This window comes from Mesorhizobium sp. WSM4832, assembly GCF_055811115.1.
The window spans coordinates 192,197-302,639 of sequence record NZ_JBVVQH010000005.1 but is presented as its reverse complement, the minus strand read 5'-3'; the positions used below and the strand labels follow the sequence as shown (position 1 = coordinate 302,639).

The 110,443-nt window shown below is 62.0% G+C and carries 110 protein-coding genes and 3 pseudogenes (2 of these 113 cut by a window edge); 65 read left to right on the top strand and 48 right to left on the bottom strand.

Annotated features, from left to right (window positions below; translation table 11 throughout):
* On the bottom strand, window positions 1–596 hold the 5' portion of the coding sequence (locus AC0L2L_RS10050; RefSeq protein WP_473577990.1) for an NAD-dependent epimerase/dehydratase family protein. It extends 472 nt beyond the left edge of the window; 596 of the gene's 1,068 nt are visible here — the first part of the coding sequence; its start codon is at window positions 594–596; the stop codon falls past the left edge of the window.
* A gap of 394 nt (window positions 597–990) precedes the next feature.
* On the opposite strand from AC0L2L_RS10050, the gene AC0L2L_RS10045 reads away from it, so the two are divergent.
* The 4 genes from AC0L2L_RS10045 (at window position 991) to AC0L2L_RS10030 (ending at window position 6,046) form a co-directional block, all read left to right on the top strand.
* The gene (locus AC0L2L_RS10045; protein WP_473577988.1) at window positions 991–2,544 is read left to right on the top strand and encodes a lipopolysaccharide biosynthesis protein; all 1,554 of its coding nucleotides are present in this window, start codon (window positions 991–993) and stop codon (window positions 2,542–2,544) included.
* The gene (locus AC0L2L_RS10040) at window positions 2,541–3,485 is read left to right on the top strand and encodes a glycosyltransferase family 2 protein (protein ID WP_473577950.1); all 945 of its coding nucleotides are present in this window, start codon (window positions 2,541–2,543) and stop codon (window positions 3,483–3,485) included. The genes AC0L2L_RS10045 and AC0L2L_RS10040 overlap by 4 nt, the downstream gene beginning before the upstream one ends.
* A gap of 46 nt (window positions 3,486–3,531) precedes the next feature.
* Window positions 3,532–4,461, top strand: coding sequence for an NAD-dependent epimerase/dehydratase family protein (locus AC0L2L_RS10035; RefSeq protein ID WP_473577948.1), 930 nt, complete (start codon window positions 3,532–3,534; stop codon window positions 4,459–4,461).
* 268 nt (window positions 4,462–4,729) lie between these two features.
* On the top strand, window positions 4,730–6,046 hold the full coding sequence (locus AC0L2L_RS10030) for an exopolysaccharide biosynthesis polyprenyl glycosylphosphotransferase (protein WP_473577946.1): 1,317 nt from the start codon (window positions 4,730–4,732) through the stop codon (window positions 6,044–6,046).
* Window positions 6,047–6,074: 28 nt separating this feature from the next.
* On the opposite strand, the gene AC0L2L_RS10025 is transcribed toward AC0L2L_RS10030, so the two are convergent.
* Entirely contained in the window at window positions 6,075–6,752 is a 678-nt protein-coding gene (locus AC0L2L_RS10025; protein WP_473577944.1) for a polysaccharide deacetylase family protein, read from the bottom strand.
* A gap of 395 nt (window positions 6,753–7,147) precedes the next feature.
* Here AC0L2L_RS10025 and AC0L2L_RS10020 point away from each other — a divergent pair, with 395 nt between their 5' ends.
* Together AC0L2L_RS10020 and AC0L2L_RS10015 are read left to right on the top strand one after the other, a co-directional pair.
* Window positions 7,148–8,512, top strand: a complete 1,365-nt coding sequence (locus AC0L2L_RS10020) for a nucleotide sugar dehydrogenase (protein WP_473577942.1) — start codon at window positions 7,148–7,150, stop codon at window positions 8,510–8,512.
* Between the two features lie 9 nt (window positions 8,513–8,521).
* Window positions 8,522–9,769: a glycosyltransferase family 4 protein gene (locus AC0L2L_RS10015; RefSeq protein ID WP_473577940.1), complete on the top strand. Its 1,248-nt coding sequence runs from the start codon at window positions 8,522–8,524 to the stop codon at window positions 9,767–9,769.
* A 21-nt stretch (window positions 9,770–9,790) separates the two neighbouring features.
* Here AC0L2L_RS10015 and AC0L2L_RS10010 read toward each other — a convergent pair whose 3' ends face one another.
* Window positions 9,791–10,693: a glycosyltransferase family 2 protein gene (locus tag AC0L2L_RS10010; RefSeq protein ID WP_473577938.1), complete on the bottom strand. Its 903-nt coding sequence runs from the start codon at window positions 10,691–10,693 to the stop codon at window positions 9,791–9,793.
* A 394-nt stretch (window positions 10,694–11,087) separates the two neighbouring features.
* On the opposite strand from AC0L2L_RS10010, the gene AC0L2L_RS10005 reads away from it, so the two are divergent.
* The gene (locus tag AC0L2L_RS10005; RefSeq protein ID WP_473577937.1) at window positions 11,088–12,260 is read left to right on the top strand and encodes a GNAT family N-acetyltransferase; all 1,173 of its coding nucleotides are present in this window, start codon (window positions 11,088–11,090) and stop codon (window positions 12,258–12,260) included.
* A gap of 365 nt (window positions 12,261–12,625) precedes the next feature.
* Here AC0L2L_RS10005 and AC0L2L_RS10000 read toward each other — a convergent pair whose 3' ends face one another.
* From AC0L2L_RS10000 to AC0L2L_RS09980, 5 genes and pseudogenes are all read right to left on the bottom strand, one after another.
* Entirely contained in the window at window positions 12,626–12,871 is a 246-nt protein-coding gene (locus AC0L2L_RS10000) for a hypothetical protein (protein ID WP_473577935.1), read from the bottom strand.
* 10 nt (window positions 12,872–12,881) lie between these two features.
* Window positions 12,882–13,415 carry an RNA polymerase sigma factor gene (locus tag AC0L2L_RS09995; RefSeq protein ID WP_473577933.1) on the bottom strand — a complete coding sequence of 178 codons (534 nt, stop codon included), beginning with the start codon at window positions 13,413–13,415 and terminating at the stop codon, window positions 12,882–12,884.
* A gap of 8 nt (window positions 13,416–13,423) precedes the next feature.
* Window positions 13,424–13,633: a YgaP family membrane protein gene (locus AC0L2L_RS09990; protein ID WP_473577932.1), complete on the bottom strand. Its 210-nt coding sequence runs from the start codon at window positions 13,631–13,633 to the stop codon at window positions 13,424–13,426.
* Window positions 13,567–14,090 (bottom strand): annotated as a pseudogene (locus tag AC0L2L_RS09985) (ATP-binding protein); the annotation flags it as partial. The pseudogene AC0L2L_RS09985 and the gene AC0L2L_RS09990, both read right to left, overlap by 67 nt.
* A gap of 115 nt (window positions 14,091–14,205) precedes the next feature.
* Entirely contained in the window at window positions 14,206–15,123 is a 918-nt protein-coding gene (locus AC0L2L_RS09980; protein ID WP_473577930.1) for a hypothetical protein, read from the bottom strand.
* Between the two features lie 296 nt (window positions 15,124–15,419).
* On the opposite strand from AC0L2L_RS09980, the gene AC0L2L_RS09975 reads away from it, so the two are divergent.
* From AC0L2L_RS09975 to AC0L2L_RS09960, 4 genes are all read left to right on the top strand, one after another.
* A complete protein-coding gene (locus AC0L2L_RS09975) occupies window positions 15,420–16,442 on the top strand; it encodes a hypothetical protein (protein WP_473577928.1) in 1,023 nt (340 codons plus the stop codon).
* Between the two features lie 256 nt (window positions 16,443–16,698).
* Window positions 16,699–17,856, top strand: a complete 1,158-nt coding sequence (locus tag AC0L2L_RS09970) for an acyltransferase family protein (RefSeq protein ID WP_473577925.1) — start codon at window positions 16,699–16,701, stop codon at window positions 17,854–17,856.
* The gene (locus AC0L2L_RS09965; protein ID WP_473577923.1) at window positions 17,853–19,349 is read left to right on the top strand and encodes an O-antigen ligase family protein; all 1,497 of its coding nucleotides are present in this window, start codon (window positions 17,853–17,855) and stop codon (window positions 19,347–19,349) included. The genes AC0L2L_RS09970 and AC0L2L_RS09965 overlap by 4 nt, the downstream gene beginning before the upstream one ends.
* Window positions 19,346–20,287: a glycosyltransferase family 2 protein gene (locus AC0L2L_RS09960; RefSeq protein WP_473577921.1), complete on the top strand. Its 942-nt coding sequence runs from the start codon at window positions 19,346–19,348 to the stop codon at window positions 20,285–20,287. The genes AC0L2L_RS09965 and AC0L2L_RS09960 overlap by 4 nt, the downstream gene beginning before the upstream one ends.
* Window positions 20,288–20,321: 34 nt before the next feature.
* Here the strand turns inward: AC0L2L_RS09960 and AC0L2L_RS09955 are convergent, their stop codons facing one another.
* Window positions 20,322–21,635: a polysaccharide biosynthesis/export family protein gene (locus AC0L2L_RS09955; RefSeq protein ID WP_473577919.1), complete on the bottom strand. Its 1,314-nt coding sequence runs from the start codon at window positions 21,633–21,635 to the stop codon at window positions 20,322–20,324.
* Window positions 21,636–21,912: 277 nt separating this feature from the next.
* On the opposite strand from AC0L2L_RS09955, the gene AC0L2L_RS09950 reads away from it, so the two are divergent.
* The 5 genes from AC0L2L_RS09950 to AC0L2L_RS09930 all read left to right on the top strand — a co-directional run bounded on the left by AC0L2L_RS09950 (window position 21,913) and on the right by AC0L2L_RS09930 (window position 25,980).
* Window positions 21,913–23,433, top strand: coding sequence for a GumC family protein (locus AC0L2L_RS09950; protein WP_473577917.1), 1,521 nt, complete (start codon window positions 21,913–21,915; stop codon window positions 23,431–23,433).
* 48 nt (window positions 23,434–23,481) lie between these two features.
* Complete coding sequence (locus tag AC0L2L_RS09945) at window positions 23,482–24,264, top strand: nucleotide-binding protein (RefSeq protein WP_473577916.1); 783 nt, start codon at window positions 23,482–23,484, stop codon at window positions 24,262–24,264.
* Window positions 24,265–24,458: 194 nt separating this feature from the next.
* Window positions 24,459–24,671, top strand: coding sequence for a hypothetical protein (locus tag AC0L2L_RS09940; protein ID WP_473577914.1), 213 nt, complete (start codon window positions 24,459–24,461; stop codon window positions 24,669–24,671).
* A gap of 45 nt (window positions 24,672–24,716) precedes the next feature.
* Entirely contained in the window at window positions 24,717–25,520 is an 804-nt protein-coding gene (locus AC0L2L_RS09935) for a hypothetical protein (RefSeq protein WP_473577912.1), read from the top strand.
* On the top strand, window positions 25,501–25,980 hold the full coding sequence (locus tag AC0L2L_RS09930) for a hypothetical protein (RefSeq protein WP_473577911.1): 480 nt from the start codon (window positions 25,501–25,503) through the stop codon (window positions 25,978–25,980). Before AC0L2L_RS09935 ends, AC0L2L_RS09930 begins: the two co-directional genes overlap by 20 nt.
* Before the next feature lie 603 nt (window positions 25,981–26,583).
* Here AC0L2L_RS09930 and AC0L2L_RS09925 read toward each other — a convergent pair.
* From AC0L2L_RS09925 to AC0L2L_RS09910, 4 genes are all read right to left on the bottom strand, one after another.
* On the bottom strand, window positions 26,584–27,333 hold the full coding sequence (locus AC0L2L_RS09925) for a response regulator transcription factor (protein WP_084507878.1): 750 nt from the start codon (window positions 27,331–27,333) through the stop codon (window positions 26,584–26,586).
* 608 nt (window positions 27,334–27,941) lie between these two features.
* Window positions 27,942–28,874 (bottom strand): division plane positioning ATPase MipZ, encoded by a 933-nt coding sequence (locus AC0L2L_RS09920; RefSeq protein ID WP_027164357.1) that lies wholly within the window; start codon window positions 28,872–28,874, stop codon window positions 27,942–27,944.
* A 127-nt stretch (window positions 28,875–29,001) separates the two neighbouring features.
* Entirely contained in the window at window positions 29,002–31,302 is a 2,301-nt protein-coding gene (locus AC0L2L_RS09915; protein ID WP_473577909.1) for an AGE family epimerase/isomerase, read from the bottom strand.
* A 256-nt stretch (window positions 31,303–31,558) separates the two neighbouring features.
* Window positions 31,559–32,461 (bottom strand): right-handed parallel beta-helix repeat-containing protein, encoded by a 903-nt coding sequence (locus AC0L2L_RS09910; RefSeq protein WP_473577907.1) that lies wholly within the window; start codon window positions 32,459–32,461, stop codon window positions 31,559–31,561.
* A gap of 616 nt (window positions 32,462–33,077) precedes the next feature.
* On the opposite strand from AC0L2L_RS09910, the gene AC0L2L_RS09905 reads away from it, so the two are divergent.
* From AC0L2L_RS09905 to AC0L2L_RS09880, 6 genes are all read left to right on the top strand, one after another.
* Window positions 33,078–34,004 carry an ArsR/SmtB family transcription factor gene (locus AC0L2L_RS09905; RefSeq protein WP_473577905.1) on the top strand — a complete coding sequence of 309 codons (927 nt, stop codon included), beginning with the start codon at window positions 33,078–33,080 and terminating at the stop codon, window positions 34,002–34,004.
* Window positions 34,005–34,187: 183 nt separating this feature from the next.
* Window positions 34,188–35,699: an arabinosylfuranosidase ArfA gene (arfA, locus tag AC0L2L_RS09900; protein ID WP_473577903.1), complete on the top strand. Its 1,512-nt coding sequence runs from the start codon at window positions 34,188–34,190 to the stop codon at window positions 35,697–35,699.
* A 50-nt stretch (window positions 35,700–35,749) separates the two neighbouring features.
* Window positions 35,750–36,841 (top strand): ABC transporter ATP-binding protein, encoded by a 1,092-nt coding sequence (locus tag AC0L2L_RS09895; protein ID WP_473577902.1) that lies wholly within the window; start codon window positions 35,750–35,752, stop codon window positions 36,839–36,841.
* Window positions 36,842–36,860: 19 nt separating this feature from the next.
* Entirely contained in the window at window positions 36,861–37,778 is a 918-nt protein-coding gene (locus AC0L2L_RS09890; RefSeq protein WP_473577987.1) for a carbohydrate ABC transporter permease, read from the top strand.
* Window positions 37,775–38,623 carry a carbohydrate ABC transporter permease gene (locus AC0L2L_RS09885; RefSeq protein ID WP_473577900.1) on the top strand — a complete coding sequence of 283 codons (849 nt, stop codon included), beginning with the start codon at window positions 37,775–37,777 and terminating at the stop codon, window positions 38,621–38,623. Before AC0L2L_RS09890 ends, AC0L2L_RS09885 begins: the two co-directional genes overlap by 4 nt.
* A 99-nt stretch (window positions 38,624–38,722) precedes the next feature.
* Window positions 38,723–40,036, top strand: coding sequence for an ABC transporter substrate-binding protein (locus AC0L2L_RS09880; protein WP_473577986.1), 1,314 nt, complete (start codon window positions 38,723–38,725; stop codon window positions 40,034–40,036).
* A gap of 173 nt (window positions 40,037–40,209) precedes the next feature.
* Here the strand turns inward: AC0L2L_RS09880 and AC0L2L_RS09875 are convergent.
* The 9 genes and pseudogenes from AC0L2L_RS09875 to AC0L2L_RS09835 form a co-directional block, all read right to left on the bottom strand.
* A pseudogene (locus AC0L2L_RS09875) lies at window positions 40,210–40,395 on the bottom strand (amino acid ABC transporter permease); the annotation flags it as partial.
* Between the two features lie 195 nt (window positions 40,396–40,590).
* Window positions 40,591–41,337 carry an SDR family NAD(P)-dependent oxidoreductase gene (locus AC0L2L_RS09870; RefSeq protein ID WP_473577898.1) on the bottom strand — a complete coding sequence of 249 codons (747 nt, stop codon included), beginning with the start codon at window positions 41,335–41,337 and terminating at the stop codon, window positions 40,591–40,593.
* Window positions 41,338–41,349: 12 nt separating this feature from the next.
* On the bottom strand, window positions 41,350–42,117 hold the full coding sequence (locus AC0L2L_RS09865; RefSeq protein WP_473577896.1) for an SDR family NAD(P)-dependent oxidoreductase: 768 nt from the start codon (window positions 42,115–42,117) through the stop codon (window positions 41,350–41,352).
* Window positions 42,114–42,926: an SDR family NAD(P)-dependent oxidoreductase gene (locus tag AC0L2L_RS09860; protein ID WP_473577895.1), complete on the bottom strand. Its 813-nt coding sequence runs from the start codon at window positions 42,924–42,926 to the stop codon at window positions 42,114–42,116. The genes AC0L2L_RS09865 and AC0L2L_RS09860 overlap by 4 nt, the downstream gene beginning before the upstream one ends.
* The gene (locus AC0L2L_RS09855; RefSeq protein ID WP_473577894.1) at window positions 42,923–43,741 is read right to left on the bottom strand and encodes a sugar phosphate isomerase/epimerase family protein; all 819 of its coding nucleotides are present in this window, start codon (window positions 43,739–43,741) and stop codon (window positions 42,923–42,925) included. The genes AC0L2L_RS09860 and AC0L2L_RS09855 overlap by 4 nt, the downstream gene beginning before the upstream one ends.
* Entirely contained in the window at window positions 43,738–44,787 is a 1,050-nt protein-coding gene (locus AC0L2L_RS09850; RefSeq protein WP_473577893.1) for a Gfo/Idh/MocA family protein, read from the bottom strand. The genes AC0L2L_RS09855 and AC0L2L_RS09850 overlap by 4 nt, the downstream gene beginning before the upstream one ends.
* Window positions 44,784–45,764, bottom strand: a complete 981-nt coding sequence (locus AC0L2L_RS09845) for a C-terminal binding protein (protein WP_473577891.1) — start codon at window positions 45,762–45,764, stop codon at window positions 44,784–44,786. The genes AC0L2L_RS09850 and AC0L2L_RS09845 overlap by 4 nt, the downstream gene beginning before the upstream one ends.
* Window positions 45,764–46,546, bottom strand: coding sequence for an acetoacetate decarboxylase family protein (locus AC0L2L_RS09840; RefSeq protein WP_473577889.1), 783 nt, complete (start codon window positions 46,544–46,546; stop codon window positions 45,764–45,766). The genes AC0L2L_RS09845 and AC0L2L_RS09840 overlap by 1 nt, the downstream gene beginning before the upstream one ends.
* On the bottom strand, window positions 46,543–47,265 hold the full coding sequence (locus AC0L2L_RS09835) for a FadR/GntR family transcriptional regulator (RefSeq protein WP_473577888.1): 723 nt from the start codon (window positions 47,263–47,265) through the stop codon (window positions 46,543–46,545). The genes AC0L2L_RS09840 and AC0L2L_RS09835 overlap by 4 nt, the downstream gene beginning before the upstream one ends.
* Window positions 47,266–47,406: 141 nt before the next feature.
* Here AC0L2L_RS09835 and AC0L2L_RS09830 point away from each other — a divergent pair, with 141 nt between their 5' ends.
* From AC0L2L_RS09830 to rhmD, 8 genes are all read left to right on the top strand, one after another.
* Window positions 47,407–48,534 (top strand): mandelate racemase/muconate lactonizing enzyme family protein, encoded by a 1,128-nt coding sequence (locus tag AC0L2L_RS09830; RefSeq protein ID WP_473577886.1) that lies wholly within the window; start codon window positions 47,407–47,409, stop codon window positions 48,532–48,534.
* 353 nt (window positions 48,535–48,887) lie between these two features.
* Complete coding sequence (locus tag AC0L2L_RS09825) at window positions 48,888–50,069, top strand: sugar ABC transporter substrate-binding protein (protein WP_473577885.1); 1,182 nt, start codon at window positions 48,888–48,890, stop codon at window positions 50,067–50,069.
* 72 nt (window positions 50,070–50,141) lie between these two features.
* Complete coding sequence (locus AC0L2L_RS09820) at window positions 50,142–51,650, top strand: sugar ABC transporter ATP-binding protein (protein ID WP_473577884.1); 1,509 nt, start codon at window positions 50,142–50,144, stop codon at window positions 51,648–51,650.
* A 17-nt stretch (window positions 51,651–51,667) separates the two neighbouring features.
* On the top strand, window positions 51,668–52,672 hold the full coding sequence (locus tag AC0L2L_RS09815; protein WP_473577882.1) for an ABC transporter permease: 1,005 nt from the start codon (window positions 51,668–51,670) through the stop codon (window positions 52,670–52,672).
* A gap of 7 nt (window positions 52,673–52,679) precedes the next feature.
* The gene (locus AC0L2L_RS09810; RefSeq protein WP_473577880.1) at window positions 52,680–53,420 is read left to right on the top strand and encodes a FadR/GntR family transcriptional regulator; all 741 of its coding nucleotides are present in this window, start codon (window positions 52,680–52,682) and stop codon (window positions 53,418–53,420) included.
* A gap of 11 nt (window positions 53,421–53,431) precedes the next feature.
* Complete coding sequence (locus tag AC0L2L_RS09805; protein WP_473577878.1) at window positions 53,432–54,214, top strand: SDR family NAD(P)-dependent oxidoreductase; 783 nt, start codon at window positions 53,432–53,434, stop codon at window positions 54,212–54,214.
* A gap of 6 nt (window positions 54,215–54,220) precedes the next feature.
* Complete coding sequence (gene rhaM / locus AC0L2L_RS09800) at window positions 54,221–54,544, top strand: L-rhamnose mutarotase (RefSeq protein WP_473577876.1); 324 nt, start codon at window positions 54,221–54,223, stop codon at window positions 54,542–54,544.
* A gap of 21 nt (window positions 54,545–54,565) precedes the next feature.
* Entirely contained in the window at window positions 54,566–55,762 is a 1,197-nt protein-coding gene (gene rhmD / locus AC0L2L_RS09795) for an L-rhamnonate dehydratase (protein ID WP_473577874.1), read from the top strand.
* Window positions 55,763–55,870: 108 nt separating this feature from the next.
* On the opposite strand, the gene AC0L2L_RS09790 is transcribed toward rhmD, so the two are convergent.
* From AC0L2L_RS09790 to AC0L2L_RS09775, 4 genes are read right to left on the bottom strand one after another with little or no spacing between them, the layout of a single operon-like run.
* Window positions 55,871–56,572 carry an RraA family protein gene (locus AC0L2L_RS09790; protein ID WP_473577872.1) on the bottom strand — a complete coding sequence of 234 codons (702 nt, stop codon included), beginning with the start codon at window positions 56,570–56,572 and terminating at the stop codon, window positions 55,871–55,873.
* Entirely contained in the window at window positions 56,572–57,687 is a 1,116-nt protein-coding gene (locus AC0L2L_RS09785; RefSeq protein WP_473577870.1) for a mannonate dehydratase, read from the bottom strand. The genes AC0L2L_RS09790 and AC0L2L_RS09785 overlap by 1 nt, the downstream gene beginning before the upstream one ends.
* A gap of 4 nt (window positions 57,688–57,691) precedes the next feature.
* Complete coding sequence (locus AC0L2L_RS09780) at window positions 57,692–58,477, bottom strand: SDR family NAD(P)-dependent oxidoreductase (protein WP_473577868.1); 786 nt, start codon at window positions 58,475–58,477, stop codon at window positions 57,692–57,694.
* 16 nt (window positions 58,478–58,493) lie between these two features.
* Window positions 58,494–59,228, bottom strand: coding sequence for a FadR/GntR family transcriptional regulator (locus tag AC0L2L_RS09775; RefSeq protein WP_473577866.1), 735 nt, complete (start codon window positions 59,226–59,228; stop codon window positions 58,494–58,496).
* A 185-nt stretch (window positions 59,229–59,413) separates the two neighbouring features.
* Between AC0L2L_RS09775 and uxuA the strand changes: the two genes are divergently transcribed.
* The 14 genes from uxuA to AC0L2L_RS09705 all read left to right on the top strand — a co-directional run bounded on the left by uxuA (window position 59,414) and on the right by AC0L2L_RS09705 (window position 73,984).
* Window positions 59,414–60,598, top strand: a complete 1,185-nt coding sequence (gene uxuA / locus AC0L2L_RS09770; RefSeq protein ID WP_473577864.1) for a mannonate dehydratase — start codon at window positions 59,414–59,416, stop codon at window positions 60,596–60,598.
* Window positions 60,599–60,709: 111 nt separating this feature from the next.
* A complete protein-coding gene (locus AC0L2L_RS09765) occupies window positions 60,710–61,852 on the top strand; it encodes an ABC transporter substrate-binding protein (protein ID WP_473577861.1) in 1,143 nt (380 codons plus the stop codon).
* Window positions 61,852–62,703 carry an IclR family transcriptional regulator gene (locus AC0L2L_RS09760; RefSeq protein WP_473577860.1) on the top strand — a complete coding sequence of 284 codons (852 nt, stop codon included), beginning with the start codon at window positions 61,852–61,854 and terminating at the stop codon, window positions 62,701–62,703. The genes AC0L2L_RS09765 and AC0L2L_RS09760 overlap by 1 nt, the downstream gene beginning before the upstream one ends.
* Before the next feature lie 27 nt (window positions 62,704–62,730).
* On the top strand, window positions 62,731–63,759 hold the full coding sequence (locus AC0L2L_RS09755; RefSeq protein WP_473577858.1) for a sugar ABC transporter substrate-binding protein: 1,029 nt from the start codon (window positions 62,731–62,733) through the stop codon (window positions 63,757–63,759).
* Window positions 63,760–63,985: 226 nt separating this feature from the next.
* Entirely contained in the window at window positions 63,986–64,969 is a 984-nt protein-coding gene (locus AC0L2L_RS09750; protein ID WP_027164385.1) for an ABC transporter permease, read from the top strand.
* Window positions 64,959–66,491, top strand: a complete 1,533-nt coding sequence (locus AC0L2L_RS09745) for a sugar ABC transporter ATP-binding protein (protein WP_473577856.1) — start codon at window positions 64,959–64,961, stop codon at window positions 66,489–66,491. The genes AC0L2L_RS09750 and AC0L2L_RS09745 overlap by 11 nt, the downstream gene beginning before the upstream one ends.
* Before the next feature lie 48 nt (window positions 66,492–66,539).
* Complete coding sequence (locus AC0L2L_RS09740) at window positions 66,540–67,535, top strand: ABC transporter permease (RefSeq protein ID WP_473577854.1); 996 nt, start codon at window positions 66,540–66,542, stop codon at window positions 67,533–67,535.
* 1 nt (window position 67,536) lies between these two features.
* Window positions 67,537–68,322 (top strand): SDR family NAD(P)-dependent oxidoreductase, encoded by a 786-nt coding sequence (locus AC0L2L_RS09735; RefSeq protein ID WP_473577852.1) that lies wholly within the window; start codon window positions 67,537–67,539, stop codon window positions 68,320–68,322.
* Between the two features lie 19 nt (window positions 68,323–68,341).
* On the top strand, window positions 68,342–69,547 hold the full coding sequence (locus AC0L2L_RS09730; RefSeq protein WP_473577851.1) for a CaiB/BaiF CoA transferase family protein: 1,206 nt from the start codon (window positions 68,342–68,344) through the stop codon (window positions 69,545–69,547).
* Window positions 69,548–69,549: 2 nt separating this feature from the next.
* Window positions 69,550–70,332: an enoyl-CoA hydratase/isomerase family protein gene (locus tag AC0L2L_RS09725; RefSeq protein WP_473577850.1), complete on the top strand. Its 783-nt coding sequence runs from the start codon at window positions 69,550–69,552 to the stop codon at window positions 70,330–70,332.
* Window positions 70,329–71,342: a hypothetical protein gene (locus AC0L2L_RS09720; protein ID WP_473577849.1), complete on the top strand. Its 1,014-nt coding sequence runs from the start codon at window positions 70,329–70,331 to the stop codon at window positions 71,340–71,342. The genes AC0L2L_RS09725 and AC0L2L_RS09720 overlap by 4 nt, the downstream gene beginning before the upstream one ends.
* The gene (locus AC0L2L_RS09715) at window positions 71,339–73,126 is read left to right on the top strand and encodes a CoA-transferase (protein ID WP_473577848.1); all 1,788 of its coding nucleotides are present in this window, start codon (window positions 71,339–71,341) and stop codon (window positions 73,124–73,126) included. The genes AC0L2L_RS09720 and AC0L2L_RS09715 overlap by 4 nt, the downstream gene beginning before the upstream one ends.
* 10 nt (window positions 73,127–73,136) lie before the next feature.
* Window positions 73,137–73,280: a hypothetical protein gene (locus AC0L2L_RS09710; RefSeq protein WP_473577847.1), complete on the top strand. Its 144-nt coding sequence runs from the start codon at window positions 73,137–73,139 to the stop codon at window positions 73,278–73,280.
* On the top strand, window positions 73,253–73,984 hold the full coding sequence (locus AC0L2L_RS09705; RefSeq protein ID WP_473577846.1) for an SMP-30/gluconolactonase/LRE family protein: 732 nt from the start codon (window positions 73,253–73,255) through the stop codon (window positions 73,982–73,984). The genes AC0L2L_RS09710 and AC0L2L_RS09705 overlap by 28 nt, the downstream gene beginning before the upstream one ends.
* 29 nt (window positions 73,985–74,013) lie before the next feature.
* Here AC0L2L_RS09705 and AC0L2L_RS09700 read toward each other — a convergent pair whose 3' ends face one another.
* The 7 genes from AC0L2L_RS09700 to AC0L2L_RS09670 form a co-directional block, all read right to left on the bottom strand.
* The gene (locus AC0L2L_RS09700; RefSeq protein WP_473577845.1) at window positions 74,014–74,826 is read right to left on the bottom strand and encodes an SDR family NAD(P)-dependent oxidoreductase; all 813 of its coding nucleotides are present in this window, start codon (window positions 74,824–74,826) and stop codon (window positions 74,014–74,016) included.
* A 19-nt stretch (window positions 74,827–74,845) separates the two neighbouring features.
* Window positions 74,846–75,823 (bottom strand): sugar phosphate isomerase/epimerase family protein, encoded by a 978-nt coding sequence (locus AC0L2L_RS09695; RefSeq protein ID WP_473577844.1) that lies wholly within the window; start codon window positions 75,821–75,823, stop codon window positions 74,846–74,848.
* 29 nt (window positions 75,824–75,852) lie between these two features.
* Window positions 75,853–76,620: an SDR family NAD(P)-dependent oxidoreductase gene (locus AC0L2L_RS09690; RefSeq protein WP_473577842.1), complete on the bottom strand. Its 768-nt coding sequence runs from the start codon at window positions 76,618–76,620 to the stop codon at window positions 75,853–75,855.
* 14 nt (window positions 76,621–76,634) lie between these two features.
* Window positions 76,635–77,741: an ABC transporter ATP-binding protein gene (locus tag AC0L2L_RS09685; protein WP_473577841.1), complete on the bottom strand. Its 1,107-nt coding sequence runs from the start codon at window positions 77,739–77,741 to the stop codon at window positions 76,635–76,637.
* 67 nt (window positions 77,742–77,808) lie between these two features.
* Window positions 77,809–78,714 carry a carbohydrate ABC transporter permease gene (locus AC0L2L_RS09680; RefSeq protein ID WP_473577839.1) on the bottom strand — a complete coding sequence of 302 codons (906 nt, stop codon included), beginning with the start codon at window positions 78,712–78,714 and terminating at the stop codon, window positions 77,809–77,811.
* Window positions 78,707–79,642 carry a carbohydrate ABC transporter permease gene (locus AC0L2L_RS09675; protein ID WP_473577837.1) on the bottom strand — a complete coding sequence of 312 codons (936 nt, stop codon included), beginning with the start codon at window positions 79,640–79,642 and terminating at the stop codon, window positions 78,707–78,709. The genes AC0L2L_RS09680 and AC0L2L_RS09675 overlap by 8 nt, the downstream gene beginning before the upstream one ends.
* Before the next feature lie 76 nt (window positions 79,643–79,718).
* A complete protein-coding gene (locus AC0L2L_RS09670; RefSeq protein WP_473577836.1) occupies window positions 79,719–80,984 on the bottom strand; it encodes an ABC transporter substrate-binding protein in 1,266 nt (421 codons plus the stop codon).
* Window positions 80,985–81,128: 144 nt separating this feature from the next.
* On the opposite strand from AC0L2L_RS09670, the gene AC0L2L_RS09665 reads away from it, so the two are divergent.
* A complete protein-coding gene (locus tag AC0L2L_RS09665; protein WP_473577835.1) occupies window positions 81,129–82,334 on the top strand; it encodes an ROK family transcriptional regulator in 1,206 nt (401 codons plus the stop codon).
* 21 nt (window positions 82,335–82,355) lie between these two features.
* Window positions 82,356–82,445 (top strand): annotated as a pseudogene (locus tag AC0L2L_RS09660) (GMP synthase (glutamine-hydrolyzing)); the annotation flags it as partial.
* A 114-nt stretch (window positions 82,446–82,559) separates the two neighbouring features.
* Here AC0L2L_RS09660 and AC0L2L_RS09655 read toward each other — a convergent pair.
* On the bottom strand, window positions 82,560–82,862 hold the full coding sequence (locus AC0L2L_RS09655; protein ID WP_473577834.1) for a putative quinol monooxygenase: 303 nt from the start codon (window positions 82,860–82,862) through the stop codon (window positions 82,560–82,562).
* A 34-nt stretch (window positions 82,863–82,896) separates the two neighbouring features.
* Window positions 82,897–83,916, bottom strand: a complete 1,020-nt coding sequence (locus AC0L2L_RS09650; protein WP_473577984.1) for an NADP-dependent oxidoreductase — start codon at window positions 83,914–83,916, stop codon at window positions 82,897–82,899.
* 86 nt (window positions 83,917–84,002) lie between these two features.
* Between AC0L2L_RS09650 and AC0L2L_RS09645 the strand changes: the two genes are divergently transcribed.
* Complete coding sequence (locus AC0L2L_RS09645) at window positions 84,003–84,914, top strand: LysR family transcriptional regulator (protein ID WP_473577832.1); 912 nt, start codon at window positions 84,003–84,005, stop codon at window positions 84,912–84,914.
* A gap of 111 nt (window positions 84,915–85,025) precedes the next feature.
* Here the strand turns inward: AC0L2L_RS09645 and AC0L2L_RS09640 are convergent, their stop codons facing one another.
* The 4 genes from AC0L2L_RS09640 to AC0L2L_RS09625 all read right to left on the bottom strand — a co-directional run bounded on the left by AC0L2L_RS09640 (window position 85,026) and on the right by AC0L2L_RS09625 (window position 87,961).
* Window positions 85,026–85,838, bottom strand: a complete 813-nt coding sequence (locus tag AC0L2L_RS09640) for an SDR family NAD(P)-dependent oxidoreductase (protein ID WP_473577830.1) — start codon at window positions 85,836–85,838, stop codon at window positions 85,026–85,028.
* A 162-nt stretch (window positions 85,839–86,000) separates the two neighbouring features.
* Entirely contained in the window at window positions 86,001–86,507 is a 507-nt protein-coding gene (locus AC0L2L_RS09635; protein ID WP_473577829.1) for an SRPBCC domain-containing protein, read from the bottom strand.
* Between the two features lie 3 nt (window positions 86,508–86,510).
* Window positions 86,511–87,110 (bottom strand): NADPH-dependent F420 reductase, encoded by a 600-nt coding sequence (locus AC0L2L_RS09630; RefSeq protein WP_473577828.1) that lies wholly within the window; start codon window positions 87,108–87,110, stop codon window positions 86,511–86,513.
* 116 nt (window positions 87,111–87,226) lie between these two features.
* Window positions 87,227–87,961 (bottom strand): SDR family NAD(P)-dependent oxidoreductase, encoded by a 735-nt coding sequence (locus AC0L2L_RS09625; protein ID WP_473577827.1) that lies wholly within the window; start codon window positions 87,959–87,961, stop codon window positions 87,227–87,229.
* 257 nt (window positions 87,962–88,218) lie between these two features.
* Here AC0L2L_RS09625 and AC0L2L_RS09620 point away from each other — a divergent pair, with 257 nt between their 5' ends.
* Entirely contained in the window at window positions 88,219–89,115 is an 897-nt protein-coding gene (locus tag AC0L2L_RS09620) for a LysR family transcriptional regulator (protein ID WP_473577825.1), read from the top strand.
* Window positions 89,116–89,260: 145 nt separating this feature from the next.
* Here the strand turns inward: AC0L2L_RS09620 and AC0L2L_RS09615 are convergent, their stop codons facing one another.
* On the bottom strand, window positions 89,261–90,757 hold the full coding sequence (locus AC0L2L_RS09615; protein WP_473577823.1) for an HAL/PAL/TAL family ammonia-lyase: 1,497 nt from the start codon (window positions 90,755–90,757) through the stop codon (window positions 89,261–89,263).
* A 212-nt stretch (window positions 90,758–90,969) separates the two neighbouring features.
* Between AC0L2L_RS09615 and AC0L2L_RS09610 the strand changes: the two genes are divergently transcribed.
* The 10 genes from AC0L2L_RS09610 to AC0L2L_RS09565 all read left to right on the top strand — a co-directional run bounded on the left by AC0L2L_RS09610 (window position 90,970) and on the right by AC0L2L_RS09565 (window position 99,199).
* Window positions 90,970–91,485 carry a carboxymuconolactone decarboxylase family protein gene (locus tag AC0L2L_RS09610; RefSeq protein ID WP_473577822.1) on the top strand — a complete coding sequence of 172 codons (516 nt, stop codon included), beginning with the start codon at window positions 90,970–90,972 and terminating at the stop codon, window positions 91,483–91,485.
* A 59-nt stretch (window positions 91,486–91,544) separates the two neighbouring features.
* Window positions 91,545–92,342, top strand: coding sequence for a sigma-70 family RNA polymerase sigma factor (locus AC0L2L_RS09605; RefSeq protein ID WP_473577982.1), 798 nt, complete (start codon window positions 91,545–91,547; stop codon window positions 92,340–92,342).
* Window positions 92,343–92,415: 73 nt separating this feature from the next.
* Window positions 92,416–92,688: a hypothetical protein gene (locus tag AC0L2L_RS09600; RefSeq protein ID WP_473577820.1), complete on the top strand. Its 273-nt coding sequence runs from the start codon at window positions 92,416–92,418 to the stop codon at window positions 92,686–92,688.
* A 275-nt stretch (window positions 92,689–92,963) separates the two neighbouring features.
* Entirely contained in the window at window positions 92,964–94,166 is a 1,203-nt protein-coding gene (locus tag AC0L2L_RS09595) for an ABC transporter substrate-binding protein (RefSeq protein WP_473577818.1), read from the top strand.
* Between the two features lie 81 nt (window positions 94,167–94,247).
* Window positions 94,248–95,114, top strand: a complete 867-nt coding sequence (locus AC0L2L_RS09590; RefSeq protein ID WP_473577816.1) for a branched-chain amino acid ABC transporter permease — start codon at window positions 94,248–94,250, stop codon at window positions 95,112–95,114.
* A 7-nt stretch (window positions 95,115–95,121) separates the two neighbouring features.
* The gene (locus AC0L2L_RS09585; protein ID WP_473577814.1) at window positions 95,122–96,102 is read left to right on the top strand and encodes a branched-chain amino acid ABC transporter permease; all 981 of its coding nucleotides are present in this window, start codon (window positions 95,122–95,124) and stop codon (window positions 96,100–96,102) included.
* Between the two features lie 3 nt (window positions 96,103–96,105).
* Complete coding sequence (locus AC0L2L_RS09580; protein ID WP_473577813.1) at window positions 96,106–96,885, top strand: ABC transporter ATP-binding protein; 780 nt, start codon at window positions 96,106–96,108, stop codon at window positions 96,883–96,885.
* Window positions 96,882–97,604 carry an ABC transporter ATP-binding protein gene (locus AC0L2L_RS09575; RefSeq protein WP_473577812.1) on the top strand — a complete coding sequence of 241 codons (723 nt, stop codon included), beginning with the start codon at window positions 96,882–96,884 and terminating at the stop codon, window positions 97,602–97,604. Before AC0L2L_RS09580 ends, AC0L2L_RS09575 begins: the two co-directional genes overlap by 4 nt.
* An 11-nt stretch (window positions 97,605–97,615) precedes the next feature.
* The gene (locus tag AC0L2L_RS09570) at window positions 97,616–98,356 is read left to right on the top strand and encodes an aspartate/glutamate racemase family protein (RefSeq protein ID WP_473577811.1); all 741 of its coding nucleotides are present in this window, start codon (window positions 97,616–97,618) and stop codon (window positions 98,354–98,356) included.
* Between the two features lie 135 nt (window positions 98,357–98,491).
* Window positions 98,492–99,199: a GntR family transcriptional regulator gene (locus AC0L2L_RS09565; protein ID WP_027164416.1), complete on the top strand. Its 708-nt coding sequence runs from the start codon at window positions 98,492–98,494 to the stop codon at window positions 99,197–99,199.
* 15 nt (window positions 99,200–99,214) lie between these two features.
* Here the strand turns inward: AC0L2L_RS09565 and AC0L2L_RS09560 are convergent, their stop codons facing one another.
* Entirely contained in the window at window positions 99,215–100,117 is a 903-nt protein-coding gene (locus AC0L2L_RS09560) for an SDR family oxidoreductase (protein ID WP_473577809.1), read from the bottom strand.
* Between the two features lie 99 nt (window positions 100,118–100,216).
* On the opposite strand from AC0L2L_RS09560, the gene AC0L2L_RS09555 reads away from it, so the two are divergent.
* Complete coding sequence (locus tag AC0L2L_RS09555; protein ID WP_473577808.1) at window positions 100,217–101,050, top strand: helix-turn-helix transcriptional regulator; 834 nt, start codon at window positions 100,217–100,219, stop codon at window positions 101,048–101,050.
* 53 nt (window positions 101,051–101,103) lie between these two features.
* Here AC0L2L_RS09555 and AC0L2L_RS09550 read toward each other — a convergent pair whose 3' ends face one another.
* Together AC0L2L_RS09550 and AC0L2L_RS09545 are read right to left on the bottom strand one after the other, a co-directional pair.
* Window positions 101,104–101,712: an NAD(P)-dependent oxidoreductase gene (locus AC0L2L_RS09550; RefSeq protein ID WP_473577807.1), complete on the bottom strand. Its 609-nt coding sequence runs from the start codon at window positions 101,710–101,712 to the stop codon at window positions 101,104–101,106.
* A 29-nt stretch (window positions 101,713–101,741) separates the two neighbouring features.
* Entirely contained in the window at window positions 101,742–102,380 is a 639-nt protein-coding gene (locus AC0L2L_RS09545; protein WP_473577806.1) for a DsbA family protein, read from the bottom strand.
* A gap of 107 nt (window positions 102,381–102,487) precedes the next feature.
* Between AC0L2L_RS09545 and AC0L2L_RS09540 the strand changes: the two genes are divergently transcribed.
* Window positions 102,488–103,393, top strand: a complete 906-nt coding sequence (locus AC0L2L_RS09540; protein ID WP_473577805.1) for a LysR substrate-binding domain-containing protein — start codon at window positions 102,488–102,490, stop codon at window positions 103,391–103,393.
* A 69-nt stretch (window positions 103,394–103,462) separates the two neighbouring features.
* Window positions 103,463–103,801 (top strand): hypothetical protein, encoded by a 339-nt coding sequence (locus AC0L2L_RS09535; protein ID WP_473577804.1) that lies wholly within the window; start codon window positions 103,463–103,465, stop codon window positions 103,799–103,801.
* A 31-nt stretch (window positions 103,802–103,832) separates the two neighbouring features.
* On the opposite strand, the gene AC0L2L_RS09530 is transcribed toward AC0L2L_RS09535, so the two are convergent.
* Entirely contained in the window at window positions 103,833–104,789 is a 957-nt protein-coding gene (locus AC0L2L_RS09530; protein WP_473577802.1) for a LysR family transcriptional regulator, read from the bottom strand.
* 84 nt (window positions 104,790–104,873) lie between these two features.
* Between AC0L2L_RS09530 and AC0L2L_RS09525 the strand changes: the two genes are divergently transcribed.
* Both AC0L2L_RS09525 and AC0L2L_RS09520 read left to right on the top strand, forming a co-directional pair.
* Window positions 104,874–105,701 carry a class I SAM-dependent methyltransferase gene (locus AC0L2L_RS09525; protein WP_473577800.1) on the top strand — a complete coding sequence of 276 codons (828 nt, stop codon included), beginning with the start codon at window positions 104,874–104,876 and terminating at the stop codon, window positions 105,699–105,701.
* A 12-nt stretch (window positions 105,702–105,713) separates the two neighbouring features.
* Window positions 105,714–106,217, top strand: a complete 504-nt coding sequence (locus AC0L2L_RS09520; protein ID WP_473577798.1) for a hypothetical protein — start codon at window positions 105,714–105,716, stop codon at window positions 106,215–106,217.
* Here AC0L2L_RS09520 and AC0L2L_RS09515 read toward each other — a convergent pair.
* Entirely contained in the window at window positions 106,214–106,753 is a 540-nt protein-coding gene (locus AC0L2L_RS09515; protein ID WP_027164424.1) for an Lrp/AsnC family transcriptional regulator, read from the bottom strand. The genes AC0L2L_RS09520 and AC0L2L_RS09515 overlap by 4 nt on opposite strands.
* A 48-nt stretch (window positions 106,754–106,801) precedes the next feature.
* Here AC0L2L_RS09515 and AC0L2L_RS09510 point away from each other — a divergent pair, with 48 nt between their 5' ends.
* Window positions 106,802–107,980: an MFS transporter gene (locus AC0L2L_RS09510; RefSeq protein ID WP_473577796.1), complete on the top strand. Its 1,179-nt coding sequence runs from the start codon at window positions 106,802–106,804 to the stop codon at window positions 107,978–107,980.
* Window positions 107,981–107,993: 13 nt separating this feature from the next.
* On the opposite strand, the gene AC0L2L_RS09505 is transcribed toward AC0L2L_RS09510, so the two are convergent.
* The 3 genes from AC0L2L_RS09505 to AC0L2L_RS09495 form a co-directional block, all read right to left on the bottom strand.
* Window positions 107,994–108,911, bottom strand: a complete 918-nt coding sequence (locus AC0L2L_RS09505; RefSeq protein ID WP_473577794.1) for a sigma-70 family RNA polymerase sigma factor — start codon at window positions 108,909–108,911, stop codon at window positions 107,994–107,996.
* 152 nt (window positions 108,912–109,063) lie between these two features.
* Window positions 109,064–109,483: a GFA family protein gene (locus AC0L2L_RS09500; protein ID WP_473577792.1), complete on the bottom strand. Its 420-nt coding sequence runs from the start codon at window positions 109,481–109,483 to the stop codon at window positions 109,064–109,066.
* A gap of 123 nt (window positions 109,484–109,606) precedes the next feature.
* Window positions 109,607–110,146: a dihydrofolate reductase family protein gene (locus tag AC0L2L_RS09495; protein WP_473577791.1), complete on the bottom strand. Its 540-nt coding sequence runs from the start codon at window positions 110,144–110,146 to the stop codon at window positions 109,607–109,609.
* 156 nt (window positions 110,147–110,302) lie between these two features.
* Between AC0L2L_RS09495 and AC0L2L_RS09490 the strand changes: the two genes are divergently transcribed.
* Window positions 110,303–110,443: the 5' portion of a GNAT family N-acetyltransferase gene (locus AC0L2L_RS09490; RefSeq protein WP_473577789.1), read on the top strand. The gene runs 282 nt beyond the window's last position; only the first 141 of its 423 coding nucleotides appear in the window; it begins with the start codon at window positions 110,303–110,305; the stop codon falls past the right edge of the window.

The following is a 110,443-nucleotide window of genomic DNA, read 5'->3' as shown; positions in this document are numbered from 1 at the left end:
TTGAGATAGAGCAGCTTTTCCGAAATGGCCCACGCCATCAGATTGTTGAGCACAATGTCGAAACGTATGCGCGGCGAAACGCCATAGGCGGTCGCCGGCCGGAAGTAGACCGGGCAGAAATCGGCGTCGGCCAGCGCCGAAATGCCTCGTTCCGCCAGAACCTTGGATTTTCCATAGGCTGTGACCGGATTGAGGTCGCCGGTCTCATCTATCAGGTCGTTCTCGGAAACCCCATAATTGCTGCATGAGGAGGCAAACAGGAAGCGCCGCACTCCCGCTGCCTTGGCGACATGCGCGACTTGAACGCTTGCACGATGATTGATCGCGAAGGTGATGTCGGGGTTGAGGTTGCCCAGCGGGTCGTTGGAAAGTGCTGCAAGGTGGATGACGGCCTCGACATTGACGAAGTCCTCTCGGCTCGCGTCGCGGACGTCCTTGCATATGCTCGGAACATTGGTGAGCTTGCCTGCGGGGGCAAAGGTGCAACGCTCGTACAGATTGGCATCGTAACCTATGACGTCGTGCCCTGCAGCGATCAGCATGGGCACCATCACAGAGCCGATATAGCCTTGATGGCCCGTGACCAGAACTCGCATTGTTCCTCCTGCAGAATGCATGGTGCTGTTTCGACCTTCGCATGATTTTGTCTCAAGGCGAGTGACCCAATCGGATGAAGGGTTTAGATCTGTCGGCCATGCCCACAAACTTCTGCACATTGACGGCGCGTCGACGTCCTGTGCTCGCCGTTCTGGTCAGCTGCTGGATTTATCAGGCAAAGGAACCGGATCGTGTCCCGCACTTCACCGGGACCGAGCAACGCCCAGATACCTCGACGCCGCTTCGGGCCGCATCCCTGGCTCTTCGGAACTAATTCAAACGGGCACCGACTAATCACAATTGATACCGGGCACCCGCGGTGTGGGGAGGTGCCCGCGCGAGCCATAAGCTGGCAGGGTCTTGGCGGTAGGCTCACGCCGCCCGGTAACTTGACTGTGGCACCATCACAAGTCTCGGATCGTACGTCTTCTTCTTCTTGCAAGGAGTTCGAAGCTGGAGGAACTGAAGGGAAAATCGCTGCGGGGCGCGTTTGCCAAGCTTTGCGGGCAAGGGGTTTCCTTTGTTCTGCGGCTCGGCTTTGTCGCCGCGATGGCGCGCCTCCTGGAGCCGACGGATTTCGGACTGGTCGCCATGGTGACGGTGGTTACCGGCTTCTTCGACCTTTTCGCCACCGCTGGACTCTCGGCGGCGACGGTTCAAAAGGCCGATATCAGCGATGAATATGTATCGACCCTTTTTTGGGTCAACGTGGGAGTCGGCGTCGCCCTTGGCGTGCTCTGTGTCATCATCGCGCCTTTCCTGGTTGTTTTCTACCAAGAGCCTCGCCTCCTTTCGGTGACTGCCGCGCTGGCGGCCGGTTTCTTGTTCAATGCCTCCGGGGTGCAGCATCTTGCACTTCTTCAACGCTCGCTGCGCTATGGGGTTCTGGCTGTCATAGAGACAGTTGCCCAGCTAGCCGGCGTTGCGACCGGGCTTGGAATGGCCTTTTGCGGCTTTGGCTATTGGGCGCTGGTTGGGTCCGCACTCATTCAGCCGGCGACGATGACCCTTCTTATGTGGCTCTCGACTTCCTGGCGTCCGGGAAAGCCCGGAAGGCTCTCCAACGTGCGGTCCATGCTAAGGTTCGGGGCTACGATCACGTTCAATAATCTGGTCGTCCATCTGGCCTATAGTTTCGACAAGCTGATGATCGGGCGCTATCTTGGGGCAGACGCCCTGGGCATCTATGGGCGAGGCTATCAGCTCATCAATATACCGAACTCGACGTTGCTGTCGGCAGTCGGTGGAGTGGCCTTTTCCGCCTTGTCCAGGTTGCAGGGCGATCCCGTGCGCTGCAGAGCGTATTTCCTCAAGGGATATACGCTCGTCAACAGTCTTACACTTCCAACGACAATGTTCTGTGCAACCTTCGCGGACGAGATCATCACCGTTGTCCTTGGACACAAGTGGCACGCTGTGACGCCGATCTTCCGCTTGCTCGCCCCGACGATCCTGGTTTTCGGGATCATCAATCCAACGGGATGGTTCCTCCAGTCGACGGGTCTCCAGGGACGCAGCCTAAAGATGGCATACGCCATCGCCGTGCTGGTTTGCCTGGCAGTCATCATGGGTCTCCCTTACGGAGCCAACGGTGTGGCGCTCGCCGTTTCTGCGGCTATGACCGTGTGGGTGGTGCCGCATATCTTCTGGTGCGCGAAGGGGACGCTTCTGTCGCCCTTCGATCTCTTTGCTGCGGTCTGGCGGCCACTGCTGGCCAGTATCGTGGCGACCGGTGCGGGACTGGAGGCGGCGTTCTATCTTGAGCCGTCGCTCACGCCGCTCCTTCGGCTTCTAGTGGGCGGGATCGTCATGGGGACGGTGTACGCCTGTCTGCTCCTGGTCGTCCTGGGGCAAAAGAAGTTCTACCTGGATGTCCTGTCGGCGCTGAAGCCTGCATCGCCAGATCGAATTGCCGATACAGCCGCCAATCTTGGAGCAAGCAGATGAGCGAAAGTGTTCCACGGCTGAGCATCGGCCTCGCGGTCCGCAATGGAAAAGGGTGGGTGGAAAACTGCATAGAATCCATCCTCCGCCAGGATTTCGAGGATTTCGAACTTATCGTTTCCGACAATGCATCTGACGACGGAGTGACAGAAACGATTGCAACCTATGCCCGGGTCGATCGACGTATCCGGCTGAACGTCAACCCCTTCAACGTTGGCGTCATCGAGAACATGAACCGGGTGCTGCGCCTGGCGCGTGGCACATTCTTCCGCTGGGTCAGCGCCGATGACTGGCTCGAGCCGGGCTGTCTCTCCACATGCGTGAAGACGCTTGAAGACCGATCTGACGCGATTGGCCTGACCACCGGCTTCACCATTTACTCGCCCGAGGGTGCAACAAGGTGGGAGGACTACCGGGGGGAATACCCAAGCTCGGGCGACGCAGCCCGGCGGTTTGAAAGGATGTTGTGGTTTTACCATGCCGGCGACGCCAAGTATGACCCGATCTACGGCATGTATCGACGCTCCCGGCTCCTGGAAACGCGCATGCTTCGCCGCTCCGAGCAGACAGACTGGCTCATATGCGCGGAACTGGCGCTGGCAGGGCCGATCATTCACATCCCCGATCGGCTCGCGAACCGTACGCAGAAGCCGCGTCGCGGCCTGGACCGAGTTGCATTCCGCCGGCGTCTTGATCCCACCCGTAGCGAAGAACTCAGAACCTGGCCGTCCCGCACCTATCGCGATCTTCGCGATATCGTCGGTTCAGCAACGCTTACAGAGGATCAGGTACGTCGATGCGAAATGGCGCTTCGCCGCTTCTGGGCGAAGGAAACAATCAGGGCCGGACGTGCGCAACTGTCAGACTCAAGGCATTTGCTGCTTAGGCGCCTGCGCGGAAATCAGGGCCGCTTCGTCTCATCGACACCTGTGAGTCAAGACTAGGGATGAGGGCGATAGCCCAGTCGCCGGAGATGGAGGGTCGGCCGAGATGGTCCACCAAAATCCAAAGACCACAGACCTCAAGGTTCTGATCACCGGCGGGAGTGGCTTCCTTGGCTCTCATCTTTGCCAACGACTCCTTGGACTTGGCTGCGAAGTTCACGCGACCTCACGTTTCAAACGAGAGAAAGACGATCACGGACCGATCTGGTGGGAAGCCAACATGGCCGATCTCTCGACGGCTCGTCGCGTTGTTGCCGCAGTGAAACCGGACATTATCTATCATTTGGCCGGCGCGGTTGGCGCGAGCCCCGACCTTGAATTGGTTGTACCGACTTACCAAAGCCTGTTGACCAGCACGCTCAACGTGCTGATGGCCGGAACGGAGGCCGGCAGCGGCCGCATTATCCTAAGCGGCTCCTTTACCGAACCCCAGCCGGGTCTCGCGCACCCCACTCCATATTCACCCTACGCAGCGGCGAAATGGGCGGCGTCGGGCTACGGACGCATGTTTCACACCCTCTTCCAGGCACCGGTGGTCATTCTACAGCCATTCATGGTCTACGGACCGCGCCAGGCACCTGCCAAGCTCATCCCGAGCGTAATCAAGTCGCTCCTTGGCGAAACCGCACCCGAGGTGACCAGCGGAAAGCGCAAGGCTGACTGGATTTATGTGAACGATGTGATCGACGGGTTCGTTTTGGCGGCGACGACAAAGGGGATTGAGGGGAATACGATCGACCTCGGATCTGGCCGACTCGTCTCTGTTCGCGAAATCGTCGAGAGGATTGTTGCAATCGTTGGCTCCGCACCCGCTCCTGTTTTCGGTGCGTTTCCCGACCGGCCGGCTGAAAACGAGGTGATCGCCGACACCGAGTGTGCGTTCGCGCGGCTCGGCTGGGTGGCTAAAACCTCGCTCGACGAGGGTCTCAGGCGAACCGTGCAGTGGTACCGCAAGGGTGCTGTGGCGCCGCAATAGCGCAAGCCCCTACCAACTACTCCTTCTGAATAACTGGGATGCGCCCGGCGCACTTTTGTAGGCGTTTTACGCAGCGCCGGACCAACCAGATAATGTGCAGGAGTGGGGCGTAGCAGCCTGCCTTTCGTCAGCACTGTTCGGTGTATTTAAAATGGATATGTCGCCGATCGCTAGTTTTGATACGGCAAGGGAGTTTGTAGCCAGCCCTTCCGGACGTTCCCTCGTTTCGTACCGGTCGGTACCCCCGCTGGCTATCATAGGGGATACGTTGGCCATCACCGCGGCGTGCGCCATCTGGTGCGCGCAATCGGGCGGGGATGGAGGATCGGTGGCGATGCTCACACTGGGTATCGCACCCATCGCCTGCGCGCTATTCGTGTGCTCGGCGAAGCTGGCCGGTCTCTACCAGCCTTCTACAATTCTTTCCGAAAACATGCGGCTCCACGTCGCTACGTCACTATGGCTATGCACGGTGACGCTCCTCGGCGTGAGCACCTTTGCTCTGGGCAAGGAGGTTGCTCCGGAAACTGGCGTCGCCTTGGCGCTCGAAGGACTGATCTGGCTTTTGGCTCATCGGGTGTGCTGGCGGCTGTTTGTCCGCAGAGATTCTGCGAAAGGAACCACGGCAGGCCGCAAAGCGCTGTTGATCCACCAAGGGGCCTCTCCCGAAGCCAACGCGGCCTCTGAACTGCAGCGGCATGGAATCCACATCGAATATCGATTGAACCTCGGGGCACCGGATGACGAAGCGCTGATAAGGCAGCGGATCGAACTGGCAGTCGCGATCGCGCAGAACTCGGATGTCGATGAGATACTCATAGCGGCCGATGTTCAAGATTGGCAGCGGCTCAAACTCCATCTAACGCTTCTGCGCCAGCTTCCCTTGCCCGTCTCGCTTATTGCGCCGGACTGGTTGGCAGATTTTGTAAAGCAGCCCGCTCAGATAGTGGGCTCGTCGGCTCTCGTGGAACTGCAGCATCCACCGCTCACTATAGTCCAGCGAGCAGCGAAGAGGCTTATGGACATCGCCATCTCGATGGTCGCTTTGGCGCTGCTTTGGCCGTTCATGACACTTATTGCCGTGATGATCCAGCTCGACTCGCGCGGTCCAGTGCTGTTCAGGCAGACCCGCATAGGCTTCAACGGAAAGGCCTTCAAGATATACAAGTTCAGGACCATGAATGTCCTGGAGGACGGCCCTGGAATCCGGCAAGCGACTTCCGAGGACAAACGCACCACAACCTTTGGCCGTTGGCTTCGCCGAACCAGCATAGACGAGCTGCCGCAGTTGCTGAACGTTCTCATAGGCGACATGTCGGTCGTTGGACCGAGACCGCATGCGGCTTCGCATGACAGCGAATTCGGTCGGGCGATCGCCAACTACGCCTTTCGCCGTCAGATGAAGCCGGGCATTACAGGCTGGGCGCAGGTAAGCGGATTCCGCGGCGCAACGCCGGAAGTCGACCTGATGACGAACCGGATCCAGATGGACATGCTCTATATAGAGAGGTGGAGCATCTGGCTGGACATTCGCATAATCCTGCAAACACCGTCTGCTGTTTTACGCGGGCTAAATGCTTACTAGACGCAACGATAATAGGGCGCAGCCGGAGTTACCAAACAGACTTGCGAGCATGCGAGAGGCTGGAGCGCAACCGCCTGAGATAAGAGTCCTGGAGCGCTAGGTCCTTTGGGATGTCCTTCCATTGCCATGAACGGTCCAGCGTGTTGCGCGGCTTCAACCAGGCTTCCCGGGTCGCGATGCCGCGCCCCGACGTGTAGACGCGGCCGTACCCTTCAGCTTTCAGTTTTTTCAGAACGCGGCGATCATAGCGGCCGAAAGGAATACTGACCTCACCGATCTCGCAACCGCAGATGTCTTCCAGCTTGCGCTTGGCATCCACTGTTTCGATGTGCAGCCGAGTATCATCGAGCTTGCTCCAGTCGAGATGGTGCATACCGTGGCTCCCGATCCGCATACCCTCCTGAAGAAGTCGCCTGATTGCCGATGCATTTAGGTACCCACGGGTTCCCACTCGCCCTGCGCAAACAAAAAACGCCGCGGCGAGGTTCCTTTCCAGAAGTGCGGGCAACGCAATGTCGAGGTCACTTTCATTGCCGTCGTCAAAGGTGATGAGGACGGGGTAGTCGCTCGCGGCCGTAGAAACTTTGTCCAAGGCGGCGAAAAATGGATCCGCATCCCACCAGTAATCCAGTTCGGCTTTTTCGATACCGGGCGGGGCTATGCCTATGCCGTGGAAGTTGATGAAGCGCTCTCTCGATTCAGCCACACCTAGTTTCCTATAACCGCCTTTTTCTTTTCGATCTCTTATCAGCCGATAGCCTGAAATGGTGACCTCGCTGGCTCCCGGCACATAGAATACAAATTCTATATCTTCCAGAACCCTCTCATCATGAACTCGTTGTCTCCATTCCTCAACCGACTTGGCGGCTCCCCAGCATCACCCGATCGGGCAGGCTCGTTTATGCGACGGACTTTTCCGGGGTGGTCGCGATCTCAATACCGGGAACACCCCCCATTCGATCATGCTCAAAGGTTATCTTACCCATAAAGGAGCGGTCGCTTCGCTCAACGGATAGCTCCTCAAATCGCCCGGAGTTGAAACACTTGGATTGCGAAAGGCGATCTCCGCCCAACCCAAAAATGTTGCGGGGCTAAAGCGTCATGAAAGTAGCTGTCTTCGGACTCGGCTATGTTGGATTTACCACCCTGTGTTGTTTGGCACACCAGGGCCATGAAGTACTCGGGTTCGATGTCAACGCCCGCAAGGTCGCCGGCGTCAACTCCGGTATTGCGCCGATCATCGAGCCAGGACTTGGCGAAATGCTGCTGCGCGGGCTGGCAGACCATCGCATCTCCGCTTTCGTCGACGTTGAAGACAAGCTTGAAGACTGCGACGTCGCAATTGTGTGTGTCGGCACGCCGAGCGGACCGGACGGCGCCCACGACCTGGGGTTTGTTACCGAAGTCTCGAAGGAAATAGCGCTTCACCTGGGAAATGGTCGAACCAAGCCGCTCAGCGTGGTCTACCGCTCGACGGTAAGGCCCGGGACGATGGAAGGCCTGATTGCTCCGATCTTCGCGGGATTTCTGGCCGACAAGCCGGGCTGCGTGGAACTCCTGTACTGCCCGGAATTTCTGAGGGAATCTTCGGCCGTCAATGACTATTTCCGGCCCCCGAAAGTAGTTATCGGGACATCGGACGGTGAGCCAAATCCGGTCATCGAAGAGCTTTTTGCCGGCCTCGAAGCACCGCGCTTCGTTACACGGTTCGCGGAAGCCGAGATGACAAAATTTGTCGACAACAGCTGGCATGCGATGAAGGTCGCGTTCGCCAACGAGATCGGCCGGATCAGCCTTCAACTCGACGTCGACCCGTCGAAGGTGCACGAGATCTTTGTTTCCGACACCAAGCTGAACATTTCCCCGTACTACCTGAGGCCTGGCGGAGCATTCGGTGGCTCGTGTCTGCCAAAGGACGTCCGTGCATTGCAGAACATCGTGGCGGACTGCGGCGTCAATGCGCCTTTGATCGACTCGCTCATACGCTCCAACGATGCCCATAAATACTGCTTGTTCCAACTCGCCACGAAAGGTCTGAAGCCGGGAGCATCGGTGCTGCTTGCAGGGCTGGCTTTCAAGGCTGGAACGGATGACCTGAGAGAAAGCCCCAATATCGACCTTGCGCGTAGCCTGCTGAGGGAACGCTACAGACTGTCGATTTTCGATCCGGCCATCGACGCCGGCAAGTTGGTCGGCGCCAATCTGGGCTACGCCTGGTCGTGGCTCCCGCAGTTCGGAACCTTGCTGGTGAGCAAAAAGCAGGCTGAAGCGCGCCGCTATGATCGGGTAATTTTCGCAAACCGCACAGCCGGCATGCTTTCCTTCTCGAAGGCGCAGAGCGTGATCGACCTCAACGCGCTGTCGGATAGCGCAAACAGGCTACCAGCCCCTTCCGCGTCCCGGGAAGAGCCTGCTCAGCCGGGTGATGCTGACCTGCCGTTCGACGTCATGCGTGCCGTGGCTTAGGGGAGAGAGATGTCCGCCATCTCGATTGGGGCCGAACAAACTCGGCCCGGCAGCCTTTCTGCCCGCAAGGTCTTGATGATTGTCGAAAACCTACCGGTGCCTTTCGACCGGCGCGTTTGGCAGGAAGCGCGTGCATTGCGTGACGCGGGCGCGGAAGTTTCCATCATTTGCCCTGTCGGCAAGGGGGCGGAAGAGCGTGAAGAGACGCTGGAGGGCATCCACATCTACAGGCATGACTTGCCAGTCGAAGCGAAAGGCGCATCGGAGTTCCTTTTCGAATACGGTGCGGCGCTCTGGCACGAGACCCGCTTGGCATGGAAAATCCTGTTCAGGCATGGGTTCGAGACCATTCATGCTTGCAACCCACCTGATCTCATATTTCTCGTCGCGCTGCCGTTCAAGTTGCTTGGCAAACGCTTCATTTTCGACCATCACGACATCAACCCCGAGCTCTACGAGGCGAAATTCGGCAAGCGCGGGCGGCTCTGGCGGCTTCTGTGCATGCTCGAATGGATTACATTCAAATGCGCCGACGTGGTCATTTCGACCAATGAGAGCTACAGAAGGATCGCGCTTACCCGAGGCAGGAAGCGCGAAAGCGACGTGTTCGTGGTGCGGTCCGGTCCGGACCTGACACGCTTGAAGACCGACTGCCCCGACCCCGGCCTCAAGAAGGGGCGCAAGTTTCTTGTGGGTTATGTCGGTGTGATGGGGGAGCAAGAAGGCATCGACCTTCTTCTGCGGAGCGTCAACCATCTCGTTCACGAGCGAGGCCGGCAGGACGTCCAGTTCGTTCTTGTCGGCGGTGGCCCGCAACTAGGCAACCTCAAGGAATACTGCCAAAGCTTGGGGCTGAATGACTATGTCACGTTCACCGGTCGGGTCCCCGATGACATGCTCTTCACCGTGCTTTCGACGGCCGATGTGTGCGTCAATCCGGATCGCGTCAATCCGATGAACGACCAGTCCACCATGAACAAGATCCTGGAGTACATGGCTTTCAGCAAACCGATCGTGCAATTCGACGTCACCGAGGGCCGCTTCTCGGCGCGCACGGCCTCTCTCTACGCCCGTCCGGATGATCCGGTCGACTTTGCCGACAAGATTGAATGGCTGCTTGGCAGCCCCGAACAGCGCAAGGTTATGGGTAACTACGGCCGCGACCGTTTGCAACGGGAACTTGCGTGGAGTTATCAAGTGCCGAACCTGATCGCCGCGTATCAACGAGCCAGGCCAGCTGCTCCAAGGAAGCCGTGATTCGGTTTTCTGCCCGCGCGCTCAGGCGCGGTTCCATTTGTCGACGATGCGCGAGGCGTCTGCTCCGAATGCAAGAGCGAGCATAACTTTGCATCGATAAAGGCGAACCAGGATCACACCATACATCGCAAGCATGCGCGCCCTTGGGCCTTCGATGCGATCGGAAAAGCCGATCCGGAACAACTCTGCCGCGGGCGAAAGCGCGACTGCGAAACTGCGCAGGATCCAGCGCGGCCGCCAGCCTCGTGTGGAGCGTACCCGATTAAAATCGTGAGCGACGTGCCGATCCCATTTTGCGGCGATCTCAGCGAGATTCCGGCGCGCGGGATGGAACACGATCATCTGCTTGCGGTAGTGCGTGCGGAAGCCTTTGCTGAGCGCCCGCTGCCCCCAGTCGCGATCTTCCGCGATCTCGATGCCTCCGAACGGTCCAACCGAAGACAGAATTCCAGCACGCATCGCCAGATTGCCCGTCCCTGTATACCCCTGCTTGGCGATGTATTCGCGCATGCGGTAGGCAAAGACGCTTTCATAGGCTTCGAGAAGCGTAAGTTTGCTTGAGTCCTGGCGCGCAATCCTGACGTCGCCGCCTATGATTCCAATATCGGCTCGTTCGGCAAAGCAGCGTTCTATTTCGTAAAGCCAGTCGGGATGGGCGATGCAGTCCGCGTCAATGAAAGCCAGCGTTTCGCCGCTCGCATGGGCTGCGCCGCGGTTGCGCGCTGGCCCCGGACCAGGTGTGCGCTCGAGAAGGAGCGTGACAGCGGGAAAGGAGGCGCAAAGGTCGGTCGGCATCTGTCTCGATCCGTTGTCGACGACGATGATCTCGACTTTCTGCTGCGGCGGCCGCTGAGCCTGCAGGGATGCAAGACAGCGTCTGAGCATTTCGTGCTGGTCGAGATGTGGGATGATGACAGTGATCATTTTGCGGCCTTCGGGGGGCTGTTCCGGGTCTGCTGCGGCAATTCTTCCCTCGAGCATATTGAATGAAACGCGACCAGTGCACGCCATGCAGCCGAATGCCCGACGCAGGAGCATATATCAGGGGACGAATGCATCGAGTCGGCCAACAGGTCAGCAATGTGCGCCTTTTGTTCAGGTATGCTTCGAACCGGCGTGGACAGATGATGATAATCCGTTGGTGCGACGGAGCGCGAAGGGCGTTGCCTGTGGTTGTTGGGGTCCGAGACGTTGTGGCGAACTGTTCAGGGGCCGACAATCTTTCATGGGAATGGAGGCTTGGAGCCTCACCAGAGGCAGGATCGTCGCGCAAGTACGAGGCTGGCGCAGTCCATCACTCGATCATTGATTGCCTCGGATGATCCGCAGCGCGCCGATCGAAGGTTCTTCCCTGGTTGTCGTAGCAAGCGATTTGTGCCGGGATTTTGCGGCCATATGGCCCACCATGGCCAATCGGGGCTCGGCCCGCGCGTTCGTTTTCCAGACAGCCGACTTCCTAAACGTTTGGTGTGACACAATCGGGCAGGCGCGCGGCACGCAGCCATTGTTTGTCGCGGTCGTGGACCAAGACGGTGTCCCTCATGCGCTTTTCCCGCTTGGCATCGAGAAGCGCAGATCCGGCCTGAAGGTCCTGTCGTTCTTGGACGGCGGCGTCAGCGACTACAATGCGCCGGTCCTGTTTCCGCACGTCAAAGACTGGAGCCCTTCATTCGTCGGCAAGTTGTGGGATGCGATCGCAATTATTGCCCCACCTTTCGACATAGCGGTTGTCGAGAAGATGCCTGACCGCGTGTTCGACATCGACAATCCGTTGATGCCCTTGATCACGGCGCGCTATCCCCATAGCGGATATGTCATGCGCCTGCCCGGCAGTGTCGACGAGTTTGTCGCCAAGCGCCTTCCGCGAGCGCAGGACACGCGGCGCAAGCTTCGCAAGCTCGGTGAGCGCGGCACTGTCACCTTCAGGATCGCGAGCACATCCTCCGAGCGGGAGGAGATGCTCGACGCGATGATGAGACAGAAGTCACGGCGCTATATCGAAACGACTGGCGTCGACGGAATGGAGCGACCGGGGTATCGCGCCTTTTTTCGCCAGGCCGCGCTCGATCTTGCCCCCCAAGGCCACGTCCATATTTCGTCGTTGAATTTGGACGCCAGCGTGCTGGCGGTGCACTGGGGATATAAGGACGATAGTAGATTCTACTACATGATGCCGAGCTTCGAAGAGGGCGAATGGGTTCGCTTCTCACCCGGTCGCCACTTGCTCAATTACTTGATTGAGTGGGCGATAGGCGCAGGCATGAAAGAGTTCGATCAAGGTCTTGGCGACGAGGATTACAAGAAGGAGTATTGCGACGTGGCGATAACACTTCACCAGATCGAGACCCCAAGAACGTTGCGCGGCCAGGTCGATCTGCTGGTGCGTAAATTGAAGATGTCCCTCCGCGACACTCTCGTATGGCATTCGCTCAAGCGCCTCCGAACCGCTTGGCGAAGCGCAAATTCCGAGAAGGTAAGGACCGCGCGGTGAGGCCGGGCACCGTGACGACCTGACAATCTGCAATCGTTCGCGTTTTTCGGTGCCACGAATCTCTGGACGAGGATATCCGATCGTTGTGCGCTGGAGGCGGACGGCTGTCGCGCGCCTATTCGTGCCAGCTTGGCCTATTGGTATCGACGCAACTATCGCCGGCCGCGAGCGCGGTCGCTTTGGTTGTCATTCCAGCCGCTGCCCGCCTGGTTCTGGTCGTCACACTCGCGGCACCGGTTGCTCAAGTTAATCCGACCGGAGAACGGTTGGTTCTGGATCGCGAGCGCGAACGTTGGCTCGACGATGCGAGTCCAGCATAGCTCACTCCAACGCGATCCTGGCGCGACCCACGTACGGAACTTTTTCTACGAGTTGTGGCGCTTGAATTGTCGGTACGTTGTCTCGACAAAGCCGATGGTCCAGCACATGGGGCAGCCGCGAAAAGCCAGCAGCGACACACCACCCAGGGCCAACGAATAGACTGGGTGTTGCGCCGAGATCGATATCGCGTAACTCAAGGCGCAGATGCCAACGACACCGCGGGCCAGATGTTCGACAAGACTACCGCTTGCAAACATCGTCTTGGGCAAGGGTTTGGACGATAGGCTCACGGGAGTTCTCCTAATTCAAGAGGTATTCGCGCAGCAGCGCCCGGGCGCGGCGCAGCCGGCGCTTGACGCTCTCGCGAGTGAAATTGAGCGTGGCGGCGATCTCATCGACCGTCATTTCCTCGATATCGCGCAGCAGCACCACCTCGCGATAGTTTTCGGGCAGCGACTGAATCGCCCGCGAGAGGTCGAGTCGGAGTTCGTGCTGTGGCAAATGTGTCAGCCGGTCCTCATTGGCCGCATCCAGCAATGCTTCATCCAGATTGACCGGCTTCCCCATGCGCGCGGCCATGCGCAAGCATTCGCGGCGTACCACCGCGACCAACCAGCCCGATATTGAGCTCAATGCGCGCAGCGTTCCGACGCGGCGGTGAAGCAGCCACAATGTTTCCTGCACCACGTCATCGACATCGTCGGCCGCGTTGCAACTGCGCCGCGCATAGCGTCGAATGTTGGGCTGAGCAACGGCCAACAAAGTCACAATGGCTTGCCTGTCGCCACCGCGAGCCGCCTCGATCAGTGCGAGGTCATACTTCGACGCATGCACGCGATCACCTATTTCTTGGTGCCGAGGCGCCGGCCGACCATGGCGCACATGGGACAGAAGCCGACGAATCCCGTAAGCAGTGTGAAGGTGCCAACGGCGGCGATCAGGTAGCCGATCGCTAACCCCTTGAGGCCGAATAGGCCGCAGGCGATCATAGCCAAGCCGGCGACAACGCGTACTGCGCGTTCCCAGGCAGGTATATTTTTGACGTAGAGCATGGAAAATTCTCCCAAGTCGCGAGCGAGATGACGCGCTTACAGGATAAGAGGGCCGCGGCAACGATTTCGGTTCGCGCGCGTGTAAAAATAGTTCTGCAGGTCCCTAGCCACTCGAAGCATCTTCGCTTCTTGAACCGATAGCTGTCGTTGCCGGATTCGATGATCTCGCAGCGTTGTGTGAGCCGGTCGAGCAGTGCGGTGGTCATCTTGGCATCGCCGAACACACCCGATCCAATCCCCGAACGACAGGTTCGTGGTGACGATGAGCGAGACGCGCTCATAGAGCTTGCTGATGAGATGGAACAGCAACGCGCCACCGTCCGTCCTGCGAGAACGGTAGATAGCCGAGTTCATCGAGCACGATGGCATCCTGATGCAGCAGGCGCGTGGCCAGGCGCCCCGCGCGACCTTCGCGCTTTTTAGCGTCGAGCCGATTGACGAGATCCACCACACCCCAGATTCTCTCCGCGCCGCCTTCAATGGCTGCGCAGGGTAGGGGGGTGGTCAATTTTGGACGCCGGTTACACCCCTTGCCTGGTCAGAATTGCACGCCGGTTAACAATGCAGCCGCCTCAAGAGGCGACGGCGACAATCGATTTGGTCATCCCCAGGACCCGCTCCTTGAAAAGGTCAGAACGGGGAAAGTGGTACCTCATCTCGGTCTTGGACAGGAGCTCAATCTCCAGAACATCCCTGACTGCCTGTCCTTTGTCCGGCCGCGACGGTGACAATGGCCAGCGTCGGATCAACTTGGCGCGGGCTGCTTGGGGCAGGAACTGCAAGCCTGGAAAAAGGTAATGCGGCTCAATCGGAAAATACCTATAGGGGGTTTGCACCCAGTGGCACGACGCCAAGCCGTGGATGACCGAAGCGAGGTCGTCGCGGCGAGCGTGCCCACCCACATGTTCAATCAAAGAATTCGAATATACGATGTCAAATTCCATGGCCCGGATTTCTGCGGGCGGATTGCAAGCGTCGCCCTGAACGGCTGTGATCCAGCCAGTCCTGCTCGTCTGAGGCAGGAGATTGACTACGGTGACCGATCTAGGGCGAACCGGACTTCTCTCCCAGTGAACCACCGTTCCGCCGAGGTCGATCACCCGCATCCTTTCGATATCGGGGAAGCGCCGCTGGAATTCCGCCCAACGCCTTCTTCGTAAGGTCGTCGCTATCGATCGCTGCTCTCGTGGATCTGTGATGAATTGGCGCAGCTGCAGCATTTCGTTCATCAGACTGCCTACTCTCCTTGGCACCCTCATCTCTACCCGCGGCAGGAAGGGCGACCGGTCGAAATCGACACTAGCTTGGCGCAGAATGGAGCGATTCCAGAAGTCGTGCTCATCGTTCATTGTGCTGAACTTGCTATCCTCGAAAGAATAAGCAGGCGCGACGGGCGATCGGATGCCTTCCTCGCAGTAGGAAGCTGGTTCGGGTGCATTGGCGAGCTTTGACCCGAATACCGCAAAAAGCCGTTGATCCGTTGCCTGCATGCGCCGCACCGAGCCGGATTTCGCGGCCGGAACTCGCAACCGCGCGTCCTTGGTCAGACCCGTCGGCAGGGGTGGTATCCAATGGGCGGTGCCGGTGACAGACGCATCGCGGCAGTTCGGCCTACCACTATCGGCGCGCCGGCTCCTTCGCTTTTGGGTAGCGATCGGCCACCGTCTCTTTGTGTACGATGTTCTCTCGGTGCCTCTGGACCGGCAAACGGAAGTTGGAAACGAACTTCAAGCCACAGCGGCTCCAAGTCGATGGCGACATCATCAACTTAGAGGAATGAAGAACCATGCTCCCTCAAAAACCAGCGAACGGAGCTGCCTTGCGCCCCGGCGATGTCGTTGAGGTGCGCTCTGCGGCCGAGATTCTGGCGACGCTGGACAAGGACGGCGCCCTGCAGGGGACGCTGTTCATGCCGGAGATGATGGCGCATATCGGTCAACGCCTTACGGTGTCGCGGCGCGTCGACAAAGTCTGCAACATGGTTGACGAAAGTGGCTCCCGCCGAATGCGCGGGACCGTCTATCTTGAGGATCTGCGCTGCGATGGGTCGAGCCATGGCGGGTGTCAGGCAGGTTGCCGTATCTACTGGAAGGAGGAATGGCTCCGCAAAGTCGATGACAACCACGCCGCACGTCTTGGGGTCGCCGGGATGGCTGCTTCCGCAGAGCTCGAGCGGACTGCCGGCGCGGCTACGCACCCGGCTACCCCGGTGGATGAAAGCGGGGCGCAGGTCTGGCGATGCCAATCGACTGACGCTCTCAAGGCATCCGAGCCCGTGAGGCGGCGGGATCTCGGGCAGTATTGGCGCGAATTGACGAACGGCAACTTCAATCCGATCCGGTTCGTGGCCCTTTTGGTCCGGGCGATGGCAATGGACGTGCTCCATCATTTCGGGCTGATAAGGACGCTCCCGCTGCAAGGTCCGGGTAAGGCTGGTTCCAAGCGCGAGATGCTCGGCCTGCAGCCTGGCGAACTGGTCCGGGTACGGTCCGCGGAGGAAATCGCAGCCACTCTCGACCATCGCGGCGAGAGTAGTGGCCTCTCCTTCGACCGCGAGATGCTTCCCCATTGCGGCGGCACGTTCCGCGTAAAGACTGCCGTGCAGCGGATCGTGGATGAGAAGACGGGCCGCATGCTGAAGATCCCCAAGGACTGCGTCATCCTGGACGGTGTCGCCTGCTCAGGCGAACTCAGCGTCAACGGTCGGTGGTTTTGTCCGCGCGCGATTTATCCGTTCTGGCGGGAGTCCTGGCTCACCAGGGTCGGCGACACTGCTGATCAGCCCACGGAACAGTCATGCCACCGTTAGAGTGGCCTGGGTTGTTTCGAAATAGACTCAAGCACTGGCGCACCCCTCTCCAACGAGGCGAGGATGTGGATGAAAGTTCCGGGCGTCAAAAGTCTCACGGCTCGCGGCACCCCCACGGTCGCCCGTTCCCGCGACGTTCGTACTCCTTTCGTTTCCGGTTGCCAACACGGGCCGCTCTCTTGGCCCGATTAGGTAGTTGCGCGCGCCATATCCCCCGCCCAGACTTCCGTTGCGAAGCATCTCACCGGGCAGCCCAATGATCCCAAATGTTCTCGACTGGAACATGCGCGGCCGAACCCTAGAAAGTCGCCTGGCGGAAACAGGGTTCGTGGGACCGGGCTTCGATGAAGTTCGATTGGCTGCGGCAATCACAGTCGTTCTGCATCATGCCTACGGTTCCATTTACGATCCGAAGACGGATCTCCTCTTTGCGTTCAGCGGCGGATTTCTGCATTTCGGTCTTCTCGCGGTTCTTGTTTTTTTCGCGATCAGCGGCTTTCTGGTGGCTCCAGGCTTGGTTCGGTCGGGCAAGGTAATCGACTATGCGACAAGCCGGGCGCTCAGGATTTTTCCAGCCCTCGCTGTCGTAGTGATCTCATCCATGATCTTGCTTGGGCCGCTTCTGACGACGCTGCCGTTGCCGCGGTATTTCTCTGATCCTGGCTTGAGCCTCTACGCCAAGAACATTCCTACGCTCACATATGATTTTCTCCCTGGGGTGCAGCTACCGGACGGCCATCCCGCAATCGTCAACGGCGCGCTCTGGACTTTGCATTTCGAAGTCCTGTCCTATATTGCGCTGGCTGCGATGAGTGTGGTCGGCATCCTAACTCGGCCTCGCCTGGTACTGGTCGTCTTCCTTGCAGTCTACGTTCTCTACGTCGCGAACGGAATCTTTCCTGCCGTCGCCGAACGGCTGCCTGGTCGTTTCGTTACCTTCATCAGCCTCTTCGTCTATTTTGCTTCCGGCGTCGCTCTATCCACTTTCCGTCGGACAATACCCTATTCGGCTGCTTTGGCGGGTCTCGCGTTCCTGATCCTGTTGGCTTCGCTTGCGTCGGGAGCAGGTATCGTCGCGGCGCCGCTCTGCCTGCCATATCTCGTGGTCTTCGCTGGGCTGTCGAACCTGCCAGGGCGCTCGTTCATCAGGCGCGATCTGTCTTATGGAGTGTACCTGATCCACGCGCCGGTTCTTTGCTGCCTTAGCATCATGTATCCCGCAATACAGTCATGGCTATTTGCGGCGCTGGTGGCGATGATGGTGACGCTACCTTTGTCGTATCTCTCTTCCATCCTTGTCGAACAGCCAGCTCTCACCAGGAAAAAGATCGTTGCCGGGTGGATTGGCGGCCGGCTTAACTTAATCCGGTCGACCATGGTTCGACTGGTTCGAGTGCAGGACATCGGTACGTGAGCAGCGTTGCTGACCAACCGGGGTATTGGAGCCCCAAAGCCAAAAGTCCCGACCGCCTTGTCGGCTTTGGCGAGCGCTCCGAATCCACCAACCAGTTTGCGCGAAGCGGTCCGGCCGCGTTGTCCGGGAAGACGACCTCCTGGCCGGTTTGGGTGTTTCTGATCTCGCTTGAAATACCTTGGGTTTTCTATCTCGGGCCGCTTCGGCTCTCGGTTTATCGCCTTGTGCTTTTAGCGTTGATTGTACCCTGCGCCGTCCGATTACTCTCAGGCAAGGCCGGTCGGATAAGGTTTGCGGATATCGCGATCCTGATGCTTGCCGTCTGGTCGGTGATCGGTCTCATTGCAAATCACGGATTGGCCACCGGGTCCCAATCCGCGGGGATCCTCTTTTTAGAAACTGTCGGCCCATACATGCTTGCGCGGTGTTGGATCCGTGACGCTGACGACTTTCACAACGCCGTTCGCCTGTTGTTCTGGATCGCCGTGATCTTGATGCCGTTTGCCATAGTCGAGTGCCTTGGCGGCGGCAACATCCTACTCAAGGCGTTCAGTGTCGTCTTTCCGGTCAATGATTATCCGACCGTTCAACGACTGGGTCATACGAGAGTTATTTCCGTATTCGACCATCCAATTCTATTCGGATTGAACGTAGGAAGCGCCCTGGCTCTCACTTACCTTGTTCTTGGCTACAAGAAAGCCGCAGCTCACCGGAATTTCAAGGCAGCATTGGTCGTTGTGTCAGCGGCAACCTCTCTATCGAGTGGACCAATCGCAGGCATGGCCGCGCAAGCCTTTCTGCTTTTTTGGAACACTTTGCTGCGAAGAAATAGACATCGATGGAATATTCTCATCGGCGCGGTGCTCTTGCTGTTCGTGGCGGCTGAGATCCTCTCCAATCGATCGCCAATCTCGATCGTTACACAAATGGTTGTGCTCGACCCGCAAACATATTGGTATCGACGATTGATCTGGGATTATGGGTCCACGATTGCTCTGGACCACCCCATTTTCGGGATCGGACTGAACGATTGGGATCGCCCGGGATGGATGCCCAACGGCACCATAGATAATTTCTGGCTTGTCGAGGCAATGCGTTTTGGTTTCGCTGCCCCGATCTTGTTGCTACTGGCGGGAATCTCGATCGGCATCGCCATGGCTGTCAAAAGTAATAGCGACGAAAGGCTCGGTCATTTTCAAACAGCCTACCTGATCACACTGGGTTTCCTGTTCCTCATCGGATGGACGGTTCACTTCTGGAACAGCAGCTATGTTCTCGCTCTATTCCTGCTGGGAAGCGGCGTGTGGATCCTTGATGCCAAATCCGCGCAAAGCGAGCCGGCAGAGACGGATGCCTATTCCGCGGCATCGTCCCCGATGTGGATCGAGATGGGCTCCAGCAAACGTGACATATTCGCGACCCTTCCGCCGGGCGGGACGGACGAACAACCATTGCGTCAAGCGACGCGACTTTTGCCGGGATCGAAGACGTGAAAGAGATCGGGAACGAAGCCATGGCCGGGAATGGTCGCAACGAAGAGACGTCGCAGCCAGGACATGAGCGTGTGTCTGTGGTGACGGTGTCGTACAACAGTGCCCGGCATCTGAAAGCATTCCTCGATTCGCTTCAGACAGGGCTCGACGGAATCCGGGACTTTGAAGTCGTCATTGCGGACAATGCGTCCAGCGACGATAGCGTTGCCATAGCACTTTCTCATCCCGTCCGACCGAGAGTTGTCAGCGTTGGCCGGAATTCGGGTTACGCCGGCGGCATCAACGCGGCTGTCGCGACGGTTGGAAAAGACTCAACCCTGCTCGTGCTCAACCCAGACGTCCGCCTACTGCCCGGTGCGGCCCGACTGCTTGTAAACCGGTTGGAGGATCCCGCCATTGGCGTGGCCGTGCCAAAAATCCTTGATGAGGACGGCAGGCTTACGCATTCACTTCGACGCGAACCGTCATTGAAGACGGCATGGACGGATGCAGTTCTGGGCGGAGGAAAACTTGGGGCTTGGATCGGAACCGGCGAGAAGATCAGCGATCCAGCGCGATACACGGCCGATGGATTCGCTGATTGGGCTGAAGGCTCCGCACTGGCAATCTCGGCGCGGGCGCGCAAGCTCGTGGGAGCCTGGGATGAGTCATTCTTCCTTTACAGCGAGGAAGTTGACTATATGCGAAGAGTCCGCGCGGTTGGGCTTTCAATCGCATATGTATCGGGGGCAGAAATAATCCACATCGGTGGAGAATCCGGAACCAACCCATTCCTGTCTGCGCTGTTGACGCGCAACCGGGTCCAGTACTACCGGCGCCATCACGGCTTTCTCTTGTCAGGGATGTTCCAACTGGCCGTGGTTTTAGGAGAGGGAGTTCGCATGGGCAAGGGGCCGACGCATTGGGCAGCTCTTTGGGCGGGGCTCAGCGCCCAGTAGTGCCCCCGCGGCTAACCTTGTCGATTTCATGCTGCTATTGTGTTTCTCCGCTGGCCTGCGGGCTGGTTCTCGGCTGGGGCGTAGCCGGATCGACTATGTCCTGCGTCGAGCTGGCTACGTAAACCTTGACCACGTCGCCGGGTGCGAGCGGCGTGGTTTCGGACGCGCTCAGCTCTTTTGGTCCCTGTCGATCTTGCCGCACGATGACCAATTTCAGGTCGGGATTGCCGTCGGACGCGGCGCCCGGTACAACAGTGCTGTCGGCCTGCAGGAGCTGACGGATCGTATACTCCCGCGTTCTTGCTTCGGTAAGCTCGCTCTGCGCGTCACGCAGTTGCGTGGCGACCTCCGTTTGGCGCTGGTCGCTGACGCTGAATTCCTGGCGCGTCGTCTCACTCAGACCTTGTCGCGCCCGCATCGCCTCGACGTCCCCTTGGGCATGCTCGGCCCGCATCTGGCCAAGCACACGTCTCAATTCCGCCCATCGCGACGAGGTTACAATGCCCTGCTCGACCAGCTTGGTGATCTTGGCGACTTCTGTTTCGGTCTGGGCGATTTCCTCGCCAGAGTCCTTGCCTTTGCTCGCCAACATATCCAGTTCGTTCGTGTACATATTGCGCAGATCAGAAAGTTTCTCCACCTGTCGCGTCTTCTCGTTGGCTCGTGCCGTGAACAGGCTGCGCTCCAGCGCCATGACTTGGCCGGCGACGTCGCCGGCGTCGGTGCTGGTCAATTCGGCTGGGAAGTGGATTTCAGCCTCTCCGCCCAGTTCCGCCTGCAGCCTGGCGATGCGGCCGAGCAGTCGCAACTTGTTGGTGCGGATCGTGGTAAGTTCGCCAAGTAGGCTGATTCCGCTCTGTCCTGCCTTTTCAGGCGGCGGTCGATAGCGCCCGCCGGCCAACGCCACCGCCTGCAGTACGGTCAAATCCGGCCTGAATTGATACGCGCCAGGCGTGGTGACCGCTCCGACGACATAGATCGACGGATACTGGGCTATTTCGATCGATACATCCGGGGGGGAGATCAGTCCCATCTTGTCGTGGAGCGCAGCCGATATCTGGGCGGCGACCTCGGTGCTCGTTTTGCCGCCCACATCGAGCGAACCGACGACGGGTAACCCTATCGTCCCCTGACTGGACACGAGAAAATCGCCGCTGAGCGCTTCCCAGCGCTGGTACTCGCCCTTTGAAGGGTTCCACTGGATGATCGAGATGTGGATCTTCGTTTGCGCGGCGAGCCGATAGTCGTCGGCCTGAGCCCCAGCAGCAAAGAACATATGCGCGGCGCCGGCGAGCAGGGCCGCCGCAAGCCTTCCATGGCGAAGGCGGGCAATTGGGTTTGAAGACACTCTTCCTCCTCGACGCGTGCGTCTCGAGCAGATCGTTGTATTGGAACTCCAATCAACCAAGAATAAGCCCTCAGCGAAATCGAGTGAACGTAAGAATAGGACCGTGCTGGCGGCCGAAAGGAGAGGGTCCATCGTCAAAAGAGGCATGCCTCGGGTTTCAGCTCGACCTTAGGAAGCGCTTCCGCCAAAAGGATTGCTACGCAAATCTGCAGTCACGCGCCGGCGCTGTTGGTCCGCCAGCGACATGTGGAGGAATCCATGACGGCGAGTCGATTTGATGGATAGCCAAGATTTCCGCTTTTACGCTTCGATCTATGCTCAGCGGCTGCGCTACCTGGCCATCCCGATCGTGATGACCACGGTCGTCGGCTTCGCGGTCGCGCTCTTCCTTCCGCCAGTATACCGATCTGTCGCCAAGATTCTGGTCGAGTCGCCGCGTATATCAACTGAACTGGCCCGTTCATCGGTTACAGAGGATCCCATCCAGCAACTGCAAGTTCTTGAGCACGAACTCACGACAAGGGCCAGTTTGCTCGGTTTGGCCGGCAAGTTTGCGATCTTCGCCAAGGCCAACCTCTCCGACGACGATGTCGTTGCACAAATGCTTGCAAGGACCAAGATCGAGCCGGCTGTCCTGAATAATCTGGGTAGCGGTAGCGGGGCCATTGCCTTTACGGTTTCATTCGACGCGGCCGACCCCATTCTCGCCGCTGATGTCGCCAATGCCTACGCAAACGCCATGCTCGAAGCGAACGAACGCGAACGCAAGGCGGTGGCGGACCATACACATGAATTCTTCAACCGCGAGGTGGAACGTCTGGGGGCCGCGTTGAAGGACGCCCAAGAAGCGGTCCTGAGCTTCAAACTGGAGCATAAGGAGGCTCTGCCTGACAGCCTCGAGTTTCGCCGCATGCAGCAGAGAGCCTACGAAGAAAGGCTGGGTCAAATTCAGCGCGAGATCATCTCGCTTCAGCAAAAGCGTTCGATGATTCAACAGATATCGGCTTCCGGGGGGCAGGGAGGACCGGCTGACGATCTGCAGCTGGCCGAGCTGCGGCGTTCGCTTGCCGAGCAGGAGACGATTTTCAAGGATGGCAGTACGAACCTTGTGGCGTTGCGGACACGGGTCGCAGATCTCGAGAAACGCATCTCCGAAAAGGACAAGACCGTAACGGATGTCGCACGCGCCGCCGGGATGTCCCCTGAGCTTCGCCTGCAGTTGGCCGACACCGAGGGTCAGCTGGCCTTGATTGCGCAGGAGAAGGAATCCATTGGACCGCTGCTTGACGACCTGACGCGATCAATCGCCGACACCGAAATGAACTCTACCAAACTCCGCGCGCTCGAGCAGAATTACGAGGCCGTGCAGAAGCACTACAACGAGGCAGTCGCCAGGTTGGCGGACGCATCGACCGGACAGCGTATCGAAAAGGAAGCAGTTGGCCAAAAGCTGTCGCTCATCGAGCCGGCAACCCCTCCAGACAAACGTATCTGGCCCAAGCGGCAGGTAATCGTCATTGGAAGTTTCGGGGCAGGCCTCGGATTGAGCTTCGGCATCTTCGCGCTTATGGAAATCTTCTTCCCAACCATTCGTCGTCCTGCCGATCTTGCAGCCGTGTTCCGGGGCCAGCCTTTTGTCACCATCCCCTATATTGCGACCGATAGCGAGGAACCTGCGCGTAAGATGCGTCTGAGTGTTGCAGCCATCGTATTGCTTCTGGGCGGCAGTCCGATCTTCCTGCCTATAGATTCTCGCCCGCCCGCAAATGTCGAGGTGAACAGTGCGATTTCGAAGTAGCCAACGACCCACGCTAGGCAACGCATTCGTGCCGCAGGAGACAAAAGCATGCCGACGAAGGTGAAGCTGCTCCAGCCCGCGCCGCATGCGTCCCTAGAGGTCGTCGGGCAGCAGTCTGTGGTGTTGGTAGACGAGCATTGGGCCGGATTGGAACGCGTGCAACTCGATCTCGATCGAGCCCGTCAGGCCCGGCTTGTCACATTCGCTCCTGGGGAACCGGCTCAAGCAAGCTTCGATGTATTGCGCACCAAGGTTCTCAGGTGTCTTAATGTCAACAACTGGACCACTGTGGCGATAACGTCGCCAGAGCGCGAATCCGGGAAGTCGGTCGTGGCCGTGAACCTGGCGTTCAGCCTTGCGAATCTGCAGAGTTGCCGGGTCGTTCTTCTAGATCTGAATCTTCGCCAGCCCCAGATCAGTTCGATACTGGGTCTTGACATGGCGCGGCCCACCGAGAGTTTCTTGCAAGGGCGGGCTTCGATCAAAAGCACTTTCGTGCGCTACGGTGAAAATCTTGCTGTGAGCGCCGGCCCGCATGGGATCAACTATTCGGCCGAGCTCCTCCAAAGCCAGTCCGCGCGATCGGCGATGATGCAACTCCACGACAAGCTTTGCCCCACGGTGGTTGTCGTCGACCTGCCTCCAGTTCTCGGCGGCGACGACGTGCTGGCATTCCTGCCCAATATCGATTGCACCTTGCTTGTGGCAGGGGCCGGCATGACCACGATGGCAAAGATCCGCTGCTGTGAGCAGGAACTGGCAGGCGAGACCAATCTTCTGGGCATTGTCCTGAACAAATGCCGGTACGGACACGGTCGCGGCTACTACTGAACGTCAGCGGCCGAACGTCGTTTAACCAGGTTTCGCCAGCCAAGCTTGCACGTCTCGGGAAACACTGAAGCCGTCGGGCCTGCGATCAAATTCATTAGGCGGCTCTACCTCTTTCGTTCGGCAGTCCCCCGGTTTTCTGTTGGAAAATTTGGTCATTATTGGCCTGTTCTGCGGTTCTGCCAAAGGGGGAAGAAATGATCAAGTTTATCGCGCCTGCTACCATAGCATTGTTTGTCACGCTCCTGGACACTCTTCCGGGCTATGCGTTGGCATCTTGGTTCCCGCCCGGCAATGGTGGCGGGGACACGAGCCACTCTGCCCCGGGTCCTGTGATCGGCATCGGCTTCCCAGCGCTGGCTGCCTTTGGCGGCTATGTATGGTATCGCCGTCGGCATCGCGGCAAATGACCGGCATGGCCCCGACCGACGGCCGCTGAGCCTTAGCGCCCACCCATGACTGTTTATCGCGGCCAAATTTACTGCGGCGTGGTGGCCACGGGATTTGCAAACGGCGCGAGCGATCGTGTCGCAGAGTCGCTTGCCCGTGACGGTCCAATTTTGGCGCTGCTGGATATGCTCGGCGTCAGCCTTGTGGTTTGGCTGGCGCTGGGCATAACCTTCTGGCTATTTTTTCATTCCGAACCTGAGCGCGCGCGTCGATCGGATTTCTACATTGCCGGCATCGCGACTTTTGCATTCCTGGTTCCCTTGCCTCAGCTGAGCTGGTTGGCACTGGCCTGCGTAGCCGCCTATCTGGCGCTGACGTCGCGCGAGGCAACCACGCGGAGGGCAGCGGTGGTGTTGGGAGCTATAACCGTTCCGATGTTTTGGGCACGGTTGGCTTTTGCGGTCTTCGGAGGCCCTATCCTGGCAATCGATGCAAAAATGATCGGCTGGATCGTCGGTACGGGTGGGGTAGGCAATACGGTGCCGTTCGCGGACGGTTCCGGCGTAGTCTTCCTGCTGCCGGCCTGCTCGTCCCTCACGAACCTCTCGCTGGCGCTTCTCTGCGGCGTAATGATCGTCAAATTTTACGACCTCAAATGGTCGAAGCCAGTCATTCGCACCGTGGTCGTCGCGTGTCTTGCGACAGTGGCTATCAACCTGGCCAGGATAAGCCTCATAGGTATTATGCCGGCCTATTACGACATCATCCACGGAAGGGTTGGCATCACGCTGGCGGCATGGATGACGAATCTCGCCGTGATGGCCATCTATGCAGGAGCCTTGCGATCCGATGAACCAATTCACGCTTAGCTTCGCTTTCGGCCTTCTCATGGTTTTGAGCGTCACCCTCAAGGTGTTCAGCGGCGGTATTGGCCAAAGCGTGACGACGGCTCATTCCGCCAACGAGGACATCGCCGCTCTGCTTCACCGCAATGGTTATGCGTTCAGCTTGTCGGATCCGAACACTGATCCGCAGTGGTTTTACGCGACGAAGGACACATGCCAGCTGCAAATCGCGGATGTCTCGCCCCAGGGTTGGCACCGGTCGGCGCTGGAGTGGCAGGCCAGGGGTCGGCTCTTGATTTATTCAGTTGAGGGGAAACTCTACGAGCATCAGCCGATTCTGATACCGATGGTTCACCACTACTTTGGCCGAGCGATGCGGTATATGGGCATGCAAATCCCTCAGGTGATGGCGCGGGCGATCATCGTCGGATCCCAATGTCCGACGCACCCCATCGCCGCCGCTGATCTCGAAGGTCTCTCCTAGCGAGTGCCTACTGGGGCGCCTAGGAGAGCCTGATTGTCCTCCACGTCAAAACTTTTGAGGTACGGCCGGTACGGGGCCAACGCACAAAAGACAGCTTCCAAACTACCAGCCAAGCGCGAAAAATCACGCTCACTTCCAGGCTATGGATTTTGCGTCGAGGTGGCTCAGGTCAGTAGGGGAAAGGCAATGCAGGTCACGATTTACATTTTGGCTGGATGGTTTGGGCTTGGAGCGTTGGGGGGATTGACCCTGCTCGGGACGTCCATTGTCTTTCGAAGATCTGAACTGCCGCTAGCGCTGCACATCGCCGAGGCGCAACATCGTCAGCCTTCTGCCGGCGACGTGCCGGAACCCGTCCGCTCGGCTATCCTGGAGTCAACGCACCTGTAGGCGGCGATTTCGGAACGTCAGATGAATTTTTCGACCCAACGCGCTATTGCACAGAGCTGTTGTTCGGTCATCTTGCCTGTCACGTGAGCCATTGCCGCGGGCCGCTGCTCATCGGATCGCGATCTCGAACGGGACGTTTAGCCCCTAGGCTGACCAGCCGATATTGCTCGGCTGGCCAGCCTCAGGCTCTTTCGCGAAAATTGCGGATCCTTGCTACATCAGATCCTTGAGTTTGTAAGCGACTTCGGTTCGGTTGGTCGCCTTGAGTTTCTTCATGATGTTGCGGATGTGGACCTTGACGGTGCTCTCGCACAGATTGAGCTCGTAGGCGATGATCTTGTTGGCCTTGCCTTTGCGCAAAGCCTGGACGACCGCAGCTTCCTTACTCGTAAACAGGCCAGTTAGTGGCTTTGGCGAACTGGCCGATGCGCGGATTGTTTCGCTAAGAGCCAGCACGGCATTGGCCGGCACGAAGATGCCGCCGGCACGAGCGAGGCTGATCGCCTCTGCCGCCACTTTGACCGAAACGCTGGTTGGAATATAACCGCGCGCGCCGGTTTCTAAGGCCGCCAGTATGTCGGCCGGAGCTTCCGAATCCGCGACGACAATGACCGGAATGTCGCCGACCGCAGTGATGAACTCTTGTAGTTCGGACCGCACGGTCGAGTCGGCGATGTTACTGCCGTTAAGGATGGCCAGGATCGCCGAGGCCTCGGCCTGCAGATCGTTCAATTCCAAGAACGAGCCGACAGCTATCACGCGTACGACCGGATCATGAGCCAGAAGGCTACTCGCCAGGCATTCACGTTCAAGGATGCGCTTATCAACGATGACGACTAGGCTGTCGCCGCGTTGGTTTTCTTCAGTCTCTCCTTTATCAATCCCGTTAAGACCCAACGCAGGATTGTTCTGTTCGACCTCTATAGACTTACCCCAATGCCCGCCAGGTAGAGGTTGATTCATCTTATCTACTCCATTTTACTTCATTCTGATATTACTCTCTTTCCAATTATTGTCCGGGCCCAATCGCTTGGACCCACCGCACCAACATTGCTCGGCTGAAATTGTAAGGAAGACGGATCTCCGATCCGTATCGTCCCGTAGGATGATCCCCACCACGGCTTCCGTCCACAAACCCCAACCTGCAGCTGCATCTTACGAAGTTGTGGATAACTCCGCATTAAGAATCTGTGCACCATTAGAACTAGTTAAAAAGCGGTAGACGCAGCCGGTACCCGGGGTAGCTTGGGTTTACCAAATTTCGCTGTCAAATTGCGCTGTCGATGGCCCTTCAACATATTGATATAAAAGGTCTTTCTGGAGCAGCAGGACCACTGGGCGGCTCGTGTCAGCGTGCCGATAAGTCGACCGAGCTTGGTTAATTCGACCGGAAGCTTGAGCCACTGCAATTTGTTCCGTGTGATCGATGTAGGACTATCGGGACCCGCCGTAACGTCACTTTCGTCCGAAAAGACGTGCAGTGTTCGGAGAGCACTGCAGATCCAAGGCCAGCCACCGTCATCACCGGCATGGGCGTGGCGGGTTACAAATGCATCGATGAGGTCGGCTGTTTACTTGGCAAAGATGTCGGGCAGTGCGATCGGGCGGCTCACGCTCGCGGTGTGTCTGCGCCGCGCGTCCGCCTTCCTCTGATTGGATTCGTCCAGTGGGAAGTGGAGTGCCTTGAGGAGTCCGCGGATTTCCTGCCGGGCCATTAGGTGCGACATCGTCGGCGCGGTTCCGAGCACCTGGTTCTCGAAATCGTCCAGTGCGGTAACTCCAATGGTAAAGAACTCGCGAAAAGCGACGCGCTCGGAAATGCCGTCCGCGACTCGAAAGCCGAGGTCTGTTGAAAGTTGGCGCAGCGAGTTGTCGATCTTGCGCTCGTTGCGAGACGCAAGCGGGAACATACGATTGCGAACCACGACCCAATCAAGGTTCGCGTTCTCTGAGTGCAGGCGGCTCCTGCGGGCATCGAGCACCACCGAAGCGTACTGCGAGTATCCCAGGATCTCCTGGGAGAGCGGGTCGACCTTGGCGAGCACATCGAAATCGACAAACGAATCGTTCATCGGTGAAATCAGCGTGTCTGCCATGCCGTGGGCTAGTCGACTGAGGAATGTATTCGCGCCGGGCGTATCGATGACAACGAAATCGTGGCTGGCCCTGATTGACGCGATACCTTCCTTGAGTTCGCGCACCAGAAGGCTGTTGACAACCGCGGCTGTTTCGCGCGCGGCAGGCGGCACATGAAAATGGTGCGGCACAGGCAGGGCAATTCCCTTAGACTGCGCCCAGCGGCGCCGGTTCTCGACATAGCGAGTTAGTGAAAGCTGGCGTTCGTCAAGATCAACGGTCGCAACGCTGTGACCGGAATCGATCAGAGCGATCGCAATGTGCATCGCGGTCGTGGTCTTGCCGGAGCCGCCTTTTTCGTTGCCGCAAACGATAACACGCCCATTGGCGCGCCGCCGACCGATCGATGTCCAGGCACCCGCCGTCATCTCTCACCCCTTATCGCCAATTTGTAGGACGAATTGGCATGAAACCCAATGCCGCTTCTGATCGGCGGCATCCGTGCTGGACTGTGTGCAGTATCAACCGGCGCATCGCCATGACGATGACGGCACGTCAAGCGTAAACCCGTGCGAGACTGGAGTTGTCCGTTTCCGAAACCGGTTTCGCGAAGGGCTCGACCAGTCCTTCTGTCTTGTCGAGATACTGTATCAATGCCGTCACGAGGTGGTAGAAGATGCTTGCTGGGACCTCGGTCGCCGCCGATCGTCCCCGTTCATCAATCATATCGATCCACAGGCCCATTGGCGCGGGATCGATGTGCCATCTGAACAGGCGAGCAACGCGGGCCTCTATCTCAGGTTTTAGGTCTGGTCCGCCGATGCCGTCCAGCGCGCTGGCCGCCTTCACCGCCTCGCATTGTGGCCAACTGCGCGAAATGCGATCGAGAGGAATTCCATTTCGCGACACAGCCGCATAAGCCAGACCAGTGGCCCGGTTCAATCCACTGGATATTGCCGAGGAGTAGAGTTTTCTCGCAAGAGGCACCAGGTCTTTCTGACCGCTCAGCAGCGAAAAGTCGACCAGCAGGGACGCCCATTCGAAATGATGCCCTGGCTCTGTCCACTGGCCGTCGTTGCCCGGCAATGGTTGCCAATCGGGATCGAAACGCTCCCCAAGCGTCCAGCTCTCCTCGTCGAAGAAATGACAACGGAAGAGGTCGATGACACGTGCGGCCCTACGCAAATACGTACGCTCGCCCGTGACGCTATGCCAAGCCAGAAAGGCTTCCAGCATGTGCATATGAGGATTCGAATACCGCACACCTTTCCAGCCTGGAGTCTCGAGGAAGCCGCTCAAGCTGGCATCCTCCAGATGAGTATCAATGAAATGAAGTGTCTCTTCGGCGAGCCGCAAGGCCTCCGGGTGGCCGCATCGGTGGGCATGGGCAAGTGCCAGCAGCACGCAAGAATGGTCGTAGGTATCCTCTGCCGGGTCACTCACACTTCCGTCGGGCTGAAGGGCGCGAACCCACCCGCCGCGGTCGGTATGACCGTGTCTGGCTATGAAACTGATGCCGTGATCGATAAGTTCGTCGGCAGGTCCCGTCCAACCGCGTTCCTTGGCCACCGCGAAAGCGTAGATTTGGCGCGCCATGGTTCGCATTCGCTTGGGCTTACCAAGCGGCCTGCCATCGAAACTTAGTGCTTCATGGAAGCCGCCGTGCACATGGTCGACTCCCCTTGTGGACCACAGCGGGAGGGTTTCATCAAATAGCCAGTGCTTGACGCGCGTGCGCCATGACCCGCTGATGATGACGCGATCTTCCGACGGTGTGAACTTCGTCTCGAGGCGTCCGCTCTTCTCCAACTGCTCGACAACCTTCTTGACGTTCTGGCTATGGCTGACGGGGGCAACAAACACTGCGTCGGCTGTCGCCACCACCGCAGTATCCTTCATTCCAATGACGGTCAGCAGCCTGCCTTGGCTTCTCACGTAACAATTGTTGCAATCCATCGCGACAACATCACCCATCATGACATTGCCATCGCAGTCGGTTGGGCTCGCCTCGAGCAGTGATTGCCAGGATCCTAGGTCGCTCCAGCTGAAAGTAGCTGCGGCCATTGCGATCTCGCGCGCCTTCTCCACCACCGCATAGTCAATCGAGACCGAGGGAATGGCTTCATAGAAGCTCAGGGGCATATAGGTTCCCGACACATCGGTCCGTGCGGCTCGAAAAGCCCGTTCGGCGGTCCCCCAGATGTCCGGCCGAAATTCGAGCAGCGCCCGCCGCATGGTTTCGGCACGAAAAAGGAAGATACCGGCATTCCAGTAGAATCGCCCCGAAGACACGTAATGTTGAGCCGTTTCCGCGTCGGGCTTTTCGACAAAACGCGACACCGCAGCCACTCCGCCACCGTCTGCCGCCACCTCGATATAGCCGTATCCGGTTTCGGGGTGTGTCGGCTTGATGCCAAATACGACGATGTTGCCGCGCTCGGCGGCGAATCTGCCTGCCTCGACTGTTTCCCAGAATTTCCGTTCGGTCGATATCTCGTGGTCTGAAGGGACCACAAGCACAAGCGCGTCGTTGTCGTATTCGGAAATCGTCAGCAGAGTGGCTATGGCAACTGCCGCAGAGGTGTTGCGACCGACGGGCTCGAAAATCGGTCTGCCGCCATTCAGACCGAGTGGAACAATGTCGGAAACAATTCGCTCGGCGTGTCTCTCCGACGCGATCAGATGGATCGGGGTGTCGCCGTTCGGTCGCGCCTTCAGGCGCCGCACCGTTTTCACAAGCATCGACCCGTCGCCTGAAAGATTATGAAATTGCTTGGGGTTGTCTTCCCGCGAGAGAGGCCACAGCCGCGAACCCACGCCTCCGCTCATGACGAAACTTACGATCTGGTCCGACATAATGCGGCCCTCTCAATTATTCGGTTGCAGGCTCCAACGGTGAGGTGCTGAAAACAAATGGTTGGGCCCGGGCAAACATGTTTTTCCCGACCCCACAAACGCGAATTCTACTAGACTGTCGGCACGAAGCCCTTAGCGAATCCGGATAAGTGCGCAGCCTGCTCCGGGCAATCACGGGATCAGACGGCCAAAAGGATGTGTTGGCCCTTGGATCGTAGGCTCATACCCTCTCACTCTCCGACGTGTTATCTCGCAATCAGATAGGACTAGCTAACAGGTCTACGTTACCGGACCCTGTTACATTGGTGACGCTGTCAATGTCGATGAAGCCATAAACGCCGCGCTGGATAATGTTGTTTGTGATTGTTATCCCAGAAATTGTGCCGTTCGGCTTTGCCCCATCGACATAAACGGTGAACACAGGCAGCGAGACGTTGGGGCCAGTTCCTGATGCTTTGCCCAATAGTTGATTGTGGTTCACCTTGACGCCATTTATCGAGCCGAAGTCGTTGGTGATCCAGACGTCGGCATTGTCGCGTCCGATAATGGTGTTGTCCTCAATCAGAACGTTGACCTGGACCTTTGGATGGCCGCCCAATTGGATGCCGTCATAGTGCGGGTCAGCGCCGCCTGCTTGCAGGTCGTGGATGTAATTACCTTTTATGACCGCGTTGGAACCTGGCGTGATACCGTTCTCGTAGCCGGAGATGTTGTTCCCGATCAGCGTCGAGCCAAGAATGTCACTGGTGTCGATGCCGTAGGAGCCGCCGGTCTTACCCTGGCCCGTAATCGTGCAGCGTTCTACCGTTAGGCCATCGGCGCCTTCGTACGCGTAGATCGGATGCCATCCATCGAAATTAATTTGGCAGTTGCGGATCGTGACGTTCTTCGCCCTCACCTCGATGTAGGTGTTGATGATCTTATTCTCGATCACGGTTCCGTCGACGGTAATGACGTTCGGTCCGGTGTAGACAGTCGGAACGGTTCCTGCCGGCATACCCGTGTTTGTAGCGTCGGGCCAATGATTTCCGTCAGAAACGGGGGGAAGGGTCCCTGCCAACACGACCCCTGTGCCACTCCAGAGCGCAGCGACGCCGGCTTGGACAACAGTGAACGCCAACAGGACGACAACCGGCGGAACGAATCTCGAAAAATGCATTTCGCCTCCAGTTCCTTTTAGACGTCCCACCGCCCGAACGAAAATTCAACGTCCACTGGCGGCATGATTCAATGCTCGGCGGCGTCAGCCAGCCGAAGCAACAAACGCACTCAGCTGAACGGCAATAAAAGCGCCGACAGTCGAGACGCTCTTACTTGTTTGCGAGAATATTGCGCCATTCGGTACGTGTAAATCAACAGCCGCGAGATTTCCTATCTTACTCCTTGGTAAGTGAGGAAACGAAAGAGCCATGTCCAAAAGGCGATAGACGCCATATCGCTTGACTAGAAGGAGATAATTCGAGATGCAACCGCTTTACCTACCAATTGTGTCGATCCGAGCTAACCCATTTAGGTGTACGACTTGGTCGCCCGACGCAGACTCTCGACCGGGGTTGTGGAGCCTAGTCAGGTGTGCATATGCAAGGGAGGTTTGGATCACCGAGCCACCGGAAACGACGCCCGCGATCGCCGATGGATTTCGCGTGGTCCACACGCCGGGCACAGTGCGGCTCCCATCAATAAAGTGACTCGGAGTCAAACAACACATTGATTAAATCAGTTATCCCGATATACAAGCCAATTTCGGGTATGAATTTCATATAGACTGGCCATTCATGAGTCGCAATTTTCTGGTGATCGAACCTGAGGAGGGCATTGCCGTGCTCAAGGGGCTTGCCTCTTTGGCGCGCATTTCAATGCTGAAATTGCTGCATGAGAAGGGACCGATGAATGTCAACGACATCGCCGCCGTGCTGTCGCTGCCGCAATCGACGGTCTCGACCAATATCCAGGTGCTTGAGGATGCCGGCCTGATACGCACCGAGAACCAGAAGGCGAAGAAGGGCAGCCAGAAGATCTGCTATCCGACCGCCGAAGAAGTGCTCGTGGTCTTCAAGAGCGAGTATCGTGCGGTCAAGAACGACGCGATCGAAGTGTCGATGCCGATCGGGCTTTACACTGGGTTCGAGGTGACGGCGCCCTGCGGCCTGTGCTCGCCGGACGGTATCATCGGTCTGCTCGACGTGCCGAACACGTTCCTCGATCCGGACCGCATGAAGGCGGGCCTATTGTGGTTCACGCGCGGCTTTGTCGAATACCAGTTCCCTAATAATGCCAAGCTCGCCAATGCCGAAATCACGGAGCTCGAAGTGGTGGCGGAACTGTCCTCGGAGGTGCCGGGCACCAGCGCCGACTGGCCATCCGACATCACATTGGCAATCAATGGCGTCGACGTCGGCACCTGGACCTCGCCCGGTGATTTTGGCGACAAGCGCGGCGTCTTCACGCCCTCCTGGTGGAAGCTCAAGGGCTCGCAATATGGCAAGCTCAAGAACTGGCGAATTTCCACCGACGGCACCTATGTCGACGGCGTCAGGATTTCCGAAGTCAGCCTCGCCGCACTCGACCTCAAGGCCCATCATTCGATTCGTGTCCGTATTGGCGTCAAAGAAGACGCCGAGCGGCCGGGCGGGGTCAACATATTCGGCAAGGGGTTTGGAAATTACGATCAGGACATCCTGCTTCGGATCAAAACCAGGTGATATCACAAAACCGGGTTTTAAAAAAAGTGATGGAATTTCAGTCTATTACCTTCATCGACAAGCAAAATCTCTTAGTCAATTGTCAGACTTTTAACTGATTTGACTTGACGAACGGCTGCCAGTCGCCTTTGATATCGGATAAGATGATTTAAATCATCATTTGTGATATCGTGGGAGGAATGCATGAAGGCAGCCGTTACGGCGCATCCGCGTTATGTTGTCTCGGAAATCGATCCGAGGCTCTACGGATCCTTCATCGAGCATCTGGGGCGCGCCGTTTACACCGGCATCTATGAGCCCGGCCATTCGACCGCGGACGCTAATGGTATGCGTCAGGACGTGATCGATCTCGTTCGGGAACTCAACGTTCCAATAGTCCGCTATCCCGGCGGCAATTTTGTTTCCGCCTACAATTGGGAAGACGGCGTTGGTCCCAAGCAGGACCGCCCGGTACGCCTCGACCTCGCTTGGCACACGTCGGAAAGCAACGAAGTCGGCCTGCATGAATTTGCCGACTGGTGCGCCTTGGCCAACACCGAGATGATGCTCGCCGTCAATCTCGGCTCGCGTGGCCTCGATGAGGCCCGCAACTTTCTGGAATACACCAATCATCCCGGTGGCAGCGAGTGGAGCGACAAGCGGATCGCCAATGGCCGCAAGGAGCCCTTCGACGTCAAGCTCTGGTGCCTCGGCAACGAAATGGACGGCCCCTGGCAGATCGGCCACAAGACCGCCGACGAGTACGGCCGCCTGGCGCATGAGACCGCCAAGGCGATGCGCGCCTTTTCCAAGTCGCTCGAACTCGTCGTCTGCGGCTCTTCGAATGCCAAGATGCCGACCTATCCAGAATGGGAGGCGACCGTTCTCGACCACACCTACAACGAGATCGACTACATCTCGCTGCACATGTATTTCGACAACGAAGCCAATGACGCGCCGAACTATCTCGCGATGAGCAAGAAGCTCGACGACTACATCGCCTCGGTTGCCGGCGTCATCGCCTATATTAAGGCCAAGAAGCGCTCCAGCAAACAGGTCTACATCTCATTCGACGAATGGAACGTCTGGTACCATTCCAAGGAAAAGGACAAGAAGATCCTCGGGGGCAATGACGGCTGGCCCTTCGCCCCGCCGCTGCTCGAAGACATCTACAATTTCGAGGATGTGCTGCAGGTCGGCTTGATCCTCAACACCTTCATCCGCCGTTCCGATGTCGTCAAGATCGCCTGCCTGGCGCAACTGGTCAACGTTATCGCGCCGATCATGACCGTTGCGAATGGCCCGGCCTGGCGCCAAACGACCTTCTACCCCTATCTCTTTGCCTCGCTTTACGGCCGCGGCAATGCGCTGGATCTCAAGGTGGAAAGCCCGACCTACAAGTCCGCTGTTGCGGGCGACGTCCCCTGTGTCGATGTCACCGGCGTGCATGATGCGAAAACCGGCCATGTCACCTTCTTTGCCGTCAACCGCCATTCGAGCGAGGCAATCGAAACTGTGATCGATATCGCCGGCTTCGGCGCGGCTGACATTGCGGATCACCAGGTGATGACACATGCGGATCTGAAAGCCGTCAATTCGGCCGAGAATCCCGACAATGTCGTTCCCAGGAAAGGGTCAGGCGCCTCCGTGGCTGGCGGCAAGCTGACCCTGTCGCTGCCGGCCTATTCCTACCAGATGATCCGCCTCAAGGTCTGACTTCAGGCGCGCATTATCGAAACGTGCATGCGCTGAGGAGGAGCGTCGACGTGACGGCCGATATCGAAATCAGGAATGTGAGCAAGCACTTCGGCGCCATGTCGGTGCTGGAGGATCTGTCGCTGTCCATCAAGGCACGCGAATTCATCGTGTTCCTTGGACCATCCGGCTGCGGGAAATCGACGCTCCTGCGAATGATCGCTGGGCTCGAAACTGTCGACAGCGGCGAGATCGCCATCAACGACCAGCGCATCGATCATCTGCCGCCGGGCAAGCGCGGCATTGCCATGGTGTTCCAGTCCTATGCGCTTTATCCGCACATGACCGTGCGCGACAACATGGCCTTCGGGCTCGAGAATATCGGCGTATCACGGCAAGTCATCGACGCGCGGATCAACGAAGCCGCGCGCATCCTCGAAATGCCACACTTGCTCGAGCGCAAGCCAGGCCAGCTCTCCGGCGGCCAGCGCCAGCGCGTCGCCATCGGCCGCGCGATCGTCAAGGAGCCGAAGGCCTTCCTGTTCGACGAGCCGCTCTCCAATCTCGATGCGGCTTTGCGCACCCGCACCCGCATCGAGCTTGCCCAGCTCCATCAACGCCTGCAATCGACAATGATCTTCGTCACTCACGATCAGGTCGAGGCAATGACGCTCGCCGACCGTATCGTCGTCATGAACAACCGCAAGATCGAGCAGATCGGCTCTCCCATGGAGATCTACGATCGCCCGGCAACCAAATTCGTCGCGGGCTTCGTCGGTGCGCCGGCGATGAACTTTGTCGATGCGACACTCGACAGATCGGGCGTCAACGCCAAGGTCAAGTTTGCCGGCGGCATGGCGGTCCAGACCGAGATCGGGTCCAATCTGCTGGCCGATGGCAAGTGCACCTTCGGCATCCGTTCGGAGGACGTTCGCATCGTTCCCGCCGGGCAGGGCGATGCCGATGGCGTGGTCGATGTGCTCGAGCGGCTCGGTGAACGCACTTTGATCTACGCAAGGCTGGGCGATGGCCTGCAGATCGTCGGCTCGGATGCCGGCAACAGCCGCGTCGCGATCGGCCACAAGGTCGGGCTCGCCTTCGACGGCAAGAAGTCGCATCTGTTCAACGAGGCTGGCCGCGCCTGGCACGCGGGGGAGGCCTGACATGGCTGACCAGTTGGCGATGCCGCACACCGCGACGCCGGCCGCGAGCCTTAGAACCCCAAGCGCCGATATCTACGCGCCGCAATGGCGAAACGCCATTTTCGTCGCGCCATTCCTGTTCTTCTTCACGACGCTGCTGCTGTTCCCGCTGCTGTGGGGGATCTGGCTGAGCTTCCACAAGGCCGACACGTTCTCGTCCGGAAATTTTGTCGGTCTCGGCAATTACGTCAGGCTCTATCACGACAAGGTCTTCCTGCAATCGATCTGGAACACCTTCTATTTCGTGCTTCTGACGGTGCCGACGCTGGCGCTGATCGGCCTTTTCCTGGCACTTTGCCTCAACCGCCGCACGCGCACCGCAGCGGTGCTGCGGACGCTGTTCTTTTCGTCTTCGGTGCTGTCGGTCACCATCGTCACGCTGATCTGGCGCATCGTCTTCATTCCGAATGTCGGCCTGCTGTCGACGATCTACGGATGGTTCGGCGCGACCGCCCCGGCTTTCATCTCCAATCCCAGCCTTGCGATGATCGGCATCGCCATTGCCACCATCTGGTGGTGTATCGGCCTGCCGATGATGCTCTTTCTATCGGCGCTGCAGCAGATCCCGCGCGATATCTATGAAGCGGCAGCGCTCGACAATGCCAATCGCTGGCAGACGTTGCGCTCGATTACGCTGCCGTCGATCAAACGCACCTTCATCCTGGTAATCATCATCCAGATCGTGCTGCAGTTCCAGCTGTTCGGGCAGGCCTGGCTGATGACGCGCGGCGGTCCGAACAACCTGACCAAGCCGATCGTCCTTTACATCTACGACACCGCGTTTCGTCGCTGGGATCTGGGCATGGGTGCCGCGGCATCGGAAATCCTGTTCATCCTCATCCTGGTCGCGGCCATGGCCCAGTACCTCGTCGCACGCAACAAGGGAGACCGGGCATGAGTATTCCGGCCACTTCCATCAAGGGAAAGGCTTTCGGCGATCGCGTCCTGCTGGTCCTCGTCATCTTGCTGTCGATCGTCATGATCGCGCCGGTCCTGTGGGTCATCGGCCTGTCGCTCAAGGACAATGCCGAGCTGATGGCCGATCCCAATTCCGTGTTTCATGCGCCCTATACGCTGAAGAACTACATCAACACCGTCGGCACCTCGTCGGTGTTCATCTGGGTGCGCAACAGCATCATCGTCTCGGGCGGGTTGACACTCGGTACGCTGATCCTGTCGTCGCTCGCCGGCTACGGCTTTGCACGGCTGAACTTCCCCGGCCGACACATCCTGTTCGTCATCGTGCTTTTCGGTTTGGCGGTCCCCGAACAGGCCGTGCTTGTCGCCCGCCACCAGATCTTCAGCATCCTGAAGTTCCACAACACTTATCCTGGGCTCATCCTCCCGGGCCTGTCGGCTTCGTTCGGCGTCTTCCTGATGACCCAGTACTTCAAGGCCATCCCGAAGGAGCTGGACGAAGCCGCCATGCTGGACAACGCGAGCCGGTTCAGGATTTTCTGGAAAGTGCTTTTGCCGCTCACGGTGCCTGCACAGGCAACCCTCGGCATCTTCACGTTCCTCGGCGCGTGGAACGACTATTTGTGGCCGCTGATCTCGGCGACAAACAAGGATATGTACACGCTGACCGTCGGCATGGCCTCGACGCAGACCAATTTCGCCCAGTCCGAAGGCATCGGCTTCCTGATGGCGCAGGCCGTGTTCGCCGGCGCGCCAATCCTGATCGTCTACCTCTTTTTCCAGAAATACATCGTCACGGCCGTCTCTGGCGCCGCGGTGAGATAACGAAAATTGCCCAGTGGCGGAGGAGCGCGCCGCAGCGATTGAAGCATAGCCAGTCCAGGGTGGAATGGCCGAAACTCAGTAGGAGGAACTGACATGATAATGAGGAAAATGCTGTTTGCCGCAGTCTCTGCCGGCGCAATGGCGACCGCAAGCCCAAGCCTTGCAGCGACGGAACTGACCGTACAGCGCTTTTTCGGTGCTTGCGACGCCGATTTCGGCACCAACACCGATGTCGGCAAGGCCGTCGGCGAATGCGGCATCATCACCTCGCTGATCAACAAGTTCAACGCCGACAATCCTGATGTGCATGTCAGCGTCACCACCGTGGAATGGCCGGGCTATGACCAGCTGACCGCGCAGTTCGCCTCCGGCGACGCTCCGGATGTCGTCACGATCCATGAATCCGCGCTTTCGGACTATCAGTCCAAGGGACTGTTGATGCCGCTCGACGATCTCTTGAAGTCCGTCGGCGTGACACCTGATGCCTTCACGGACGCGGCGCGCACCGGCGCCACCAAGGACGGCAAGATCTACGGCCTGCCGATCGACAGCTGGACGATGCTCTATCACATCAACATGGACCTCTTCAAACAAGCCGACCTCGTCAACGCCGACGGCACACCGATCCTGCCGAAGTCGCCGGAGGAACTGCTCGCCCAGGCCGAGCAGTTCAAGCAGAAGACCGGCAAGCCTTATTTCGTTCAGAATCTGGCCAATGAGACTGCGCTCTACACGCGCAATCTCTACACCTATCTCTTCCAGCAGAACTCCGACTTCTTCGCCGATCCGAAGCATGTGAAGCTGAATACGCCGGAAGCCAAGAAGGTCGTCGAGATGTACAAGGCGATCTTCGACAAGGACTACACCACCAAGGATCTCGACTACGGCGGCGCGATCAATGCTTTCCTTGCTGGTGAGGGCGGCGTCCAGCTTAACGGCACGTGGGTCGTCGGTGACAACAACGCCCAGTCTCAAACCAAGGGTACCGCGCTCAACAAGGGCGGCTATGCGGTCTACCCGTATCCGCAACTGTTTGGCGGAGCCCACGCGCAATATGCGGACGGCCACACCTGGGCAGTCTCGCAGAAGGACCGCACCCCTGAACAGACCGCGGCCATCGGCAAGTTCCTGAAGTTCTTCGCGGACAATGACTTCGATTGGTCGCGCACAGGTCACCTGCCGGCATACAAGGCCATCATCAGTTCGGACGCCTTCAAGGCTCTGCCGCATCGAAACACGATCGCCGCGGTCGCCGATCTCGGCAAGCCGTTGCCGTCTGCCGTGCAGCGCCAGTTTGCGATCCAGGACATTATCGGCGAAGAGATGAGCGCTGCAATCACCGGCCAGAAGGACGTCGATGCCGCGCTTTCCGACATGGAAAGCCGCATCAACGAATTGCTTGCCAACATCTGACCACAGGTTCCCAGGGAGTTCTCCCATAGCCCCGCGGCTGGAAACGGTCGTGGGGCTTTTCCGTCAGATGATGAAGTGAGACCATCGATTGCGTCCTTCTCATCCCCAAAGAACTGCCTCCCAGGTGCGGCTCGATATCCGAAGCTTGGCGGTCCTGTCCCACATGCCCGCCCTCATGTCCGCACCGTGAGGGATTGCTCAAACCTGTCGGCGCTCTGTGTGACGATAGAGGCGATCGCCATGTAGATCACGACAGCGGAGGCTTTGAGGTAGTAGAAGCTCTGCGCCGCAGTCAGTTGGGACTGCGCGAATATATCGACGATCTCGATCGCGAACCCAAGTGAAAGCGCCCTCGTGATGATCATCATCGCGAATCTTCGCGAACCAACGTTTCTATCAATTGTGCCTTAGCAGGCTGCTGCAAAAATCGCGTTTGGCGATGTTTTGTGATTAACTTCGGTTGACGCGCGGACGCCGTTAACGCGGAGTGGCATGACTCGGAATGTCTGCAGCCGGTGCGGTTGCGGGCATCTCGTATCCAACGTCCTTCGGAGCTAATAGGTGGCGCGGCCACCTGAGAGATCGAATACCGATGCGGTGGTGAAGCTATTTTCCTTCGAGACCAGCCAGGCGACCATGTTTGCCGCCTCGTCGACTTCCAGGAACCGCGCGCGTGGGATCTTGGACAGCATGTAGTCGATATGTTCCTGCTTCATCTGGTCGAAGATCGGCGTGCGCGCCGCGGCCGGCGTGATGCAGTTGACCGCGATGTCGTAGCCGGCAAGCTCCTTGCCCAGTGATTTGGTCAGCCCGATGACGCCTGCCTTGGATGCCGAGTAGGCCGAAGCGTTGGGATTGCCTTCCTTGCCGGCGATTGAGGCGATGTTGACGATGCGGCCGTAATTGCGCGCCTTCATGGCTGGCACGACGGCGCGGTTGACGTGAAAAGTTCCGTTGAGGTTGATATCGATGACGTGCCGCCAGGCGTCCAGCGGATACGCATCGAGCGTATGATTGGGTCCGGCGATCCCCGCCGAATTGACCAGGATCGAGACGCCCCCGATTTCGCTTTCGGTACGGGCGTGTGCGGCAAGCACCGCCTCGGCATCGGTGATGTCGACCAGGACTGCCTTGGCTGAATCGCCGAGCTCGCCAACCGCTGCCTCCAGGCCTGCCTGATTCATGTCCCACAGGCTCACCCTTGCGCCGGATGCGATCATCCGCCTGGCAAAGGCCAGGCCCAGCCCTTGCGCTCCGCCGGTCACGACAGCAACCTGTCCCTCAAGGTCGATGTTGTTCATTCCATTCAATCCTTAGCGTTGTTCGAAATCTGCAGCCACACGTTCCTGCAGCCCCGGCTGCCGCACATCGACATAGTCGCCGGCAAGGTCGTCGGCCAAACCGGTTGCAAGCCAGGCGATCATCTGCGCCGCGCGCTCCGGCGGGTCCAGGTTTTCCCGTGGAATTTCCGAGACCGCATTGATCCTGGCGTCGCGGATGGCGGCCTGCATGCCAGTGTCGACGAGTCCCGGGGCAAGGGCGAATCCCAAAATGCCGGTGGCCTCGCCCTCGAGCGCGATCGACCTGGTCAACATCAACAATGCTGCCTTGGAGGCGCAATAGGCGGCCCAGCCGGACATGGCGCGGGTTGCCGCGCCGCTGACGATATTGACGATACGGCCGCCGCCAAAACGCGGCCAGAGCGCCGCGGTCAAGGCGGCCGGACCGCTGACATTGAGGGTCAGCGCGGCGTCGAAGGCCCTGGCGTCAAGTTCGGCCAGGCGCGTCATCGGCGCGATGGTGGCGGCGTTGTTGACGAGGATGTCGATCCGCCCATGGAGTTCGAGTGCCTTGGCGACGCGATGCGGGATCGTCCCCAGATCCGCGACGTCGAGCATGAAATCCGACGCCACGCCGCCAGTCACTGTGACGGCATCGACAACCCCGCTGCAATCTCCGGCGTGGCGTCCGGAGGCAATGACGGTGGCGCCAAGCTTGGCCAGCGCGACCACCGTCGCGGCACCAAGTCCCGTTCGCGCGCCGGTGACCAGCGCGACTTTACCCTGCAGCAGACGCCTCATTTCGACGGCCCTCGCAAACCGGCCTCGCGCACCGCATCGGCGGTGGGGGTCGCGGCATAGGCTTGGAAGCCGCCGGTGACGTTGATCAGCTCGCCCGTCACGAAGCTGGCGTCCGGTCCCATCAGCCACGCCACCGCGCCGGCCACGTCCTCCGGTTTGCACCAGCGGTGCAGCGGGATGGTCGCGACCACATCCGCCTCGAACTCCTCCCAGCGTTTGCCGAGCTTTTCGGCCTTTTGGCGGAACAGTGCTTCCATGCCCGTGCCCGGCCCGACATGCCCCGGCGCGACCGCGTTGACGCGCACACCGCTCGATGCCATCTCGATGGCCAGGCACTGGGTGAGCCCCCAGATGGCGTTCTTCGATGCGATATAGGCTGACGAGAACGGGTTGCCGAAGCCGAGCTTGGTGGCGATGTTGACGATCTGGCCGGCCCGCTGCGTCGCCATGATGCGCGCTGCTTCGCGGCACATCAAAAAGGTGCCGCGGTTGTTGATGCGGAAGATGCGGTCCCAATCGTCGATTGCTGTCTCAACGACCAACGCCTGCATGTGGACGCCGGCATTGTTGACCAGGCCGAGGAGCCCGCCATGCCGGTCGGCGACGGCCTTCACGCCCGCGACCACCGAGGCTTCGTCGCCAATGTCGATGACTTCGAAATCGCAGCCAACGGCCTTTGCGACGGCCTCGGCGGCGGCGCCGTCACGGTCGGCGATGACGACGCGATAGCCGTCTTTGCAGAGCCGCGCCGCAATGGCACGGCCGATGCCGCCGGCCCCGCCGGTGACGATGATGGCACCCGAACTCATGCGGCACTCCAGGCGCGAAACAGATCGCGCATCTTTACGGTTTCCGTCAAGACATCGTCATGCAGAGTGTCGAAATAACCCTGGTGCACATATTCGCAAGCCAGCCAGCCACTGAAACCGGCATCGCGAAAAGTCGAGAACATCGCCGGGAAGTTGAGCGTTCCTTCGTCGAGCTTGGTCTGCAGCGCGCCGGGACGGGCCTGGCGCAAATGCGCGTGCCCGAACCACGGTGCAAGCGCGTCGATCTCCTCTTGCCGGTATCCGGAAACGGCGAAATGCGCATAGTCGATGGCAAGCTTCACGCCCGCCGCCCGTTCGCACATTTCAGCTGTCATCGCCGGGCTCTCGAGATAGGAGTGAACATGCGGCTCGACGCAGACACTCACCCCGGTGGGCGCCGCGGCATCGAGCAGGGGTCTCAGCGATTCCACCGTCTCCGCGAGCGCCTGCGTGCGGCTTTGCGCGCCATTGATGACGCCAGGCAGGATGAACACCGTCGGCGACCCGACCGCGACGCAGAATTTCAGCGCCTGTTGGAAGTCGGCGAGGTTTTCCCGGCGATGCGCGGGACTGGCGAGGTTCCGATCCGCAACGGAATTGCCGAAGAGATGGTAGAGGTTCGACACGGCGACCGGCGAAGCTTTGCGGATCTCCTCGCCATAGGCCTCGGGCTCTCGGAGCAGCCGTGCCTTGTCCAGCGCCGAGCGATAGAAATAACCGACATCGATGGCTTCGATGCCAAGCACCTTGGCAAGCCCGCCGACCTCGTCAAGCGTGAGCTGCGGAAACGACCAACTGGTAACGCTGAGCCTCATTCTACCTCCTCCATCCGACCGCTGCGCGCCGAACGGTACATTGCGTCGAGCAGCACGGCTGAGCGCATTCCGACGATGCCGTCGGCCGGGTTTGCTGCATCGACGCCACGACAGAGATCGACCAGAAGGGTGATCGGCGCCACCACCTCATAGTCGCCGGCGTTGGCGCCGAGTTCGGCGATGTGGGAGTTGCCGTCGTGCCGTATGGCTTCGACACGGGCGCGTTCGATGTCGAACAAGAGCATGCCTTTGCTGCCGAAAATGCGGATGTCGATCTGATAGCCGCGCGATTTCGGCACCGTCGCCGCGCCGGAAAGCGCCATCGTCGCGCCGTTCGAAAACTCGACCACCGCCGCATCGTAATAGTCGACGCCAGCCGGCGACAAGCCGGTCCTGGCAAAGACCCGGACGGGATCGAGATCGACCATGCGGAACAGGGCGCCGAGCCCATGCGTCAGCTGACCCCAGCCATAGCCGCCCGACTTCTTCGGATCGGCCCAGGTGGAGACGGGCGGGCGGAACAGATGATCCCTGGTCTCGATCATCGGCTCGCCGCCAAACAGGTCGGCCAGCGCCGAGGCCATCTGCGCCACGACGTGACGGACCTCGCCGATCCAGCCGTCGGCGATGAGGCGTCGGGCCTGTTCGACGATGGGCTTGAAGTTCCAGCCGTAGGGCAGGACGATCTTGGCGCCGTTGGCCTGCGCCAGGGCGACCAGCGCCCGTGCGTCCGAGGCCGAGGTCGCCATCGGCTTTTCGATCAGCGTGTGCAGGCCCCTGGAGAGCGCCAGCCGGGCATGCTCCGCATGCAGCGTATGCGGCGACGCCACCACCACGCCGTGCAGGTTTTCCGTAGCCAGCATCTCGGCTGCATCGAAATAAGGCCTCACGCCGGGAAACGTCGACACCAGCTTTTCCATGCCGTCGGCATCGGGACGATTGACCGCGACGATGCCGACATGCGGATTGTCGCGCAGTGCCGGAATGTGGCCGAGCGACGCCCACCAGCCGGCGCCGATGACACCGATGTTGATCTTGTCTGTCATCGGCTGCCTCCCATGGCCGCGATTGATCCGGGCACCGGCTTGCGCAACGGCCGGCCGGCCAGATGGGCCGCGATATCGTCGGCCACCAATTGCTGCAACCGGGTGATCGCTTGCCCCGAATACCATGCCGCGTGCGGGGTCAGGATCAGGTTGGGCGCGTCGCGAAGCGGCGAGCCCAGCGGCAACGGCTCGGTGACGAAGACATCGAGCGCAGCGCCGGCGATACGGCCGGCCTTCAGCGCTGCGGCCAGCGCTGCTTCGTCGATGAGCGTGCCGCGTGCGGTGTTGACGATTACGGCGGTTGGCTTCATGCGCGCAAGCCGCTCGGCATTGACGAAGCCGATGGTTTGCGGCGTCGCCGGCGCGTGCAGGCTGAGCACGTCGGCCTGCTCCACCAATTCGCTCGCCGAAACACGCTCGACGCCGCGTGAGGCAGCCATATCCTGGTCCAGCATCGGATCGGTCACGATAAAGCGAAATCCGGACGGCGACAGCCGCCTCAGCACGGCGCGGCCAATATGGCCGAGGCCGAGGAAGCCGATTGTCGTCTCGGCATAGGCGGGCAGCGGCGCCGCGACCTTGACCGCCGCCCATTCGTCGCGCCGCACGCTTGCGTCGAGCTGCCGCAGTTTGCGTAACTGCGCCAGGATGAGTGCGGTGGTGTGGTCCGCGACCTCGTCAAGGCAGTAGTCGGGCACATAGCTCGCCGGCATGGCGCGGTCGTTGGCGGCTTCGATGTCGATGTTGTCGAAGCCGATGCCATAGCGGATCACCGCGGCACCCGGCGCCAGCGCGTCGATCGCCTTGCGGCCGAGCGGCGCGAATTGCACCACGACGACATCGGCACCCCTGACCGCTTCGACCACATCGTCCGATGTCTTGCATTGAAACGCGGAAAATTCCGCACCGCCGGCCCTCGCGGCTTCCGCCTCCGCGTCGAGCGCCGGGAATGTGTAATCGGTCACCACCACGCGCATCAGGCACCCGTTTCGAGATAATCGTGCACGATCTCGCCCGGCACCAATGTGAAGTCGGCGCGCCAGTGGAAGGCCTCGATGGGCTCGACCGCCGGCAGCCGGAACACCGGAGCCTGGGCGTTTGGCCTGAGCTCGACAGTGGCCGGCCCGCGCCAGCACTCGTGCACGACCACGTCGGTGAGCTTGCGCGAGGTGATCTGGCGGATCGCCGGCGTGCCGTCGATCTGGTCGATCGCCTTGAGGTTCAGATTGGTGCTGAAGTCGAAATGACGGCGCATCTCGGCGGGATCGGCCTGCCTCTGCTTGTAAGGCGCGGTCACCGTGATGATGTCGATGCCGTTGCGCTCGACGCCGCCGACTACCAGGTCGCCGCGCAGATCGAAGAACGGATGGGCGAGTTTCTTGGGCTGCCCGTGCACCTCGCGTCCGTGCGCGACGCCGCCATCCGAGGCCAGGAACAGATACGGCGAATAGGCGCCGCTTCTGCCGTTCGGCAGCTTGGCGCCGAACATGACATTGGCTTCGTGGTAGGGGCCGAGCCAGCTCGTATCATTCATCTTGTAGATGTGGATGCAGACGACATCGCCGACGGCTTCCACCGGCGGTGGTGCCAGAAAGCGCATTGCGCCGGGATCGGTTCGCCAGAACACCGTCAGGATTTCCGCGTTGCGGAAGGCGAACGGGAATGGCGGGATGAAGGGCGCATCCCATGGCGTGGAGAAGCCGCCTTGCCTGATATTCGCCTCGGTGACCTTCGAAAGGCCCCAGCGCCGCTCGGTCATTGTTTTGCCCTCACCGAAGCCTGGGTGGATTGCAGCACGTGCTCCATATGCGTGACCATCGCGGCACGGGCGGCCGTTGCGTTGTGCGCTCGCAGCGCCGCCACGATCGCCTTGTGGTCGTCGATCGAGGTGGAAATGACATTGGCTGTTTCCGACGCGATCTTGCGGAATTCCTGGCCAAGCACGTTGAGGCTTTGCGCGGCACGGGCCAGGAATTCGTTGCCGCCAAGCTCGCCAAGCCGGCGATGGAATGCGGTGTCGAGATCGCGATACGTCGCCGGATCGTCCTTGGCTCCCGCCTGTTTCTCGACCAGGGTTGCGAGTTCATCGAACGCCGCCTCGTCGCCGCGCTCGGCTGCAAGCGCTGCGATCTGGCCTTCGATCAGGCTGCGCGCCTCGTAGAGTTTTTCCACTTCGGTGGCGCGCAGCGTCAGGAAGAAGGTGAGCGGCGCAAGCAGGTCGGCAGCCTCGAGCTGGGACACAAACACGCCGCCGCCATGGCGAACCTCGATGACACCGAGAACAGCCAGCGCGCGCAGCGCTTCGCGCAGTGTCGGCCGCGACACGTTGAAGGTTTCGGCCAGCTTGCGCTCCGCCGGCAATTGGTCGCCCGGCTTCAAATTGCCGGCCGTCACCATGCCCAGGATGCGGGCAACGAGCAGTTCCGTAAGGCCTGCCCGCTTCAGCGGCATCTCATGGCTGAAGTCGCTTATCGCCACATGTCCTCCTCCGCCACTCACACGATCCTCTATCAAAAATGGCCAAGTGGCCTGACCACTTCTTGACGTAACAGTCCGGCCGGTGTTAGTCAACGTCGCAACAAAGGCTACCGGCGGCGCTTTCTTGCGGAGGAAATTTCCATGCGGCTCGGCCCGATCCGAACCTATGTCATCCGTTATTCCGACACCAATGATCACGGCAATTGGCGGCAGACCGTGCTTGTGCGCGTGGAAACCACGGATGGCGCCGTTGGCTGGGGCGAAGGCATCGCCATGTGGCCGGAGGCCTGCTGGGCAACCAAGCTGTTGGTCGACGGCGGCTTTGGTCCGCTGTTGCAGCAGGCCGGCGAACTCACCATCGAGGAAGCCTGGACCATGATGCGCAAGCACGCCTGGTGGTACGGCGAGGGCGGTGTCGCCTGCTTTGCCTATTCCGCGCTCGACATGGCGCTGTGGGACATCCAGGGCAAGCTCGAAGGCAAGCCGGTCTATGAACTGCTCGGCGGCAAGAAGCACGACAGCCTTCCTGCCTATGCCTGCAACCACGTCAACAAGGCAACGAACGCGTTGAACATTGCCGAAGTGGTCGGCTTCAAGGAGCAAGGTTTTTCCGGCTGCAAGCTCGGTTTTGCCAAGCGCGGCCTTTCCGACATCGGCAAGGATCCGGACAACGACGTCGCCTTTGTCGGCGCCTTGCGTGCCGCTCTTGGCGATATCTTCGATATCGTCGTCGATGCCGGCAACGGCGTGGATTGGGATCGCGATACCGGCATCAGCACGGCGCGCCGCATGGCCGAGCACAATATCGGCTGGCTCGAGGAGCCGTTCTATCCAACCCGGATCGAGGACTATCGCGCCCTGAAGAACGCGCTGCCTCGGCTGCCGATCGGCACCGGCGAGCGCGAGTTCACCGTGTCGGGCTACAAGCGGCTGATCGAAACCGGGACGGTGGACATTCTTGGCGTCGATCCGGCGCGCTCGGAAGGCATTACCGGGTTCCGCAAGATCGACGATCTCTGCGGCGCGGCCGGTATCACCATCAACGCGCATGCCTGGAGCACGGCAATCCTCACGGCGGCGAGCCTGCAGCTGTCGATCGCCTCGCCGAACGCCCGGCTGATCGAGCTGAAGCCGTTCCGCGTCTCGGTCCAGACAGAACTGGTCGACAAGCCGATCTGGCACGAGGACGGCGTGGTGCATGCGCCTGGCGGACCAGGCCTCGGCATCGAGGTGGACGAGAAAATGGTCGAGAGGCTGGTACTGCGTTAACACACCGATCTCAGCTCCACATCGAACAGTTTGGCGACCCGCCGTAGCGCTTCGACCCAATGCCCTGGAGCCATGACGCCGTGATGCGTCGGACCTTGCTCGGCCCATGCATTGACGAAGCCGCGCAGCCCTGGCGGAAAGCGGACCCGGCAATTGGTGTCGCGCGATGATGCCGATGCGCGGCCTTGCCGTGAGCGACAAGAAACTCCTCCCTCGAATTTTTCAACGGCTACCACTTCGCAACTTGACTGACAAGTTGCGAAGTGACATTTTGCCACCACCGTGAGAGCGCCGGCAGAGGAGCTGTCCGGCAACAACGGGCGGCGGTCGCCGCATTTGGGAGGATTACCGAGATGAAAGCATTCGCCAGGGCGCTCGCGCTCGGCGTGGCAGCGAGCGTGTTGTTTGGCGCCGCTGCCTTCGCTGAAGATTTCCACGGCTTCGATTCCGCCAATTATGACGGCAAGCGCCTCAGCGCCGAGCAGTATGCGGCGATGGTCAAGGACGCCACCGCGGTGAAGCCGCCGCGCAATGGCAAGAAATATGTCATCGGTTTCGCCAACCTGCAGCGCGACATCACCTTTGGTGTCGTGGTGGAGAAGTCGATCCAGGCGAATGCCGATCTCGCCGGCGTCGACCTTTTGGTCGCCGACAACCGTCTCGACGGGCCGACCGCGCTCGCCAACGCCCAGAGCTTCGTCCAGCGCCAGGTCGACTACGTCATCGAATTCCAGACCGATAGCAATTTCGGCCAGACCGTGATGAACGTCTTCAACGACGACGGCGTCAAGGTCGTCGCCATCGACATTCCGATGCCGGGCTCCACCTTCTTCGGCGCCAACAATCCGAAATCGGGCTACATGTCCGGGTCTTATCTCGGCCAGGCGGCGATCGCCAAATTCGGCAAGGACAAGGCGATGCAGGGCTATTTCGTCGTCGGCGAACTGCCGCAGTCCGGCTCCATCCCCAAAATGCGCACCGAAGGCCAGGTCAACGGCTTCCTCTCCGCGCTGCCGGAATTCGACAAGACCAAGATGCTGCGCATCGACACCAAGAACACGCAGCAGGAATCCTTCGCTCAGATGACCAATGTGCTTGGACGCATTCCCGATGGCGTGCCGATCATGATCACCGCCATCAACGACCAGTCGGCAATCGGCATGCTGCGCGCAGTGCAGCAAGCGGGCCGCCAAGCCGATGTCGTGGTCGTCGGCAATGGCGCCGACGAAACCAAGGCGCTGAGCGAAGAGCCCGACCTGGTCGCCGCGACCGGCTATTTCCCGGAAAATTACGGCAACTACCTGATCCCGATCGCGCTCTCCTCGCTCGCCGGCAAGACCTTGCCGCCGGCCGTGCTGGTCAACCACGTGATGATCAACAAGGCCAATCTCTGTCAGTATTACGCCGACTATAAATGTGCCGGTAAGGCCGACTTCGAGTACACTTTCCCGCAGGAGGCGTTCTCGGCCTATCTGACCGAGCTGCGCAAGGAGGATTTCCTGAAGGGTTTCGAGGACCTCGTCCCAGCCAAGTAAGTCGAGCAGTCGCCGGGGCGCGCCATCCGGCGTCGCCCCGGCGCATCAATCTACCCAACATCCGTGGTGGCAATGGCCAACAATCGCATCCTGGACATGAATGGCATCGGCAAGGCATTCGGCGGAGTGCCGGTGCTTGCCGACGTGCACTTCCACCTCGATGCCGGTGAAGTGGTCGCACTGCTCGGCGCCAACGGTGCCGGCAAGTCGACCTTGATGAAGATCCTGTCCGGCAATTACAGCCGCGACGCTGGAACCATTGCGATCAACGGCCGCGATCAGGATCTCAAATCGCCCGCCGATGCACTGGCGCTCGGTATCCGCATGCTGCCGCAGGAACTGTCGGTCTTCCCCGACCTCACGGTCGCTGAAAACATCATGATCGGCGCGCTGCCCAAGAACGGCATGCATGTCGACCGCCGCGCCATGGAGGTGCGGGCGACAGCACTTCTTGAGCGCATGGGCCTCGACTGGTTGTCGCCGCGCACCCGCATGGGCGCGCTGTCGCATCACGTGCAGCGCATCGTCGAGATCGCTCGTGCCATGAACGGCGAGGCGCGCGTCCTGATCATGGACGAGCCGACCGCCTCGCTTGCCGCCGACGAGGTGCAGATGCTGTTCGGCATCATCCGCCGGTTGCGGGCCGACGGCATCTCGATCATCTACATCTCACACTATCTCAAGGAAGTGTTTGCCGTTTCCGGACGCATTGCCGTGCTGCGCGACGGCCGCAACGCCGGCGATTTCACCACCGCGAACACCAATGTCGATGAAGTGCTGCATGCCATTATCGGCAACCGCGTTGGCGATCTCTATCCGGCATTCTCGGCCAATGCGGCACCCGCCGCCGATGTCGTGAGGGTCGAAGGGCTGAGCGTCGAAGGCTGGCTGCGCGGGGTCGACTTCACCGTGCGGGGCGGCTCCATCACGGGAGTGCACGGCTTGATCGGTTCCGGCGTGGAAATGATCGGACGGGCGCTATTTGGCGCGGCACCTCGAACGCGCGTCGGGCGTGTCGAGATCGATGGCAAACCCTATCAGGTCTCTACCCCCGGCAAGGCGGTGGAAGCAGGGCTCGGCCTCGTAGCCGCCGAGCGCAAGCGCGAGGGCATCGTCGCCATGCTGTCCCTGCGCGAGAACATGTCGCTCGCCAACATGCCGCTATTCACCAAGGGGCTGTCTGTCGACCGCAAGAAAGAGGCGACCACCACCGCCGAGTGGATCCGGCGGCTCTCGATCCGCGCCCGCAATGCCGAACAGCCGATCGGCACGCTTTCCGGCGGCAACCAGCAAAAGGTCTGCCTGGCGCGCTGGCTGCTTGGCGACCTCAAGGTGCTCATTCTCGAGGAGCCGACGCGCGGCGTCGATATCGGCGCACGCCAGGAGATCTATCGCCAGATTCGCCAGCTCGCCGATGCCGGCCTTGGCATTCTGCTGATCTCTTCCGATGCCGAGGAGGTCGCCGGCCTTGCCGACCGTTCCATCGCGCTGGCGTCGGGGCGGGTCACCGAAGTTTTCGAACAGCCGACGGAAGCGTCGGCGCTGATGAGCGCGGCAAGCAAGTCCGCCGCCGCGGCCTGATTTTGCAGGAGCCTCGCATGTCCCAGACCACCGTCAGCACCGCGCCAACGCCGGCAGTCCGCAATCGGCCGAAAAACCTGCTTGGCCATGCCTGGGCCGGCGTTGCGATGCTGCTCGCCTTCTATCTTATCCTGGTGGCTATCTTCACGGTGCTGTCGCCGTTCTTCCTGACCGTCAAGAATCTGCTTTCGATCGGCTCCAACATGGCTTTCATCGGCCTGATGGCGGCGGCCGGCACGCCGTTGATCATCGCCGGCGGCCTCGATCTTTCGGTGGCGGCGGTGGCCGGCATTTCCGGCGTCATCGTCGCCATGTGCTATGCGGCCGGCATCGACATCTGGCTCGCCTGCCTGATCGCCATCCTCGCGGGCGGATTGATCGGCGCCGGCAATGGCGCGCTGACCAACGGCCTCAAGCTCAACCCCTTCATCGTCACCTTGGGCACCATGTCGATCATCACCGGTGCCTCGCTGGTGCTCACCGGCGGTCTGACACAGCCCTTGATGATCCCTGGGTTCAACTGGATCGGCTCGGGCAAGATCGGCGGTTCGGGCGGCATTCCGGTGCCGCTCATCATCATGCTGGTGGTTTACTTCCTGGCGTGGTGGGTGATGGCCTTCACGCCATTCGGTCGCTACATCTACGCCTCCGGCGGCAATCCGGAGGCCTCGCGCATGCTCGGCATTCCGGTCGACCGCACCCAGATCCTGCTCTACGTGGCCTCCGGGCTCGCCGGCGCGCTGGCGGGCGTCATCGTCGCGGCGATGCTTGGCGCGGCGGCGCCGGATTCGGTCGGCAAGCATCTGCTCACCGTCATCGCGGCGATCATCCTTGGCGGCACATCGCTGTTCGGCGGACGCGGCTCGGTGTGGGGCACGCTGCTTGCGGTGCTGATCCTCGGCACGCTGAACAACGGCCTCACCCTTCTCAATGTCTCGAGCTTCTGGCAGGACGTCACCAAGGGAGCGGTTCTGCTGCTCGCCGTGGGTCTCGACCAGTTGCGCGTCCGCTCCCAAGCTTGAGGGTAAAATGGGTCCACTCGACAAACTGCAGCCGATCGACATCACGCCTTCCGCCTCGGAGAAAGTGGCGGAGCGGCTGATGAGGCTGATCGCGTCCGGCAACATCGCCCCGGGCGACAAGCTGCCAAGTGAAAACGAGCTCGCCAAGGCCCTGCATGTCTCGCGGCCCGTGGTGCGCGAGGCGCTGCGCGGCATGACGATGATGGGGGTCGTGCAGACGCGGCAGGGCGGCGGCTCCTACGTCACCGACCTGAAGCCCAACCGGCTGATGGCGCCGCTCTCCTTCGTGCTGAGCCTCCAGGACTACAGCCTGGAAAGCCTGTTCACCGCCCGAACCGTCATCGATGGCGGCCTGGCCGCGGAGGCGGCGCGCTATGTCACGGCCGCGCAACTCGAACGCTTCGCCGAACTGGTCGAGGTGGCCTATCGAACCGTCGGCGATGCGGTCGCATTCCGCGTTGCCGATGTCGAGTTCCACGAACTGATCGGCACCGCGGCCAACAACGCCTTTCTCGATCAGGTCTCGCGCTCGCTCTACAGCCTCGCCGTCGACCAGCGCAGGAAGGCGTCCGAAATACCGGGCGTGCTCGACCAGTCGGCCAGGGATCACGACGCCATCGTCAGCGCTCTGGCGGCGCATGACCCGAAAGCTGCCGAAGCGGCGATGGCCGCGCACGTTGCGCATATCCGCAAGACGACACTCGACGTGCTCGCCGGCGCCGATCCGATCCCGTTCCGTATTCGCTAGGGCTGGCGATCATGCTGCTTGAGGGAAAACGCGCGATCGTCACTGGCGGCTCCCGAGGCATCGGCCGCGGCATAGCGGTCGAGTTCGCGCGGCAGGGTGCGGACGTGGTCATCAATTATTTCGGCGGCGCGGATGTCGCGTTCGCGCGCGATTCCGCGGCCGACGAGACCGTCGCCGAGATCGAGGCGCTTGGCCGCAAGGCAATTGCCATCGAAGGAAACATCGCCGAGCCCGCTGTCAGCACGGAACTGGTGCGGGCGGCGGTGGACGCGTTCGGCGGCGTCGACATTCTTGCCTCCAATGCAGGCATCTGCCCGTTCCACACATTCCTCGACATGCCGCCCGACCTGTTGCGGCAAGTGGTCGACGTCAATCTGAACGGCGCCTTTTTCGCGGTGCAGGCCGCGGCCAATCGCATGAAGGATCAGGGCAGCGGCGGCGCCATTGTCGCCACGTCGTCGATCTCCGCACTTGTGGGCGGGGCCATGCAGTCCCATTACACGCCGACCAAGGCCGGCGTTCATTCGCTGATGCAGTCGGTGGCCATCGCACTTGGTCCCTATGGCATCCGCTGCAATTCCGTGATGCCGGGCGCCATCGCCACCGACATCAACAAGGACGACTGGTCCGACCCGCAAAAGCGCGCTTATCTCGACAAGCGGATCCCGCTCGGCCGCTTCGGCGAAGCATCCGACGTCGCCAAGGTCGTGGCCTTCCTGGCGTCGGACATGGCGTCCTATGTCACGGGTGCCACGCTGCTCGTCGATGGCGGGCTCTACGTCAACCTGCAATAGGGGAGAATGCGAATGGCCGAGCGCATCGCTTTTCGCATGAAGGTTCATCCGGGCCGCATCGCCGAATACAAGAAGCGGCACGACGAGATCTGGCCCGAACTCGCGCAGGCTCTGCGCGATGCCGGCGTCTCCGACTATTCGATCTGGCACGATCCCGAAACCGACTTTCTGTTCGCCACGCTGATACGGGCCAAAGACCACACGATGGCCGCGTTGCCGCGCACCGAGATCAACCGGCGCTGGTGGAAATTCATGGCCGACATCATGGACTACAATGACGACGGCACGCCTCAGGTCGTCGAACTCGCGCAAGTCTTCCATCAGAACTAGAAGGCGCAGCTGGATCCCGTCATGCCGAATTTCACCATCAAGGATGTGCGCGTCTTTCTCGTCGAGAGCGAGGGCGATGGCGGCGACTACTTCCAGCAGGGCAAGGGCCATTGGCTGATCGATACGCTGATCGCCAATCCGATGTCGGGTCACCAGCAATACAAGGCATCGCGTTCCTCCTGGGGGATCGGCGTGATGGGCTCGATCGTCGTCGAGCTCGAAACCGAGGCTGGCGTCACCGGCGTCGCCACGGGGTTCGGCGGCTACCCCGCCGCCTGGCTGGTCAAGCATCATTTTTCGCGGTTTCTCCTCGGCGAGGACGCGCGCAACATCGCCAGGATGTGGGACCAGATGTTCCGAGCCTCGATGCCCTATGGCCGCAAGGGCCTGCCGATCGCCACCATCTCGGTGGTCGACCTGGCGCTGTGGGATTTGCTGGGCAAGCTTCGCGACGAGCCGGTGTACAATCTGATCGGTGGCAAATGCCACGACGAGATCGCCTTCTACTGCACCGGCCCGGCGCCCGACGCGGTCAAGGAGCTCGGTTTCTGGGGCGCCAAGGTGCCGCTGCCGCACAGCCATTTCGACGGCGAGGGCGGCCTCCTCAAGAACGTCGCCTATCTCGCGGCCCAGCGCGAGAAGGTCGGCACCGGCTACCCGCTGATGGTCGATTGCTACATGTCGCTCACTGTCCCATACGCCATCCGCCTGGCCGAGGCAGCCAAGCATCTCGGTGTCTTCTGGTGGGAGGAAGTGCTGCACCCCGACGATGTCGATGGGTTCCGGCTGCTGAAGCAGGCGCACCCGACGCTGAAATGGACGACCGGCGAACACGAATACACGCGCTATGGTTTCCGCGAGCTGATCAAGGAGCGAACCGTCGACATCCTGCAGCCTGATGTCATGTGGGCCGGTGGGCTGACAGCACTTTTACAGATCGCCGCGCATGCCGCGGCCTATGACATCCCCGTCATCCCGCACGGCTCCGGCCCGTATTCCTACCATTTCATCGCCAGCCAGCCGGCCGAACCGCTCTGCGAATATGTGGCGGCCAGCCCCGACGGGCGCTCGATTCGACCGGTGTTTGGAAGGCTGTTTTCTGGCGAGGAACTGCCACAAAATGGCCGGCTGAAGATAGGCGACAAGCCTGGGTTCGGCATGGAAATCGCGGATAGGTCACTGCTGAAGCCTGTGCCCGACACCGCATTCCAACACTAGAGCGAGACGGGAGACGAGCGGTGCCGCTGGCGATGGCGGCGGCATTTTGCCCACAGGTAGCCGGACGATATCAAGCCGCGGAATGCCGAGGATTTCGGCCGCGGCCTGTCACATGATGCCAAATGTCCGGTAGGCGTCCACCGCGCTCATCCCCTCGCGGATCGCCTTGGCGACGCGTTTTTCTCCGCGGACTTTTTCGAGGGCTAGGCGCACCACTTCTTCCTCGGCTTGGCTGGGGATAACAAGCACACCTTCCTTGTCGCCGAACAGCAGCGTACCCGGCTCGATGCGGACGCCGCCGATCTCGAGCCCGCAGCGGTAGTCGATGACCTTGCCGCGCACGCCCTGGTCCTGCGCGTAGTAGCCGGTGCAGAAGCAGGGAAACCCCAACGCCTTGATGCCGTCTGTGTCGCGGGCGAAGCCGTCGACCAGCGCGCCATGCGCGCCGAGGATCTTTGCCCGCGTCGACATCAGTTCGCCCCATAGCGCATAGCGGGACGAGGCGCCGCTGGCGACGTAGATTTCGCCGGGCTTCAAATCGTCCAGCGCTTCGAACATCAGCCCGAACGGCTTGGCCATCAGCGGATTCTGCGTCGGCCCATCGGACGGGAAGATGTCGGTTTCCAGCACCGGCATCGCCCGTCCGAGCAGCCGCGTGGTTTCGTCGACCGGCCTGAACACCGGCGGCAGGAACTGCTGCTGCAACCCCAGCGTATCCATCACGTCGCCGACCACCGCGACGAAGAGCTCGTCTTGGAACAGGCGGTACATTTCGGCGTCGTCGGCATAGAGGCGCGTCGATCTGGTCATCAGGCTTGCATCCGGATGTTGGTGGATTGAACGGTACGGGAAGGTCCCAGCGACGCGGCGTTCTGGACCAGCGCGCGCATATAGCCGAGCGCAAAGGCCTTGCCCGCATGCCAGGGCGCATCGCACGACATTTCCGGCGTATGGTCGGGGATGATGACGCCGTCATAGTTTTCGTCGCGCAGGATACGGACGATCTCGGCCATGTCGATGTCGCCGTCGTCGACGAAGGTCTCGTGATAGTTCGGCACCTTGCCGCGTATGTTGCGGAAATGGATGTAGCCGATCCGCTTTCGTCGGGCGAAGCGCCGGACATGCCCATAAATCTCGTCGGTGCCCGGCATCTCCTGCAGCGAGCCGAGGCAGAGCTCCAGGCCGTTGGACGGCGAATCGACGATATCCATCAGCCGGTCGTATTTCTCCGGCCGGTTGACGAGCCGTGCCGTGCCGCGCAATGCCTCGGCCGGCGGATCGTCCGGGTGCGCGGCGAGCACCACGCCGGCCTCCTCGGCCACCGGTACGATCTCGTGCAGGAAGACGCCGAGCCGCTGCCAAAGCTCATCGCCGCTGACCGTCACCGGTTCGGCGTCCGGCCGGCCGGCGCGGTAGCGCATGTTCCAGACGACGCCGTCGGGCAGCGGCAGGTCGGGGTCGATGGCGGAGAGATCGAGCCCCACCGACATGGCCTCGCCACGCGCGAAGGGTCCGCGCGACCAGCCCCAGACGCCGGCAATGGAGAAGTTGTAGCCGATACACGGAATGCCGGCGCGCCCGGCATCGCGGACCAGACGCTTCAACCCTTCGATCTGCTTGGCCCTGTCGGGGCCGTCGAGCAAAACATCGGACCAGAAGCGGGGCGAAAAATTCTCGATCGCGGCGATTTCCAGACCGTTGCCGCGCACGGTCTTCGCCAAGGCAGCGAAATCCTCATAGTTCCACAGCGCGTCGGTGGAGCAGTCGCCCCAGCCTTCCTTCTCGCTGCCGGCGGACAGCGACGGGTCGCGCCCGCGAAAATAATTGGTGAGGTGGGCAACGATGTGGGTGGCGCCCGCCTGACGGGCAAAGCGGAAATTGTCGGGCGTCAGCGATTCCCGGTAAAGGCCAAGACCGATCTTCATGGTTCTACTTCACGCCGATGCCGGCGGTCAGGCCGCCATCTATTTTGTAATCCGCGCCGGTGCAGAAACCGGCCTTGGAGGAGCACAGAAAGGCGATGAGCTCCGCCACTTCCTCCGGTTCGCCGATGCGGCCAAGCGGATGGGCCGCGCCGAAGCGCCTGTAGGCTTCCTCGACATCGGCATCGCTGCCGTTTTCACCACGCGCGGCTTTCTCGAGGATCGGCGTACGGATCGAGCCTGGGCTGACGGAATTGACCCGGATGCCGGCCGCCGCATAGTCGAGCGCCAGCGAGCGCGTCAGCGTGTGGATGGCGCCCTTGGTCGTAGCATAGGCGGCGACGTTCTGCTGGCAGGCGAAACCCTGCACCGAGGCGACGTTGACGATGGCGCCGCCACCGCGCTTGATCATTTCCGGGATGCCGAAATGGGCGGTCAGATAGATCGAGCCGACATTGACCGACATCGCCTTGTTCCAGGTCTCGAAATCGGTACTGGTAGCGGTTCCGTACGGATGGACAGCCGCCGAATTGACGATCAAATCGAGGCCGCCGAAGCGTGCGACGCCGGCCGCGACGGCGTCGCGGACCTGGTCCGACACGGAGACGTCGGTGTCAATGATCAGCGCGCCGGCACCGGCGCTTTCCAGTTCCGCTCTCATCGCCGCATTAGCGGCACGGTCGATACCGCAGGCGATGATCGCGGCGCCCCCAGCCGCGAGGCGCCTGGCGGTTGCGAGACCGATTCCGGTCGTCCCGGTTACAAGGGCGACCTTGCCGTCGAAATCCTTCATTGGGGAACTCCTTCGTTCACGTGTCGGAGGCCGGCTCTTCCGGGAGGAATCGCAGGGCGAAATCGAGATGGCGGCTCACCAGATAGGCATAGGCCAGCCTGTCTCGTGCGCGGAGCGCCGCAATGATCTCGCCATGCGCGGCGCGGGTGTCGGCCAGCACCGGACGCATTTCCTTGCCGATGGTCATGATCCGCAGGATCACGGGGGAAAGGAAGGAATACATGTCCGTCAGCATGCGATTGTTCGCCAGCCCGATCAGCGCCATGTGAAAACTGAAATCGTTCTCGGCGGCTTCCTCGATCGAGCGGCTGGCCACGATCCGGGCATTGATCTCATCGAGCGCCTCGATCTGCTCGTTCGTGGCATTGAGCACGATGTGGTCGCCGATGCCGACCTCGATAATGCGCCTGAAACCCTGGATGTCGGCGAAGGACGAACGCGAGACATCCATGTGGGCGGCGAAGAAATTCTGGATGGCGATGCTCTGCCCGTCGGCCAGCACGGCACCGACGCGCGGCTTCGGCTCGATAAGTCCGTAGGTGCGGATCGTGCGCAGCGCCTCGCGCACCGTGTTGCGGCTGGCGCCGGTGATCTCGCTCAGCTCGCGTTCGGTCGGCAGCACATCGCCGACAATCAGCTGCCGCGCGCGGATGAGGTCGAGGATCCGCCCGGCCGCGGTATCGACCGCGGACCTGCCGGTGTCGCGGCGGCTGACAGCATTGTCGCGCACGGCCTGAGAGTCTTCCGACATCGATCCTCCTCAATTGTTGGACCAGAATATCGCAAGGCTTGGGGAAAACAACCGGTTTCGGCGTTCTCCAGCGATTTCATGACCAGTCGTCGGAAATAAAGGGCTTGGGGTGTACCAAAATTTAATTTGACTCTGATTGTGGTCCAACAATAAGTTTGCGGCCTCTCGCAGAGGAAAACGAAAAAATGGAACAGTGCTGGCGCTGGTATGGCCCGGACGATCCGGTAACTCTCGATCACGTCAAGCAGGCGGGTGCGACCGGCGTGGTCTCGGCGCTGCACGACATCTATGACGGGCGCGCCTGGCCGCTGGAAAACATTTTGGAGCGCAAGCGGATCATCGAGGACGCAGGGCTGACCTGGTCAGTGGTGGAAAGCATTCCCGTCCACAACTCGATCAAGATCGGCTCGCCGGAACGGGTCCGCTATGTCGGCTTCTACAAGGACACGATCCGTACGCTGGCGAAGGCCGGCATCGCGACGATCTGCTACAATTTCATGCCCGTGGTCGACTGGACACGAACGGATCTGGCTTACCGCCTTCCGACGACGGGTTATGCGTTGCGCTTCGACGCGATCGATTTTGCGGCCTACGACTTGTTCGTGCTGAAGCGTCGCAATGCCGAGGCAAGCTACAGTCCCGCTCGCATCGCAGAAGCGGAATCGCGGCTGAAGGAACTCGGCGACGACAAGATCGACAGGATCGAGCGCAACCTCATCGCCGGCCTGCCGGCGACCGAGCGCAGCTACAACCGCGACAGCTTTCGCGAGGCCTTGGCCGAATACGATGCGATCGGGCCAAAGGAATTGCGCGACAACCTCGCCTGGTTCCTGCGCGAGATCATTCCGGTGGCCGAGGAAGTCGGCGCGCGCATGTGCATCCATCCGGACGATCCGCCCTTTTCGCTCTACGGACTGCCGCGCATCGTGTCGACCGCCGAGGATGCGCGCTTCATCCTCGATGCCGTCGACAGTCCGGCCAACGGGCTGACGTTCTGCACCGGCTCCTACGGCACGCGCGCCGACAACGACATTGTCGCCATGGTCAAGGAATTCGCCGACCGCATCCATTTTGTCCATCTGCGCAACATCACCATCGAGGCTGACGGCTCGTTCCACGAGGCCGAGCATCTCGAGGGCGGCACCGACATGGCGCATGTCATCCTTGCCCTGATGCGGGAGGAGGCGCGCCGTCGCAAGGAAGGTCGCGCCGACTGGCGCATTCCGATGCGGCCCGATCACGGACATCTGCTCGCCGACGACATCGGCAAGACCAGGATCAATCCCGGCTACTCGTTGATCGGCCGGCTGAAGGGCCTCGCCGAACTGCGCGGCATCATGCGGGCCGTCGAGCGGTTTGGGCTGGCTTGAGGCCGCGGCGAGCCTTTTTTGCGTATGTAAAAACTATTTGCTCAGGTAAAAATACCTGCTACTGGTTTGCGGGCCGGGTGCATGCCCGGTTCCAGGGAGGAATTGCCGGATATGACAAGACTGCGCGGTCTTGCGTGGGATCATCGACGTTGCTGGGGTCCGCTGGACGCCAGCGTCGGGCCGTATCGCGCGGCCAATCCGGGCCTGGAAATCGAATGGGATCGCCGCAGCCTCTATGAATTCGGCGAAGGCGCGCTCGGTCCGGTGCTGGGCGCCTACGATCTGGTCGTGTTCGACCATCCCTTCATCGGCGACATCGCGCAGGACGAGCTGATGGTGCCGTTCGATGCCTATCTCTCGGCGGAACAAATCCGCCTCTTCGAGCAGGATTCGGTCGGTCCGTCATGGCGGTCCTACGAGAAGAACGGGCGCCAGTGGGCATTACCGATCGATGCCGCCTGCCACGTCGCCTCGTATCGTCCGGACCTTCTGCAGCGCTACGGATCAGTGCCGCGTACGCATGAAGAGGTCGTTGCGCTCGGCCGGCTGGCGCGCAAGGACGGGAAATGGCTTGGTCTGCCTTTCGTGCCGACGGACGCCATGTGCCTGCTTTTGACGCTCGGGCATCCGCAGGAAGACGGCGAGCAATTCATCGCCCGGGAAAAGGTAGAGCTCGCCATCGCACAATTGCGCGAGCTTGCGGCGCTGTCGCATCCGAATTCGTCGAAATGGAACCCGATCCGCTGCTACGACCACATGGTCGCGCATGACGATGCGGTCTATGTGCCGTTCGCCTTCGGCTATGTGAACTACGCCGCGAAAACCGACAGTCCGTATCTGCGCTTCGCCGACGTGCCGACACCGAGTTCGGCCGGTGCTTTGCTCGGCGGCGCCGGCATCGGGGTCAGCGCCCAGTCGAAGCATAAGCAGGAGGCGATCGATTATGCGCTGTTCCTGTGCTCGTCCGACTATCAGCGCGGCGATTATGTAAAGTCGGGCGGACAACCGGGATCGCTGGCGGCCTGGAAGGATGCCGAGGTCAATCGTTTCTCCGGGGACTTCTTCTCCTCGACGCTGCGCACGATCGGTTCGTCCTATCTGCGCCCGACGCATCCGGGCTTCATCGCCTTCTTTCGCGAATGCGCGCCGCGTGCGGCCGCTGCAATCGCCGGCGACATCGCGGCCGCCGAGCTGGCCGAGCACGTGAACCGCCTCTACCGCCAAACCAGGCAACCGGAACGGAGCGTCGCGTGATGGCTGCCGGCGTTGCCGAAATGCTCGACGAAGGCGAAAGCGGCCGCAACGGCTATCGGGTGCCGGCTGTGGAGAAGGCGCTCGACGTCCTGGAGTTCATGGCCTCCAGCGCCGAAACGCTGACGCAAACCGAGATCGCGACCGGCCTCGGCCGGTCCATCCACGAAATCTATCGCATCCTGCTCCTGCTGGAGAAGCGCGGCTACATCTTCCGCACGCAATCGGACCGCTTCCGGCTGTCGCTGAAACTGTTCGAACTGGCGCATATGCACCCGCCGGTGAACCGCCTGGTCGAATGCGCGCTGCCGGTGATGCGCGAATTGACCGCCAATGCCGATCAGAGCTGTCACCTGGTGGTGCGCGAGGGGCAGAACGCGCTGGTGGTGCTGCAGATCGATTCACCGCTGCCGATGCGCTACTCGGTTGCGCTGGGATCGCATTTCCCGATCCTCGAGACCAGTTCCGGCGCTGTGCTGCTCGCCCACTCGAATGGGGCCGAGCGCGACCGCATCGTCGAGCGGATCGTAGCCGCCGGCGAAGGGCAGGGAACGCGCGAGGAAATCGAGGCGCGGCTGAACGAAGTGGCGCGGCTTGGCTATGAGATGCGCGCGTCTTTGGCCGTCGAGGCCTGCACCAACATCTCCATGCCGGTGCGCGATCATACCGGCGCCGTCATCGCCGCGCTCACGGTGCCGCTGCTGCCGCAGAAGGCCGCGCGCTTCGACCGTGAAACCGTCTTCGAACGTGCCCGGGCCGCCGCCGAGAAGATATCGGCAGCACTCGGCTGGGGCGAAGCCAACAACTCCTTTCGTGCCGACCCGGAACGGCGGGACTACCCGTTCAGCGACTGACATAAACGAAAAACCTGGGAGAGAAAAATGCACTGGTCCAAGTCAATCCTGCTCGCATCCGCCGCCATGCTGGCCATGGGCGCGGCAGCGCGCGCCGAGAACATGCCAAAGCACATCGGCTACGTCACCAATTACGCCACCCATGAGTGGTACCAGAATGTCATCAAGGGCATGAAGGCGCACGGCAAGGACCTCGGCATCGAGGTCGAGGTGCAGGACGCCAATCTCGACATAGCCAAGCAGGTCGCAGCCGCTGAGGACTTTATCGCCAAGGGCGTCGACGTGCTGATCCTCACCCCGGTGAATGAAGAAGGCGTGGTCCCGCTGCTGCGTCAGGCCAAAGCCGCCAACATCCCGGTGGTGCTCGAGGGCAACCCGGTCAAGGGCATGACCACGATGGTCGCTATCTGCGACTACGACACCGGCTACTTTTCCGGCGTCGAGGCTGGCAAATATGCCAAGGAAAAGCTCGGCGGCGTCGCCAAGGTGATGAATGTCGGCCTGCCGTTGCTGTCGGCGACCGTGCTGCGCTCGCAAGGTTTCATGGACGGGTTGAAGACCATCATCCCCGACGCGGTCATGGTCCACGACCTTGACGGCGGCGGCAATCCGGATCGCGCGCTGGAAGTGTCCTCGGCTGCGCTCGCCAAGAATTCCGACATCAACATCATCTACGGCATCAACGATTCGTCCTCGCTGGGCGGCCTGCAGGCCTGGAAGGCTGCCGGCAAGTCGCAGGACGGCCTGTTGACGGTCGGCACCGGGGGCGAAGGGCTTGCCTTCATCAACGCCATGCAGAACGAGCCTTCCTATCGCATCGAGGCCGCTATGTTCCCGGAGAAGGAGGGCTTCACAACCATCGACGCGGCGGTCAAGCTGTTCAACAACGAGCAGGTGCCGGAGCACATCGTCAGCCCGACGGCGCCGATGACCGGCGACGACTGGAAGAAATACTACGACTATGACGGCACGGCCCGCACCATCAAATGGGACGCGGTCAATGCGCTCCAGCCGCCGGAAAAGTGCATGAAGACCTCGGCCGACCTGAAGAAATAGGCTGATCGACACGGCCCTTCCCGTGTCGCGGGAAGGGCCACCGGCCAGGCGCCGATGGCGGCGAGGACACGGGCCACCGGCGCCTGACCTTAGAGCCGGATGATTTCAGGTCTGTTCGACCTGAAAATCTGAATCCGTCTCTAAATCAAAGAGATAGAGCATGATGTCGTCCGAAAACCGCTTCACACTTTTCGGCATCATGCTCTAGCGACGGGAATGGACTGACATGAGCGAGCTTACACACGCCCCTGCGCAGAAGCGCTTTATCGGTGGCCAGCTTCTGGGCAGCAGCCAGCTCGTGCTGGGCGCCATCCTGGCGGTGCTTTGCATCGCCATCTCGATCGCGGCGCCGCAGTTCTATTCGGAGGCCAACATTGTCGCCATCCTGCGCCAATGCGCGCTGGTGCTGATCGTCGCCTCCGGCATGACCATGCTCATCATCACGGCGGAAGTCGACCTGTCGGTCGGCGCCTCGCTTGCCTTCGTCGGCTGCATCGGCATGGCGGTGCTCAATTCCACCCACAGCCTCACGCTCGGCATGCTGGCGGCGCTCGCCTTTGCCGGTGGCGTGGGCCTGTTCAACGGACTGGTCGTCACCAGGCTCAGGGTGAACTCGCTGATCGCCACCATCGGCACGATGATGATGCTGCAGGGCGGCGTCTATCTGTTCACGCGCGAGGCGGTGCAGAACCACAATCGGCTGGCGAGCTTCACCGATCTCGGCGCCGGCTATGTTGGCGCGGTACCGGTGCCCGTCATACTGGCGGCACTGATCTTCGTAGTCGCCTATGTGACGCTGCGTTTCACCACGCTGGGCCGCTACCTCTATGCGGTGGGCGCCAACGAAAAAGCGGTGCGCCTGTCCGGCCTGCGTTCGGAACGGCTCAAGCTGTTCGCCTTCGTCGTCACCGGTCTGTGCGTCGGCGTTGCCGGCATGATCCTGTCATCATTGATGAATGCCGGGCAGCCAACCGCCGGGCGCGGCTTTGAGCTGACGGTCATCGCCGCTGTCATTCTCGGCGGCACCAGCTTGCTCGGCGGCCGTGGCTCGCTGTTCGGCACCTTGCTCGGCGTGCTGGTGCTCAAGGTCATCGACAACGGCATCATCATCCTTGGCTGGAACCAGGACCTGCAGATGGTGGTGCCGGGCATCGTCATCATCCTGGCGACCTATCTCGACATCATCCGGAACAAAGCCAATGTCCGTTGATTTCCTTCATCCCGGCGAAGGCGCGGCCATCGACACCAACGTGCCGGCTCTGGAGATGCGCGGCATCGCCAAGCGCTTCCCCGGCGTCGTGGCGCTGGACAATGTCGACTTCACACTGGAGCCGGGCAAGATCCACGCCCTGATGGGCGAGAACGGCGCCGGCAAGTCGACGCTGATCAAGATCATGGCCGGCGTCTACGGCAAGGATGCCGGCACCATCCGCATGCGCGGGCGCGAGGTCGACATCAAGTCGCCGCGCGACAGCCTCAAGGAAGGCATCAAGGTCGTGTTCCAGGAGATCGCGTTGATCTCCGAGTTCACCGTAGCCGAAAACATCTTCCTCGAAGGCTATCCGACGGGCAAAGCCGGCTCGATCGACTGGAAGAAGATCCGAGCCGATTCAGCGGCACTGTTCAACCGCATCGGCTTCAACGTCGATCCGGCGGCGCGGACGGGATCGCTGCCTGTCAGCCAGCAGCAGATGGTCGAGATCGCCCGCGCGCTCGCCCACGAGGCGCGCGTCGTGGTGATGGATGAGCCGACGTCCTCGCTGACGCCGAACGAAGTTTCGCTGCTGTTCACCGTCATTCGTCGCCTGGCGGCGCTGGGCATCGCGGTGGTCTATGTCAGCCACAAGCTCGACGAGGTGTTCGAGATCGCCGACACGGTTACCGTGCTGCGCGACGGGCGTCACATCTCGACCAAGCCGATCGGCGAGCACAGCGATGACACGCTGATCCAGGACATGATCGGCCGGCGCATCGACAATCTGTTCCCCCGCAAGCGCGGTGCGCCGGGCAGCAAGATCGCGCTGTCCGTGGAGAGCCTCAGCACCGCGAAGAAGCTGAGCGACGTTTCCTTCGAGGCGCATGCCGGCGAGGTGCTCGGCTTCTTCGGATTGATGGGCGCCGGCCGCACCGAGCTCGCCAAGGCGATCGTCGGCTACGATCCGATCACGTCGGGCACGATCGCCGTCGATGGTCACCACCTTGCGCCGCACGACACGCGCACTGGCGTCAAGCTCGGCATCGGCCTGCTCACCGAGGACCGCAAGAGCGAAGGCCTGATGGGTGAGCTGCCCGTCTACCAGAATGCCAGCCTGGCCTCGCTTGGCGCGTTCGCCCGTCTTGGGTTCGTCGACCAGGCGAAGGAGCACAAGGCGGTGCAGGACTATGTAGACCGCTTCCGCATCAAGACCCCCAGCCTGTTCCAGCAGGTGAAGAACCTGTCGGGCGGCAATCAGCAGAAGGTGCTGATCTCGCGCTGGCTGATGCGAGGCCTGAAGGTGATCGTCGTCGATGAGCCGACGCGCGGCATCGATGTCGGCGCCAAATCGGAAATCTTCGCGCTGATCGACCGGCTCGCCGGCGAAGGCCTGGCGGTCGTCATGATGACGTCGGAGATGCCGGAGCTGCTCGGGCTCGCCGACCGCATCGCGGTGATGTGCGAGGGCCGCCTGACCACGATCATGTCGCGCGAGGAAGCCACGCAGGAGAATATCCTCAATGCGGCGATCGGGTGAGATGGTGACGCTTCGCGATCAGCCCGGCCTTTTCGAAGGGAACAAGCGATGAGCCTTGCAAGCACCGCTCCCGAGAGAGCTCAGCCCTCCATGCTGGCCCGCCTCTTCGCCAGGCAGGAACTGGCTCTGCTCGTCTGCCTCGTCCTGGTGCTGGCATTCTTCTCCGTCACGATCGAGAACTTCTTCTCCGTGCGCAACATGACCAACGTGCTCGGTCAAGCCTCGCTCGCGCTCACCGCCGGTATCGGCTGCGCCATCGTCTTCATTTCCGGCGAAGTCGACATCTCGATCGGTTCACTTTTGGCGACCATCGCGCTGCCGTTGATCATCATCATGAACGACACCAACTCGCTGCTGCTCGGCGTCAGCGCGGCGCTGCTGTTCGGCCTGATCATCGGTGTCGTGAACGGCTATCTCGTTGCCTATGCCGGCATCAACTCGCTGATTGTGACGCTCGGCACGATGTTCATCATGCGCGGCGGCGTCTATCTCTACACCGGCCAGCGCGCGATCCCCGACGATGCCAGCCTCGACAGCTTCATCGCGCTGTCGGACGGCCGCCTGTTCAACATCATCCCGTATTCGGCGGTCATCGCCATTGTGCTCCTCGCCGCCTTCGGCTACATGATGCAGCACAGGCCGTTCGGGCGGCAGATCTATGCCGTCGGCGGCAATCAGGAAGTGGCGCGGCTGGCGGGCTACGACGTGCGGCGCGTCAAGTTCATCTGCTTCATCATCAGCGCGCTGCTGGCGACGGTTGCCGGCATCATCCTGGCGGCGCGAGTCGGCTCGGCGCAGCATACGGCGGGGCTCAATTTCGAGTTCCAGGTTGTCGCCGCGACCGTGCTCGGCGGGATCAGCCTTGCCGGCGGCATCGGCAGCCTGACCGGTATGGCGCTCGGCGTCCTGATCCTGCAATTCCTGTCCAACGGCCTGCGCGGGCTCGGCCTGCCGACCGAATGGCAGCTGGTCATCACCGGCATGATCATCATTGCCGCGGTTGCTTTCGACGAGGCGAAGCGCCGGCGCGCGAATGGAGGCTGACATGGCTCGTCTGGAAGGAAAAACCGCCGTCATCACCGGTGCCGCCGACGGCATCGGCCACGCGATTGCGCATGCGATGGCGCGCGAAGGCACGCATGTCTTCCTCGGCGATATCGCCGACGGCGCCGGCGAGGAGTTCGCGGCGGCGTTGCGCGCGGCTGGCCACCTTGCCGAGTATGTCCATTGCGACGTTTCGCAGGAAGCCGATATCGCCGGCCTCATTGACAGCGCCGTCAGGAAGGCCGGGCGCCTCGACATCCTAGTCAACAACGCCGCCATCGCCATCGGCGGCATGCCAGTGCACGAGATGACCGACGAGCAGTGGCACCGGCTGATCGCGGTCAACCTAACCAGCGTGTTCCGCGGCTGCAAATACGCGCTGCCACACATGATCGCGCAAAAGTCGGGCTCGATAATCAACATGGCTTCGGCACAAGGCCATATCGGCCTCGATGGCTGGACCGCCTATGCCGGCGCCAAGGGCGCGGTGATGGCGATGACGCGCCAGATGGCGGTCGAGTTCGGCCCGGCGAACGTCCGCGTCAACTCGATCTCGCCCGGCACCATCAACACGCCGATGAACGACAGGCTGATCAAGGAGATCGGCGGCAACCTCGCCAAGGCCTGGGTCAAGATGCATCCGCTTGGCCGCATCGGCGAGCCTTCCGAAGTGGCCGAGGCCGCCGTCTACCTCGCTTCCGATGCAGCCGGCTTCACCACCGGCACCGATCTGCGCGTCGACGGCGGACTGACCGCGGCACCGCGCTACGTTCCCGAACTGCTTTGAAAACGAAACGAGACGTAAAATGAACAAGGCCCTCGAAGGCGTCCGCATCCTCGATTTCAGCCATCTGCTGCAGGGGCCGTTCGCCACGCAGCTGCTCGGCGATATGGGCGCCGACGTCATCAAGATCGAGCGCGCCGGCGCCGGCGACATGTTCCGCGGCATGACCTTCTTCGCCAAATGGGTCGGCGGCTCCGAGAGCCCGAATTTTCTTGCCTGGAACCGCAACAAGCGTTCGATCGCGCTCAACCTGAAGAGCCGCAAGGTGCACGCCATCATCATGGAGATGGCAAAGAGTGCCGACGTCGTGGTGCAGAATTTCCGTCCCGGCGTGCTGGCCAAGCTCGGTTACGGCTACGAGGATTTCAAGGCCGTCAATCCGCGCATCATCTACTGCTCGGGATCCGGCTATGGCGAGGAAGGCCCCTATGTCGAGCGCCCCGGCCAGGACATGCTGATCCAAGGGCTCGCCGGGCTAATCGCCAACACCGGCCGCGGCGACCAGGCTCCGGTTCCCGCTGGCGCCGGCCTCGCCGACCAGATCGGCGCCATGAACATGGTCTACGGCATCCTGTCGGCGCTCTATTATCGCGAGAAGACCGGCAAGGGCCAGAAGATCGAGGTCAATTTGCTGGCCGGCCTTTTGGCGCATCTCAACCAGGAATATGTCGCGGTGCTCAATCTCGGCGAGGATTTCGTGCGGCCGAATTCCGGCATCGGCCATCCCGGCATGCAGGCGCCGTTCGGCATCTACGAGACGAAGGATGGCGGCTACGTGTCGATCGCCATGAGCCCGTTCAAGACGCTTTACGAAGTGCTCGAAGCACCGCAGCTTGCCGTCTATGACGACCTGAAGACCCTGTTCGACAAGCGCGACGAGGTGTTCGAGATAGTCAACGCCGAGACGAAGAAATTCTCCACGCAGGATCTGCTGGCGCGGCTTCTGGCAGCCGACATCTGGTGCGCGGAGGTGAAGGATATCCGTCGCGCGGCGGAAGACCCGCAGGTCAAGCATATGGGCATGATCACCAGTTACGATCATCCGCGCGGCGGCAAGGTGCGGGTGGTGGCGCCCGCGGTCAAGATGAGCGAGACGCCGGCCACCATCGAGCGGCCGGCGCCGCTGGTCGGCCAGCACGGCCGCGAGATCCTGGCGGAGTTCGGCCTGTCGAAGGATGAGATCGCCGCACTCGAGGCGTCAGGCGACATGACCGTGGACGCGGCCTGACGATGGGCGCCTACCAGACACTCACGGTCGAGACCCAGGGCCGCGTCGCGGTTGTCACCTTCCGCCGCGCCGACCAGCTCAATGCCATGAACCGGCAGATGCAGGGCGAGATCACCGAGGCCTTCGAGGCTCTGTCGGGCGACGAAGGCGTCGGTGCGATCGTGGTGACCGGCGAGGGACGCGGCTTCATGGCCGGCGCCGACATCAAGGAATACGCCGCGCAGACGGCGGCCGAGTTCGACACATTCCAGGCTGCGGGCACGCGCATGTATGCGGCGATCGAGAACAACCGCAAACCGGTGATCGCGGCGGTCAACGGCTTTGCGCTGGGCGGCGGCATGGAGCTGGTGTTGTGCTGCGACATCGTGATCGCCAACCAGTTCGCCAAGCTCGGCCTGCCGGAGATCAAGCTCGGGCTGATCCCCGGCGGCGGTGGCACGCAGCGCAGCGTCGCCAAGCTCGGCCGCAACCGCGCCAATCTTCTGCTGATGACCGGCGCCATCGTGCCGGCCTCGGAATTCGTAAGTGCCGGCCTGGTCAACGAGATCGTCGATGTCGAGAGACTGATGCCGCGCGCACTGGAATTGGCCAGGATGATCGCCGCCGAGCCCGCCGCCGCGATCGAAGGGCTGAAGGCGCTGACGGCGCATGCGGTGTCGGGCGATCTGGCTGAAGGCCTTGCGATGGAACGCAACATATTGGGCGGCCTCTATCGTAGCGAAACCGGCCAGCGGCGCGTCAAGGAATTCGCCGAGAGGAGCGCCGTGAAGAAGGCCGGCTCATGAGTGGCGACGACTATCGGGGTCTCGGCTGGGCGCATGGCTCGCTGACCGTGCAGCGGCTCGGCGCGATGCTGGCGCCGGTCACATTCGTGCTGGCCAACGGCCGGCAGGTTTCGCCGATGCACGTCGCGCCCTGGGCGACTGAGCCGGAAGCGGGCGCGTTGCCGGGCATCCTGCGTAAGCTGCGCGGCGAATGGCCCTGCGTGCCCTTCGGTTACTCGGTGCCTGCCGAAGGGTGGTCCGAGAACTGGGCGCGTGTCATGGGGCCGCCGGCGCCTGACGAGGAAGTCCATGGCCACAGCTCCAACCATGACTGGACCTGGTGCGAGGGCGAGAGCGGATCGCTTTCGCTGGCGCTTGCCTATCCTCAGACGAGCCCGGTCGAGCGCGTCGAGAGGACGATAACGCCCGATCCGTCCGCATCGGCCATCGACATCGAATTCAGGGTATTCGTCCGCCGTGCCTGTCGCCTGCCGATCGGCCTGCATCCGGTGTTCAGGCTGCCTCTCGAGATGGGCGCGGCCACGCTGGAGCTTGGCGGCTTCGACGAGGGCCACACCTATCCGCACGATGTCGAACCCGGTACGGAGCTGTTCGCCAGGAATACGACGTTCTTCGAACTGAGAGCCGTGCCTGCGCGCGCCGGCGGCGTGGTCGACGCCTCCCGCTTGCCGCTGGCCGCCGACACGGAGGAGCTCCTGCAGATCGAAGGCGTCGACGGTGTCGCCGCGCTCGTCAACCATGAGGACGGATACCGGGTGCAGCTATCCTGGCAAAAGGAGCATTTCCCCAGCCTCCTGCTTTGGTACTCCAATCGCGGCCGCAAGGCGGCGCCCTGGAACGGGCGTCATGTCGCGATCGGCATCGAGCCGATCTGCTCGCCCTTCGGGCTCGGCCCGGCGACCGCGCTGGCCGACAATCCGATCGCGCAATCCGGCATCGCGACCGCGCTGGAATTCTCGCCCGAAAGGCCGTTCGTCACCCGCTACCGCATCGAGGCATCCGCGCTGTGACGGATCGTGCTGCAAGGTCTCTGGTCAAGCCGAACCGGCCCCGTTTCACCGACATCGAGGGGCTGGTGGCGATGGTCGGCCACGGCGACGCTTTCGGCGTCGGCGGCCATCATTTCGCCCGGCTGCCGATTTCTCTCCTGCGCGCCATCGCCAGCTCAGGCGTCAAGGACCTGCACTATGTCTGCTGGGCCGGCGGGTTGCCGCTCGAACTGCTGCTTGAGGCGAATGCGGTGGCGGAGATCGACCTCTGCTTTTCCAGCCTCGACATTTTTGGCCTTCCGCCACGCTTTCGTGCCGCCGCCGAGAGCGGCGCGATATCGGTTCGCGATTGGACCGCGCTGGCGATGATCCAGGCGTTGCGGGCGGCGCAACAGAACCTGCCGTCGATGCCGTTCCAGCTACCGCAAGGGTCCGACATGCTGGCCCGTATGCCGGGTGCGGTCGCCGGGCTCGATCCGCTTGCCGGGATCGAGACCGGATTCGTTCCGCCGCTCAGGCTCGACACCTTCATCGTCCACGCCCAGCGCGCCGACGAAAGCGGCAATGTTGAGATCATCGGGCCGCGCGCGCTGGACTTCGCCATGGCCGGCGCGGCGCGCAAGGTGCTGGTCACGGTAGAGGAAATCGTGCCGGTCGGGGCGCTGCGGCGGGACGGCCGCCAGAGCATCCTCACCCGCAACCAGGTTTCCGCCATAGCCCTGGCGCCGGGCGGCGCTTATCCGGCCTCGTGCCTGCCATTCTACGTCACCGACTATCAGGCATTGTCGGAGGCGTTCGCGACCAAGGAGGCAGCTTTGCCGGATAAGCTCCGCCTGCCTCCGAATGGCCTGCCAGAGCGGCTTCGAGACGCTGCGAAAGTCAGCGCCGAGACGGTGTTGGCGATGCCGGCGCTCGCGCATGGTGACAGGAAACCATCCATCGACGAGATCATCGCTGCCCGCATCGCCGCCGAGCTTGACAATGAGAGCTTTGCCAGCGCCGGCGCAGTGTCGCCGCTCGCCAATGTCGCCTACCGGCTGGCTAAGGCAACGCACGCGCCGGACATGATCGTCGCGACGATGAGCTGCGGCCACCTCGACATCGCGCCAAGCCCGATGATCCTGTCACTGATCGAAAGCCTGGATTGCGAGACGGCGGTGGCGCATGCCGGCGGTGACGACACCTACTCGACCTATTACCAGGCCGGCGCGGTGACGCATGAGATCGTCGGCGCCGCACAGGTAGATCGACGCGGCCGCGTCAACACCATCGCGCTGCGCAAGCCGAGCGGCGGCCTGATCCGACTGCCAGGGCAGGGCGGCATGGCCGACGTCGCCAACATGCACCGCGATTACCTGCTCTACATCCCGCGTCACTCGGTCCAGTCGCTGGTGGACGAAGTCGAGATCGTGAGTTCCGCCCGCGGACTGCTGACGCCTGCCGAACGCGACCCGATGGGCTATCGCACAGGCAAGGCGCTGGTCTTCACCGATCTCTGCGTCTTCCGGCTCGACGAGGTATCCAGGGAATTGATCGTCGTCGAAACCATGCCCGGCATCACGCGCCAGCAAATCCGCGATGCGACCGGCTTTGCGGTCACGTTCGACGCGAAGTGCCGCGAGGTGCCGGTGCCGTCCTCGGATACGCTTGCAGTACTGCGAAACCGCATCGACCCGCTCGGCCTGCGTCGCCTGGAATTCGTCAGCGCCAAGGAGCGCGGAGCGCTCATCGCCGAAATCCTCGCCGCTGATCGCGCGATGGTCGAGCGCTGCATCGCCGCACAGAGGTCGCCTGCCGCAAGCTGAGGAGCATTCCATGGCAAAGCCTTTGCTCGACATGTCCGCCGCCCGAGTCTTCTTCGACGGCATCTTCACCAATCCGCGCGTCGCGCATCCTGAGGGCGTGGCTGTCCATCGCGACGGATCGATCTGGTGCGGCACCGAAACCGGCACCTTCTGAGACTGGCCGCCGATGGCGGTTCGGTCGAGCGCATGGGCGGCACCGATGGCTTCTTGCTCGGCATTGCCTTCGACAGCGCCGGCAACTGCTTTGCCTGCGATCTGAAGCATGCCGCCATCTTCCGCTGGGACTCCGCGACAGGTCGCATGGAGCGCTTCGCAGCGGCCGGCATCCGCGTGCCGAACTATCCGATCGTCGACGAGGCAAGGGGTTGGCTCTACGTGTCGGACAGCGTTGGCGAGGACAAACGCTCGGGCATCTTCCGCTACGATCTCAACACCGGCGAGGGCGGCCTGTGGTGCCGGGAAGCGATGTCCTTCGCCAACGGCATGGCCATGGCGCCGGATGGCAACGGGCTCTATGTCGTGGAGAGCGATGCGCCCTGCATCAGCTACGTGCCAATCCTTGCCGATGGTGGTGCGGGCGCGCGGCAGGTCATCGTCGAAGACGTGCGCAATGTTCCCGATGGCGTGGCCTTCGCGCCTGACGGTTCGCTATTCATCTCATGCTACGAGCCCAGCCGGATCTATCGCTGGCGAAAGGACAGAGGTCTCGAAGTGCTGATCGAAGATCCCGCGGCGACGACGCTGGCGCATCCCACCAACATCGCCTTCAAGGGCGACAGGCTCTACACCGCAAATCTTGGCCGCTGGCATATCACCGAGATCGATCTGGCAGCGATTCCGGACTTGAGCAGTGCTTGAATTCGCAAGTCGGTTCACTCGGCAGCCATTCAACCTGGAAAGATAGTGAAACCGCCATCGACGCGGATGACCTGCCCGTTGATGAAGCGCGCGCGGGGGCCGGCGAGAAAGGCCACAGCCTCGGCGATCTCTTCCGGCTCCGCATACCGGTTTAGCGATTTCCTGCTCGAATCCATGCGCGCCGGATCGACCACGCGGGTCGCCTGGAACCGTGCCGTTTTGGTGGCGCCGGGGCTGACTGCATTGATGCGCACGCCGTCGTCGATCAGTTCCTTGGCGAGGCAGCGCGTGTAATGCACGACCGCGGCCTTCAACGTCGAGTAGACGACCTCGGGAGAGCAGCCGAGGTGAGCCGCCGCCGACGCGATGTTGATGACGGAGCCGCCGCCGCGCTGCTTCATAGGCGCAACGAAAGCCTGGCAGACCAGCATCGTGCCGATCAGATTGTTCTCGGTCAGCACGCGGATGTCCTCGAGCTCGATGTCGAGGGCGTTGTTCGGGTTCGGCTTGCCGCCTTTGGCGCCGATGTCGCCGCCGGCACAATTGACCAGCACATGCACGTCGCCGAGATCGGCCTCGATCTTGCGCTTCATCTCGGCCACCGCCTTCTGGTCGCCGATGTTGCCGGTCACCGACGTGACCTTCGTCCCATGCCGCTTCAGGCGCTCGACCACCTCGCCGAGATTGGCGAACTCGCCATATTTGGCCGGCGCTGTTTCGTCCATGTCGTGGATCGCGACATTGGCGCCGAGTTCCGCCAGGCGCTCGGCCATCACCCGGCCGAGGCCACGGCCGGAGCCGGTCACGAAGGCGGTCAATCCATCGAGTTCACGTGTCGTCACCAGATCTTCTCCACTTTCATCAAACCAAATTGCGCATGTTGGCGGCGCTGCGCCGGATCATGTCGAGCTCGTAGGAAACCAGGGAACCATCGTCTTCGCGCTCCCAAGGGGTGCGGTAGTCGGCATCGTCGGGCAGCCGATTGCGCTGCGCGGCCAGCAGGCAGGCGGCAAATTCGCGTGCCGTCTTCGGCGGATAGCCATGCCACCAGTCGTCGCGCAGATACCGGACATGCCGCGCCTCCAATGCGCCCGGTTCGAGAACGGCGGTCATGCGATCGTGGTGCTGGCCAAGAATTGCAAACAGCTCGGCAAACGGCACCGCGCCATCGCCGATGGCACAACGGATCAGCCGGTAGCCTTCGCTCGTGAACTGCACGCGGTAATCCTTGAGGTGGACATGGCGGACATGAGGCGCGATCCGCCGCGTAAAATCGAGCGGCGCTTCGCCGACCGGGAATGTGTTGCCGGTGTCGAAGGTGACGCCCACGCCTTCGCCGCCGAGCGCGCAAAAATCGACGAGTTCCTGGCTGGTGAAGTCCTGGTGGTTTTCGATCGCAAGGACATGGCCTTCGGCAGACGCGCGGGCACCCCACTCCTTCAATCTGTCTCGAATGATGCCGGCGAACTCGCTCCATGTCTCGCCGGCAGCGTTGCGGTCGCCGCATAGAACCGGCGTCAGTGCCGCTCGGATGATCTTGGCCCGCAGCAAGCGTGCGGCCCGAAATGCCTGGTCGAGCGGTTCGCCCACCAGAAGGCCGCCGCTGACGATCGGTGTGATGCCAAGGCCGGCGAGCCTTTCCCGCAACGCGATCACCGCCTCGTCGGAAAGTTCGCTCAGCCATGGCACCCAGATCTCCAGCACCCGCGCGCCGAGTTCGGTCGCCAGCGCGATGAAACCTTCCAGCCCTGCCGGTTTGGGATTGGCGCGTGACGTGCCGCGGGCCTGGAGGCCGAGATGATAGGTCAGACCATAGGGGTTCAGGCCGACCTCGAGCATAAAGCGATCCTTTGGTTCGGGTTTTGCGGTCATCGCAGGCCGGCGTCCACGGTGATCGACTGCTTGGTGATCATGCGGCTGTCGTCGGCGGCGAGGAACAGCACCGTGCGCGCGATCTCCTCGCCGAGCAGAACCCGGCGGATCAATTGGCGCTGCACGACCTGGTCGACCGAGGCCTGCGTCTTGTACCAGAGCTGCCGTTGCCGGTCGGTGATGACGGCGCCCGGCTCGATGGCGTTGACGCGGATGTTGTCGGGGCCAAACGCCCGTGCCAGCGCGAATGTCAATCCGACCACGGCAGCCTTGGCCGTCGCATAGGGCGCCATCTCTGCCGCGCCGAAACGCCAGGCGATCGAGGAAAAATTGACGATCGAACCAAAGCCCAGCTCCTTCATGTGCGCATGCACGGCCTGGGCGGCGAAGAAGTGGTGCCTGAGGTTCACGTCCTGGGCATGATCCCAGTACTCCTGCGTTACCTCGGCGACCGGGTGGCGATTGTCGTCGGCGGCGTTGTTGACCAGCACCGCGACAGGTCCGAGGCGGTCGCGCACCGTGCCGATCGCAGCCTGGAGGGCGACAATATCGGTCACGTCGCAGCGCATGAACAGTGGCGCGTGTGGTGCCTTGGCGGCGACTTCCCTGGCGAGCTTATCGCCGGCCTCCTGCTCTAGATCGAGAAACGCGACGCGTGCGCCATTGGCGGCGAAAGCGCGGACCGTGTCGGCGCCGATGCCCGTCGCGCCGCCGGTGATCAGCACGACACGGTCGGCCAGGCTCGGATAGGTGGCAAAGGACAAGTGCGGAACTCTCTTCAGATCAGGCGTTGGCTCGTCGGGTCGAACAGGCACGCACGCGCCATGTCTATGCCGAGCGTCACCGTCTCACCCATCCGTGGCGTTCCGTCGGGGTCGAAACGGCCGGTGATCTCCTTGGCGCCCAGGCGCAGGACGGCCATGGTCTCGGCACCTGTCGGCTCGACCAGTTCGACAACGGCATCGATTTGCGCGATGCTCGGCTTGCGGCGCGCAAGATCGGGATCGAACCGGTAGATGTGCTCCGGCCGGATGCCGAGCACGAGCTGTCGCGGCGTGTTGGACGGAAGCGTCTGGGCGATCGGCAGGCTGGCCGTCTTGCCGTCGGCGCTGTGCAAGGCAACAGTGGGGCGACCGCCTTGCTCGCTCAGTTCGGCCGGCAGGAAGTTCATCGCCGGCGAACCCATGAAGCCGGCGACGAACATGTTGGCCGGACGGTTGTAGATCGTGGCCGGCTCATCGAATTGCTGGACCTCGCCCTGATGCATCACGGCGATGCGCGAGGCGAGCGTCATCGCCTCGACCTGATCGTGGGTGACGTAAACCGTCGTCTTGCCGACGCGGTGATGCAGCTTCTTGATTTCGGTACGCATGTCGACGCGCAGCTTGGCGTCGAGATTGGAGAGCGGCTCGTCGAACAGGAACAGCTTCGGATCGCGCACCAGCGCCCGGCCCATCGCGACGCGCTGGCGCTGGCCGCCCGAAAGCTGCCCGGGCTTGCGCCCAAGCAGCGGTTCGATCTGCAGGAAAGCTGCAACCCGCTTGACGGCTTCGTCCTGCTGCGGCTTCGGCACGCGGCGGCTTTCCATGCCGAAGGTGATGTTCTCGCGCACCGTCATCGTCGGGTAAAGTGCGTAGGACTGGAACACCATGGCGATGTCGCGGTCCTTCGGCGCGACCGAATTGACCAGCCGGCCGTCGATGCGGATCTCGCCGGAGGTTACGGTTTCCAGCCCCGCGATCATCGCCAGCAGGGTGGACTTGCCGCAGCCGGACGGCCCGACCAGCGCAATGAACTCGCCGTTCTGCGCCTCGAGATCGACGCCCTTCAGAACCTCGACCGCGCCGAAGTTCTTGCGCAAGGATCGGATGGTCAATGTCGACATGCGATGCCCTTCTTGGCGGACGCGACGATCGGCGATATGCGGCAGGCTCCGCTCACTTGATCGCGCCTCATTTGATTGCGCCTTGCGTCAGGCCGCGGACGAAATACTTGCCGCCGAAGAGATAGATCAGCAGCGGCGGCAGCGCGCCGATCAGCACGGCGGCGCTCATGACATCGTAGGCACGTACATTGGTGCCGCTTGCCGTCAGCGCGACGAGCGCGGCCGTGATCGGCTGTTGCTGCCCGGAGGTGAAGACGACCCCGAACAGATATTCGTTCCAGATGCCGGTGAACTGCCAGATCACCGTGACGATCAGGATCGGTGAGGAGAGCGGCAGAATGATCTTGCGGAAGATGCGCCAGAAGCCTGCGCCGTCGATGCGCGCCGCCTTGATGAGATCGTCGGGAATGCTGACGTAATAGTTGCGGCAAAACAGGGTGGTGAACGAAATGCCCTGGATGACGTGGATGAGGACAAGCCCGTAGACCGAGTTGCTGAGGCCCAGATTGCCGAGGATGAACGCCCACGGCATCAACGAGATCTGGCCCGGAACGAAGACGCCGAGCAGCATGCAGGTGAACATCGCTTCCGAACCCCTGAAGCGCCATTTCGACAGGATGTACCCGTTCATCGCGCCGACCGCCGTCGAGATGATCGTCGCCGGGATCGTCATTTTCAGGGAGTTGTAGAAGTTGCGCTGCATGCCCTCGCAGGTGCCGCCGATGCAATAGCTGCTCCAGGCCTGGCCCCAGGCTTCGAGGCGGAAGCTGCGCGGCAGCGAGATCAGCCCGTTGCGCGCGATCTCTTGCTGATCGCGGAATGAATTCAGCACCACGACCAGCAACGGGACTAGGTAGATCGCCGCGAAGACAACCAGCAGCCCATAGATGACGAAGCGGGTGAGGAAATGCCTGCGCGCCGCAACCGTGGCAGCGCGATGATCGAGCGACTGGTCCAGCGCTGCGTCAGCCATGGCCGGCTTCCTTGCGTCGGCGCCAGACCACCCAGAACGAATAGGGCACCAGCACCACGGCAACAGCGGCAAGCATCATGATGGCTGCCGCAGCACCTTCGCCGATCTGGCCGCGTTGGAACATCAGGTCATAGACGTAGATGGCGGGGAAGGTGGTCGAGATCCCCGGGCCGCCTTTGGTGAGGGCGGCCACCAGGTCGAAGGTCTTGATGGCGAACTGGATCTGGATCACGGCGACCGCCAGGAAGATCGGCGCAATCGTTGGCAGAAGCACTTTGCGATAGATGCGGAAGGTCGATGCGCCGTCGATCTGCGCGGCCTTGACGAGGTCGGAATCCACCGAGCGCAGGCCAGCCAGGAAGAGCGCCATGGCAAAGCCCGAGGCCTGCCAGACGCCGGTGATGATCACCGCATAGATCGCATAGTGTCGGTCGCTGGCGAGAGCGAAACTGAAGCTCGTCCAGCCCAGTCCGCGCACCAGCGCCTGGATGCCGTCGACCGGGTTGTAGAGCCAGCTCCAGACCGTGCCGGTGACGATGAAGGAGACCGCCAGCGGATAGAGGAAGATCGTGCGCCAGGCCGCTTCGCCGCGCACGCGCTGGTCGATCAGGATTGCCAGCAGCAGTCCGACGGCCATCGAGCCGACGATATAGAAACCGCTGAACAAAAAGAGGTTGGTGTAGGCGATGTTCCAGCGCCGGTTCGCCCAGAGCGACGCGTAGTTGTCCAGGCCGACGAAGCCGTAGGTCGGGAGCAGCGAGGAGTTCGAGACAGAGATGTAGAGCGTCCAGCCGGTGAACACGAAGACGTAGACGAAGCTCGCCACGAGCGAGGGGCCGAGCACCAGCAAGGGCATCGCGGAGCCCAGCCGCTCCCGCCAAAGGCGGGCGGGCGCCGGGACCGGCAGGATCAGGTCGTGGTTTGACATTCAGAGCACGGGACTGGCAGGGACCGGGATGGAGGATGGCCGGGCGCGGACAGAAATTGCGCCCGGCCATTCCTGTCTACTTCTGTGCTTCTGCCGCGTCGGCCATCGCATTGGCGCCGGCTTCGGCTGACATGTCGGGCGTCGCCACGAACTCGGTGATGGAGTCCATGATCGCGCCGCGCATCTTCTGCGGGACGGTCATGTTGTGCGCCATCGAGCGGACCAGCGTGCCCCCCTTGATCGAAGCCTGCAGATCCTTCTGCGAGAGCTGCTGGCACGGATTGAAGCCCTTCGACAGATCGATATCCAGGCGTGCGGGGATCGAGCCCTTGGCCTGGTTGAAGGCCGTCTGGAAGTCGGGCGACAGGATCAGGCTGGCCAGCAGCTTCTGGCCGTCGATGTAATCCTGGTCCTTCTGCTTGAAGAACACGACCGAGTCCGAGTTGAGGATGAAGCCGGGTTTGCCCCAATCGGTCGGCGCCTGGGCGCACACATAGTCGGTGCCTTCCTTGAAGCCCGCGGCGGTCAGCAGGCCGATCGTCCAGTCGCCCATGATGTGGAACGCCGCGTCGCCCTTGCCGACGAGCGCCGACATCGAATCCCAGTCGCGGCCTACCATGCCTGGATCCATGTACTTGCTCGTCATCAGGCGCATCTGCTCGAAGGCCTTGACCATCCCGGGGCTGCGCATGGATTCGACATCGCCTTCGACGAAGGCCTTGCGATAGAGGTCGATGTCCTGGCCGTAGAGCACGACCTCGAACACCGTCGAATCCGTCCAGTCGGCGGTCGAATGCGAGATGCAGATCTTGCCTGAGGCGACGATCTTGTCACAGGCTGCATTGAATTCGGCCCAGGTCTTGGGCATTTCCGCCACGCCGGCGGCCTGCATGACCTTCGGCGAGGCCCACAGCCAGTTGATGCGGTGGATGTTCATGGGAGCGGCGACCCATTTGCCGGTCGGCTTCATCACCGGAAGCAATTCCGGCGCGACCACTTTCTCCCATCCTTCCGAGGCCGCCAGCTCGTCGAGATCGGCGGTCATGCCGGTCTCGTTCCACTCGGCGATTTCCGGACCTTTGAGCTGCACGGCAGGCGGGGCATTGCCGGCGATCACGTCGGCCCGCAGCTTGGCCAGCGTATTGGCCGTGTGTCCGGCGATGGAGGTCTGTTCCCATTTGCCGCCCTTGGCGGTGAACATCTCGCCGAGCTTGGCGATCGCCTGGGCGTCCGATCCTGTCGCCCATTGGTGCAGCAGGTTCGTCTTGGGCTCGGCGAGGGCTGCCCCGGCGATAAGGGTGCACGCAGCAGCGGCCGCGAGGGCGGTCATGACGGACTTCATTGTTTCACTCCCATATGGTGTTGCACGGTTCGTCTCGACCGCTTATGGCCGCGGTTTGAAGCCGCAACCGGCGAGATTGGTTATCTCGAGTTCTTTCCAAGATGACATATTGGAGCTATCAGTCAACGATGTTTATGTTGATCCATGACAAAACCTTCGCTTAGAGCCTGGCTGATCGACAGACCGTCCGCGTCGCCGGAGAGCATGATCGTGCGCTGCCTGAGCGAGCGCGGCGTGCTCTCCGCGTCGCAGATCGCGCGCATCACCGGTCTGGCGCGCTCGACTGTCTCAACGGCGCTCAACGGCTTGAGAAAGTCGGGCATGGTGATCGAAGCCGCAGCCAGCAGCGATGGCATCAGAGGCATCGGCAGGCCAGCCGCGGCCGTGACGCTCAATCCGACAGCGGGCACCTGCGTCGGAATTCACCTGGCTCTTCAACAGATACGGCTCATCGTCGCCGATGTTTCGCATTCCGTCATTGCCGAAAAAACCATCCCCATGCCTCTGGACTACCAGCCGCAGCAGGCGGCCCAGATGGTCAAATCTGCAATTGCCCAATCTTACGAGGAAAACGGTCTGCCGGCGGCGGGGCTCCTGGGGGTTGGGGTTTCCGTCTCCGGCCCTGTCAGCCGCGATGGAGTGGTGCTGCGCGCGAGCATGGTTCCAACATGGGCCGGCGTCAACATACGAGATGTGTTCGGACCCGTCCTGGAACAGCCGATCTTCGCCGACAATGAGAGCAACTGCTCGGCCATTGCGGAGCTGATGTGGGGTGCGGCCGTCGGCCAGGACGATTTCGTGCTGTTCAAGATCGATCTGGGTGTCGGCGGGGCCATTGTCCAGCATGGCCGGCTGGTGACGGGCATCGCCGGCGGCGCCGGCGAATTCGGGCACATCAGCATCGATCCCGGCGGCGATCTGTGCCGGTGCGGCAATCGCGGATGCCTGGAACTCTACGCGAGTTTTACCCGGCCGCTCGAACAGATTTCGCGTGTCGTTGGGCGGCAGGTCACCATGGACGATGTCATCACCATGGCCGAGCAGGGCGACGTCAGGGCGTTGCGGATGATCGAGGATACCGCCGAGATCGCCGGCCGGGGTCTTGGCTTGATCGGCTCGGTGCTCAATCCGCCGCTCATCATCGTCGGCGGTCACATGGCTTTGGCGGGCGACATTCTGTTGACGCCGTTGATCGCATCCTATGAACGCCACACGCTCATCAAGTCCCGCGATATCGCTCCGGCCCTGCGCACGCGGATAATCGTTGGCAAGCACACCGAGAACGATGCGTTGCTGGGCGCGGTCGGCCTCGTGCTGAGACACCAGACGAAGGAACTGTCGCTCGGCTGATCGTCAGCAGTCGCTCGTGCCAGGTCCGCCACCCGCATCATCAACGAGGTCCGAGGCATCAACCGCGTCGTCTACGATGTGACGTCGAAGCCGCTTGGTACCATCGAGTAGGGGGGAGGGGCGGTGGCAATGGCGTAGCTGGGACGGCGATTTTCGCTGCCACGCAGTTGCCGTTCCAGTCCGGATCTCACTCCCGGCGAGCGTGTAGAACATAAGATGACGCCGTTACTCATCGAAGAGCGACCGTTCATTCATTGCGTCGTACTTGAAGATGTCGCCTCTCATCCGGCCACGCCACCGCTCCACGAATGCCAGAGTTTTGGGCGCATGAAGATGCGCAGTGAGGGATGCTTGATCTCTCCACCGCTCTGCGACGAGCAGACGCCCGGCGGCTCGATCATCCACGGCAACAGCGTAGAACAGGCCCCCGTCGCGCTGCTTGGCACTGTGCGCAAGCGCCTCGATATCGGTGACAAACTCGGCCACCGCGGACGGTTCGACGTGGACATATCCGGTCACGATAAGCATTGTTTTATCCCCTGAGCCTTCTCCATCCTTCCGGTCATGCAACGATCAGGACGATCTTGCCCTGGATGTTCCCGCGAGCGGCGCGCTCGTGTGCTTTTGCGGCCTCGGCGAGCGGAAACGTGCTGTCGATGACGATGCGGACGGTGCCGTCGTCCAGCAGGCGAGAGGCTTGCGCCAGTTGCGCGCCATTCGAGCGGACTTGCGTGGTCGAAACCTTGATACCGCGCGTCTCGGCTTCGTCGTGGCCAGTGAAGCCCAACGGGTATACTGGCAACAGGGCGCCGCCCCGCTTCAAGGTGCGTAGGAAGCGGCCGGTGTCCGGACCGCCGACTGCATCAAGGACGAGATCAACATCGCGCACGACCTCGTCGGCAGGCGTCCTGGTGTAATCGATGAATTGATCGACGCCGAGGTCGCGCATCAACCCCCCATTCTTGCCGGATGCCACGGCAATGACACGCGCCCCCTTCCATCTTGCGAGTTGCACGGCCAAGTGCCCGACGCCGCCTCCGGCGCCGTTGACGAGCACCGTCTTGCCCTCAAGGGGCACCGGCACATGCGTGAACGATTGGAACGGATTGGGTTCGTCGTGGCCCAACTCGATCAGGAATTGCCAGGCGGTAAGCAGCGACATGGGCGCGCCGGCCGCGTGGACATGATCGATGTTGGCCGGTTTCCGCGCCAGCTGCGAAGCTGGCACGCTGACATACTCGGCATAGGCTTTACCGCCCTCCATGACATGCTCTGGGAAGCGAACCATGGCGTAGACTTCGTCGCCTACGCCGACGCCCTCCACGTCGCTGGCGACAACCTCGACAACACCTGACACGTCCGATCCGAGGATCAGCGGAAATGCGGGATCAGGTTGCCACTCCGGAGGGAGCGACCGGTAGCCATCCCGCAGATACCAGTCCGGCGGATTGAGGCCCACCGCGTGGACCCGGACCAGAACCTCACCCGGCGTCGCCGTGGGGCGGGGCGCATCCTCGTAGCGCAACAGGTTCGGGTTGCCGAACTCGTGCAGACGAACCGCTTTCATCACATCGCTCATCATCACTCCATCAGCTATGCCCAATGTGAACGTCATATGATGCATGCTGGAAGATTGATAATTGCGCTCGAATTCGCTTTAGTAATTCCATGAAGGAACAAATAGCACTTGAAAGGCTGACGGGGCTGATCGCCTTCGCCCGTGTCGGGTCGATGGGCAGCTTCACCGCGGCCGCCCGATCCTTGTCGATTTCGCCCTCGGCGATCAGCAAAAGCATCCAACGGCTGGAGCAGAACCTGGGCATATCCCTCATCACCCGAACGACCCGCTCGCTGACGCTCACACCAGAAGGGCGCGATCTGCATGAGCGCGCGCTTAGGCTGCTGCGCGAAGCAGAGGAGATCGAGCAACTGGCGACGATGGCGCGCTCGGAACCGTCAGGCACTCTGCGGATCGCCACCTCGCTGCCGATCGGCATCCATATGATCGCACCCGCACTGCCGAGTTTTCGTCGACTGCACCCCAAGGTCGCAGTCGACCTTCGCTTGAGCGACCAGTTCGTCGATATCATTGAAGAGCGAATCGACATTGCGGTGCGGATCGGCGATCTCGCTGACTCGCGGCTGTTGTCGCGCCAGTTCGCACCGCATTGGCTCTGCTGTTTCGCGTCGCCAGCCTATCTGGCCGCACGGGGCACTCCTTCGCATCCGGACGAACTGGAAGGACACGATACTGTGACCCTGCGCTATCAAAGCAGCGGCCAAGTGTTGCGCTGGCCTTTCCGTGTCGGCGATCGCGAAATCGAAATCATGCCTCCATCCGGCATTGTCGTGGACGCGAGCGAAGCGTTGATCGCAACGCTGGTTGCAGGCGGCGGCATCGGCATCAGCGCAAACTTCATCGCGGCGCCCTATGTCGCGCGTGGCGAATTGGTGCCGGTGCTTTCCAACCATGCGGTCGAGCGGCACAATATCACGGCGGTCTGGCCGGAAAGCCGGCGCGCCAATCCCGCCGTGCGCGCCTTCCTCGACCTATTGCAGCGTGTGTCGAGAAACAGGTGAAGATCACGGCCAGTATTCGGCCTGAAGACACCGGACAGGAGAAACTCAAGGGACGCGCTGGCGCCGACCGTCCGCTGGTCGGCGCCAGTGGCGCCATAATCGTCTCGGCAGCTACGCGACGAAACGGACCACGCCGCCATCCACCCGTAAAGCCGCGCCGGTTGTCGCCGAAGCCTGCTCCGAGCATGCATAGATGATCATGTTGGCCACCTCATCGGTGGTCGAGAAGCGTTGGATGAGGGTGGTTGGACGCATCGCCCTCAGGAAGCCCTGCTCGGCTTCCTGCTGCGTGATCCCGTTTGCGTCGGCCTGCTTCGCCATGAAGTCGCCCAGGATCTCAGAGCGGGTAGGTCCCGGCAAGACGGCGTTGACGGTGACGCCCGTGCCCGCGACCGCCTCGGCAAGCCCGCGCGAGATCGCGAGTTGAGCTGTCTTGGTCATGCCGTAGTCGAGCATTTCCTTGGGGATGTTGACCGCGGACTCGCTGCTGACAAACACGACACGGCCCCAGCCTTTCGCCACCATCCGCGGCAGGTAATGACGGGTCACGCGCACGCCACTCATTACGTTCAACTGGAAGAGGCCGAGCCAGTCCTCGTCGGGGATATTCGCTATGTCCTCGACGCCATTGTAGCCCCGGAGGTGAGCCGTACCAACGTTGTTCACAAGGATATCGGCGTCCGGCGCCTGCGCGATCAAGGCCTCGGCACCCTCCGCTGTCGCAAGATCGGCGGCGATGCCCGAGATGTCGCTTCCGGGAAAGGCCTGCCGCATCTGCCGCACCGCCTCGTCGACCCGGCTATTCCCACGGCCGTTGACGACGACCGATGCGCCGGCACGGGCCAGCCCCTCCGCCGTCGCGCGGCCGATACCGGCGGTCGATCCGGTGACAATCGCCTTGCGGCCCCTGAGTTCAATATTCATATCATTCATCTCCAATGGTAGGTGGTGATCATCCGCCGATCCAGGCTGGAACCGCCCGTCGCCAGTTGAGTACCGATAATATTTGGACGAAGCCTGGCCCAGCACTGTTCGGTCGAAAGCATCGCGGCCCAGGCGACGCGGCGAGACCTCAGGACAAGCACGTCAATCCGCCCTTGTTCGCGCGACTTCCGCCTCCGCAGCGCGGGCAAGGCTTTCGACCCATTCCTGGTGATAACGATAGAGTGCACCGGGATGCTTGCGCCCGAGTTCCTCAAGGAACCAGGGGCCCTGCTGCGTTTCTTCGGTCAGCACATGGCAGCCATCGGCTGTAGGAGTGATGACCCAGCCGTGATACGCGCTCGATCCGCTAACATCGCCATCGACTGTTGTCGCCCATGCCAGCCTGCGGAAGGGTTCGCACTCCGTCACGACCAGGCTCATCGGAAAGCCAACCGTCACCCGGGTGTATCTGGTTTCAAGCGCCAGTTCCGGCTTGCCGGTCAGGATCCTGACCTGATCTTCGGCGGGAAAGTAGCTCGACCAATTCTCGGCATCGACCAGCAGCTTCCAGACCACTTCAGGCGGCGCCTTCACGTCAATGTCGTTGAGTGCGTAGATAGCCGACGTTTTCGGATCATATCGCTCGGGCCAAATCACGTGGTCATACATCGGTCACTGCTCCTTCTTGAACAGGTCCTGGAAGATCAGCTGGCCCCAGGTGCGGCCGCGTGCGTGCACCAGCGCGCCACCCTCGTTGAGCTTTCCCAGCTTGACGGGTGCGAACCCGAGTTGTTTGGCCAAGGCCGCCACGGGAGCGATCGCTTCCTCGTCGTCGCTCGACAGAAAGACGACCCGGTGGCCGCCCTCGACGATCGGATCAGTAGCCAGGGTGGCCGCAATCAGGTGATTGAACCCTTTGACGAGCTTGGCGCCGGTGAACGCCTTCGCGACGAAGGCGGAGGACGGGAGACCGTGCAGCTCTTCAGGCACCGGAAACGCGTTCGTCGCGTCGATGATCGTCTTGCCTTCCCAGCTCGGCAGGGCCTTCGCAACCTCGCGGTGCTCCCAGAACGGGGTTGCCAAGATGATCGTGTCGGCCTCGACGGCATCTCGCAGCGACTTGGCGACGACCGTGGGTCCGATCGCCCGGGCCTGCGGCGCCAGCGCCTCGGGCGGCCGGCGGCTCGCGACGGCCACGTCGATGTTTTTACGGGCGAAGGCGTGGGCGAGGGCCTGGCCTATCTTACCGAATCCTATAATCGCATAGCTCATAATACTTCTCCATTCAGTGTGGTATTGATTCCCCGGCCTTCAACGGCGCTGGGTTATTTACCGAGCCCTACGGCGCTCCGAACAGTCGAATGGAGAGCCTGGCCCGACGTAGCTCGTCAGAGTTGCGCAAGACCGCCGTCGACGGCGACCTCACTGGCGGTCATGAAGCTGCTGTCCGGCGACGCGAGAAAGGCAGCCACCGCTCCGATCTCCGCCGGATCGGCCATGCGCTGGAGCGGAGTCATCGAGGCGAAGACCTTCTGGCCCTCCTCGCCTAGCGCTTCCTTCGCGAGTTCGGTCGCCGTCGCCCCAGGCGACAGCACGTTTACCCGGATGCCCGTGCCCTTCAGGTCCTCCGCCCAGGTCCGCGCGAGGTTGCGCACCGCCGCCTTGCTCGCGCTGTAGGCGCTGAATGCCGGGGCACCCGTGGTGCCAGCGCTCGATCCTGTCAGGATAATCGAACCGCCCTTGCCCATCAGCGGCAGCGCCTTCTGGACCGTGAAGATCGTACCCTTCACATTGGTGTCGAAAGTTTCGTCGATGTGCTCGGCGGTGATCTCGCCGAGCGGAAGCGGGCTTCCCGCCCCGGCATTGGCGAAGACGATGTCGAGGGTTCCGCGTTCGGCTTTCACTGCTGCGTAGAGGCGGTCGAGGTCGGCCAGGTCGGAGACCGAGCCCTTCACCGCGCGGGCATTAGGCCCGAGGTCGGCCACAGCGGCGTCGAGCGCTTCCTGCCGGCGGCCGAAGATGAAGACGAAGGCGCCGTCCTCGATGAAGCGCTTCGCTGCGGCGCGGCCGATGCCGGTAGCGCCACCAGTGATCACGGCGGTCTTTCCATTCAGTCTGTTCATGTCATAAATCCTTTGGTCGTCCGGGGACGCCCCCGAGAACCTCGAAATGGGTCCGCCGACGTCAGTTGTTGAGTGCGGAAGCGCGCACATCGGTGGTGCGAAATCGATCCGGCCGGACGACTGACGCCAGCCGCGACGATCGGTGTCCGCCGTTCGGAATTAGGCCGTGCTTGTCGGCATAGGCTATGATGACTGCCCGTGTGCGATGCGTTAGATACGGCCTTTGGAATGCGCACCGTGCGGTGCCGGATTGCACCATGATCGACTGGGATGACATTCGCTACTTTCTTGCCGTCGCCCGCGGCGGCTCGGTGCGGGCTGCCGCTGAGCGCCTCGGTGTAAACCACTCGACCGTGCTGCGACGCGTCGCCCAACTCGAGGAGCGCCTCGGGGTGCACATGTTCGAAAAGCTGCCTTCGGGCTACCGCCTGACGGCTGCGGGCGAGGAGGTCCTCGAGTTCGCGGACCAGATGGAATCGTCGTCGCACCTGCTGGAGACGCGCGTCTTCGGTCGCGACCAGAGCGTGCGCGGGCTTCTGCGGGTGACGCTGGCGCCGCCCCTCGCGACACATCTGCTCATGCCGGATTTCGCCGATTTCGCGCGTCTGCATCCGGACATCGAGATGGAAATCTTGTCGTCCGGCGAGCTGGCAAATCTGACCAACCGAGAGGCCGACGTCGCGATCCGCGTGGTCTACGACCGCAAAACCCTGCCGCTCAATCTTCACGGCCTGAAGGGACCGGAGCTGTTCGGCGGCATCTACATGTCCCGCGATCGACTAGCCGCATGGCGTGCGGGCGCGGCTGATCCCATCCGGTGGATCGTCATAAGCATTCATGGCATCCCGGACTGGGCCCACGAGGGTGAGGTTCGCACCGCCGAGGTTCCGTTCAGGGTCACGGATGCCGAGGCGCAGATCGTCGCGGCGCGGCAGGGGCTCGGGATGACGACACTGCCGTGCTTCGTCGGAGATGCCGACCCCCTGCTGGTGAGGGTGCCGGGCACCGACCTGCACATGTACGGAACGGTCTGGCTTCTCACACAAGGGGAGACGCGCAAGACGAAGCGCGTGCGGGTCTTCACTGAGTTCGTATCCCGCAGGCTCGCCGCGTACGCTCCGCTTCTCGCGGGGCTGTCCATATCGCGCGACTGACGCGCGGCCGGAGTTGTTCTTCGCCTCCGACCTGTCGGCCTTCGTCACCGGACAGGCGGTCAACGTCGACGGCGGCATCTACTACCACTGACGATCAGCGCACGATCCCGCCGAACCGATGGGCGCGGCGTCGCTCCGCGTCCGATTAGATCCGCGGCCCCGCCACCATCCTGGCGACCCGCGCCATGTCGGCGCTCATTTCGCGATCGTCGTCAAGCGGGGCGACAAGTGCCCGCACGGCTTCATAGCTGCGCTGGGGGCCTTCGCCCATGCTGTCCAGCACGCCGCGCAACTCCACGCCGGTTGCGGCGAAGATCAGTTCCATCGCAACCAGATAGCGCAGGCGCTCGATGATCGCGGCAGTCTTGGCCACGACGCGCGGCGCCATCGAAGCCTGGTCCTCGATACCGTCCGAGATGGCTAAAGGGCTGAGCGACATCGGATTGGCAAGATGCCGGATCTCGGCTTCGAGCGCCGCGACCGGCTTCTGCAGTTCCGCATAGCCCTGGCGGCTGCCGCCCCTGGCCGACAGGAAGCGCGGCAGCTCCGCCACGGTCGGCGACATCAGCTTCATCGAGCGGTTGGCGGTGCCGGCCGCGCAATGCGCCAGCGCCTGGCCAAGGTTTTCCCAGGTCAGCGTGAAGGCGGTGAGGTCGAAATTGCCGTTGGAGACGACCCGTTCGGCCTCGGGCAGGATGACCGGATTGTCGCCGGAATGGCCAAGCTCGATCTCCGTTGCCAGCTTCGCCTGTTCGAACGCGTGGAGAAGGCCGCCCCACACCTGCGGCACGCAGCGGAAGCTCAGCGGATCCTGGAGGCGCCGCGCGGCATTGTCCTGCCAGAGCCCGCTGCCCGAAAGCTCGGCCCTCAGCCGCGCGCCGATCTCGCGCTGGCCGAAGGCCGGCCGCGCCGCGAGCGCATCCTCGTCGATGGCCTTGAGCGACGAACGGAAGGCTTCGTAGTTGAGCGCCACCGCCGCCAGCGACCAGTCGATCAGGCAAGCGACCTCTTCAAGCGCCAGGCATGCGGTTCCGGTCGAAAGGCTGTTGGCGACGATGATCGCGTGGCCGTCCTTCTCGCGCAGGTCGAGCGGTTCCAGCCCGGCGGCCCGAAGCGCTTCGGCCGACCCCATGATCCTGCCCTGGTATTCGCTCTCGCCGTCGCCGCGCAGCGCCCTCGCCAGATGGCCGAGCGGCGCAAGGTCCGCGGCACCTACCGATCCCCAGGACGGTATCACCGGATGGACGCCGGCGTTGAGCGCCGCGACCAGGCCCATGACCACGCCCTCCGAGGTGCCGGTGCCGCCGGCGGCCATGCCGCAGATGCGCGCGACCATCAGCGCCCGCACCGCCTCCGTCGGCAGCGCCGGGCCGGCGCCCATGGAGTGGCTGAGCGGCACGCTGTGCTGGAAAGCGATCAGATCGCCTGCTGCAAGCGGCGTGTCGACACAGGCGCCAAGGCCGGTGGTGACGCCGTAGAGCGGCTTGCCGAGCTGTGTGAGATGCTCGATGACGGCGCGGCTGGCGCGGATGCGTCGCATGGCTTCCTCGCCGAGCACGAGGCGGGCGTTGCGCCGCGCGATCTCGGCGACATCTTCCATGCCCAGCGGCTTGGCGTCGAGGACGATCACTCTGGCTGTCATCGGGCTATTCCTCAGGCCTCCGAGACTGGTGGCCGAACGAATGCAGGATATCCGGCATCGGCGTCGGCGATTGTCGAAAATCCGCCGTCGCGATTGCCGTTATTTTTCGGCGATCCGGATAAGTGGCACGGCGGCCAAAATTTTCCGCGCCGATGTCACAACTGGCCGGGGCTCGCTCGTCTTGAGGTTGGAACCAACGAAAGGAACCGACCATGACCGTCAGACTTGACCCCCTTGCCGCCGCCCCTTCGCTGATGAAGGAGTGGCACCGCGCCTCGCTCGCCATTGCCGGCAGCCTCGATCCGGCGCTTGCCGAGCTCATCGAGATCCGAGCCTCGCAGATCAATGGCTGCGCCAACTGCATCAACATGCACACCACCTATGCCCGCGAGCGCGGCGAGACCGAGCAGCGCATCTATCTGTTGTCGGCCTGGCGCGAGGCGCCATGCTATACCGACCGCGAGCGCGCCGCGCTCGGCTGGACCGAGGCGCTGACCAGGATTTGCGAAGGCCACACGCATGAGGCGGCTTATGAAGCGCTCAAGCCGCATTTCTCCGAGGAGGAGCGCGTGAAGCTCACATTGATGATCAACATAATCAATGGCTGGAACCGCATCGCGGTCGGCTTCGGCGGCTTTGTCGAACCGGCGGCCGTCAAGGCTTCCAACAAGGCGGCTGCCGCCCAGGCTGCCAACAAGGCGGCTATCGACAAGGCGGCTGCCGCTTGACGACGGAGCCGGCATTCGCGGGCGCGGCGGCGGATTTCGAGCCGCTGCGCCCGAAGCTGATGCGGGTCGCTTACCGCATGCTGGGCTCGGTCGCCGATGCCGAGGACGTGGTGCAGGAAGCCTTCATCCGCTGGATGAGGACCAAGCGCACTGAGGTGCGCCAGCCCGAGGCGTTCCTGCGCCGCACGGTCACGCGGCTATGCCTCGACCAGCTCAAATCCGCGCGGCACCAGCGCGAGGCCTATGTCGGCCCCTGGTTGCCTGAGCCGCTGGTGGACGAAGATGAGGCCGACGACGTCACCTTGCCGCTGATGATGGCGCTGGAGCGCCTGTCGCCGCTCGAGCGCGCCGCCTTCCTGCTGCATGACGTGTTCGGCCTGCAGTTCGAGGAAGTCGCTGCCGAGATCGAGCGCGATCCGGCCGCCTGCCGCCAGCTCGCCGCCCGGGCGCGTGAGCATGTCCGTGAGGCGCGGCCCCGCTTCAAGGTCGAGAGACAGCGCGGACTGGAGATCGCCGAGGCCTTCTTCAACGCCTCGCGCAGCGGCGACATGAAAGCGCTCGGCGCGATGCTGAGCGCCGACGTCACCGCTCATGCCAATGGCGGCGGCAAGCGTCCGGCGGCGATCGAGCCGGCCCTCGGGTTCGAGGCGGTCATGACGCAATACGCGGTTGTGGCGGCATGGCTCAAGGACAACCGCTCGAAGCTGGTCCGCTACGGCTTCATCAACGGCCTGCCCGGCTTCGTCACGCTGGAGGTCGACGGCGAGCTCCAGACCACCGCTCTCGACATCGAGGATGGCAAGATCACGGCGATCTATGTCATGCGCAACCCCGACAAGCTGCGGCACCTGCATTAGCTCGAACGGGAACTTTTGCTCCGCTGGCGATTTGGATATGCTGCAGATCCAAATTGCCGGAAGGTTGCCGCTTATGACGAAATATTTTGCGATCTCGGTGCTTGTGCTTGCCGCGGCGGCCACGATGACGGCCCCGGCTTCCGCCGGCGAACGGTATCGCCACCCGATCACCGGGCACGAGCGCTATGTTCCGGTTGGTGACGACATCATCGACACGCTGTTCGGCGGTCCGCGCTATTACGACCAGCAGATGACCACCTCGGCAGCGGGCGCCTGCGCCTACCATCGCGTCGGACCGGACGCGAATGCGGTAAACGACATCAACGACCAATATTGCGGGAAGTAGTGCGCCAGCGACTTTGCGTGCTGGCCGGTCGTCGACAAGCCTCGATCCTCTTTGCCTTCATAGTCCCGCGAACCGATCGGAGCCGCTGGGTCGGCTGCCGTTGCTTGGACTTCGCTTCCTTTGAATGCCGATCCTGCCTTGGCGAACCATCGCACACATTCGATCGGAGTATTGTATACAAAAAGTAAGAAATCTATCGGCACCGGTTTCCCTTACGCTATCCGCGCAGCCTATGAGCAAAACACAAAGCGCGATAACCAAGGGGAACTGCAAATATGATCAACCGTCGCTCGACTCTGAAATCAATGGCGCTCGGCGCCGTCTCGGCCCTGGCGATTGCCGCTGTCGGCATTTCGTCCGCGCAGGCTGAAAACAAGGAACTGAAAATTGGCTTCGTTGGCGTCACCAGCGGCCCTGCGGCCGCCTGGGGCACCTCGAACGTACGCTCCATGCAGGCCCGCGCCGCCTGGCTCAACGAGACCGGTGGCGTCAAGATCGGCAATGACACCTACAACATCAACATTGTCACCTTCGATGATCAAAAAGATCCCAAGCGCGCCATCGCCGGCATGGAGAAGATGGCGCAGGAAGGCATCCACTATGTCGTCGGGCCGAATGTCGATGATGGCGCCGCCGCGGTGCGTCCGGTCGCCGAGGCCAACGGCATCATTTATTTCCCCTACGCCTTCCCCAAGGCGCTTTACCAAAAGCCCGCCTCCAATGCCGTGCTCGGCATGATCGCCAATTACCAGTCGGGGCCAGCGATCTACAAATACCTCAAGGAAAACAAGGGCGTGAAGACGATCGCCTTTGTCGCGGCAAACGAATCCGACCCGCTCAGCCAGCGTGACAGCGGCGTCGAGGCGGCCAAGGCGCTCGGACTGCAGGTCGTCGCCCAGAACGACACATATCAGAACGACACCCGCGACTTCTCTCCGGTGCTGACGCCCATCGTCGCGCTGAAGCCCGACCTGCTGGTGCTGTCGGGCGTGGCGCCGGCCAACGCGCCGCTGCTCATCCGCGCCGCCCGCGAACTCGGCTATGAGGGCCTGATCTCGACCGAAACCGCGCAGGACGCCAAGGTTCTGGAGGAGGGCGCCGGCGAGTACGCCAACGGCTTCATCTCCGTCGGCGGCGCCTCGACGCCGGAGATCGCTTCGGATCAGATGAAGGAATTCGTCACCCGCTACACCAAGATGTTCGGCGAGTACAACGACGAGTCCAACACCAAGGTCTACGCGCTGGAATACATCCTCGAAACGCTGAAGGCCGATCCGGCGGCAATCGACGACGTCGCGGAATTCAAGAAGACTATGGACAGCTTCTCGGCGCCCAACCCGTATCTTAAGGGGGACGCAAAGCTGACTTATGTCGGCACGACCTCCTTCGGCCAGAAGCGCCAGCTCGCCGTGCCGATGGTGGTCAATGAATACAAGGACGGCGCTTTCCAGACCCTGTTCGTCGGCACCGTCGACTAGGGTTCGATTCCTAGGTTGCTTCCTCCCGCATGCCGGGGGTCCGGGCAGTGTTCCGGGCCCCGCGGCAGATCGAAGGTGTCCATGGAACAGGTCATCGCCAACGGATTGTATCTCGGTGCCCAGTATGCGCTGATCGCGCTAGGGCTCACCCTGATCTTCGCCTTGATGAACGTGCTCAACTTCGCCCACGGCCAGATGTATGTGCTGGGCGGGTTCATCAGCTACACCGTCTACGGTCAGCTCGGCCTGCCTTTCGTGGTGGCGCTGCTGGCGTCCGGCGCCACGCTCGCCGTCATCGGCGCGCTGATGGAGAAATTCCTCTTTCGAACCGTCATCAGGCGCAGTCATCGCGAGGAAAGCACCATGCTGCTTGCCGCCGCGACGGCCTTCTTCTTCGACGCCGTCATCCTGCTCATATTCGGCGAAAAGCAGCGCGGCGTTCCCAAGATCGTCAAGGGCGTCTTCAACGATGCCGGCATCATCATGCCTTACGACCGGCTCGTCGTCGGCGCTCTGGCCATCATCTTCATCGCCGCTTTCGTCTTATACATGCAGTACAGCAGGGTCGGCCGCGCCATGCGGGCCCTCGCCCAGGACCGCGTCGCCGCCCAACTGATGGGGGTCAGGGTCGACCGCTATTCGATGATCGGCTTCGCCATGGGTGCCATGCTCGCGGGCGTCGTCGGTGGGCTCTTGGTCACCATCACCGGCGTCAATTCCGGCATCGGCGGGCCGATCTCGATCAAAGCCTTCCTGATGGTGATGATCGGCGGCGCCGGCGTCGTCGGCGGTGCGATCGCCGGCGGCTTCATCCTCGGCATGATGGAATCGGTCGGCCTCACGGTGTTGCGCGAATATGGCGACGTGACCTATCTCGTCATCTTTGCCGCCCTGATGGTTTTCCTGTCGGTCCGACCCAACGGGCTGATGGGCAAGCCGTGGGGTTGATCGCGCCATGACCCGCAATCGCAATGTGAAAATCGCTTCGGTCGCAGCTTTCCTCGCGATCGTCTTCATCGCCGTGCCGGCCGCGATCTCGTTGAGCGGCCGCATCGACCTCTATTACACGCTTACCTCGGTGGCGCTGCTCAGCATCGCCAGCGCCGGCGTGTGGCTCACCTTCTACATCGGCCGCATCAATATCGGTCAGGGCGCCTACGCGCTGATGGGCGGCTATGTCTCGGCCATCCTAGTGATGAACCACGGCTGGTCGTTCTGGCCGACGATCCCCGTCGCCGGCCTGCTCTGCGCCGCGGCAAGCGTGCTGATCGGCCTGCCGATCCTGCGCCTGCGCGGCGTCTATTTCGCCATGGTGACGCTGACGCTGACCGAGGTCGCACGCCTGCTCGCGCTGGCGCTGCCGATCACCAATGGCGCCAAGGGCATCGTCAGCATCCCGCTGCCGGGCGCGCTGTCGGTCTTCGGCGTCACGCTGATCCCCGATTTCGCAACGCTGCAGAATTCGCGGCTTGCCTTCTACCTGCTGGCGGCCACGCTGATGGTGGTCTGCTTCGCGGTCATGTACCGGCTGGTGAATTCGCGCATCGGCAAGCTTTGCCAGTCGCTGCAGCAGAATGAGGAGCTTGCCTCCTCGATCGGCGTCAACATCGCTTATCTGCGCGTCATCGCCTATGCCGTCTCGTCTTTCTTCGGCGGCGTTTCCGGCGCCATCTTTGCCGCCATCTCGCAGTCGATCTATCCGTCGAGCTTCACGGTCACCGATTCCGTCAACTTCATGCTGAACTGCTTCCTCGGCGGCCTCGGCTATGTGTTCGGTCCGATGCTCGGCACGCTGGTGCTCTATTTCGGCTGGGACCTCTTGTTCCAGACCGGCCAGTTCCAGTTGCTCATCTATTCCGGCCTGATGATCGTCTTGATGCTGGTGCTGCCCAACGGCTTGCTCAGCCTTGCCGAAATGACCCGGAAGAAGGGCTGAGCCATGGCCGAAATGCTCGAAGTCTCCGGCCTCACAAAACGCTTCGGCGGTCTCGTCGCGGTCAACAACGTTTCCTTTTCGGTTCGCGAGAAGGAGATACTGTCGGTGATCGGGCCGAACGGCGCCGGCAAGTCGACGCTGTTCAAGTTGATCGCGTCGTTCCTGCGGCCGACAACGGGCGAGGTGCGTCTGAAGGGCGAACGCATCTCCGGTCTTGCCCCCCACATCGCCGCCCGCAAGGGCGTGGTGCGCACCTTCCAGGAGACGACGATCTTCAAGAACATGAGCGTGCGCGACAACGTCGTCATTGCGCACCATCTGCGCTCGAAGGCGAGCCTGTTCGGCTTCTTCCTCGGCACCGGCGCGGCCAAGGCCGACGAAGCCGCCTTCGGCGCCTCGGCCGATGAGATCCTGGCGCTACTGGGCCTCTCCCCGCTCGCCGCCGAAACCGCGCGCAACCTGCCGCACGGGCATTTGCGGGCACTCGGCATCGCCATCGGACTTGCGACCGATCCTTCTATCCTGCTGCTCGACGAGCCCTTTGCCGGCATGAACCACGACGAGACGATGCGCATGGTCGAGATGGTGCGGCGCCTGCGCGAGCGCGGCCTTACCATCCTGCTCGTCGAGCATGACATGCCAGCCGTGATGAAGATCTCCGACCGTCTCGTCGTGCTCAATTTCGGACAGAAGATCGCCGAGGGGACGCCGTCGGAAATCCAGGCCAATGAGAAGGTGATCGAAGCCTATCTTGGCAGCGAAGACGAGGCGATCGGCCTATGAACCAGATCCTCAACTTCGCCAGTGTCGAGCTCTACTACGACCACGTCTATGCGCTGAAAGGTGTCTCGCTCGAGGTCAACGAGGGCGAGACCGTCGCGCTGATCGGCGCCAACGGCGCCGGCAAGTCGTCGATCCTTCGCGCCATCACCGGCCTGCGCAAGATCAGGTCCGGCGAAATCCACTATGGCGGCAAGCGTATCGATGGCGCCGCTCCTGACGAGATCGTCAAGATGGGCATCGCCATGGTGCCGGAAGGCCGCCGTGTCTTCCCCTTCATGACGGTCAGGGACAATCTCCTGATGGGCGCTTTCACGCGCACCAGCAAATCCGAGATTGCCGCATCGATGGAGATGGTGCTGGGGCGTTTTCCCCGGCTGAAGGAGCGTTTCTCGCAGGCTGCGGGCACGATGAGCGGTGGCGAGCAGCAGATGCTGGTCATCGGCCGCGCGCTGATGGCGAAACCGAAGCTTTTGCTGCTCGACGAGCCGTCGCTCGGCGTCGCGCCCAAGCTCGTCCAGGATATCGCCCGCTCGATCGTAGCCATCAATCGCGACGAGAAGGTCAGCGTCCTGTTGGTCGAGCAGAATTCCCGCATGGCGCTGCGCATTTCGCAGCGCGCTTATGCGCTGACTACCGGCAGCGTGGCGCTGAGCGGCAACTCCGCCGAATTGCTGACCGACGACAGGGTCAAGCGTCTTTATCTCGGCGGTGAGATCTGAGGCTGATTGGAATGCGCATACTCGTCATCAATCCCAACACCACCGCATCGATGACCGCCAAGATCGGCGAGGCGGCGGCAAGCGTCGCCTCCGGCGCGACCCAGATCGTCGCCGTCAATCCGGCCGACGGCCCGCCGAGCATCGAAGGCTATTTCGACGAGGTCTTCGCCATACCGGGCATTATCGCCGAGATGGGCAAGGCGCCGGCGGATGCCTATGTCATCGCCTGCTTCGACGACACCGGGCTCGACGCAGCGCGCTGCGTTACCGAGGCTCCCGTCATCGGCATCGGCGAGGCTGCGTTCCACATGGCGAGCCTGGTCGCTGGCAAGTTCAGCGTCGTCACCACGCTTGCCCGCTCGGTCCCGGCGATCGAACACAATCTGGCGAAATACGGTCTTGCCTCGCGTTGCGCCAAGGTGCGCTCATCCGAGGTCGCCGTGCTCGAACTGGAACGTCCGGGCTCCAACGCAAGACACCGGATTTCGCAGGAGATCGCGCGCGCCATCAGCGAGGACAGGGCCGAAGCGATCGTGCTCGGCTGTGCCGGTATGGCCGATCTTGCGCACAGCCTGTCGGAAGAGCACGGTGTTCCGGTGCTGGATGGGGTCGTCTGCGCCGTTACCCTGGCCGAGAGCCTGTTCAAGGTCGGGTTGAAGACATCGAAGATCGGCGGCTATGCGGCTCCGCGTGGCAAGCGGTTCGCCGGCATGTTCGCACCGCTGTCGCCCACGGAAGCCGAGGTCGTTTAGGCAGGTCGATGCTGCCGGACGACCGGCCGACACCCGGACAGGTGGGATTGACCGCGACGCGAGCGATACTAGATTGGACGGGCTGCTGGCGATTTGGGGGCAGATCGGGCCATTTCGGGCCCGCGCATTGAAAGTATGTTGACGATACTCAGGCAAGAAGATCGTGACGAAAAGCCGGCGGCGCGCTGGTCGCCGATCTATTATGGGCTGAGGGACGCCATAGTCAGCCACCGCCTCGCCCCCGGTACCAAGCTGCCGGAAGACGAGCTTGCATCGATCTATTCGGTAAGCCGCACCGTCGTGCGTGCCGCCCTGCAGGCCCTTGCGCACGACCGGCTGGCGCGACTTGAGCCCAATCGCGGCGCCTTCGTCGCCCAGCCGTCGAAGATCGAGGCCCGTGAGGTATTCGAGGCGAGGGCGCTGATCGAACCCAAGGTGGCCGCGCTTGCCGCCAGGGCGGCGGTGCCGTCGGACATCGTGCAATTGCGTCAGCATCTCGAAAAGGAGCATGAGGCGCTGCATGACGGCCGCGACAGCGATGCCATCGTGCTGTCGGCGCGCTTCCATGTCGGCATCGCCGAGATCGCGGCGCATTCGGTGTTCACAAACTTCGTCCGCGACCTCGTTTCGCACTCCTCGCTGATCATTGCGCTTTACTGGAAGCGCCGCGACGCGACCTGTGAGAAGCACGCCCATCACGCCCTGGTCGACGCCATCGAGGCCGGCGATAGCGCCGACGCCGCCGCCCTGATGAACAGCCATCTGGTCGACCTGCTGTCAGGGCTGGATCTTACCGACAAGGTGGAGAAGTCCGACAGCCTGGCGGATTTGCTGCGCGCCTGAAGAAGGCGTGCCCAGTTAGGCCGCTGCCGCCTGCGCATAATCCATCCGCTCGAGGTCGGTGATGAGGCCGGGCCCGGTCGGCTGCCAGCCCAGATGCCCACGCGTCCATGCGCTGGACGCCGGCATGTCGAGGCCGGCGAACATGGAAAGCCATTCGAAATGGCCGGCCGCTTCTTCCTGCGAGAGCGAGACCACCGGCACGTTGAGGCCGGCGCCGATCACTTCCGCGATTGCGCGCGTGGCGATGCCTTCCTCCGCGACGGCGTTGTAACGCACGCCGGCTTCGTGCTTTTCCAGCGCCAAACGATAGAGCTTCGCGACATCCAGCACATGCGCCGCCGACCACCGGTTGCGGCCCTCACCAACATAAGCCGACACGCCCTTGGCGCGCGTGAGCGCCACCAGCGGTGTGATGAGGCCCTGCTTCACCGTGTCATGCACCTGCGGAAGCCGCACCACCGCTACCTTGACGCCCTTCTCGGCCATCGCCGCGCCGGTAAGCTCCGACAGGATGCGCGGATTGGGATGATCGGTGTTGAACACGTCCTCTTTCGCCGGTTGCCCGTGTTCGGCGGAGCCCATGCCGACGCCGGACGTGATGACAAGCAGCCGGTCCGAACCGGCCAGCGCACCGCCCAGCGCCTCGATCACCCGTTTGTCTTTTTCGCAGTTCGCGACGAAGTTCGAGAAATTGTGATCGAAGGCGGTGTGGATCACCGCGTCCGATTTTGCCGCGCCGTCGCGCAGGCTGTCGAGGTCTTCGAGGTCGCCGCGATGGGCCCCGGCACCCGCGGCCGCTAGCGACCGCGCGCCGGCGTCGGAGCGGGTCAGGCCAAGCACCTGGTGCCCGGCGGCAAGAAGCTCGGGCACGATCCTGGAACCGATGAAGCCGGTCGCGCCGGTAAGGAATACACGCATGGGAGGGTCTCCTCTTGTTGTTTCGAGGCCCTTCTTGCGCTATAACTCATTCTGTTAAAGTAGTGACTTTATCATGGTATAATAGTTAACAGGATCGCAATGCCGGTCGAGACGACCAACAAGCTTGGCATCTTTTTGCGAGATCGTCGCATGCGCCTCGATCCAGCTGCCTTCGGCTTCGCCACGGGGCGGCGGCGCACGCAAGGCTTGCGCCGCGAGGAAGTGGCGCAGCGCGCCAATATCAGCCCGACCTGGTACACCTGGCTGGAGCAGGGGCGGGGCGGCGCCCCGTCGGCGGATGTGCTCAACCGCATCGCGACCGGGCTTATGCTGACAGAGCCCGAGCGCGAGCACCTGTTCATGCTGGGTCTCGGGCGGCCTCCGGAAGTCCGCTACAAAAGCGTCGACAGCGTGACGCCGCGCCTCCAGCGTGTCCTTGACGCCTTGGACCCCAGCCCGGCGATCATCAAGACCGCGACATGGGACGTGGTCGCCTGGAACCGCGCCGCGGCGGCAATGCTGACCGACTATTCCAAGCTGCCGCGCGAGCAGCGCAACATCCTGCGCCTCATGTTCGGCAACCCGCGTGTGCGCGACGCGCAGGACGATTGGGAGAGCGTCGCCCGTTTCGTGGTCGGGTCCTTCAGGGCCGATGCCGTCCGCGCCGGCGCCGGCGCGGAGGTCACGGAACTCGTCGAGGAGCTTTCCCGGATCAGTCCGGAGTTCGCCGCGCTCTGGCGGGGCAACGACGTCGTCCCCGCTCATGGCGAAGGTGTGAAGCGTCTGCGCCATCCCGAGATCGGGCTGATCGAGCTGGAGTTCTCGGTCTTCGCGGTCGACGGCCGCCCAGAACTCGGCATGATCGTCTACAATCCTGTCACGCGCGCGGACGCCGAACGCATCCAATCGTTGATCGCGTCGCGCCCGGCATGATGGTGGGCCGCCATATACGGCGGCCCACCACAAAGACTGAAGTAGAGACCGCCTCAGTAGCCGACGGTAAAGCGCTGCCGGATATGCTTCGGGTTTTCGATCTCGTCCGCCATGACGATGGCGTAGTCCTCGAAGGAGATGCTGCTGCCCTTGTCGTTCGTCAGCAGCGTGTCCTTGCCGAGCAGGAACTTGCCGGTGCGCTCGCCCGCGACGAACAGGGCCGAAGGCGACAGGAAAGTCCAGTCGAGATCGGTGACGGTCCTGAGCTTGTCCAGGAAGTCCCCGCCCTTGAGCGCCTCAGCCTTGTAGATGGCCGGGAATTCCGGCGTGTCGACCAGGCGCTTGCCGGGCGCGACTTCGAGGCTGCCGGCGCCGCCGACGACCAGATAGCGCTTGACGCCGGAGGCGCGCACCGCGGCGATCAGCGTGTCGGGATCGCTGGCGGTGAAATGCACCGAGCTGATCACGGCGTCATGCCCCTTGAGCAGCGCGGCGAGACCATCCTCGTCGAAGACATCGCCCCTGACGGCGGTGACGCCGGGCAACGCTGCAATCTTCTCCGGGTTGCGGGCAATCGCGGTGATGGCATGGCCGCGATCGGAGAGTTCCTTGAGCAGGCGCGAGCCGACCTGGCCGGACGCGCCGATGAGTGCGATCTTCATGGGAGTCTTCCTTTGCTTGGGGATCGGGATCACGCCGCCCGGATGTGGGCGACGAGATTGTCGTAGCTGCCGAACAGCGCATTCGAGCCGATAAGCCGGGGCGCGTCGTTGCCGATGACGGCGAGTGAAGGAACGCCGTTGGCATGGAGCCGCTGGAACAGGGCATGTCCGCGGCCGACCAGCTCGCGATGCGCGGCAAGCACCTCGTCCGTCGGCGCGTTCACCGCTGCGGCTGCGTCCGCCATGCCGGCATCGGCCAGCACTTGCGCCACGCCGGCTGCCGTCACGATGTCGCGCCCGTCGGCATAGCGGGCGTGCTGGATCGCTTTCAGCGCCAGCAGCCGCAGGTGGGGGTCGTCCAGGCCTGCGGCGCTTATGCCGAGCGTTGCGGCGCTGGAATCGAGCAAGGTGCCGCGGACATTGAGCACATTGTCGAGATAGGCCTGGCTGAAAACCTGTCCGCTCAGCCGTTCGATGCGCTGGTCGTTGGCCCAGGCATGGGCGGCAAAGCCGGCATCCAGCGGCCGCGCCCCGGCGCCGGAAAAGAGCCCGGTCGGCAGCAGGTCGATGGCGATGCCGCTCGCCGCAAGCCTGTCCAGCATCGGCGTGGCGCCATAGCACCAGCCGCAAAGCGGGTCGAAAAGATAGGTCACGCTGGTGTCGGTCATTGCCATCTGGTCCAGGGAGCATCGTCTCCTGGGTAAATGGCGGTTCGGCCGCTTGCGAAAAACCGCGATCAATCATACAAACTGTCTGACCAAATCAGACAATAGCGATGGCCGACCTCCTCAATCTCAACCGGCTCGTCTACTTCACCACTGTGGTGGAGACCGGATCGTTCACCGCCGCGGCGGATCGCCTCGACGTCGCCAAGGCCGTCGTCAGCCACCAGGTTGGCAAGCTTGAAGCGGAGCTTGGCGCGACACTGTTGCAGCGCACGACGCGGCGCGTCACGGCAACCGAGGAGGGGCGGCAGTTCTATGACCGGGCCGCCATCATCCTGCGTGAGGCCGAGGCGGCCTATGGCGACATCTCGCAAAGCGCGGGCAGGCCGACCGGGACGCTGCGTCTCACCGCCTCGCTCGACTACGGCGCGAAGATCGTCGCCCCGACCATTGCCGAATATCTGAGGAAGTACCCGAAGATGAAAGTCGAGGCGATCTTCGACGATGCGATCAGCAATCTGGTCGACGAACGGATCGACCTTGGCATCCGCATCGGCTGGCTCGCCGATTCCTCCAACCAGGCGCGGCGCCTGGGAACCTTGCAGCAATTCGTCGTCGCGACCCCCAAGCTCGTGGCCGGCCTTCCAGCCGATGTGAGCCCGAAGCTTGCAAAATCCCTGCCATGGGTCGGCAACGCGCAATTGCGGGGCGTCGGCCAATGGTTGTTTTCAAAGGACGGCGAGACGGTGTTGCCTGAGCTCAATCCGGTCATGATCTGCGACAAGACACCGGCCGTGCTGGCCTGTGTGCTGGCCGGCATCGGGCTCGGCATCTTTCCCGACTTCGCCGTCGAAGGCGAAATCGCCGCCGGCCGGCTGGTGCGGGTGTTCGCCGACTGGACCCTGCCGTCCGGCGGCATTCATGCCGTCTATCCGCCGGCCCGTTTCAGGCCGGCCAAGGTGCGCGCATTCGTCGACCTGTTGGCCGCGGCGGAAAGGAAGCGAGCGCGAAGATGACGTGCTCGGCGTCGATGCCTGCGCTAGATTGCGCCAGGCAGCAAGGATGAAGTCTTCGAGGAGATATCCGTGAACGTCAACGAACTCAGGTGGACTGCGTCTGAAAAGAAGCTCGCGCGCCGCGCCTTCGATACAGCTCTGGAGGCAGCGCTCGGCAAAATGATGGCCGAATTCAAAAGCAAGGCCGGCGCCGTGACGACACCTGCCGACATGTGGGACATAGAAGACTACCTGCGGCAGCAACGGCGGAAGATCGATCAGATGTTCGACTATCGCTATTCCCAGCTTACCATCGTCTTTGCCGTTCTCATCCGGGAAGGATATCTGGACGAGAACCTCCTCGCGGGTCTGTCAGAAGACAAGCGGGAGGAGATACGCAGTTTCCTTGCCTGGCACGCCAAGCAGTAGGCGTTGACGACTGGAGGCCGCCAATGATGCGTCAGGCCTGAGCCTGCCGTCCCCGTGGCCGCTTCGGGGAAGCATCGACGCCGCCCGGCTGCCTGATGTGATCGATGAACACACGCAGTTTGGGCAGAACCTGGTGCCTTTCCGGGTAATAGAGAAAAACGCCCGGCGCGGTCACCGCGAAGCGGCCGAGCAACTCCTGCAGACGCCCGTCGGCGATCGGCGCTTCGGCGATCGGGCTTGGCACCTGGGCCAGCCCGACACCCTGGATCGCTGCGCCGAGAAGCGACGGGTAGTCGTGCGCGATGAGCGGGCCAGAGACGATTGCCTCGACAGCCTTGTTGCCGTCGACAAACGACCATGGCGCGACCGAGCCGTTCGAACGGCGCAAGCGCAGGCAGGCATGGTCGCGCAGATCCTCGATACGCTCCGGCGTCGCGCGCCGGCGCAAATAATCGGGACTGCCGACGATCATCATCGGAAACGACGGCGTCAGTCGGACCGCGACCATGTCGGGGGCTATCAAATCCCCTATGCGGATGCCGGCATCGAAGCCCTCGGCGGCAAGATCGGCCAGTTCGCCGCTGGCGACGATCTCCAGTTCGATCTCCGGATAGGCCTGGCAGAAGGAAGCGATCATCGGCTCCAGCAGCACCGGCACCACCGCGGGCGGCACAGAAAGGCGCAAGAGCCCGGCCGGCCGCTGGCCCATTCCGCGTGCGATCTCGCTCGCGGCGATCAATTCCTCGAAGGCGGGCCGGGCGCGTGCCAAAAAGCGCTCGCCGGCTTCGGTCAGGCCGACGCTGCGCGTGGTGCGGATAAAGAGCGCAGCACCTATGCGCGCCTCGAGCGTCCGTATCGCCTGGCTGATCGCTGAAGGCGTGACGGCCAGCTCGGCCGCCGCCTTGCGGAAATTGCGGTGTTTGGCCACGCTCAAAAAAGCCTCGACGCCATCGAGCGCGCCATGCCTGACTGTGAAGTTCTGCTTCATGACCCATCGACATTATCGCGGATAGCCGCTCGCAGAAAGTGGTCGTATTCCTTCCGTGACTTGGAAGCCTGAAGGGAAGTGGCAATGACCGATGACCTCGATCGCGTGCGCGATCACTACCGCGCGACCGGCCTGACCGAACGGCTGAAGACAGCACTGGCAGTCTTTGGGCCGGAGGGACAGCGCCTGATGCCCGAGCAACTGGCTACGCTCGACCAATTCCATACCCGCGGGCTGGCCGCGACAGCCGAGCTCGCCAATCTGGCCGTCATCACCGCCGATATGTCGGTGCTCGATGTCGGATCGGGCGTTGGCGGGCCGGCCCGGTTTCTTGCCGCGACCTATGGCTGCGAGGTGACCGGTGTCGATCTCAGCGAACCCTTCGTCGAGGCCGCACGCTATTTGACCGGGCGAACCGGGCAGGATGGCAAAGTGTCGTTCGAAACCGGCAGCGCTTTATCGCTTCCCTTCGAAGATGGCCGGTTCGACGCAGCGCTTTTGCAGCATGTGGCGATGAACATCGCCGATCGGCCGCAGCTCTACCGCGAGATCAGGCGCGTGCTGAAGCCAGGCGGAAAATTTGCGACCTTCGACGTCGTGCTCGACGGCGGCGATCCGCTCTATCCGGTTCCATGGGCGAAGTCGCCGGGGGAAAGTTTCCTGCTGACGGCCGACGCGACCTGCGAGGCGATCGAAGCCGCCGGCTTCGGCACGCTGGTCCGTCGCGACGACACGGCTGCCGCCAGAGCCTGGTTCGCGGAGCTCCGCACCTCCGGCCCGCCTTCGCTCAACCTTGGCGTCGTCATGGGACAGGGTTTCGCGGAGCCGACGACCAATCTCGGACGCAACGTGATGCAAGGCCGCTTGAGCGTTCTCACCGCAGTGTTCGAAGCGGTGGCCGTCAAGGGTTGACGGAGGCAAAACATGTCACCAGCGATGATCTTCAACATCCATCTCGTGCTCGGCTACGTGCCGTGGCTGCTTTGCTTCGCCGCCTACATCTGGCCCCGGCTCAAGTCGATGGACAACATCGAAGCGCAGCGCGCGATTGCCACGCTGCACAGCTTCCGCTTCTTCGGGCTCGTCTTCCTCGTCCCGGGCGTCATCGGGCCGGACCTGCCCGGCGGCTTTGCCAGCTTTGCCGCCTATGGCGACTTCGCGACCGGTCTGCTCGCCATGTTGGCGCTGCTCGCGGTGGCGAGGCCCGCGATCTTCTGGCCGCTCGTCGTCGCTTTCAACTTGGTGGGCGTGGTCGACATCATCGGCGACTACTATCACGGCACCATGCTCGACCTTCCCGGTCATGCCGGCCAGTTGGGCGCGACTTACGCGATCCCGATCATCTACGTGCCACTGCTGATGATCACGCATGTCGCGGCGTTCTATCTGCTTGTACGTCGCGGGTTCGGCGAGCCCGTGGCAACCTAATAGACCGGCGTCGCCATGTGCTTGGGCGCCGGCCATTCGCTCGTAATCTCCGGCTGCACTGGACGCTCGAGATAGGTCGACAGCACGACATAGCTGCGCGTCGAGGTGACGCCGGGCGTGTCGTAGAGACGGGCCAGGAGGCCTTCGAGCGCGCGCGTGTCCTCGGTGCGCACCTTGAGCAGCATGCAGGTGTCGCCGGCGACCGTGTGGATCTCTTCGACCTCCGGATATTTGGATACCGCCATCAGCTCCGGCGTCTTGCCCCAGCCCCTGGTGTCGATATGCACGAAGGCGAGCAGCGGCTTCTTCACCGCTCGCGGATCGATGATGGCAGATGTAGCGCGGATCGCGCCGCTCCGCTTGAGCCGCTTGACCCGCTCATGCGCCGCCGGCGGCGACAGGCCGACGCGCTCGCCGAGCTCGGCATAGCTGATGGTCGCGTCCTCGACGAGAACGCCTAATATCTTTCGGTCGACAGGGTCGATCTCGCGGGTCGGATGCTTGTTCCGCTGAATGTCATCTGTTTCTGCGTCCATGTGGAAATTCTCCATTGATACGGAATTCAATTCGGCCATTATGATGATATGTCGAATGGTGATCAATCAGCAATTCTGACCGCCGCATCGCGCGCGCCGATCCCGGCCGCCGCCTACCTGCTGACGGGTTGCATCGCCGTCATCGGCTCCAACTCGCTGGTTCTCGGTCCGATCGCGCCCGCCGTCGCGGCTTCGTTCGGAGCCAGCGTGCCGGCGGTGATGACGGCTGCCGCCGCCTTTGGCCTCGGCACGTCGGCCAGCGCGCTCTTCCTTGCCCGCTACATCGATCGGATCGGCGCACGCCGCATGCTGCAGGGCGCGTTGCTGTTGCTGGCCTTGGCGCTGGTCGCCAGCGCCCTGGCGCCGACGGTAATGGCGCTGGTCGCGGCCCAACTCGTTGCCGGCATCGCGGCCGGTATCGCCATGCCGGCGATCTATGCCAGTTCGGCGGCGATCGCGCCGCCGGGACGCGAGAGCGGCACCATCGGCGTCGTGCTGACCGGCTGGACGCTTTCGATGGTTGCCGGCGTTTCGCTGTCGGCGGTGCTTGCCGATCTCATCCACTGGCGCGCCGTCTTCGCCGCCGTGGCGCTGCTGGCGGGAACCGCCGTTGCCGGCCTGGCGATGAGTTCGTTGCACGACACGAGGAAAAGCGGCCCGGCGCCGTCCCCGTTGGGCGCGCTCGCCGTGCCGGGCATCGTGCCGCTGCTCATCGCCTGCGGCGCTTTCATGACCGCCTTCTACGGCGTCTACGGCTATCTCGGCGACCATCTCCACGAAGCTCTCGGCGAACCGGTCAGCGCCAACGGCCTTGCGGCGGTCGCCTATGGTCTCGGCTTCGGCGCGGCCGCTTTGCTCGATGGCGTCATCGACCGCCTCGGCGCGCGTCGGGTCATGCCCTTCGCCTATCTGCTGGTCGCCGCCGTCTATGTCGCGATTGCCCTGGCGAGCGGCGGCTTCGGCGCATTGGTTGCAACGATAGCCGTCTGGGGCCTTGCCAACCATTTCGGGCTGAACGTGCTGGTCATGCGCCTCACCGCGCTCGATCCGTCGCGGCGCGGAACCATCATGGGGCTGAACAGCGCGGTCACCTATCTCGCCGTCACCGTCGGCACCGCAGGCTTCGGCCCGCTTTATACGAGCCTGGGCTTCGCCAACTGCGCACTGATTGCGGCCGGATTGATGCTGGTAGCGGCAAGCGCAGCGGCGTGGCGGTCGGCTGGCTGATCGGGCTGCGCAGTCAGTTCGGGCTCGTAACGACAACTTCGCGCGCGGCCTTCATCAGCCACGGGCATGCGTAATAGTCGCTGATCCGATTGATGGTCCCGTCGGCTGCTTCGATTCGAACCGGGTAGACCGGCTTCCAGCCGTCTTCGCTTCGGTGGAGCACGAGTAGCATGATCTCGCCATCGACCGCGCCGATCGCCATCTTCCAGTTGTCCTCGCCCTTTTCGTATTCGACGAAGTAGATCGATTCCGACAGGGGCCCCCTGAAGCAGTCCGAAACCCGCAATTGGGCGTCCGCGCTGGTCAATGCCCGCACGCCGTCCCAGTCACGGCGGTTGAAGAGTTCGACATAGCGCGCGAGCAGTCTCGCAAGCTCGGGATCTGGCGAAGGCTCCAAGCGGACGGCTGGCTGGCACGGCAGCGCGGCCAGTTTGGCGCGGCCGCGGCTCAACGCGGCCTTGACGCCGCCGACCGTCGACCCGACGAGGTCGGCAATCTCTTCCAGCGAATGGTCGAAGACGTCCTTCAACAGGACGCAAGCCCGCTCCTTCGGCGGCAGGTGGATCACCAGACGTTCAATGGCACGATCGGCGCCCTGGCCCGCCGGTTCGGCCGGCATAACGATCTCGTCGACCGCGAAATTGGTTTCAGCGCGCCGCCGCGTTTGCCGGTTGCGCAGGAAATCGATGCAGCGGTTATGCGCAGTGCGAAACAGCCAGGAACGAAGAGCGCCCGGATCGTCGATCTTCTCGATCTTGCGATAGATCTCGAACAGCGTTTCCTGCATGACGTCCTCGCCATCGAGTGGCGAGCCCGTCATGCGCGTGCAATAGCGGTGCAGCCGTTCCCGCAAATGTGCAACCGTTTCCAGGAATGCGGCATAGCGAATGTCGAAGAGGCCGCTTGGCTCAAGTGTTGGCTGTATCCTCATGGCAACCCGAACACCGTTATGCGCGTCTCGCTAGAGCAATTCCAGGAAAAGTGCGCAGCGGTTTTCCGTCCGGAATTGCGCAAAAACAAAGAGTTAGAGCAGTTCAGCCATTCTATCAAACGCTGAACAGCTCTAAGGCAAGGTCCGTCACCCTACATCAGCCTGATGTCGTCGGGAGTGCGATCGAAGCGATCATGCCTTCCGTCGACATGCATCACGGGCGCTGCCGCCAGCTCTTCTGGATCGATGCCGTCGAGAGCCGCTATCGGAATGGCGAAGACGATGCCGCCAAGCGACGGGATATCGCCGCGCGCCGGCATGCGCACGCCGCAGGTCGCGCAGAAGTGATACTGGATGCTGGGCGCCTCCCTGCCGGGCGGGGTCCATTGATATTTGGTCTGCGCTTCGGTGCCGGACATGAGGCGGTAGTGCCGAGGACCGACGAACCCCACCCAGGAGCGCGTCTTGGTGCATGTCGAGCAATTGCATTTGACCGTTCCCTGGCCGAGGTCGATATCGGCCTCGAACCGAACTTTGCCGCAATGGCAGCTTCCTGCGTAGGTCTTCAGCATAGCTCCATCGTCTCCGTGCTGGCCGACCGGCACGAACGCCGGCCGACTCCAAGACGCATGGCAGCGAGAAAAGGATACGTGCCGGTGATTATGTGGCATGGTCGATTTCATTGCGCGCCGGGGTCATTTCAGCACGCGATAGGTCAGCGTCACGGCGCCGCTTTCGAAGCGGCGCGTGTCTATCAGCTCCAACCTGACCAGGGACGGATCGACATCCTGGAACGCGCGCTTTCCGTGGCCGACCCGAATCGGCAGGATCGACAGTTGATACTCGTCGACCAGCCCGCCGGCGAGCAGGGTCTGGTCGAGCTGGCTGATGCCGTATTTCAGTATATCGCCGCCGCCTTGCGCCTTTATCGCGGCGAGGCCCTCCGCGACGTCGCCTTCGATCAGTGAGGCGTTCCAGCCGACCTCTTTCAGGGTTCGCGACGCGACCAGCTTCTTCAGCCCGTTCATGCGGTCCATATACTTGCCCTGGATCTGCGGCCATCGGCTGGAAAACAGCTCGTAGGTCACACGCCCGAGCAGGAAGAACTCCGCTTCGCCGGCCTTCGCGTAGGAATGTTCCAGCGCATCTCCGACAAAGAAAGGCGACGCCCAGTTCATCGGCGCCTCGATAACCCCGTCGAGCGAAACGAAGCTGCCGACAATCAATTTTCTCATCACAATTCTCCTGCTGCGTGGACGACGCAGCTAGGACGTTTGAGCTGCGCTCCGGGATACGTGGCGCGGGAAATTTTTCCAAGGACCGAGTTGGCTTGCCGACACCTTGGGTCCTTCGATATGCCTTGGCGCGGTATAGGCCGGAGCTGAAGCGCGATGAAGACGACCCTTGAAGTCATGGCCGAGCCCCTGCCGCAGGACCTCGCTTTCCTGAGCGGGAGCCTCACCGCCTTCAACGATGCCGATGTCGGCGGGTCAGGCCGGACGCCGCTGGCGGTCTTTGTACGCGACGAGCAT

What these genes read in the sequence shown, in the direction of transcription:
- AC0L2L_RS10010 (WP_473577938.1), bottom strand. Translation starts at nt 10,693, where the DNA reads ATGATCACTGTCATCATCCCACATCTCGACCAGCACGAAATGCTCAGA.
- AC0L2L_RS09695 (WP_473577844.1), bottom strand. Translation starts at nt 75,823, where the DNA reads ATGCTCGAGGTCGGCCTGAACCCCTATGGTCTGACCTATCATCTCGGC.
- AC0L2L_RS09925 (WP_084507878.1), bottom strand. Translation starts at nt 27,333, where the DNA reads ATGAATCAACCTCTACCTGGCGGGCATTGGGGTAAGTCTATAGAGGTC.
- AC0L2L_RS09565 (WP_027164416.1), top strand. Translation starts at nt 98,492, where the DNA reads ATGTTGACGATACTCAGGCAAGAAGATCGTGACGAAAAGCCGGCGGCG.
- AC0L2L_RS09600 (WP_473577820.1), top strand. Translation starts at nt 92,416, where the DNA reads ATGACGAAATATTTTGCGATCTCGGTGCTTGTGCTTGCCGCGGCGGCC.
- AC0L2L_RS09605 (WP_473577982.1), top strand. Translation starts at nt 91,545, where the DNA reads ATGCGGGTCGCTTACCGCATGCTGGGCTCGGTCGCCGATGCCGAGGAC.
- AC0L2L_RS09730 (WP_473577851.1), top strand. Translation starts at nt 68,342, where the DNA reads ATGAACAAGGCCCTCGAAGGCGTCCGCATCCTCGATTTCAGCCATCTG.
- AC0L2L_RS09665 (WP_473577835.1), top strand. Translation starts at nt 81,129, where the DNA reads ATGACAAAACCTTCGCTTAGAGCCTGGCTGATCGACAGACCGTCCGCG.
- AC0L2L_RS09560 (WP_473577809.1), bottom strand. Translation starts at nt 100,117, where the DNA reads ATGCGTGTATTCCTTACCGGCGCGACCGGCTTCATCGGTTCCAGGATC.
- AC0L2L_RS09910 (WP_473577907.1), bottom strand. Translation starts at nt 32,461, where the DNA reads ATGCATTTTTCGAGATTCGTTCCGCCGGTTGTCGTCCTGTTGGCGTTC.
- AC0L2L_RS09550 (WP_473577807.1), bottom strand. Translation starts at nt 101,712, where the DNA reads ATGAAGATCGCACTCATCGGCGCGTCCGGCCAGGTCGGCTCGCGCCTG.
- AC0L2L_RS09610 (WP_473577822.1), top strand. Translation starts at nt 90,970, where the DNA reads ATGACCGTCAGACTTGACCCCCTTGCCGCCGCCCCTTCGCTGATGAAG.
- AC0L2L_RS10015 (WP_473577940.1), top strand. Translation starts at nt 8,522, where the DNA reads ATGTCCGCCATCTCGATTGGGGCCGAACAAACTCGGCCCGGCAGCCTT.
- AC0L2L_RS09980 (WP_473577930.1), bottom strand. Translation starts at nt 15,123, where the DNA reads ATGCAGGCAACGGATCAACGGCTTTTTGCGGTATTCGGGTCAAAGCTC.
- AC0L2L_RS09765 (WP_473577861.1), top strand. Translation starts at nt 60,710, where the DNA reads ATGACAAGACTGCGCGGTCTTGCGTGGGATCATCGACGTTGCTGGGGT.
- AC0L2L_RS09635 (WP_473577829.1), bottom strand. Translation starts at nt 86,507, where the DNA reads ATGTATGACCACGTGATTTGGCCCGAGCGATATGATCCGAAAACGTCG.
- AC0L2L_RS09720 (WP_473577849.1), top strand. Translation starts at nt 70,329, where the DNA reads ATGAGTGGCGACGACTATCGGGGTCTCGGCTGGGCGCATGGCTCGCTG.
- AC0L2L_RS09650 (WP_473577984.1), bottom strand. Translation starts at nt 83,916, where the DNA reads ATGATGAGCGATGTGATGAAAGCGGTTCGTCTGCACGAGTTCGGCAAC.
- AC0L2L_RS09805 (WP_473577878.1), top strand. Translation starts at nt 53,432, where the DNA reads ATGCTGCTTGAGGGAAAACGCGCGATCGTCACTGGCGGCTCCCGAGGC.
- AC0L2L_RS09540 (WP_473577805.1), top strand. Translation starts at nt 102,488, where the DNA reads ATGGCCGACCTCCTCAATCTCAACCGGCTCGTCTACTTCACCACTGTG.
- AC0L2L_RS09615 (WP_473577823.1), bottom strand. Translation starts at nt 90,757, where the DNA reads ATGACAGCCAGAGTGATCGTCCTCGACGCCAAGCCGCTGGGCATGGAA.
- rhaM (WP_473577876.1), top strand. Translation starts at nt 54,221, where the DNA reads ATGCGAATGGCCGAGCGCATCGCTTTTCGCATGAAGGTTCATCCGGGC.
- AC0L2L_RS10005 (WP_473577937.1), top strand. Translation starts at nt 11,088, where the DNA reads ATGATCCGCAGCGCGCCGATCGAAGGTTCTTCCCTGGTTGTCGTAGCA.
- AC0L2L_RS09775 (WP_473577866.1), bottom strand. Translation starts at nt 59,228, where the DNA reads ATGTCGGAAGACTCTCAGGCCGTGCGCGACAATGCTGTCAGCCGCCGC.
- arfA (WP_473577903.1), top strand. Translation starts at nt 34,188, where the DNA reads ATGAAGGCAGCCGTTACGGCGCATCCGCGTTATGTTGTCTCGGAAATC.
- AC0L2L_RS09685 (WP_473577841.1), bottom strand. Translation starts at nt 77,741, where the DNA reads ATGTCGACATTGACCATCCGATCCTTGCGCAAGAACTTCGGCGCGGTC.
- AC0L2L_RS09880 (WP_473577986.1), top strand. Translation starts at nt 38,723, where the DNA reads ATGAGGAAAATGCTGTTTGCCGCAGTCTCTGCCGGCGCAATGGCGACC.
- AC0L2L_RS09870 (WP_473577898.1), bottom strand. Translation starts at nt 41,337, where the DNA reads ATGAACAACATCGACCTTGAGGGACAGGTTGCTGTCGTGACCGGCGGA.
- AC0L2L_RS09630 (WP_473577828.1), bottom strand. Translation starts at nt 87,110, where the DNA reads ATGAGCTATGCGATTATAGGATTCGGTAAGATAGGCCAGGCCCTCGCC.
- AC0L2L_RS09530 (WP_473577802.1), bottom strand. Translation starts at nt 104,789, where the DNA reads ATGAAGCAGAACTTCACAGTCAGGCATGGCGCGCTCGATGGCGTCGAG.
- AC0L2L_RS09820 (WP_473577884.1), top strand. Translation starts at nt 50,142, where the DNA reads ATGGCCAACAATCGCATCCTGGACATGAATGGCATCGGCAAGGCATTC.
- AC0L2L_RS09555 (WP_473577808.1), top strand. Translation starts at nt 100,217, where the DNA reads ATGCCGGTCGAGACGACCAACAAGCTTGGCATCTTTTTGCGAGATCGT.
- AC0L2L_RS09645 (WP_473577832.1), top strand. Translation starts at nt 84,003, where the DNA reads ATGAAGGAACAAATAGCACTTGAAAGGCTGACGGGGCTGATCGCCTTC.
- AC0L2L_RS09945 (WP_473577916.1), top strand. Translation starts at nt 23,482, where the DNA reads ATGCCGACGAAGGTGAAGCTGCTCCAGCCCGCGCCGCATGCGTCCCTA.
- uxuA (WP_473577864.1), top strand. Translation starts at nt 59,414, where the DNA reads ATGGAACAGTGCTGGCGCTGGTATGGCCCGGACGATCCGGTAACTCTC.
- AC0L2L_RS09520 (WP_473577798.1), top strand. Translation starts at nt 105,714, where the DNA reads ATGTCACCAGCGATGATCTTCAACATCCATCTCGTGCTCGGCTACGTG.
- AC0L2L_RS09790 (WP_473577872.1), bottom strand. Translation starts at nt 56,572, where the DNA reads ATGACCAGATCGACGCGCCTCTATGCCGACGACGCCGAAATGTACCGC.
- AC0L2L_RS09745 (WP_473577856.1), top strand. Translation starts at nt 64,959, where the DNA reads ATGTCCGTTGATTTCCTTCATCCCGGCGAAGGCGCGGCCATCGACACC.
- AC0L2L_RS10040 (WP_473577950.1), top strand. Translation starts at nt 2,541, where the DNA reads ATGAGCGAAAGTGTTCCACGGCTGAGCATCGGCCTCGCGGTCCGCAAT.
- AC0L2L_RS09505 (WP_473577794.1), bottom strand. Translation starts at nt 108,911, where the DNA reads ATGAGGATACAGCCAACACTTGAGCCAAGCGGCCTCTTCGACATTCGC.
- AC0L2L_RS09570 (WP_473577811.1), top strand. Translation starts at nt 97,616, where the DNA reads ATGCGCATACTCGTCATCAATCCCAACACCACCGCATCGATGACCGCC.
- AC0L2L_RS09500 (WP_473577792.1), bottom strand. Translation starts at nt 109,483, where the DNA reads ATGCTGAAGACCTACGCAGGAAGCTGCCATTGCGGCAAAGTTCGGTTC.
- AC0L2L_RS09680 (WP_473577839.1), bottom strand. Translation starts at nt 78,714, where the DNA reads ATGGCTGACGCAGCGCTGGACCAGTCGCTCGATCATCGCGCTGCCACG.
- AC0L2L_RS09510 (WP_473577796.1), top strand. Translation starts at nt 106,802, where the DNA reads ATGTCGAATGGTGATCAATCAGCAATTCTGACCGCCGCATCGCGCGCG.
- AC0L2L_RS09890 (WP_473577987.1), top strand. Translation starts at nt 36,861, where the DNA reads ATGCCGCACACCGCGACGCCGGCCGCGAGCCTTAGAACCCCAAGCGCC.
- AC0L2L_RS09825 (WP_473577885.1), top strand. Translation starts at nt 48,888, where the DNA reads ATGAAAGCATTCGCCAGGGCGCTCGCGCTCGGCGTGGCAGCGAGCGTG.
- AC0L2L_RS09755 (WP_473577858.1), top strand. Translation starts at nt 62,731, where the DNA reads ATGCACTGGTCCAAGTCAATCCTGCTCGCATCCGCCGCCATGCTGGCC.
- AC0L2L_RS09840 (WP_473577889.1), bottom strand. Translation starts at nt 46,546, where the DNA reads ATGACCGAGCGGCGCTGGGGCCTTTCGAAGGTCACCGAGGCGAATATC.
- AC0L2L_RS09515 (WP_027164424.1), bottom strand. Translation starts at nt 106,753, where the DNA reads ATGGACGCAGAAACAGATGACATTCAGCGGAACAAGCATCCGACCCGC.
- AC0L2L_RS09885 (WP_473577900.1), top strand. Translation starts at nt 37,775, where the DNA reads ATGAGTATTCCGGCCACTTCCATCAAGGGAAAGGCTTTCGGCGATCGC.
- AC0L2L_RS09865 (WP_473577896.1), bottom strand. Translation starts at nt 42,117, where the DNA reads ATGAGGCGTCTGCTGCAGGGTAAAGTCGCGCTGGTCACCGGCGCGCGA.
- AC0L2L_RS09575 (WP_473577812.1), top strand. Translation starts at nt 96,882, where the DNA reads ATGAACCAGATCCTCAACTTCGCCAGTGTCGAGCTCTACTACGACCAC.
- AC0L2L_RS09905 (WP_473577905.1), top strand. Translation starts at nt 33,078, where the DNA reads ATGAGTCGCAATTTTCTGGTGATCGAACCTGAGGAGGGCATTGCCGTG.
- AC0L2L_RS09990 (WP_473577932.1), bottom strand. Translation starts at nt 13,633, where the DNA reads ATGCTCTACGTCAAAAATATACCTGCCTGGGAACGCGCAGTACGCGTT.
- AC0L2L_RS09970 (WP_473577925.1), top strand. Translation starts at nt 16,699, where the DNA reads ATGATCCCAAATGTTCTCGACTGGAACATGCGCGGCCGAACCCTAGAA.
- AC0L2L_RS09735 (WP_473577852.1), top strand. Translation starts at nt 67,537, where the DNA reads ATGGCTCGTCTGGAAGGAAAAACCGCCGTCATCACCGGTGCCGCCGAC.
- AC0L2L_RS09725 (WP_473577850.1), top strand. Translation starts at nt 69,550, where the DNA reads ATGGGCGCCTACCAGACACTCACGGTCGAGACCCAGGGCCGCGTCGCG.
- AC0L2L_RS09670 (WP_473577836.1), bottom strand. Translation starts at nt 80,984, where the DNA reads ATGAAGTCCGTCATGACCGCCCTCGCGGCCGCTGCTGCGTGCACCCTT.
- AC0L2L_RS09780 (WP_473577868.1), bottom strand. Translation starts at nt 58,477, where the DNA reads ATGAAGGATTTCGACGGCAAGGTCGCCCTTGTAACCGGGACGACCGGA.
- AC0L2L_RS09595 (WP_473577818.1), top strand. Translation starts at nt 92,964, where the DNA reads ATGATCAACCGTCGCTCGACTCTGAAATCAATGGCGCTCGGCGCCGTC.
- AC0L2L_RS09850 (WP_473577893.1), bottom strand. Translation starts at nt 44,787, where the DNA reads ATGACAGACAAGATCAACATCGGTGTCATCGGCGCCGGCTGGTGGGCG.
- AC0L2L_RS09655 (WP_473577834.1), bottom strand. Translation starts at nt 82,862, where the DNA reads ATGCTTATCGTGACCGGATATGTCCACGTCGAACCGTCCGCGGTGGCC.
- AC0L2L_RS09760 (WP_473577860.1), top strand. Translation starts at nt 61,852, where the DNA reads ATGGCTGCCGGCGTTGCCGAAATGCTCGACGAAGGCGAAAGCGGCCGC.
- AC0L2L_RS09640 (WP_473577830.1), bottom strand. Translation starts at nt 85,838, where the DNA reads ATGAATATTGAACTCAGGGGCCGCAAGGCGATTGTCACCGGATCGACC.
- AC0L2L_RS09620 (WP_473577825.1), top strand. Translation starts at nt 88,219, where the DNA reads ATGATCGACTGGGATGACATTCGCTACTTTCTTGCCGTCGCCCGCGGC.
- AC0L2L_RS09580 (WP_473577813.1), top strand. Translation starts at nt 96,106, where the DNA reads ATGGCCGAAATGCTCGAAGTCTCCGGCCTCACAAAACGCTTCGGCGGT.
- AC0L2L_RS09495 (WP_473577791.1), bottom strand. Translation starts at nt 110,146, where the DNA reads ATGAGAAAATTGATTGTCGGCAGCTTCGTTTCGCTCGACGGGGTTATC.
- AC0L2L_RS09785 (WP_473577870.1), bottom strand. Translation starts at nt 57,687, where the DNA reads ATGAAGATCGGTCTTGGCCTTTACCGGGAATCGCTGACGCCCGACAAT.
- AC0L2L_RS09815 (WP_473577882.1), top strand. Translation starts at nt 51,668, where the DNA reads ATGTCCCAGACCACCGTCAGCACCGCGCCAACGCCGGCAGTCCGCAAT.
- AC0L2L_RS09545 (WP_473577806.1), bottom strand. Translation starts at nt 102,380, where the DNA reads ATGACCGACACCAGCGTGACCTATCTTTTCGACCCGCTTTGCGGCTGG.
- AC0L2L_RS09930 (WP_473577911.1), top strand. Translation starts at nt 25,501, where the DNA reads ATGAACCAATTCACGCTTAGCTTCGCTTTCGGCCTTCTCATGGTTTTG.
- AC0L2L_RS09855 (WP_473577894.1), bottom strand. Translation starts at nt 43,741, where the DNA reads ATGAGGCTCAGCGTTACCAGTTGGTCGTTTCCGCAGCTCACGCTTGAC.
- AC0L2L_RS09920 (WP_027164357.1), bottom strand. Translation starts at nt 28,874, where the DNA reads ATGACGGCGGGTGCCTGGACATCGATCGGTCGGCGGCGCGCCAATGGG.
- AC0L2L_RS09750 (WP_027164385.1), top strand. Translation starts at nt 63,986, where the DNA reads ATGAGCGAGCTTACACACGCCCCTGCGCAGAAGCGCTTTATCGGTGGC.
- AC0L2L_RS09810 (WP_473577880.1), top strand. Translation starts at nt 52,680, where the DNA reads ATGGGTCCACTCGACAAACTGCAGCCGATCGACATCACGCCTTCCGCC.
- AC0L2L_RS09845 (WP_473577891.1), bottom strand. Translation starts at nt 45,764, where the DNA reads ATGCGCGTGGTGGTGACCGATTACACATTCCCGGCGCTCGACGCGGAG.
- AC0L2L_RS09950 (WP_473577917.1), top strand. Translation starts at nt 21,913, where the DNA reads ATGGATAGCCAAGATTTCCGCTTTTACGCTTCGATCTATGCTCAGCGG.
- AC0L2L_RS09525 (WP_473577800.1), top strand. Translation starts at nt 104,874, where the DNA reads ATGACCGATGACCTCGATCGCGTGCGCGATCACTACCGCGCGACCGGC.
- AC0L2L_RS10035 (WP_473577948.1), top strand. Translation starts at nt 3,532, where the DNA reads ATGGTCCACCAAAATCCAAAGACCACAGACCTCAAGGTTCTGATCACC.
- rhmD (WP_473577874.1), top strand. Translation starts at nt 54,566, where the DNA reads ATGCCGAATTTCACCATCAAGGATGTGCGCGTCTTTCTCGTCGAGAGC.
- AC0L2L_RS09585 (WP_473577814.1), top strand. Translation starts at nt 95,122, where the DNA reads ATGACCCGCAATCGCAATGTGAAAATCGCTTCGGTCGCAGCTTTCCTC.
- AC0L2L_RS09830 (WP_473577886.1), top strand. Translation starts at nt 47,407, where the DNA reads ATGCGGCTCGGCCCGATCCGAACCTATGTCATCCGTTATTCCGACACC.
- AC0L2L_RS09935 (WP_473577912.1), top strand. Translation starts at nt 24,717, where the DNA reads ATGACTGTTTATCGCGGCCAAATTTACTGCGGCGTGGTGGCCACGGGA.
- AC0L2L_RS09915 (WP_473577909.1), bottom strand. Translation starts at nt 31,302, where the DNA reads ATGTCGGACCAGATCGTAAGTTTCGTCATGAGCGGAGGCGTGGGTTCG.
- AC0L2L_RS09710 (WP_473577847.1), top strand. Translation starts at nt 73,137, where the DNA reads ATGGCAAAGCCTTTGCTCGACATGTCCGCCGCCCGAGTCTTCTTCGAC.
- AC0L2L_RS09675 (WP_473577837.1), bottom strand. Translation starts at nt 79,642, where the DNA reads ATGTCAAACCACGACCTGATCCTGCCGGTCCCGGCGCCCGCCCGCCTT.
- AC0L2L_RS09860 (WP_473577895.1), bottom strand. Translation starts at nt 42,926, where the DNA reads ATGAGTTCGGGTGCCATCATCGTCACCGGCGGGGCCGGCGGCATCGGC.
- AC0L2L_RS09625 (WP_473577827.1), bottom strand. Translation starts at nt 87,961, where the DNA reads ATGAACAGACTGAATGGAAAGACCGCCGTGATCACTGGTGGCGCTACC.
- AC0L2L_RS09975 (WP_473577928.1), top strand. Translation starts at nt 15,420, where the DNA reads ATGCTCCCTCAAAAACCAGCGAACGGAGCTGCCTTGCGCCCCGGCGAT.
- AC0L2L_RS09940 (WP_473577914.1), top strand. Translation starts at nt 24,459, where the DNA reads ATGATCAAGTTTATCGCGCCTGCTACCATAGCATTGTTTGTCACGCTC.
- AC0L2L_RS09740 (WP_473577854.1), top strand. Translation starts at nt 66,540, where the DNA reads ATGAGCCTTGCAAGCACCGCTCCCGAGAGAGCTCAGCCCTCCATGCTG.
- AC0L2L_RS10020 (WP_473577942.1), top strand. Translation starts at nt 7,148, where the DNA reads ATGAAAGTAGCTGTCTTCGGACTCGGCTATGTTGGATTTACCACCCTG.
- AC0L2L_RS09590 (WP_473577816.1), top strand. Translation starts at nt 94,248, where the DNA reads ATGGAACAGGTCATCGCCAACGGATTGTATCTCGGTGCCCAGTATGCG.